Origin of the sequence: Paenibacillus arenosi (assembly GCF_014841135.1) — a bacterium.
In the GTDB taxonomy this organism is placed as follows: Bacteria; Bacillota; Bacilli; order Paenibacillales; family Paenibacillaceae; genus Paenibacillus_B; species Paenibacillus_B arenosi.
Window position 1 is genome coordinate 1 of sequence record NZ_JACYTN010000002.1, and the last position, 115,343, is coordinate 115,343.

Annotated in this window: 111 protein-coding genes, 5 pseudogenes and 1 other annotated feature (1 of these 117 running past the window's edge); of the genes and pseudogenes, 32 read left to right on the forward strand and 84 right to left on the reverse strand. The window is 41.3% G+C overall.

Annotated elements, in window-relative coordinates; all coding sequences use genetic code 11:
• Positions 1-105: IS3 family transposase (locus IFO66_RS24295; protein ID WP_192023678.1), on the forward strand; the 105-nt coding region annotated here is incomplete at its 5' end.
• A gap of 18 nt (positions 106-123) precedes the next feature.
• Here the strand turns inward: IFO66_RS24295 and IFO66_RS03030 are convergent.
• Positions 124-624: pseudogene (locus tag IFO66_RS03030) on the reverse strand (nucleotidyltransferase domain-containing protein); the annotation flags it as partial.
• A 169-nt stretch (positions 625-793) separates the two neighbouring features.
• Here IFO66_RS03030 and IFO66_RS03035 point away from each other — a divergent pair.
• From IFO66_RS03035 to IFO66_RS03045, 4 genes are all read left to right on the forward strand, one after another.
• On the forward strand, positions 794-1,276 hold the full coding sequence (locus IFO66_RS03035; RefSeq protein WP_192023733.1) for a hypothetical protein: 483 nt from the start codon (positions 794-796) through the stop codon (positions 1,274-1,276).
• A gap of 391 nt (positions 1,277-1,667) precedes the next feature.
• Positions 1,668-2,504: a hypothetical protein gene (locus tag IFO66_RS03040; protein ID WP_192023734.1), complete on the forward strand. Its 837-nt coding sequence runs from the start codon at positions 1,668-1,670 to the stop codon at positions 2,502-2,504.
• Positions 2,505-2,572: 68 nt separating this feature from the next.
• On the forward strand, positions 2,573-2,737 hold the full coding sequence (locus IFO66_RS24185; RefSeq protein WP_337912558.1) for a WGR domain-containing protein: 165 nt from the start codon (positions 2,573-2,575) through the stop codon (positions 2,735-2,737).
• Positions 2,718-3,080, forward strand: coding sequence for a hypothetical protein (locus IFO66_RS03045; protein WP_225445473.1), 363 nt, complete (start codon positions 2,718-2,720; stop codon positions 3,078-3,080). The genes IFO66_RS24185 and IFO66_RS03045 overlap by 20 nt, the downstream gene beginning before the upstream one ends.
• A 116-nt stretch (positions 3,081-3,196) precedes the next feature.
• Here IFO66_RS03045 and IFO66_RS03050 read toward each other — a convergent pair whose 3' ends face one another.
• Together IFO66_RS03050 and IFO66_RS23675 are read right to left on the reverse strand one after the other, a co-directional pair.
• Positions 3,197-3,451 carry a VOC family protein gene (locus IFO66_RS03050; RefSeq protein ID WP_225445545.1) on the reverse strand — a complete coding sequence of 85 codons (255 nt, stop codon included), beginning with the start codon at positions 3,449-3,451 and terminating at the stop codon, positions 3,197-3,199.
• Positions 3,381-3,596 (reverse strand): annotated as a pseudogene (locus IFO66_RS23675) (hypothetical protein); the annotation flags it as partial. The gene IFO66_RS03050 and the pseudogene IFO66_RS23675, both read right to left, overlap by 71 nt.
• Positions 3,597-3,685: 89 nt before the next feature.
• Here IFO66_RS23675 and IFO66_RS03055 point away from each other — a divergent pair.
• From IFO66_RS03055 to IFO66_RS03070, 4 genes are read left to right on the forward strand one after another with little or no spacing between them, the layout of a single operon-like run.
• Complete coding sequence (locus IFO66_RS03055) at positions 3,686-4,102, forward strand: GntR family transcriptional regulator (protein WP_192023735.1); 417 nt, start codon at positions 3,686-3,688, stop codon at positions 4,100-4,102.
• Entirely contained in the window at positions 4,099-4,785 is a 687-nt protein-coding gene (locus IFO66_RS03060) for an ATP-binding cassette domain-containing protein (RefSeq protein ID WP_192023736.1), read from the forward strand. Before IFO66_RS03055 ends, IFO66_RS03060 begins: the two co-directional genes overlap by 4 nt.
• Positions 4,782-5,627: a hypothetical protein gene (locus tag IFO66_RS03065; RefSeq protein ID WP_192023737.1), complete on the forward strand. Its 846-nt coding sequence runs from the start codon at positions 4,782-4,784 to the stop codon at positions 5,625-5,627. The genes IFO66_RS03060 and IFO66_RS03065 overlap by 4 nt, the downstream gene beginning before the upstream one ends.
• A 24-nt stretch (positions 5,628-5,651) precedes the next feature.
• Entirely contained in the window at positions 5,652-6,851 is a 1,200-nt protein-coding gene (locus IFO66_RS03070; RefSeq protein ID WP_192023738.1) for a hypothetical protein, read from the forward strand.
• A 680-nt stretch (positions 6,852-7,531) separates the two neighbouring features.
• Here IFO66_RS03070 and IFO66_RS03075 read toward each other — a convergent pair.
• Positions 7,532-8,554 (reverse strand): MBL fold metallo-hydrolase, encoded by a 1,023-nt coding sequence (locus tag IFO66_RS03075; RefSeq protein WP_192023739.1) that lies wholly within the window; start codon positions 8,552-8,554, stop codon positions 7,532-7,534.
• A gap of 221 nt (positions 8,555-8,775) precedes the next feature.
• Between IFO66_RS03075 and IFO66_RS03080 the strand changes: the two genes are divergently transcribed.
• The 3 genes and pseudogenes from IFO66_RS03080 to IFO66_RS24300 form a co-directional block, all read left to right on the forward strand.
• Entirely contained in the window at positions 8,776-9,357 is a 582-nt protein-coding gene (locus IFO66_RS03080) for a TetR/AcrR family transcriptional regulator (RefSeq protein ID WP_192023740.1), read from the forward strand.
• A 489-nt stretch (positions 9,358-9,846) separates the two neighbouring features.
• Entirely contained in the window at positions 9,847-10,041 is a 195-nt protein-coding gene (locus IFO66_RS03085; RefSeq protein ID WP_192023741.1) for a hypothetical protein, read from the forward strand.
• A 12-nt stretch (positions 10,042-10,053) separates the two neighbouring features.
• Positions 10,054-10,344: pseudogene (locus IFO66_RS24300) on the forward strand (helix-turn-helix domain-containing protein); the annotation flags it as partial.
• Here IFO66_RS24300 and IFO66_RS03095 read toward each other — a convergent pair.
• Entirely contained in the window at positions 10,257-10,922 is a 666-nt protein-coding gene (locus IFO66_RS03095) for a hypothetical protein (protein ID WP_192023742.1), read from the reverse strand. The pseudogene IFO66_RS24300 and the gene IFO66_RS03095 overlap by 88 nt on opposite strands.
• Positions 10,923-11,326: 404 nt before the next feature.
• Here IFO66_RS03095 and IFO66_RS03100 point away from each other — a divergent pair.
• Positions 11,327-12,443, forward strand: a pseudogene (locus IFO66_RS03100) (IS3 family transposase).
• A gap of 900 nt (positions 12,444-13,343) precedes the next feature.
• Here IFO66_RS03100 and IFO66_RS03105 read toward each other — a convergent pair.
• Both IFO66_RS03105 and IFO66_RS03110 read right to left on the reverse strand, forming a co-directional pair.
• On the reverse strand, positions 13,344-14,426 hold the full coding sequence (locus IFO66_RS03105) for a HAMP domain-containing sensor histidine kinase (protein WP_337912559.1): 1,083 nt from the start codon (positions 14,424-14,426) through the stop codon (positions 13,344-13,346).
• Positions 14,419-15,096 carry a response regulator transcription factor gene (locus IFO66_RS03110; protein WP_192023743.1) on the reverse strand — a complete coding sequence of 226 codons (678 nt, stop codon included), beginning with the start codon at positions 15,094-15,096 and terminating at the stop codon, positions 14,419-14,421. The genes IFO66_RS03105 and IFO66_RS03110 overlap by 8 nt, the downstream gene beginning before the upstream one ends.
• A gap of 628 nt (positions 15,097-15,724) precedes the next feature.
• Between IFO66_RS03110 and IFO66_RS03115 the strand changes: the two genes are divergently transcribed.
• Positions 15,725-16,705, forward strand: a complete 981-nt coding sequence (locus IFO66_RS03115) for an alpha/beta hydrolase (protein ID WP_192023744.1) — start codon at positions 15,725-15,727, stop codon at positions 16,703-16,705.
• A 1,009-nt stretch (positions 16,706-17,714) separates the two neighbouring features.
• Here the strand turns inward: IFO66_RS03115 and IFO66_RS03120 are convergent.
• Genes IFO66_RS03120 through IFO66_RS03130 form a run of 3 tightly spaced genes read right to left on the reverse strand, consistent with a single transcriptional unit; the run spans position 17,715 to position 19,310 of the window.
• On the reverse strand, positions 17,715-18,371 hold the full coding sequence (locus IFO66_RS03120; RefSeq protein ID WP_192023745.1) for a GAP family protein: 657 nt from the start codon (positions 18,369-18,371) through the stop codon (positions 17,715-17,717).
• Positions 18,368-19,144: a MerR family transcriptional regulator gene (locus IFO66_RS03125; RefSeq protein WP_192023746.1), complete on the reverse strand. Its 777-nt coding sequence runs from the start codon at positions 19,142-19,144 to the stop codon at positions 18,368-18,370. The genes IFO66_RS03120 and IFO66_RS03125 overlap by 4 nt, the downstream gene beginning before the upstream one ends.
• Before the next feature lie 25 nt (positions 19,145-19,169).
• Positions 19,170-19,310 carry a hypothetical protein gene (locus IFO66_RS03130; RefSeq protein WP_192023747.1) on the reverse strand — a complete coding sequence of 47 codons (141 nt, stop codon included), beginning with the start codon at positions 19,308-19,310 and terminating at the stop codon, positions 19,170-19,172.
• A 270-nt stretch (positions 19,311-19,580) separates the two neighbouring features.
• Between IFO66_RS03130 and IFO66_RS03135 the strand changes: the two genes are divergently transcribed.
• Positions 19,581-20,159, forward strand: a complete 579-nt coding sequence (locus IFO66_RS03135; protein ID WP_192023748.1) for a DUF4097 family beta strand repeat-containing protein — start codon at positions 19,581-19,583, stop codon at positions 20,157-20,159.
• 72 nt (positions 20,160-20,231) lie between these two features.
• Here the strand turns inward: IFO66_RS03135 and IFO66_RS03140 are convergent, their stop codons facing one another.
• The 7 genes from IFO66_RS03140 to IFO66_RS03170 form a co-directional block, all read right to left on the reverse strand.
• The gene (locus IFO66_RS03140; RefSeq protein ID WP_192023749.1) at positions 20,232-22,526 is read right to left on the reverse strand and encodes a metallophosphoesterase; all 2,295 of its coding nucleotides are present in this window, start codon (positions 22,524-22,526) and stop codon (positions 20,232-20,234) included.
• A 171-nt stretch (positions 22,527-22,697) separates the two neighbouring features.
• The gene (locus IFO66_RS03145; RefSeq protein WP_192023750.1) at positions 22,698-24,839 is read right to left on the reverse strand and encodes a serine hydrolase domain-containing protein; all 2,142 of its coding nucleotides are present in this window, start codon (positions 24,837-24,839) and stop codon (positions 22,698-22,700) included.
• 20 nt (positions 24,840-24,859) lie between these two features.
• A complete protein-coding gene (locus IFO66_RS03150; RefSeq protein WP_192023751.1) occupies positions 24,860-25,852 on the reverse strand; it encodes an alpha/beta hydrolase in 993 nt (330 codons plus the stop codon).
• Positions 25,853-26,035: 183 nt separating this feature from the next.
• A complete protein-coding gene (locus IFO66_RS03155) occupies positions 26,036-27,427 on the reverse strand; it encodes a sensor histidine kinase (RefSeq protein WP_192023752.1) in 1,392 nt (463 codons plus the stop codon).
• A complete protein-coding gene (locus tag IFO66_RS03160) occupies positions 27,424-28,098 on the reverse strand; it encodes a response regulator transcription factor (protein ID WP_192023753.1) in 675 nt (224 codons plus the stop codon). Before IFO66_RS03160 ends, IFO66_RS03155 begins: the two co-directional genes overlap by 4 nt.
• Positions 28,099-28,346: 248 nt before the next feature.
• A complete protein-coding gene (locus IFO66_RS03165; protein WP_192023754.1) occupies positions 28,347-29,219 on the reverse strand; it encodes an AraC family transcriptional regulator in 873 nt (290 codons plus the stop codon).
• A 285-nt stretch (positions 29,220-29,504) separates the two neighbouring features.
• The gene (locus IFO66_RS03170) at positions 29,505-29,882 is read right to left on the reverse strand and encodes a VOC family protein (RefSeq protein WP_192023755.1); all 378 of its coding nucleotides are present in this window, start codon (positions 29,880-29,882) and stop codon (positions 29,505-29,507) included.
• Positions 29,883-30,228: 346 nt separating this feature from the next.
• Between IFO66_RS03170 and IFO66_RS03175 the strand changes: the two genes are divergently transcribed.
• Entirely contained in the window at positions 30,229-31,698 is a 1,470-nt protein-coding gene (locus IFO66_RS03175; RefSeq protein WP_192023756.1) for an amidohydrolase family protein, read from the forward strand.
• A 245-nt stretch (positions 31,699-31,943) separates the two neighbouring features.
• On the opposite strand, the gene IFO66_RS03180 is transcribed toward IFO66_RS03175, so the two are convergent.
• From IFO66_RS03180 to IFO66_RS03190, 3 genes are all read right to left on the reverse strand, one after another.
• Positions 31,944-32,462, reverse strand: coding sequence for a PCYCGC motif-containing (lipo)protein (locus IFO66_RS03180; protein WP_192023757.1), 519 nt, complete (start codon positions 32,460-32,462; stop codon positions 31,944-31,946).
• A gap of 150 nt (positions 32,463-32,612) precedes the next feature.
• Complete coding sequence (locus IFO66_RS03185) at positions 32,613-34,274, reverse strand: multicopper oxidase family protein (protein ID WP_192023758.1); 1,662 nt, start codon at positions 34,272-34,274, stop codon at positions 32,613-32,615.
• Between the two features lie 155 nt (positions 34,275-34,429).
• Entirely contained in the window at positions 34,430-34,966 is a 537-nt protein-coding gene (locus tag IFO66_RS03190; RefSeq protein ID WP_225445474.1) for a CAP domain-containing protein, read from the reverse strand.
• 287 nt (positions 34,967-35,253) lie between these two features.
• Between IFO66_RS03190 and IFO66_RS03195 the strand changes: the two genes are divergently transcribed.
• Entirely contained in the window at positions 35,254-35,634 is a 381-nt protein-coding gene (locus IFO66_RS03195) for a hypothetical protein (RefSeq protein ID WP_192023759.1), read from the forward strand.
• A gap of 257 nt (positions 35,635-35,891) precedes the next feature.
• Here IFO66_RS03195 and IFO66_RS03200 read toward each other — a convergent pair whose 3' ends face one another.
• The 5 genes from IFO66_RS03200 to IFO66_RS03220 all read right to left on the reverse strand — a co-directional run bounded on the left by IFO66_RS03200 (position 35,892) and on the right by IFO66_RS03220 (position 38,709).
• Entirely contained in the window at positions 35,892-36,635 is a 744-nt protein-coding gene (locus IFO66_RS03200; protein WP_192023760.1) for an SDR family NAD(P)-dependent oxidoreductase, read from the reverse strand.
• A gap of 62 nt (positions 36,636-36,697) precedes the next feature.
• Positions 36,698-37,018, reverse strand: a complete 321-nt coding sequence (locus tag IFO66_RS03205; protein ID WP_192023761.1) for an alpha/beta fold hydrolase — start codon at positions 37,016-37,018, stop codon at positions 36,698-36,700.
• Between the two features lie 98 nt (positions 37,019-37,116).
• Complete coding sequence (locus tag IFO66_RS03210; RefSeq protein WP_192023762.1) at positions 37,117-37,617, reverse strand: hypothetical protein; 501 nt, start codon at positions 37,615-37,617, stop codon at positions 37,117-37,119.
• A 40-nt stretch (positions 37,618-37,657) separates the two neighbouring features.
• Entirely contained in the window at positions 37,658-37,864 is a 207-nt protein-coding gene (locus IFO66_RS03215; RefSeq protein WP_192023763.1) for a hypothetical protein, read from the reverse strand.
• 233 nt (positions 37,865-38,097) lie between these two features.
• Positions 38,098-38,709: a TetR/AcrR family transcriptional regulator gene (locus IFO66_RS03220; RefSeq protein WP_192023764.1), complete on the reverse strand. Its 612-nt coding sequence runs from the start codon at positions 38,707-38,709 to the stop codon at positions 38,098-38,100.
• 152 nt (positions 38,710-38,861) lie between these two features.
• On the opposite strand from IFO66_RS03220, the gene IFO66_RS03225 reads away from it, so the two are divergent.
• Together IFO66_RS03225 and IFO66_RS03230 are read left to right on the forward strand one after the other, a co-directional pair.
• Complete coding sequence (locus IFO66_RS03225) at positions 38,862-39,434, forward strand: hypothetical protein (RefSeq protein ID WP_192023765.1); 573 nt, start codon at positions 38,862-38,864, stop codon at positions 39,432-39,434.
• Positions 39,431-40,078: a GNAT family N-acetyltransferase gene (locus tag IFO66_RS03230; protein WP_192023766.1), complete on the forward strand. Its 648-nt coding sequence runs from the start codon at positions 39,431-39,433 to the stop codon at positions 40,076-40,078. The genes IFO66_RS03225 and IFO66_RS03230 overlap by 4 nt, the downstream gene beginning before the upstream one ends.
• Here IFO66_RS03230 and IFO66_RS03235 read toward each other — a convergent pair.
• Complete coding sequence (locus IFO66_RS03235) at positions 40,067-40,450, reverse strand: DUF6508 domain-containing protein (RefSeq protein WP_192023767.1); 384 nt, start codon at positions 40,448-40,450, stop codon at positions 40,067-40,069. The two genes, IFO66_RS03230 and IFO66_RS03235, sit on opposite strands and share 12 nt — an antisense overlap.
• Positions 40,451-40,565: 115 nt before the next feature.
• Between IFO66_RS03235 and IFO66_RS03240 the strand changes: the two genes are divergently transcribed.
• The gene (locus IFO66_RS03240; RefSeq protein ID WP_192023768.1) at positions 40,566-41,108 is read left to right on the forward strand and encodes a GNAT family N-acetyltransferase; all 543 of its coding nucleotides are present in this window, start codon (positions 40,566-40,568) and stop codon (positions 41,106-41,108) included.
• Between the two features lie 350 nt (positions 41,109-41,458).
• Here the strand turns inward: IFO66_RS03240 and IFO66_RS03245 are convergent, their stop codons facing one another.
• The 9 genes from IFO66_RS03245 to IFO66_RS03285 form a co-directional block, all read right to left on the reverse strand.
• A complete protein-coding gene (locus IFO66_RS03245) occupies positions 41,459-42,745 on the reverse strand; it encodes a DUF4179 domain-containing protein (protein WP_337912560.1) in 1,287 nt (428 codons plus the stop codon).
• Positions 42,708-43,271 (reverse strand): sigma-70 family RNA polymerase sigma factor, encoded by a 564-nt coding sequence (locus tag IFO66_RS03250; protein WP_192023769.1) that lies wholly within the window; start codon positions 43,269-43,271, stop codon positions 42,708-42,710. Before IFO66_RS03250 ends, IFO66_RS03245 begins: the two co-directional genes overlap by 38 nt.
• 131 nt (positions 43,272-43,402) lie before the next feature.
• Positions 43,403-43,912, reverse strand: coding sequence for a GNAT family N-acetyltransferase (locus tag IFO66_RS03255; RefSeq protein ID WP_192023770.1), 510 nt, complete (start codon positions 43,910-43,912; stop codon positions 43,403-43,405).
• A gap of 65 nt (positions 43,913-43,977) precedes the next feature.
• On the reverse strand, positions 43,978-44,493 hold the full coding sequence (locus IFO66_RS03260) for a DUF6886 family protein (RefSeq protein WP_192023771.1): 516 nt from the start codon (positions 44,491-44,493) through the stop codon (positions 43,978-43,980).
• 263 nt (positions 44,494-44,756) lie between these two features.
• On the reverse strand, positions 44,757-47,234 hold the full coding sequence (locus IFO66_RS03265) for an RICIN domain-containing protein (RefSeq protein ID WP_192023772.1): 2,478 nt from the start codon (positions 47,232-47,234) through the stop codon (positions 44,757-44,759).
• A 39-nt stretch (positions 47,235-47,273) separates the two neighbouring features.
• Complete coding sequence (locus IFO66_RS03270) at positions 47,274-47,924, reverse strand: DUF11 domain-containing protein (RefSeq protein ID WP_192023773.1); 651 nt, start codon at positions 47,922-47,924, stop codon at positions 47,274-47,276.
• A gap of 121 nt (positions 47,925-48,045) precedes the next feature.
• The gene (locus tag IFO66_RS03275; protein WP_192023774.1) at positions 48,046-48,777 is read right to left on the reverse strand and encodes a DUF11 domain-containing protein; all 732 of its coding nucleotides are present in this window, start codon (positions 48,775-48,777) and stop codon (positions 48,046-48,048) included.
• 62 nt (positions 48,778-48,839) lie between these two features.
• Positions 48,840-50,498 carry a DUF11 domain-containing protein gene (locus IFO66_RS03280; protein WP_192023775.1) on the reverse strand — a complete coding sequence of 553 codons (1,659 nt, stop codon included), beginning with the start codon at positions 50,496-50,498 and terminating at the stop codon, positions 48,840-48,842.
• Positions 50,499-50,598: 100 nt separating this feature from the next.
• Positions 50,599-52,635, reverse strand: coding sequence for an alpha-helical endospore appendage domain-containing protein (locus IFO66_RS03285; protein ID WP_192023776.1), 2,037 nt, complete (start codon positions 52,633-52,635; stop codon positions 50,599-50,601).
• Between the two features lie 405 nt (positions 52,636-53,040).
• Here IFO66_RS03285 and IFO66_RS03290 point away from each other — a divergent pair, with 405 nt between their 5' ends.
• Positions 53,041-54,672 carry a glycosyl hydrolase family 18 protein gene (locus IFO66_RS03290; protein WP_192023777.1) on the forward strand — a complete coding sequence of 544 codons (1,632 nt, stop codon included), beginning with the start codon at positions 53,041-53,043 and terminating at the stop codon, positions 54,670-54,672.
• Between the two features lie 133 nt (positions 54,673-54,805).
• Here the strand turns inward: IFO66_RS03290 and IFO66_RS03295 are convergent, their stop codons facing one another.
• The 3 genes from IFO66_RS03295 to IFO66_RS03305 all read right to left on the reverse strand — a co-directional run bounded on the left by IFO66_RS03295 (position 54,806) and on the right by IFO66_RS03305 (position 57,213).
• The gene (locus IFO66_RS03295) at positions 54,806-56,044 is read right to left on the reverse strand and encodes an MFS transporter (RefSeq protein WP_192023778.1); all 1,239 of its coding nucleotides are present in this window, start codon (positions 56,042-56,044) and stop codon (positions 54,806-54,808) included.
• Positions 56,045-56,148: 104 nt separating this feature from the next.
• Entirely contained in the window at positions 56,149-56,736 is a 588-nt protein-coding gene (locus IFO66_RS03300) for a GNAT family N-acetyltransferase (protein WP_192023779.1), read from the reverse strand.
• A gap of 36 nt (positions 56,737-56,772) precedes the next feature.
• Positions 56,773-57,213 (reverse strand): MarR family transcriptional regulator, encoded by a 441-nt coding sequence (locus IFO66_RS03305; RefSeq protein ID WP_192023780.1) that lies wholly within the window; start codon positions 57,211-57,213, stop codon positions 56,773-56,775.
• 309 nt (positions 57,214-57,522) lie between these two features.
• On the opposite strand from IFO66_RS03305, the gene IFO66_RS03310 reads away from it, so the two are divergent.
• Together IFO66_RS03310 and IFO66_RS03315 are read left to right on the forward strand one after the other, a co-directional pair.
• Positions 57,523-57,660 carry a hypothetical protein gene (locus IFO66_RS03310; RefSeq protein ID WP_192023781.1) on the forward strand — a complete coding sequence of 46 codons (138 nt, stop codon included), beginning with the start codon at positions 57,523-57,525 and terminating at the stop codon, positions 57,658-57,660.
• A gap of 116 nt (positions 57,661-57,776) precedes the next feature.
• Complete coding sequence (locus tag IFO66_RS03315) at positions 57,777-58,733, forward strand: GNAT family N-acetyltransferase (RefSeq protein ID WP_192023782.1); 957 nt, start codon at positions 57,777-57,779, stop codon at positions 58,731-58,733.
• A gap of 97 nt (positions 58,734-58,830) precedes the next feature.
• Here the strand turns inward: IFO66_RS03315 and IFO66_RS03320 are convergent, their stop codons facing one another.
• From IFO66_RS03320 to IFO66_RS03385, 14 genes are all read right to left on the reverse strand, one after another.
• Complete coding sequence (locus IFO66_RS03320; protein WP_192023783.1) at positions 58,831-59,568, reverse strand: phytanoyl-CoA dioxygenase family protein; 738 nt, start codon at positions 59,566-59,568, stop codon at positions 58,831-58,833.
• Positions 59,569-59,818: 250 nt separating this feature from the next.
• Complete coding sequence (locus IFO66_RS03325) at positions 59,819-60,478, reverse strand: response regulator (protein WP_192023784.1); 660 nt, start codon at positions 60,476-60,478, stop codon at positions 59,819-59,821.
• Positions 60,466-63,621, reverse strand: a complete 3,156-nt coding sequence (locus tag IFO66_RS03330) for an ATP-binding protein (RefSeq protein ID WP_225445475.1) — start codon at positions 63,619-63,621, stop codon at positions 60,466-60,468. Before IFO66_RS03330 ends, IFO66_RS03325 begins: the two co-directional genes overlap by 13 nt.
• A 2-nt stretch (positions 63,622-63,623) precedes the next feature.
• Positions 63,624-64,247: a hypothetical protein gene (locus IFO66_RS03335; RefSeq protein WP_192023785.1), complete on the reverse strand. Its 624-nt coding sequence runs from the start codon at positions 64,245-64,247 to the stop codon at positions 63,624-63,626.
• Between the two features lie 198 nt (positions 64,248-64,445).
• A complete protein-coding gene (locus IFO66_RS03340; RefSeq protein WP_225445476.1) occupies positions 64,446-65,624 on the reverse strand; it encodes an efflux RND transporter periplasmic adaptor subunit in 1,179 nt (392 codons plus the stop codon).
• Between the two features lie 26 nt (positions 65,625-65,650).
• Positions 65,651-66,484, reverse strand: coding sequence for a carbohydrate ABC transporter permease (locus tag IFO66_RS03345; RefSeq protein WP_192024242.1), 834 nt, complete (start codon positions 66,482-66,484; stop codon positions 65,651-65,653).
• A 67-nt stretch (positions 66,485-66,551) separates the two neighbouring features.
• On the reverse strand, positions 66,552-67,430 hold the full coding sequence (locus IFO66_RS03350) for a carbohydrate ABC transporter permease (RefSeq protein WP_192023786.1): 879 nt from the start codon (positions 67,428-67,430) through the stop codon (positions 66,552-66,554).
• Between the two features lie 7 nt (positions 67,431-67,437).
• A complete protein-coding gene (locus tag IFO66_RS03355) occupies positions 67,438-68,763 on the reverse strand; it encodes an ABC transporter substrate-binding protein (protein WP_192023787.1) in 1,326 nt (441 codons plus the stop codon).
• Between the two features lie 230 nt (positions 68,764-68,993).
• Positions 68,994-69,320: a hypothetical protein gene (locus tag IFO66_RS03360; protein ID WP_028595270.1), complete on the reverse strand. Its 327-nt coding sequence runs from the start codon at positions 69,318-69,320 to the stop codon at positions 68,994-68,996.
• 47 nt (positions 69,321-69,367) lie between these two features.
• Positions 69,368-69,688: a hypothetical protein gene (locus tag IFO66_RS03365; RefSeq protein ID WP_192023788.1), complete on the reverse strand. Its 321-nt coding sequence runs from the start codon at positions 69,686-69,688 to the stop codon at positions 69,368-69,370.
• A gap of 309 nt (positions 69,689-69,997) precedes the next feature.
• Positions 69,998-71,125, reverse strand: a complete 1,128-nt coding sequence (locus tag IFO66_RS03370) for a sensor histidine kinase (RefSeq protein ID WP_420488646.1) — start codon at positions 71,123-71,125, stop codon at positions 69,998-70,000.
• Between the two features lies 1 nt (position 71,126).
• Positions 71,127-71,816 carry a response regulator transcription factor gene (locus IFO66_RS03375; protein ID WP_192023790.1) on the reverse strand — a complete coding sequence of 230 codons (690 nt, stop codon included), beginning with the start codon at positions 71,814-71,816 and terminating at the stop codon, positions 71,127-71,129.
• A gap of 231 nt (positions 71,817-72,047) precedes the next feature.
• Positions 72,048-72,860, reverse strand: a complete 813-nt coding sequence (locus tag IFO66_RS03380; RefSeq protein WP_192023791.1) for an alpha/beta fold hydrolase — start codon at positions 72,858-72,860, stop codon at positions 72,048-72,050.
• A gap of 134 nt (positions 72,861-72,994) precedes the next feature.
• Entirely contained in the window at positions 72,995-73,189 is a 195-nt protein-coding gene (locus IFO66_RS03385) for a hypothetical protein (RefSeq protein ID WP_192023792.1), read from the reverse strand.
• Positions 73,190-73,337: 148 nt separating this feature from the next.
• Between IFO66_RS03385 and IFO66_RS03390 the strand changes: the two genes are divergently transcribed.
• Positions 73,338-74,000, forward strand: coding sequence for a Crp/Fnr family transcriptional regulator (locus IFO66_RS03390; protein WP_192023793.1), 663 nt, complete (start codon positions 73,338-73,340; stop codon positions 73,998-74,000).
• A 169-nt stretch (positions 74,001-74,169) separates the two neighbouring features.
• Positions 74,170-74,949: an alpha/beta fold hydrolase gene (locus tag IFO66_RS03395; protein ID WP_192023794.1), complete on the forward strand. Its 780-nt coding sequence runs from the start codon at positions 74,170-74,172 to the stop codon at positions 74,947-74,949.
• 109 nt (positions 74,950-75,058) lie between these two features.
• On the opposite strand, the gene bshB2 is transcribed toward IFO66_RS03395, so the two are convergent.
• The 4 genes from bshB2 to modA form a co-directional block, all read right to left on the reverse strand.
• Positions 75,059-75,712 carry a bacillithiol biosynthesis deacetylase BshB2 gene (bshB2, locus tag IFO66_RS03400; protein WP_192023795.1) on the reverse strand — a complete coding sequence of 218 codons (654 nt, stop codon included), beginning with the start codon at positions 75,710-75,712 and terminating at the stop codon, positions 75,059-75,061.
• A gap of 37 nt (positions 75,713-75,749) precedes the next feature.
• Positions 75,750-76,094 carry a YojF family protein gene (locus IFO66_RS03405; protein ID WP_192023796.1) on the reverse strand — a complete coding sequence of 115 codons (345 nt, stop codon included), beginning with the start codon at positions 76,092-76,094 and terminating at the stop codon, positions 75,750-75,752.
• Positions 76,095-76,413: 319 nt separating this feature from the next.
• Positions 76,414-77,091, reverse strand: coding sequence for a molybdate ABC transporter permease subunit (gene modB, locus IFO66_RS03410; RefSeq protein WP_192023797.1), 678 nt, complete (start codon positions 77,089-77,091; stop codon positions 76,414-76,416).
• Positions 77,088-77,906 (reverse strand): molybdate ABC transporter substrate-binding protein, encoded by an 819-nt coding sequence (gene modA, locus IFO66_RS03415; RefSeq protein WP_420488644.1) that lies wholly within the window; start codon positions 77,904-77,906, stop codon positions 77,088-77,090. Before modA ends, modB begins: the two co-directional genes overlap by 4 nt.
• On the opposite strand from modA, the gene IFO66_RS24305 reads away from it, so the two are divergent.
• Positions 77,857-77,976, forward strand: coding sequence for a DUF6814 family protein (locus tag IFO66_RS24305; protein ID WP_420488645.1), 120 nt, complete (start codon positions 77,857-77,859; stop codon positions 77,974-77,976). The two genes, modA and IFO66_RS24305, sit on opposite strands and share 50 nt — an antisense overlap.
• A gap of 119 nt (positions 77,977-78,095) precedes the next feature.
• Positions 78,096-79,046: a substrate-binding domain-containing protein gene (locus IFO66_RS03420; RefSeq protein ID WP_192023799.1), complete on the forward strand. Its 951-nt coding sequence runs from the start codon at positions 78,096-78,098 to the stop codon at positions 79,044-79,046.
• Positions 79,047-79,373: 327 nt separating this feature from the next.
• On the opposite strand, the gene IFO66_RS03425 is transcribed toward IFO66_RS03420, so the two are convergent.
• From IFO66_RS03425 to thrS, 4 genes are all read right to left on the reverse strand, one after another.
• Complete coding sequence (locus IFO66_RS03425) at positions 79,374-80,654, reverse strand: helix-turn-helix domain-containing protein (RefSeq protein ID WP_192023800.1); 1,281 nt, start codon at positions 80,652-80,654, stop codon at positions 79,374-79,376.
• Between the two features lie 313 nt (positions 80,655-80,967).
• On the reverse strand, positions 80,968-81,516 hold the full coding sequence (locus IFO66_RS03430) for a hypothetical protein (protein ID WP_192023801.1): 549 nt from the start codon (positions 81,514-81,516) through the stop codon (positions 80,968-80,970).
• Between the two features lie 189 nt (positions 81,517-81,705).
• The gene (brnQ, locus tag IFO66_RS03435) at positions 81,706-83,019 is read right to left on the reverse strand and encodes a branched-chain amino acid transport system II carrier protein (RefSeq protein WP_192024243.1); all 1,314 of its coding nucleotides are present in this window, start codon (positions 83,017-83,019) and stop codon (positions 81,706-81,708) included.
• Positions 83,020-83,096: 77 nt separating this feature from the next.
• Positions 83,097-83,358 (reverse strand) — a binding site (T-box leader).
• 68 nt (positions 83,359-83,426) lie between these two features.
• Positions 83,427-85,340 (reverse strand): threonine--tRNA ligase, encoded by a 1,914-nt coding sequence (gene thrS / locus IFO66_RS03440; protein WP_192024244.1) that lies wholly within the window; start codon positions 85,338-85,340, stop codon positions 83,427-83,429.
• Positions 85,341-86,005: 665 nt separating this feature from the next.
• Here thrS and IFO66_RS03445 point away from each other — a divergent pair.
• The 3 genes and pseudogenes from IFO66_RS03445 (at position 86,006) to IFO66_RS03455 (ending at position 88,172) form a co-directional block, all read left to right on the forward strand.
• Positions 86,006-87,067 (forward strand): S-layer homology domain-containing protein, encoded by a 1,062-nt coding sequence (locus IFO66_RS03445; protein ID WP_192023802.1) that lies wholly within the window; start codon positions 86,006-86,008, stop codon positions 87,065-87,067.
• A 105-nt stretch (positions 87,068-87,172) separates the two neighbouring features.
• Positions 87,173-87,478: pseudogene (locus IFO66_RS03450) on the forward strand (uridine kinase); the annotation flags it as partial.
• A gap of 199 nt (positions 87,479-87,677) precedes the next feature.
• Positions 87,678-88,172, forward strand: a complete 495-nt coding sequence (locus tag IFO66_RS03455; RefSeq protein WP_192023804.1) for a nitroreductase — start codon at positions 87,678-87,680, stop codon at positions 88,170-88,172.
• 198 nt (positions 88,173-88,370) lie between these two features.
• Here the strand turns inward: IFO66_RS03455 and IFO66_RS03460 are convergent, their stop codons facing one another.
• From IFO66_RS03460 to IFO66_RS03510, 11 genes are all read right to left on the reverse strand, one after another.
• Entirely contained in the window at positions 88,371-88,604 is a 234-nt protein-coding gene (locus IFO66_RS03460) for a helix-turn-helix domain-containing protein (RefSeq protein ID WP_192023805.1), read from the reverse strand.
• 12 nt (positions 88,605-88,616) lie between these two features.
• Positions 88,617-88,964, reverse strand: a complete 348-nt coding sequence (locus IFO66_RS03465; protein ID WP_192023806.1) for a DUF2975 domain-containing protein — start codon at positions 88,962-88,964, stop codon at positions 88,617-88,619.
• Positions 88,964-89,113, reverse strand: a complete 150-nt coding sequence (locus IFO66_RS03470; RefSeq protein ID WP_192023807.1) for a hypothetical protein — start codon at positions 89,111-89,113, stop codon at positions 88,964-88,966. Before IFO66_RS03470 ends, IFO66_RS03465 begins: the two co-directional genes overlap by 1 nt.
• A gap of 295 nt (positions 89,114-89,408) precedes the next feature.
• Positions 89,409-89,672 carry a hypothetical protein gene (locus IFO66_RS03475; RefSeq protein ID WP_192023808.1) on the reverse strand — a complete coding sequence of 88 codons (264 nt, stop codon included), beginning with the start codon at positions 89,670-89,672 and terminating at the stop codon, positions 89,409-89,411.
• A 155-nt stretch (positions 89,673-89,827) separates the two neighbouring features.
• Positions 89,828-90,724: a DMT family transporter gene (locus IFO66_RS03480; protein WP_273014995.1), complete on the reverse strand. Its 897-nt coding sequence runs from the start codon at positions 90,722-90,724 to the stop codon at positions 89,828-89,830.
• Positions 90,721-92,067, reverse strand: coding sequence for an opine metallophore biosynthesis dehydrogenase (locus tag IFO66_RS03485; RefSeq protein WP_192023810.1), 1,347 nt, complete (start codon positions 92,065-92,067; stop codon positions 90,721-90,723). The genes IFO66_RS03480 and IFO66_RS03485 overlap by 4 nt, the downstream gene beginning before the upstream one ends.
• A 1-nt stretch (position 92,068) precedes the next feature.
• Positions 92,069-92,854 carry a nicotianamine synthase family protein gene (locus IFO66_RS03490; protein ID WP_192023811.1) on the reverse strand — a complete coding sequence of 262 codons (786 nt, stop codon included), beginning with the start codon at positions 92,852-92,854 and terminating at the stop codon, positions 92,069-92,071.
• A 26-nt stretch (positions 92,855-92,880) separates the two neighbouring features.
• Entirely contained in the window at positions 92,881-93,762 is an 882-nt protein-coding gene (gene nikC, locus IFO66_RS03495; RefSeq protein WP_192023812.1) for a nickel transporter permease, read from the reverse strand.
• Positions 93,759-94,703 carry a nickel ABC transporter permease gene (nikB, locus tag IFO66_RS03500; RefSeq protein WP_192023813.1) on the reverse strand — a complete coding sequence of 315 codons (945 nt, stop codon included), beginning with the start codon at positions 94,701-94,703 and terminating at the stop codon, positions 93,759-93,761. The genes nikC (IFO66_RS03495) and nikB (IFO66_RS03500) overlap by 4 nt, the downstream gene beginning before the upstream one ends.
• A gap of 1 nt (position 94,704) precedes the next feature.
• Positions 94,705-96,252, reverse strand: a complete 1,548-nt coding sequence (nikA, locus tag IFO66_RS03505; protein WP_192023814.1) for a nickel ABC transporter substrate-binding protein — start codon at positions 96,250-96,252, stop codon at positions 94,705-94,707.
• 283 nt (positions 96,253-96,535) lie between these two features.
• Positions 96,536-97,786 carry a lytic polysaccharide monooxygenase gene (locus IFO66_RS03510; protein ID WP_192023815.1) on the reverse strand — a complete coding sequence of 417 codons (1,251 nt, stop codon included), beginning with the start codon at positions 97,784-97,786 and terminating at the stop codon, positions 96,536-96,538.
• 420 nt (positions 97,787-98,206) lie between these two features.
• On the opposite strand from IFO66_RS03510, the gene IFO66_RS03515 reads away from it, so the two are divergent.
• Positions 98,207-99,130, forward strand: a complete 924-nt coding sequence (locus tag IFO66_RS03515) for a patatin-like phospholipase family protein (RefSeq protein WP_192024245.1) — start codon at positions 98,207-98,209, stop codon at positions 99,128-99,130.
• A gap of 158 nt (positions 99,131-99,288) precedes the next feature.
• Here IFO66_RS03515 and IFO66_RS03520 read toward each other — a convergent pair whose 3' ends face one another.
• The 7 genes from IFO66_RS03520 to IFO66_RS03550 all read right to left on the reverse strand — a co-directional run bounded on the left by IFO66_RS03520 (position 99,289) and on the right by IFO66_RS03550 (position 107,251).
• A complete protein-coding gene (locus tag IFO66_RS03520; protein WP_192023816.1) occupies positions 99,289-100,185 on the reverse strand; it encodes a DMT family transporter in 897 nt (298 codons plus the stop codon).
• On the reverse strand, positions 100,182-101,537 hold the full coding sequence (locus tag IFO66_RS03525; RefSeq protein ID WP_192023817.1) for an opine metallophore biosynthesis dehydrogenase: 1,356 nt from the start codon (positions 101,535-101,537) through the stop codon (positions 100,182-100,184). The genes IFO66_RS03520 and IFO66_RS03525 overlap by 4 nt, the downstream gene beginning before the upstream one ends.
• A gap of 1 nt (position 101,538) precedes the next feature.
• Entirely contained in the window at positions 101,539-102,324 is a 786-nt protein-coding gene (locus IFO66_RS03530) for a nicotianamine synthase family protein (RefSeq protein ID WP_192023818.1), read from the reverse strand.
• A 280-nt stretch (positions 102,325-102,604) separates the two neighbouring features.
• Entirely contained in the window at positions 102,605-103,417 is an 813-nt protein-coding gene (gene nikC / locus IFO66_RS03535; protein WP_475596250.1) for a nickel transporter permease, read from the reverse strand.
• Positions 103,418-103,485: 68 nt separating this feature from the next.
• Positions 103,486-104,430: a nickel ABC transporter permease gene (gene nikB, locus IFO66_RS03540; RefSeq protein ID WP_192023819.1), complete on the reverse strand. Its 945-nt coding sequence runs from the start codon at positions 104,428-104,430 to the stop codon at positions 103,486-103,488.
• Position 104,431: 1 nt separating this feature from the next.
• Positions 104,432-105,979 (reverse strand): nickel ABC transporter substrate-binding protein, encoded by a 1,548-nt coding sequence (gene nikA / locus IFO66_RS03545; protein WP_192023820.1) that lies wholly within the window; start codon positions 105,977-105,979, stop codon positions 104,432-104,434.
• A gap of 396 nt (positions 105,980-106,375) precedes the next feature.
• Positions 106,376-107,251 (reverse strand): helix-turn-helix transcriptional regulator, encoded by an 876-nt coding sequence (locus tag IFO66_RS03550; protein WP_192023821.1) that lies wholly within the window; start codon positions 107,249-107,251, stop codon positions 106,376-106,378.
• Between the two features lie 217 nt (positions 107,252-107,468).
• Between IFO66_RS03550 and IFO66_RS03555 the strand changes: the two genes are divergently transcribed.
• On the forward strand, positions 107,469-109,688 hold the full coding sequence (locus tag IFO66_RS03555; protein WP_192023822.1) for a GH92 family glycosyl hydrolase: 2,220 nt from the start codon (positions 107,469-107,471) through the stop codon (positions 109,686-109,688).
• A gap of 162 nt (positions 109,689-109,850) precedes the next feature.
• Here IFO66_RS03555 and IFO66_RS03560 read toward each other — a convergent pair whose 3' ends face one another.
• The 6 genes from IFO66_RS03560 to IFO66_RS03585 form a co-directional block, all read right to left on the reverse strand.
• Positions 109,851-111,335 carry an ABC transporter substrate-binding protein gene (locus IFO66_RS03560; protein ID WP_225445477.1) on the reverse strand — a complete coding sequence of 495 codons (1,485 nt, stop codon included), beginning with the start codon at positions 111,333-111,335 and terminating at the stop codon, positions 109,851-109,853.
• A 223-nt stretch (positions 111,336-111,558) separates the two neighbouring features.
• Positions 111,559-112,509: a D-2-hydroxyacid dehydrogenase gene (locus tag IFO66_RS03565; RefSeq protein WP_192023823.1), complete on the reverse strand. Its 951-nt coding sequence runs from the start codon at positions 112,507-112,509 to the stop codon at positions 111,559-111,561.
• 137 nt (positions 112,510-112,646) lie between these two features.
• Positions 112,647-113,087, reverse strand: a complete 441-nt coding sequence (locus tag IFO66_RS03570) for a hypothetical protein (RefSeq protein ID WP_192023824.1) — start codon at positions 113,085-113,087, stop codon at positions 112,647-112,649.
• Positions 113,033-113,203, reverse strand: a complete 171-nt coding sequence (locus tag IFO66_RS24310; protein ID WP_192023825.1) for a zinc ribbon domain-containing protein — start codon at positions 113,201-113,203, stop codon at positions 113,033-113,035. The genes IFO66_RS03570 and IFO66_RS24310 overlap by 55 nt, the downstream gene beginning before the upstream one ends.
• A 187-nt stretch (positions 113,204-113,390) precedes the next feature.
• Positions 113,391-114,500, reverse strand: a complete 1,110-nt coding sequence (locus tag IFO66_RS03580) for an AI-2E family transporter (protein WP_192023826.1) — start codon at positions 114,498-114,500, stop codon at positions 113,391-113,393.
• A gap of 129 nt (positions 114,501-114,629) precedes the next feature.
• On the reverse strand, positions 114,630-115,343 hold the end of the coding sequence (locus IFO66_RS03585) for an amidohydrolase family protein (protein ID WP_192023827.1). Its footprint extends 963 nt past the window's final position; the window shows 714 of its 1,677 coding nt (coding positions 964-1,677); its start codon lies beyond the right edge, outside the window; it ends in the stop codon at positions 114,630-114,632.

The following is a 115,343-nucleotide window of genomic DNA, read 5'->3' on the forward strand; positions in this document are numbered from 1 at the left end:
TTATATGATTATGTAAACTGGTTTAATAAACATCGTGTTCATGGCACACTAGGCTACATGACGCCAGTTCAGTACAAAGCAGAGGCCCTTAAAAAAGTTGTCTGATTCACTGTTGACAGTCCAATATCTAGTTTTCAGTGTGTTATCACTAGCATTAGAAAGTAAACTATGCATACGATCTACTTCCTCTTTGGTCTCTGTATTTAAGTCTAAAATGAATTCTGGAGAAATAATTATCGGTGGTACTTTTTCACCAACGTCATGACCATATATGCAAACACAAATTATCTTTACCCAAAAACCCCACTCATGTGGTTTACTTAATACATCGTCAATCGAGCAAATTATCGTATCAATCTTAGTTACTACTGGATATTTTTCCAAAAACCTGTCTTTAATATTTGACAATCTTTCGTAATCAATATCTTTGGGATTTACACATACAATAGTAAAGTCTGCATCTGACTTAAAAGGTTTAGCAGTTCCTTTCGGAATCGAGCCGCACATATAAATGCTATGAATCTTACCTTTAAATTCGGTAAGTATATTCTCTATATACTTATCAACAAAATCCTTATATTCACTTTGTATTACAATTCTATTTATAACTTTTTCTAATATCATATAGACTCCTCCTAAACTAAGAACTTCTTTCGGCTAACGTCTTTTTGCGAACTCCGTACATTCGTGATGACTTAAGTTATTCGCGAAACCAATCAACTATCCTGCCAGTTAGTTGTGCAAAGAACCGCAATATTACTAATAGAGATGAGGAATCAAAGGAGAATTTCAAATGCATATTTCAATTACGAAACATTGGAATCTTGAAACACATGAGCTACCCGGCATCAATTGCGTCATCTATCCTAATGGTAATATAACCATTTTAAATTGTTCCAGTATATATAACCCTAACACAAAAGAGGACAATTTTTATTGCACTCCTTTGTGTGACACAACCCTTGAAAGCATTGAAAAATATAATGCGGACTTTTGGACGATTGTAGATGAATGGGTCAGTATTGATTATCAAGAGGGGAAAATACTTGGCGGTGATGGTCAAATGGGGAATGAAGGATTTATCGCTTGTACAGATGGGGAAAACAACTTGGTATGGGGTATATTTTTTGAAAATTCAAACCCGATCAGAAGCCTACAAATAAAAGAAAATATTCTTATCGCCATAAATGAACATACCGAATTACAAATTGAAATCAACTTAGAAAACCTCACGCAAATTAATATGACTGCCATCACTCCGCACTCAGAAAAATAAATATTCCAACTAACTAAGGAGCATTACCCCAAAAGGTTGGCTTGGTTGGTACGAAGAAGACTATAGCGATGAAGATATTTATGATGAAGAAGGCGACCTCCTTTGGAATGTTGATGGTATGCCCCTACATTCGATTCATTGGATTCGCGAAAAAGTTAGAAATGGTGAAGAATTGCAATATATATTATTCTGGTTATTAGGGTTTGCCTTAATGGAAGTGCGAGATGTACTCAAGAAAGTATGTCAAAACTACAATGAGCTGAACTTAGCGAACGATTAAGAAACTTAAATTTTTCAAAAGATTATACCCAAACTTGATTTCCCTTGCGTAAAACATACCTACAATAGCGAGGGAAATGAAAATACCTCTAAACACAGGAAGGTGGAAATCATGCTGGAGTTAACAAGTCCTGTATGGAGTGAGTTGGATGGCCCGTACGGATCTGCCGAGAATGTGCCGCAATTGATCGAACAGTTGCAGATGGAGTATGTAGAAGATGTCAAAGATGAATTGTATTATGAGCAGTTGTTTCATCAAAATACTATTTATTCTTGCACACTGGCAGCCGTCCCTTATTTAGCTGAGATTGCCCGTCAATCACAGAGTCTGGAGATCAAGTTGGATATTTACGTAACTTGCGGTCTGTTCGAATTCTATCGGAGCGAAAGTGAAGGAACTAGCAATGAGCTGCCGACTGAGTTACAACCGTTCATTGATGGGATCGGATTAGGTGTGTGCACAGATATATACAAGAGCTACTTGAGTGCTATTGCTGATCTGGCTGAGTATAGCTCAGATATGATACGCTATGCGGCCGAAGTCGGCAAAGATAACTCTGAGAAAAGGTACATTATCGCGGCTGAAGTAGCTTACCGGGGCTGGAAGGGCGCAGCTGGCGTATTAACTACTTTTAATGGAGGCGATGAATACGTTGCTTCCTGTCTATCATGTGGTGAGGACATCTACATTTGGCCTACCGCTGAAGACGACAATTTACTCGTTTATCGCAACGATCCTGTCTTTTATCCTGAGCAAGAATCTATCTCTATTATACCGGCAGAAGACATCACGAATAATGAATTAGCTGTATTAGAACAACTCTCCATCAGTATTGACGAAAGTAGACTCATGCGCCATATTCCCTATTTGGCTGGTCATACGAGTTGCCCTTCATGCCATGCATCCTGTCATATCTGGACAAGTTTGACGAACATGTACAAATCGTAAAGATTTTCATAAACCATTCTTAGGGTATTTTATCAACTACTCAGTTATATGGTTTAGGAGGCACTAGAGTGAAGCAAGCATATACGTTCCATAATGAGAAATCTAGTAAGTTTTGGTGGATAGAATATAGTGGTTGTGATTATGTTGTGAATTATGGAAAGTCAGGCAGTGCTGGAAAATATGAAATCAAGGAGTTTGATTCAGAGGAACAATGTGCTGAACAAGCTGGCTGAATTAACTCAATATGTGAGAAAGAACAAGCATATAAATTATGCTGAGTTCCCTAAATTTCTGATTGAAAAGGTATGGGGAATGGACTATATTCCTGTAAGTAGCTTGTTGGTAGATGGAGTGAAAAGAGTAGTCGAGACTGATGAGATGAATATGATCCAAAGTGATATGGTTACTTATGCTGTCGCTTTTGGTCAAATCAAAATAACTGGCGCCATTGATCATGAATTGAAGGATCGCGCTATTGATTCTTTGAAAAGAATACAACAAGTAGCGAAACTATTGAATTGGGAAACAGAATCTGAAATAGGCAATACAATGATTGAAGATCTAAGTTCTTTTTAAGAAGAACTTTATTTCATTCCAGATAGACACCTATGATTGAACTCACGAGTAGAAGGGTTTTAAGAAACGTCGGTGATCTTAAAACTCTCCTACTGTGACCGGCGTTTACAAAATTATTAGCGTTTCGGAATCTTGCTCTCATCCATATAAAGCAGGTTCCAGCGGTGACCGTCCAGGTCGGCAAATGCTGCTCCATACATCCAGCCGTCCGTTTCACTCGGTTTGCTAAAGATGCTTCCTCCAGCAATCTCTACTTTTTGAATAAATGTATCTACTTCATCTCCGCTACCAGCACCAAGAGAAAAACACGAGAGAGCAACTGTCTCCACTGGTCTTGCTACGTTGAATTGCCCTGCGCTTACTTCGCTCACTGGCTGGACAGACGACGAAATCGGCGTCCTTGTGATATTCGAATCTTCCTTGACGCTGGCCTCCCTCGTGAACAACGGGGTTAAGTGGAACGATAGGCGATATGTCTTCCTTTTTCATTTTCGCTAAATTATCCTTACCAGAATATATTGACACAAAAGTGTATTACACGTATAGTACATGCATGAGATGTATGAACCACTTAGTACACACACTTATCGTATGGAGTTGGTTGTATGACAGAAGAACAAAAATTAGGTGTCAGCTTTAATGTTCGAGAACCGGTATATATTCAAGTTGTCCGTTACTTCAAGGAACAGATTGCTACAGGGCAAATCGGAGCAGGAGACAAAATTCCTTCACGGCGTGAACTGGCATCAGTAATGAAGATTAATGCGAACACGGCGCAGAAGGCATATAAGGAAATGGAGGAACAGGGTTTGATCGTAACAGAAGGAAATTCCCCAAGTCGAATTACACAGGATCAGCAAATACTAAGCTCGATTCGTGCTGAATTAATCGAAAGTGCAGTGGATATATTCATCAGTTCCATTCGGAATATTCAAATTCCAGTTGAAGAACTGGTAGATATCATAAAGACAAAATATACATCCGAGCGAAAGGTAACTCCAGAGGGTGGTGACACAAGATGATTAAAGTGAATCAGATGGTGAAGAGTTATGGATTCAAGAAGGTACTAAATGGCGTTAGCTTCACTGCTGCCAAGGGAGAGATTACCTGCCTGATCGGAACCAATGGTGCCGGGAAGTCAACGGTGCTGAAGTCCATCATGGGACTGACACCATACAAAGGTGAAGTCTTAATCGATAATGTATCACTAACACCTGTGACGTATGAAAAAATTACTTTCATTCCAGATTCGTTAACGATGCCTTCCAATATGCGAATTGCTGATTGCTTGAGCTTTATGGCTGACTTTTATCGGAATTGGAACGCTGAGCGTGCAAAGGAATTACTTAAGTTCTTCCAACTGAGCTCTTCGGATCGCGTATCCTCATTGTCGAAGGGAATGGCTGCGAAGTTAAATTTGTTGCTTGGACTTGCCTTGGATTGTGATTACATCCTAATGGACGAACCGTTCTCGGGGATTGATATGTTCAGCCGCGAGCAAATTACTGATGTGTTCACGAGTGAATTGATCGAGGATCGTGGTGTGATTATTACAACTCATGAAATTAACGATATTGAGCATTTAATTGATAAAGCGGTCTTGCTACAGCACGGGAAGGCAGAACGTGAATTCTACTGTGAAGAAGTTCGCGAGCAGGAAGGTAAGTCCATTACCGACGTAATGAGAGAGGTGTACATGAAATGAGAGCTTTTGTGAAGCTATTGAATTTTGAAATGAACCGATTTGCCAAAATATATATTGGACTCATGGTGCTGACAGTCGCCTTGCAACTTGCAGCAGTCACCATCGGTGCTAATCATTGGCTGGATTCTGCGAATGAGGCAATGAGAGTGAATCAATGGACCCTTGAGCAATATCACAATGTGACTGGATATATTCAGCTAAACAGTACGGTGTATGATCACTATAATAGACTTCTATATTTCGGACCCATTTTTATGAACATAACAGTGTTGCTAATATATAGCTGCTTCATCTGGTACCGTGACTGGAGAGGTAAAAATACGGTAGTATATCGCCTGCTCACGTTGCCATCCAATCGGGCGAATTTGTATTTTGCCAAGCTGGTTACGATCTTGCTATTCGCATTTGGATTTATCGCCCTGCAAATTGTCCTTGTTCCACTGGAGCGTTTGATAGCACAGTCGATTCTTCCTGCTGAATTATATCGAAACATCTCGGTATTTGATTATTTGAAGTATCCTACTGTGCTTAAAGTTCTGGTTCCGCCCTACTTTTCTGAGTTTGTACTATACTATGGATTGGTCATTACGGGTTTGATCGTCTTGTTCACAGCAATTCTAATAGAGCGGAGCTACAGACTGAAAGGGATCGGCTTTATCATACTATACTTAGCGGTTCTAGCTGGATTAGCCTCAATCCCTTATCTTATGGGTTATAACAGATACGATAGCTACTTTTATCCAGGAGAAATCATAGGCGCTTGTCTCGGATTAATAGTAATCATTGCTGGAGGTTCGCTTTGGTATAGCTTGTATCTATTGCGTAAGAAAATATCGGTATAATTGAATGGCTATGGAGGTTAAGGAATGAGGAAATATATAGTTACTGCCGTTCTGGTAGTGTTCTCGGTTATTACAATCGGGACGTATTATATACAGGCTTCACAAGAGACATTACCTAATTATAAGCTGACGACGGTTCAAGGGGATGCTTCCCTCGTTGAAGGTATAGCTTTACACGGAAATTACATGAGTAAGGATAGTGTTTTTGGGATCGAACGAGCTTATATCACTACAAATGGCACTGATTATCCAGATGAAAAGTTAACGATAAGCCAAAGGTTAAACGGAAGACCAGTGAAAACGCAATTGGATAAATGGGTGGATCAGCATCGTCAGTTCATGCGTGGGAAGAATAACTTAGCTGGGTTCTATGAAAATCAGGACATACTTGCTTATGTGAATGGGACCGTAGATAAGCAGCAATCAAATGATCCATCAGCGAAGAAGAATGCTAAGCTCAGTATTTCTGTGCTTAACAAGAAGAAGGACAGTACGCAGGAAATCAGATCTGATATCAATGTAGATCATGATGTTTCAGATATCTTTGTACAAAATGTACAGCTTGTTGATCACCAGCTTGTTGCAATGGTGTCTTTGAATCACAGTGCCAAAGGTAATGTATCTGAACCGCACATTATTCGCATTAATCTAACAACAAAGGAGATTACGAATGAGCCGCTCGCGTTACCAGGAGCTAAATCTGAAGCAGCAAATGGGGATGATCAATTCGTATGGTTAGCTAATCAATATCTGGACCACACGGATCAATGGATTTTAAGTGTTAGTAAAGATAATCATAGAAAGGCATATCAAGTGGATGTTAAAACAGGACAAATCTCGCCGCTCGCGTTCCAAGGGCATGAAATGTTATTGAATAATATTATGAATGCCTATGGACAGAAAATTTATTTCCTGCAAAAAGCTATATCGGGTAAGGGGGATATGGGATTTACTGTTATTTCTTACGATCTCGTGAGTAAAGAATATAAGACTACTCTGAAGAATACAAATATAGATTTAAGTGAAAACATTACCTATGTTTTTAAACAAGACTATCTCTATATTGTGGGTCATAAGAATTTCAAAGGTAATCGTCTATATGTATTCAATTTGACAAGCGGTAACCTTGAATTCGAAGGAAAAGTAGTATCCACAGAGGCTGCAAATCAGGCTGAAGATGAAGCTAACATGGATTTGAATTATATCGATCTCGGTCAGTTTTAGAATTATTTTTAGAATAGAAAAATAGAGATAAAGAGATATAAAAAGGTGAAGGTGCTGTTGTATTTATTGAAAATGAAGCATTCAATAAATGACTAACTAAAATAGGTTTCCAAAAAACGGAGAGGAGAGGGGTTGTATGTATAAATAAGTATAAAAACAGTATCACCCATGATACATACGTCTATTCATTACCTACAAATTCCATTTAAACAATTATGTAACCAACGGAACACGCTAGTTAAATGGATTAAAACCTTCCATGGAGCGCTTTTTGTATTAGGGAATAGGAAATGTCACTAAGTTCTTGTCATTTTCATTTGACAAGAAGTTGATGACATTTCCGTTTTTGACAAGAACATAAGGACATTACCGATTAAGGCGGTAACTTTGATGATTGAGAGCGTCATTCACAGAATGCAGGCGCCGCAAGCTTTTAATTTGAGCGGACTATAGCCGAACAATTAGGTCCACGTTCTGAACAGCGCCTGATAAATTTGTTATTCACTAATAAAATTCATATAACGAAGCGGTAAATTAGTGTTGATTCAAGCGATATTCAATCAGTTTGGTGAAAAAGAAAAGAACAGGCAATCGACAGAGCGCTGCATAGAAGCGTCTAATCGTGCCTGTTTCAACTTCAAACAATCTATAGTAATCAATAATATTGATAATTCAAATTGCTATTCTTGCCAAACACTCATAGGGTCCCATGGTTTGATCTGATCGCCATACTTCCCAGCCAAAAAAGCTTTCATGTCTTCCAGCTTAGCAGGCACCTCGTTCCAAACTGGAAGGGGAGGTAACCCTCGTTTGCTCTTCAATAGGATATCCACTGTAACATATAAGCGTTCTGGCTGAATCCAATGCAGGAAGCGGGAAATATCAATTTGCTTGGTCAGGGACAAGGAATCCATTTCGTCATTGTAATGCTTGTTGAACTCGCTGATCAGGTTCAGGAGGTAGTCTCTCTGCTCCTTTACGAAGTCAAGGCCGCAGATGGCGCCGTGTCCTGGAACAACGATTTCGGGTTTAATTTCATCAATAATGCGATCAAGTACTTTAACCCAATTGAGGGTTCCCTCTTCGCTGTATGCTGTACAACCGTTAAACACGACATCGCCAGCGAACAGCACTTTTTCTTTTGGCATCCACAATAGTAAGTCACTGTCAGAGTGGGCTGGAGCTACGTTGTAAATCATAACTTCCGTATCGCCAAGACGGATGTCGATATCGTCCTTTATCTCAATATTCGGGAGCACCCATTCTACGCCTCCCAGGTCGAATCCTTCAAATTCCGCTGCAAAAAAACGCTCGCCCGGAGTCGATTCCGGAGAATCCTTTCCTCTTCTGATAACGTTGTCCATCCAGGCGATACTTTCGGTGAGACGCTCTCTGGCGGCTTCCTTGTGCATAATAATGCAAGCATCTTCAAACACTTTATTTCCCCAGGCATGGTCGCTGTTATAGTGCGAATTCACCACATATGCGGGAGAGCCGCCGTTGCTTACTTCCATAAAAGCCTCCCGCATTTCCCGCGCATGGAACAAATCGAAGAAGGTGTCATACACCAGCCCTTCACCCTTATTGATGAACCCGGCATTGGCCCAACTGATCCCGCGATACGGTGAAATACCAGCAAAGACGTCATCTGCGATTTCAAAAAATTTAACGCGAGGTTTTTGGATAATACGTCCATACTTCATGAAAATTCTCCTTTGCGTTTATGTTTTTGGGGCAAGGCATACTGACTATATCTTTATTATAGAGAGTGGAAAATAGATATGCAAGCGTGCACTTGCATGCATTGGTTCTGTGCGATATGATAGTAACAAAGCAGCATCACACTACATGGATGGGGGCGCTGCTGCATATGCAAAACTTGTAGTAGAATAGGCTTAATATATGCTGTAAAAGGAGAAATACAATGCAAACTTCAGACAGAATCATTGAAGCTGCGACATGGCTCATCAAAAAGAATGGCTATAGGGGAGTAAGCACCAAAGCCATTGCAACGGAAGCTAAAGTCAATGAATCTACGATTTTCCGGCAATTTGGAAGCAAGCAAGGCATATTGGAAGCCATCATTGAAAGACATTCGGATATCCCGCAATTTGAGAAGCTGTTAAAAGAGGACGCGACCGATAATCCAGAAGTCGATCTGCTGAATGTAAGTCAGCAGTACCGTTTGTTTTTTCATAAAAATGCGGACATCATTTTAATTGGCATCCGCGACAAAGGAATGCTTCCCGAATTAGATAGAGTACTGGCTGATCCGCCGGTGAAGCTGCATTCCTTGCTGGTTGAATATTTTGAGCGCTTGCAGAAGAAAAAAGTAATAGCCATACAGGATGAGCGTCTTGCCGCCATGTCTTTTCTCTCGATGTGCTACGGATTTCAGATGAGCGAGCTGATTCACCGGCAATATCAATCCCAACTCGTCACCGAGGAAGAGTTCTACAAGCACAGTGTCTCATTGTTTGTTAAAGGAATTTTGTCTCATTCATAAGCCTTGTTGATTTATTTACATATGCTGAAGGCTGCTTGGGATGAGGCGACCTTGGAAGTATGGATAGAGGTTATTGAAAGTTATCCTGACATCTCATCTGTCAGACAAAGAATTGCTTACAACAAAAAAGCATCAGCGAGATTATTGCAGATGCGAATAGAGGATGAAGATCAGGAGACATATCATACACACAACTCGAAGTAAAAATATACAACCACCACCTGTCGTGGGACAAGAACATGATCCCATTGAAAGTCGCTAATTTAGCGGCTTTTTGTTTTATCGGTACAAGTTCTTGTCCCGATTGCCGAAATGGACAAGAACATGAGCCGATTACCGATTAGATATGTATCTAACTGGATTTCCATGCAATTTCATTAAGCTAACGGGCTGATTACGTACTAACCGTGTTACTCCGCCGATATGAGAAAAACATCGAGAAACCAATTGTTCCCTATGCTACAATGAACGCCATGGAGGTGCATATCCATGGACTATAAGCAAAGAATTCAATCCGTACTTAATTATATCGAATCGCATGTGCAGGAAGACATTCCGTGTGAGTCGCTTGTAGCGTTAGCCAGCTTCTCTAAGTTACATTTTTTGCGTGTGTTTGAGGCGTACACCGGCTTCACCGTCATGTCATATGTCCGCGCTCGCAAATTAGATCTTGCTGCCGAATGATTAAGGAAAAGCAATGATAAAATAACGGAGATCGCATATGACTACGGCTTCGAATCCCATGATGTATTCGGAAGAGCTTTCAAACTCGTGTATGGAATAACACCAGAAAACTATCGGAGGGGACGGTTTCTTTTGCCTACATTCCACGCTGTTAATCTCGCATTGCAGCAAAAGGGAGCTAAGCCGTGGATTGGGATAGTCGGTATCCTTTCATTTTATAGTGGTAGTGAAATGTTGCGCTCGGTCATAAAAGGGATTAATTTACGAAATGCTATTGTGCTTGCAACCTGTCCATCCCGTTGATATGCATTATAATCGTTCTCGAAGGTTTCCTGCATTTTCTCCGATAAGTGGCGGATGTATCGATGCGCGCATTCACGTATTTGTTCAGGTGAACCGAAATCAACCACCAGGTCTAGAACGTCAAGCACATAGAATTCCATTGGATTCGCCTGCGGCAAAAACCATCCAGTCTGGATGACCTCCTCAAGGATCTCCTCAAGATTAGTCTCGTACTTGTCCATCAATGGAGCGACCTTATTTTGAATCAACGTGATTATTTCTGCCAGTTCCCGCTCTCGGGTGGCTTCCTTGGCCAAATTCCATACCTTGCCTTTGTCCCGGAAGCTGCTCAAGCTGATCTCCCAGTATACTTTTCCGCTGTGCGTATTTATGATTCGGGAATTGGTATTAAACTCCAAATAACTGCCAGCCACATTGGAAGAGTGCCTTGAAAAACGTACCTCAGCTGTAAAGGAACCGATTGGTTTGATCATACTTCTTCTGGATTTATTGTATTTGAAACCGCATGGAGCGCAGGCCGCGGCAATCCTGGAACAACATTCTCGAAAAATATCCTTACTAGTTGGATAATCTGTCATATCGCTTCATCTCCATATTTCTTATTTTGTTTAATATAAAAAGGTATAACAACACAGCAATTCCCATTTGTCTCCAAGCCTTTAGTTCCAGTATATATCCTATTATAATCTTACAGGTATAACAAAACACGCCTGATGCCTTTCGTTATGATATAGTAACTGGAAAGTTAATAGACTGGTTCGCGCCGTGGTTTAGGAGGGGGAACGTTGAGTTATACTTATTTAAAAAATTTCACAGAGTCAAAAATGATGATGCTGTTTCTGCGATTTTTGATTGCTGCACCGAAAACGAGGAAATTTTGTTTGCATTTATTGAGAGTAATCTATGGATCGGCTACACTTAGTTGGACAGAAAAAATAAGGGCTAGTAGAATAAACACATCATAACTAGGAGCGGATCTACTATGCCAAGACAAAGACGTACATTTACAAGCGAATTCAAGAGACAAATGGTCCAGTTATTTGAAAATGGGAAACCTAGAACAGATATAGTAGATGAATATGAACTGAGCGCATCTGCACTGGATCGCTGGATCAAGCAAGCACATCAATCAGGATCGTTTTCAGAGAAGGCCAATCGTACGCCAGAAGAGAATGAATTACTTGCTCTACGAAAAGAAATTCAACGCCTCAAAATGGAGAACGACATTCTAAAGCAAGCGGCGCTGATCATGGGACGAAAGTAAATGTCATCAGGCGAAACCGTGACAACTACTCGGTATCAGCAATGTGTGCCGTCCTACAAATCGCTAAGAGCACTTATTATTATGAAGCGAAAGAACGAAAGTCAGAAGATGACGTTACGAATGACATCGTAGACATCTTCGAGAAAACCGTAAATCTTACGGTACAAGAAAGATCAAAGTTAAACTCCACGAACGAAGGTTAACGGTTTCTAGGCGTCGAATTGGCCGTATCATGAACAAGCAAGGTTTGGTTTCCACATATACCGTAGCTCCGTACAAGCCGCACAAGATGTCATACAACGAATCCAAGCAAGCCAATGAGTTAGACCGAGAGTTCAACCAGCGAGAAGCTAAACGAGTAATTGTAAGTGATTTAACCTATGTCAAAGTGAAAAGCAGATGGCACTACATCTGTATATTTGTCGACCTCTTTAATCGAGAGATCATTGGCTCTAGTGTCGGCCCCAACAAAGACGCAGCCCTTGTAGCTCGTGCGTTTGCTTCTGTACAAGGAGATTTACGTCAGATACAACTCTTTCACACGGATCGAGGCAGTGAATTCAAGAATAAAGAGATTGAAGAGACGCTACATGCGTTCAACATTGGTCGTTCTTTGAGCATGAAAGGTTGCCCATACGACAATGCTCTTGCTGAAGCAACGTTTAAAATTATGAAGACTGAATTCATTCATCAAATGAGCTTTCACAGTCTGCCACATTTGAAGGTAGAACTGAATGATTACATTAACTGGTATAACAGACATCGCATACACGGGACTCTAGGCTATGTTAGCCCAATAGAGTACAAGAATTTAGCCCTTAAAAAAGTTGTCTAGTTTAGTGTTGACAGTCCAGTTTGTATTGATTTAAAAGCGTATGATTATTCAGTAGAATGTGTTCACCGAGGTTTAGATCCCTTATCGACATACTGCAACTCTTCTAATGAAAAAAGAATAGGGAGTTAAAACAGGCTCCAGGCTATAATATCTTATGATCCTAAGATACAGGTAGTTGAGGCCCATTATATTGAATTATTAACGCAAGTTGTTAAGATCCTTAATGTATTGAGCGTGTTTCTATAAATATGGGCTCTCAGTCATATTGGAGAGGAGTTGTTCGTGTTAGAAAGTTAAAACCATGGGGCAGGTCCTATTTGGATAATATACTTTTTAGAAGGATCGAATTGTCTATACCCTCTAGATGAAACACTTAACCGCAGTGTTTCATTGGGCTCAGTGGTATTTTGTATATACTTTAGATAAAAAAAGTTAATAACTTCAATTTGTTAACATAAAACATCATAAATCTACATATATAATTATCGATTAAAGAGCTACGTTTAGAATGAAGTACTATCCTTTTGATGCTGTTCATAAGACCCATAATTACAGCCTTTTTGGGTGGGAAACCAGCAGATGCTGGTTAATGGTCGGTTAACCGTACTTGACTCGATGTGGTGGCTCTCGGCACTTTTAAAGAACGGTACGATTTATGTTCAAGCTAGAAATATTGCGAGGGCGCTTGGGGGATTCCACTAGGTATAACAACGATAATCAAAAAATTACGATTTCCTTGGATAACAAGATACTGACCACGTATGCCGTAAAGATATCAGGCTGCCTTGCTTTGATGGGCTATTGGTAATGGCCATCTTAGGGATGTTGGTATCTGCACGTTTCCCCAGTAGCAAACAATCCCATTTTCTCATTGTAGATGCTGAGAAAATGGGATTGTTTCTAGATTGAAGGGAGGATAACTTCAAAAGTTGTACCTGTGTCATCTGAGCTTGCAACCTGAATCGTCCCATCATGCAGTGCAACAATCTTATGTGCAATGCTTAGACCCAATCCATTGCCAGAAGAGGCATGAGAAGAATCTCCTTGATAGAATTTATCAAAAATGTATTTTTGCTGACTCATATCAATCCCTGGTCCATCATTGTGAATCGATATACGTACCTGTTGATCTATCGAATCCATAACGATTGTGATCTCGGAGTAGGAAGGTGAGTACTTAATGGCATTGTCCAGAAGATTGATCCAAACTTGACTAAGCATATCCTCATTGGCTGTAACTATCAGTTCAGACGAATCGAACTGAAAGCTTATGTGCTTCGCAGACCATTTCGGCTCCAACAATACAATCACCGTTCGGATGTGTTCAGTTAAGTTGAATGTCGTTTTCTCAGTAATAATGGCTTGGCTTTCAATCTTCGATAATTGAAGCACATTAGTAGCAAGTTCAGCCAACCGTTCAGATTCATTAATGATGATATCCAAATAATCATTGCGTTCCTCATCGGTTAAGTTTTTTCTTTTCAGCACTTTAGCGTAGCCTCGTAAGGAAACGATCGGTGTTTTGAATTCATGCGAAAAATTATTAATAAAATCGGAACGCAGCATTTCAAGACTACCGAGTTCTTCAGCCATATGATTAAAACTTCTGTTCAGTTTTCTTAGCTCTTTCGGCCCCTTAAGCTGAATACGAACGGAAAAGTTTCCTTTGGCCAATTCTTCAGAGGCACGTATGACTTTTCGAATTGGAGAGAGCGGAATTCGGCTAAATATCAATGATGCAAGGATACTGACTAGAACACTCGCCGTTCCAAAATATGTAATAAGTACTAAAGCCCCTCCTGAATCTGGATCTTCGACTGGAGGAGAAGGGTAAAGTCCTATATACACAAAAAATACGACGATAACCAGTGAAAGAAAAATAGAGATGAGCATAATAAACAACACAATGAACGTAAACATAAACGTTAGTCCAAATCCACGTAAAGATCTCTCTCTAATAAAGTTCATAATTTTTCTAATCACTATGTTTTACCGCCTTATAGCCAATTCCTCGAATAGAAATAATCTCAAATTCCGGATAATCGCCGAATCGCTTTCGTAAACGGTTAATGTGAACATTTAACGTGATATCGCTAGTTTCAGAGTCCATGCCCCAAATTTCATCCATTAATTGAATACGGGTAAAAATTTTGTCAGGGTAAGACAGCAATTTGTACAATAAATAAAATTCCTTCTGCGGCAGTGTCTGCAATTCATTTTCTCTTGTCACCGATAATTCATCGTATTTTAGTGTGATTTTCCCTAGTTTAAGCATCCGTTCGTCCTGGATCTTGGCTCGTCGCAACAAAGCTTTCATTCGCAGAAGCATCTCGTCTTCGTCCACGGGTTTGACCATATAATCATCTGTTCCTGCCATGAAGCCTCTCCGTTTGTCAGCAGGTAAATGTTTGGCACTAACCATCAATATAGGGATATCATTTCTGCCCTCGCGGATTGTATGAGCCAATGCGAATCCATCCATTTGAGGCATCATGATATCTAGAACAATCAAATCAATATGTTGCCTGTCCAACAATTCTAATGCCACGATGCCATTCTCCGCCAGAAACACCTTGTATCCTGCAGATCCTATAATCGTTTTCATTAATTTGGCGGTATTTTTATTGTCTTCTACAACGAGGATTTGAAACATTCCGCTCATTCCTTCCTGATACATCTGTAATAACCGAACTGCATTCTATCACATTATGCTCCATAAAGTGAACAACGAAGATTCACTTTTCCTGGGTTATTTTCAGTTTATAAACTTTTTTAAATGTGAGTCTAGCGAAGAACAATTCATCAATAGCGAGTGCTCTGAATGTTCAAATATGCTAATCAGCTTGCTTATAAATGCATTCTAATATTCCCTGATTAAGAACATAACATCTCTGGAATTTTTATCCAATCCTTGTCTAGTTTATTTTCAGTTTATCTTTTAATGATAAGATGTATCCTAGGATTTCAACGGTGGGTAATTTGCCAACCAATAAGAATTTAATTTTTAGTAGGAGTGAGGCTGTGTTATTTAATTAGGAAGGTTTATATTTCGAACAAAACTATATTTAGCAGAAGTACATCAGTCTACTTAAAAACAGCAGGTGTATATGCAGGGAGCATAGAACGCGACTCTTTTATAAGAGAAAAAGGTCATAATCTATTGCTACTAGAAAGTCATACATCCAAATGACTAAAAAAACGTTGGACTGAAAACAGAGATGCAACTTGAATCAAGAATTCAAGAAGACGATGACTCCGCAAATCGGAATTTGGAGGAAACTATGAAAAAAATTATGAAAACATTTCTTATTATTATTCTTGTTATTTTTGTTGTAATTCTACTTGGCATATTTGCCTTTATAAAGATTGCTGAACACAGAGAAACTAATTATAGCAAATATACGGAAACTGCCGGCAAACTTGAAAAGAAATATACGGAATTAGGGGATAGAGAGGTATCTTATAAAGACTATGACGCAAACGATGATGTAATTGGCAAATATGCACTATGGTATCCTAGTGAGATTGAAAGCAAAGATAACAAGTATCCAGTTGTAATATTTGCGAATGGGACGGGGAGTACTTCATCTACTTATAAACCATTTTTAGAACATTTATCATCTTGGGGATTTATTTCAGTCGGAAATGATGATAAGGATACCAGAACCGGAGCTTCATTAGAGCAAACAATAAAATTCCTAATCAAAGAAAATGAAAATAGAGATAGTGTTTTTTATCAAAAAATTGATTTAGATAATATCGGAATCGGAGGGCATTCCCAGGGCGGAGCAGCCGTGTTTAATATGGTAGTTAATCAAGAGCATGGTTCTATGATTAAGGCATTGTATGCTGCAAGCGCAACATCATCTTACCATACAATGGTTATGGGTGACCAATGGAAATATGATATTTCAAAGGTAAACATACCAACATTTTTAACAGCAGGAACCGGGCAATGGGATGCTGGTAATGCTACAAGTAAAGAGCAAGCTACTGATGATAAAAATGGTGTCGTACAAGGGATTGCTCCGTTATGGTCGTTGCAGGAAAATTATAATTTGCTGCCAGAAACAACAGATAGAGTCGTTGCCCGAAAGAAGAATACAGACCACGGAGATTCATATAAGCAATTTGATGGCTATATGACTGCTTGGTTTATGTATTACTTACAAAATGATAAAGAAGCCAGAGAGATATTTACTGTTGGTGGGGAACTACCCACTAATAATTTATATCAAGATGTTCAGACAAATATAAAATGACTAAACATTAAATCTCAGTTTGTAGGTAATAATTAAATCGCTCATACCGCCAAAGTGATCCAGACATAGTGGAGTGGCTCTGCCAAACGCCATGCCAGCTCTGCATAAGTATGGGGCTGGTTCACTTGGTGGGCGAGCCTACGAAATCCGTTGAAAGCCCCCTTTATTAATTAAATACTGCGTATTTAAGGACAGTTGATACTACATCGGCTGTCATTTTTTGTGCGCTGAGAAGAAAAGATAAGTGATTTTGAGATTGGTAGAAGAGGTTGACAGGAAAAAAACAAAGAAGGTTCGTTCTGATACCTTAGCTCAAATGATTTCTTGTGGATATTTTTTCACAAATTGACGATGAAGACAGGGCATTTATTTCAACTGATACATATGTACAAAATACGGGTTTTGTGAAATAGTATTGCATGTAAAAATAGATCCTCGTAGATTGGCTCTATTTTAGCTGCTTTTTCAATTTACGTGTATAACTCCATTCCTTTATTATTCTATATGTTGTTTACTATACGATCTTCATCCTGCATTAAATTAATCTTAACTGCTTTAGATTTTTCTACGTTTTGTTCCAGCATCCATTAAATTTTTGTTTGTAACGTTTCATACGTGTACTTATACAAATTAACTCTGATCATTTATTCGTGATGCACAACATCAGCAATAATTCTATATATTACTGTTCATCAGTTCATTTTGATCTGAGCTTTAATCCGAACTCGCTTCATATAAAGCCATTTTCTAGATTAATTATCATTAAGCTGCTTACTAATGCCCACCATATTTGAATTTTCTTTATGCCTGCATGGAAACGGTTTGTTTAAATGAAGTTTACATAATTATTCATACATTAACGAATTGCTTGTTATTAAGCTCGCTTCGACCGTTTCAAAACCATTTTATGAAAGCGCTTACTTTAAATGCTTATATATTAGGCCACTCTAGTATCTAGAATAGCCCAATAACAAGCATCAACATACGTCAATAGTTCTTTCTTTTACAATTACAAATAATCCACGCTATATAGCATTAACAGCACCCCAACAATGCACATCAGCCACGAAGCGACAGAACTAGAACTTTTAGAGAACTGCTTTTGCATGTATGTTAATGGCTTCTGCATAGCTCGACCTAAAGCCACATATAACAAGTACAAAATCAATGCTGGGAGAACCATAACTACATTATAAGCGACCAAAATCGGGAACCATTGATACCAAACTACTCCTGCATTCGTCATAAGCGCAATGGCGGTGAAATAAGGAAATGCAGTTCCAACCTCTACAAGCGATGTTGTGACTCCTAATGCTACCATAGCAGATTTACTTTTTGACTTTGGATTGGTCATTCGTGATTTTTTGCTCTTCGGAACATAGAAGCTCCAAACAAACAAGACCATCCCTGCAATAAACAAAAACCAACTGACTACACGATTTTGTAAGAACGAAGAAAATACTTCAAAAAAGATTCCAAATCCAATCTTAAGGGCTACACCAACGCTAAAATAGAATCCGATAACGGTCATTAAATAAACGATTAGTCTTGAACCTAATTTCTCTTTTTCAGTTAAAAGCAAGTAAACGGTTACGCCTAGTATGGCAGGACTCAATGTATCCAAAAGGGACAATCCGCCAATCATCATTAACAGCTCAGTATTCATATTCCCTCACCTAGTTTCGTGTCACGGTCTACATTACTGGCTATAAAAATTTCGTATGCACGCTCCATATAATCCAGAACCTCAGGCTGAATGGGATACAATCCAAGTTGTTCCGAAGAATCGGGACATTTTCTCACTTCCCATAGTTTATTAATAAATTCGTCTTCATTTTCAAATTCTTCTGTTTGTTTCTCTAGCATTCTTCTTATAACATTTTGAACAGATGGTGATGATGGTTCCTTACATGTATGGTATTTGGTAAGCAAACCAATGAGCCCTATCCATTCCATAGATTCAGGCGTTCCAGCATTCATATTGGGAAGGTTGCTCCATGATTCGAGCTCTTCATCGTTAAATATAGCTTGTTTGAAATGCTCACGTCTTTTCTTATCCTGGATCGTTAACTTGATCAGCTTCTGGATTGCCTCTTCCTGATTCCCCTCCTCAACTGCAATGCCGCTTACTAAGGTACGTATCATTTGCTCCATTTCTTTTAATCTTGCTTGTTCATCCAAAATATAAGTTAATTGCTTGACTAACCCGGCGCTCCAGTTCCATTCCGCTTGTGTCAGAATCTCTTTAATATCTGAAATTCGATATCCCATACTTTTATAAAATTGGATCTGCTGCAGCTTTTGAAGATCTTCTTCGGTATACAGCCTGTGACCACCTTGCGTTTTTGCGGAAGATGCCAACAATCCGATCTGATCATAATAACGGAGCGTTCTGGCGGTAGTATTCGTTAAATTCGATACTTCATTAATATGAATCATCGTATAAATGCCTCCGTTTCACCAATCACTTTTCAAACATCGTAAATTTAATTAAATAGCCTACTCCAAGGCCAATGCATACTGCTGGTAATGGGTTGTCGATCAAAAGGCCGATTCCTGCGCCAATAATTACACATCCGTATATAATCATGTCATCTTTCTTCATACTCACACCCCTTTTTAATCTCATTTGCAACTAAAGAAATAGTAATAAAGTTTATTATAATAAATGACGTAACGTCAGTTTCAAGGCTTAATTTTGATTTACATATAAAAAATAATTTAGAGCTTGAAGTTGACGCAGCGTCAACAGCTATAATGTCAAATCATATATAGCTGAGGTGATACTTTGAAAAAACGGTACAGATTCTCCCTACTGGTCAGCCTATTGTTATTGATTAATGCTTGTTCTACTGTTGAAAATGAGGAAACACAAATGGTTTCGTTGAAGGATATACACACCATTTATATCAATCACGGAAGTACAGCACTTCATGTAAGTTCTTTTGAAGCTGAGGAGCTTAATGCCTCGTTCATTGCTTCTGATGACGGTTCAGGAATCAAACTGGACAAAAGTAAAAGTGAGCTCAACATATCCTTAAAAAGTGATATTAGGCGAATATTAAATCTGAGAGAAAAGCCAGAGCTCTTCGTCCAAATACCTGCTGAATACAAAGGTAGAGTCATCATCAACGGCTCTTCAGGGCATGTCCATATTCAGGATACGAACGCAGAACTACTTGAGATCAAAGGAAAAAGTGGCAATATTACAATGAATTTTTTAGGAATTAAAAACCATATTGATATATCTGCATCTAGCGGAAATGTCCTGCTGAAATTAAAAAGAAAAGATTCCGATGCTCGCTGGCTCCTTCAAACTAGCAGCGGCAAGCGTTCCATAGCTTTTTCGTTAGATAATCATACATTTAATAATAAAAAAACGGAGGGTCTAACGGGAAATGGGACCTATTCTGTACAAATGAAAACATCATCGGGAAATATAACCGTTGAATAATTCCCCTGATCAAAAAAACACTGCCCTATATAGTCAATCATGACATCATAGGGCAGCTTCGCATAAAGCTAGTTAATTAATCGTGCTAACTTCCACAGGATCGGAATTGAGCCTCGTACCAACAGCTTTGATGATGAATTCATAATTCATCGTCGAATTCATATTGTTTACAGTAAAGCTGTATTGTGTTTGACCTGCCACGGCCGGAATATATTCACTCCAGTGTGTGGACACCTTGTCATTTTTCTCGTATAGTCTAAAACCTCTTACAGGTTCTGTACTTGCTGCAGGTGGGCTCCATGAAATAACTGCTTTGTTACCATTTCGTACAACACTAGCATTCGTCACGCTTTCTGGCTTAACGTCAGTTCTCCTGATCCCATATTGATCATAAGCCTTTACTCCATGGTTACCCGATCCTTCGTCAGCTATTGCTGCTGTATAAGCTGTAAATCTAAGCACTTGATCAGATACATAGACGTCGGTGAACATTTTTTTGTGAGGCTGTAGATTTTTAGCGGCAAAGTAATCGTTATAACCAGGATATTTCGTATAAAATTTATTTCCGAATGCATTAGACATTAAATAGATGGTACCCTTAGGATTTACTGCATTCCCTTCACTGTCTAGCGTAATTTGGGAGACAACTTGATCATTGTACATTTGGAACGATCTCATATACATATGATCGTGAGCTTCGAACACCATATCAATTCCCATCTCATCAAAGGCAGGGATAAGATGCTTTTTGTAAAATTGAATCCGCTTATCTTCCCATTTTCCCGAGTTATCTCCTGCCCCATAAGGAGCTTTGTGTAGCGCAACGAATTTCCACTTCTTATTACTTTTGGCTACGACATTTTTCATCCATTTTACTTGGTCCAAATATTGTTGATCTACCCACTGCACGGTTCCATTACTCGCAAGTCCTCCTTCGTACTGAGAATTGAATATGAGATACAGTGCATCACCATATTCAAAAGAATAAACAGAACCATTCTCCGTACCGGCAACCACTTGTTTAGGCAGGTTAAAATGATTATAGAAGTTATTGTTAGGAGTTGTCTCATCTCCGGTATAATCTTGGACCTCATGACCACCAAGCACTGGAACGAATGGCACAGTTGAAAGTTCATTTTGTGCTAAACCGAGCATCCATTGCCATTGCTCCTCCAAGTCCCCATTGTCTACCAAGTCACCTACATTAATAAGAAATTTAGGGTCGCCTATTTGTATTTTCGCTTTCTTGAACGTATCCGCCCAAGGTTCAAATCCTGACCGACTGGAAGCTTGAGAATCCGATCCGGCAATAAAATGATACGGCTGATTGCCTGCCGTATCTGTTGTGAAGGAACCAATCTGACTCCAGCTGTTCGCAGCTCCGTTACCTACTCGGAATTTGTAAGCTGTTCCTGGAATCAAGTTGTTCGCAATAACTTTATGCGAGTAATAATTCGTTTTCTTTTGAGTGGCTCTGTCTCCTTTGATTACGAAAGTTTCAATTTTTTCGGAGCTACCTTGATAGGTAGTCACTCCACTCTCCGGAAACACACCACCCTGTACTGCAGAAGCTGGAACGACTTGAACGACCGTATCCGTCATTATATCGGTATACCAGGCGAAGGCTAAGCTTGTTTTTGGGTCTCCGTTAAATGTCATATTCATTAATTTAGGGATAACTGGTGGAGTTCCCGGATTTGTGCCTGAGATCGGGCTTCCTTTTACAATAACATCTTTAAATAAGCTTGAACCATAAGGTCCAACAGCAGCATTACTTGGATTTGTTGGTTTAGTAGAAGTAACGAGCCAGCGAATATAGAGTACATCTAGATTGCTTGCGTTAAGTGGAGTATCCTGCAGTTTACAGTTTGTACAGTTAAAATTACTTGTTAGTAACGTAAGCACACCATTTGGTACATCAGTCCACGATTGATTATCTGTGCTAATTTGAACCTTAAAATCCCTAGGTCCTGTTCCTGTTGATGTTTGTTGAGAGGATAAAGTAATATTCTCATAATTTTTCGTTGATAACGTAGCTAGCCAATATTTTGTGTTAGCTCCATTGTTCCAGCCTTGATATTTGATACTACTGTCAGTTGACACTAGCGCCTCGAAGTATGGACCACCCACTGCGCGAATGGTAGAACTTTGCTGATGCACACCAGATGAAGCCGGAATAATCCCTTGTGTTCCCGCGCTGGTAAAATTCCATTGGGCAATAACCTCGCTACTCGATGTGACCGCAGTCTCGACTGGCTGTTCATTTTCACTAGCTGCTCCTATTACATGGAATGGAAACAAAATTAAAACGAGTAGAACGGAAAGGACAGTATGTAAGCTCTGTTTTAACTTCTTATTAATCCTCATGCTCGTTACCTCTTTTCCATTTTCATTTGAATGTTTCATTTGCAATATATGTTTATTGACCATTGGATATTTCTTATGTTTTTCTAAATATTTCGAGGGTATTTTTCGCCAGAAAAAATCCGAATACAGGGCATTATAGCATGTACTGTACTCGGATTTTGTTCATTTATTTTACTTTTTCAATGAAATAACAAACTTGGAACCAGCATCGCCTGCAAATAAGATACGGCCATTCTCCGGTAGTAAGACCTCATTATTACCACTCACTACCGAGTAGTTTATACAAATACCTGCTTGATCGTATACAGCAAAGGAAGCATGAGCAGGCATCTGAACGGACATGGCCTTTCCTTTAGCTGCTGCTGGTACTGAAAACCACTTCGCATGGCCATTTTCTTGGATCGTTGTCGTAGATTGTGCACCCGAATAAATCGGTTTTACAAGCACTTCACTACCATATAAGTGACCTGCTAGCGTAAAATACTCTACTCCATTCTTCTCATAGAAGTTGATTTCCATAGAATCTCGACCAGCTATCACAGGGAGTTGCAGTTTGTTAGCTGCTTTGTTGGCATCGATAATCTTATGATTTAACACATAGCCAGGTGCATCTTTACTCATCTGAAATTGTAGAACTTGCCCACCGTTGAAGTAAAACATTGATGAATATTTCTCGCTTAGCAAATAGTATTTTTTATGCTCACGCTGTTTCCATACGTCCAGTACCTCTTGAGATAAGACATTTGATTCTAGTTTCTCGGCGATATATTCTGAGAAAGCTAGCTGACCCATTCCCGGAATAGATAAATAAGAGCGGGACCACAAGTAAGTGCGTCCATTTTTCTCAACAACGAACTTGTACTTTTCCGTACCTTTTTCGTTTACAAAAGAACCATCCGCCGTGTACGTATACTTTCGCACTGGATTGTTCGGAGCTGTAATCGTAGATACAGACAACTCGCCGCCCGCAGGATTCATTTCCACCTTCAGTAACGAACCTGAAGCGCCACCATAAATGTCCGCATACTGGAACAATTCTTGCGGCATATCCGCCTTTACGGGCACGCCATGCGATTTCTCCGGCTTCCGTTCTTTAATAACGCCTTTCTCTTGCAGTGCGCTAAGCAGCAGTTCCTGTGCCAACAGCTGATCGATTGCGCTGACGCCACCTGAAGACAGAACAGCTGCTGCCATATTGTATTCCGGAAGCACGACTAATGAGGAATGATAGGCTGCCGTATCTCCGCCTTTCACAAGCGCCTTGATACCATATTGATTGAATGGGAACAAGTTCACACTATCCCAGCCTAATCCGTATGATAGAGAAGAATCGGCGTCTGGTGACCACATTCCCTTCTTATACTCTGGTTGTTCCATAGCGGTTACCGATTGACTAGAAAGAATACCATCGACATCTCCCGTGAAAATACGAGAGAATTTAGCGATATCTTCAGCTGTGGAATACATACCACCAGAAGCGATGACATTATAACTTTCGGTTGGGAGTTGACCTTTAAAATTAGGGTGATAAGTCCCTGCCAGTGCTGCTGGGTCCAGATGATCTTGAGGTGTTTTCGTATGGTTCATGTCTAGCGGCTCTGTAAAATACTTGTGTATAAAGGCTGAAAAGCTCATGCCGCTAACTCTCTCAACCAATATTTCAGCTAATGAAAAGCCAACATTATTGTATACCGAGAATGCTCCTGGCTCAGCCTTTAAGTCCTGCACTGCCAATTCCGCTAACAAGGTATCGTGTGCATGCGTATCATTATCATCATACAAGGTTGCATTTGGACCTATATATCCATGAAGGCCTGAAGAATGATTGAGCAGCATGCGCGGTGTAATCTGCTTATATCGATAGTCTTTCATTTTAAAGTCTGGTACATAGTTAACAACGGGCGCATCTAAATCCACCTTCCCTTGATCAACAAGCTTCATCACAGCTGCTGCCAGCACCATTTTGCTCGTTGAGCCTATGCCGTACATCGTAGTTGAAGTAAGGGGTATCTCACCCTTTATATCATTTTTGCCTGTCTGTCCCGAAATAACGATCTCGCCCTGATCGATGAGCGCATATTGCACACTTGTGACGCCGCGGGTTTCAATTAGAAGCTTCGCTTTTTCGGCAGCTATTTTCTTAGTTGTATGAAAAGTTTTAACAGAAAGAGGATTGCTACTCGTAGTATTCTTTGCGGCCATTGCAGATATTGGTGCGATCATCGTTAATATAAGAGCTAGGGTTACGATCACAACTCGAATTCCACCTGAACTAGTGTCCAACTTCATTTTCACTACTGATCCTCGTTTCATCCACATCTTCTCCTATCTATTTACTTTTTCATCTCGTTCATAAATGACCTGAATTGCTTACCTATTTCTTTTGATTGGGTATGATGCAAATAATGTCCGCCGTCTAATTTAATTAGTTTTCCATGTACCGAATCTTTAACTTGCTCCTCGTGCAAAGGTATCCAACCTTCAACAGGCGGATTATTGCCTTGTATAAACAAAATGATAGGAAGATCTTTAGGAAACGTTGTCGGATGTGCCTCTTTAAAATTAGTAGAAAGATGTTTCAATTCGTTTAAAAGAGTAGCTTCGTACGCGTTTTTCAGCGCAATCATTCTCATTTGTTCTTTTGTTTGATTATCAAATGGCAGTCCTTCATAGGCATCACCGCTTACATTCATAATCAATCTTAGGAGACCTGACTGCTTGAGGAATGTGAATTTTTTTAATGGGAAGGTAACATCCATACCAGGTTGAGTTGGAACACTCGTATCAATGCCAGCAAATGCGCTCACTTCGTTCGGATATTTATCCACATATTCGAGCCCGTAAATGCCTGTAATGGAATGACCCATTAGTATGTACTTGTCGATATTAAGCTGCTGCAGCGCTTCATGAATTTCACTTACAATATTGTCTGTGGTCCGCTCTTTTTCGGTTGCATCGCTTAATCCATAACCAAAAGGCTCAACCACGACAACTTTGTAAAATGGAGATAACTCTGCGATTAGCGGTTTAAAATCAAGTACTGGTGAGGCTGTGCCATAACCAGGTAGGAGTACGATCGTTTCTTCCCCTTTACCTTCAATTAGAACATTCATCCGTTTCCCATCTACAGGCACAAGCTGTCCATAGGATTTTATTTTTGCTTGCTCTGATTTGCTACTTATGAAATCAACAGCAAACACAATGGCGAGAAAAAGCACGATCACCGCCGCTAAAATCCCTATTGATGTAAGAAGAATGACAATCGGTTTTTTCCAGCTCCTGATTGGCCTCTTATTTAGTAGCTCTTCTTTTAACTCCACGCTCATCTTCTCCTGTCCACATGTATGTAGGGCTGACTTTACGAGCCGCTAAGGACAGCTTATACAAGGAAGATGTACTCCCTATGACCGCAATATGAACGGAGTATGAACTGGCAAAAAAAATGCTACGGCGTCATATGCAAGGAAGCTTGCACATACTGCTGTAGCATCGAGAATACGTGTATGCGGTTAGACAATTTCAGTAACATCCTGTGACGCTATGGGCGTTGTTAGAAGCAGTGTGACAATGAAGGTCGTCCCTTGATCTGACGCACTTTCCACTCGGATAACGCCTTTATGAAGTGCTATGATCTGTTTCACGATGGCGAGTCCCAATCCGCTGCCGTCATACTTACGACTATGGGAGCGATCCGTCTTAAAAAACCGATCAAAGATTCGCTTTTGGTCCTCTAAAGGAATACCAATCCCCGTGTCGGTTATTTGGATAATCGCATTGTTACTAACTTGTTTGATGCTGATGCTAATAACACCGCCATCCTCGGAAAACTTAATACTATTACCGATAATATTGATCCATACTTGGTTTAATAGATCAGGATCAGCCACTAAGCGAACGGCCTCCAAATCTAGCTCAAAACGGATACTCCGAGCTGTCCATTGAGGCTGAATGGCGATGATAGCTCGCCTCATCTGTTCATCAAGGCTAAATGCAGCCAGCTGTAGTGGTTGTGACTGCGATTCAAGCATACTCAGCTTGAGCAGGCTATCGCTCATTTTGGACATGCGAGCTGCTTCTGTAATAATAATATCGAGATAACGACTTCGCTCATGCTCTGCAACGTCTACTTGCTTGAGCGCTACCGCATAGCCGGATATCGAAGTAAGCGGCGATTGAACTTCGTGCGACACGTTCGTTACAAATTCCCTGCGCATCTGCTCAAGCTGCTGTAGATCATGCATCATGTCTTCGAAGCTGCGAGCCAGCGTTCCTAGTTCTCCTTGTTGTTTAATATTCAGTTTGACGTTGAAATCTCCACCTGCAATACGTTTGGTCGCTTGCGTAAGCTTCTTAATCGGTCTTACCACGAACACAGCGGCGACCAGAATCAACAAGCTTCCTGCGATCAACGAATATATCATAAAATGATACGTCCACATTTGAAGAAATGAGGTTGAAGATGGCGAGCGTCGCTCCAGAAACATAGCTTTCGTGCCCACTTCTGTTTTTACCGGTAATCCTAAAAGAATAGGATTAATCCCATTCGTCTTAACTTGAACAACCTCACCGTCTAATACTTTTTTCATTTGCTCATTGGTCACATGAAGAGGCTCATGTCCATCAATCGCCCCATAAGTCTGAAGATGACCTGATTCATCGTACATTCGCAAATAATAAGAATTGAGCTGTTTCATTCCGTTTACAAACGAATCTGCGTCTTGTAATGGAAATGTCTCATACATTCGGACGATATCTTGGCCAAAGTCGTCTAATGTTACTTGCAAGTTGTCGTTCAACTCATCTTCAAAAGCCCAAGTTGCCACTAAAAAAGCAATAACTGTTCCCCCAATTACCGAGACTAGAAATGTCAGAACAACACGTGTATATAGGGAGCGAATCATTCACTCACCTCAAGCCGATAGCCAAGCCCACGCACCGTCTCTATACGGAAATCAGGCGCATCAGCAAAACGTTCACGCAGGCGTTTAATATGTACGTCTATCGTTCGTTCATCTCCTGCGTAATCGATCCCCCAAATTTGCTCGATCAACTGCTCGCGTGTATAGACTTGCCCAGGGGTACTGGATAGCTTATACAGCAGCTCGAATTCTTTAAGCGGGAGTGTTAACGAGTCCTGACCCCTTAATACTTTATAACTCTGATGATCAAGCGTAATGTTACCGAACCGAATGGACTGCGTCGAACCAATTTTATATCGTTTCAGCAGTGCCTTAACGCGAGCCATCATTTCCAATGGATCGAACGGTTTCGTCAAGTAATCATCCGTCCCAAGTTCAAACCCTTTCACTTTCTCCCATGTTTCGCCCCTCGCGGTGAGCATAAGTAATGGAAGATCAGGATTGGCTCTTCGCAGCTCCTTACATAACGCCCAGCCATCCATGATTGGCATCATAATATCAAGGATGACAAGATCAATTGGCCTGGAGGCATAAATAGCTAGTGCATCCTTACCATCCACGGCTTCGGCTATGTCGAACCCGTCATTTCGTAAAAACAAACAGACCAGCTCACGAATGTTCGCATCGTCATCAGCAACTAGTATCGTAGGCATTCGTCCCACTCTCCCTGTTCTCTATCCTGTATGAAAATGACTATTTTACTAAAAAAATTTCTACTCTTCTAGACTAATATAAAAATGTATACGTAACAAACTTTTGCGAAAATTATATTCTAAGACGTTTTCAAACCAAAAACCCTTGATTTTCTGCTTAACGTAGATAAATCAAGGGTTTGCTTTGTTCTTTTGATTTCACTGCTTTCGTAACTGATCAGACTATAAAAAGGCTTCTATATTTCCCTTTATGGAAGGTGTTTCGATTTGCTGACGGCAGCCATAATTGGAATCCAAATTTCACTTTTTTGATTTTTACTAGCTAGTATTTCAGGGCCTTCCGCAAGTTCATAGGAAGAAGATGGTAGCCACTCAGAATAGATTCGCTTCCAATGTTCCTCAACTTGTAGCCAGTCTCCATCTACTTCAAAAATAGCCCATAATAAAGGGGGAACTTCTAATGTTGCATATTCCTTTATCTTTTCTTTTGTTGTAGTAACAGCTCCTATATACTGTTCAAAAGTCGCCTTCCCGTTATCGTGTTCTGCGTAATTAACCGATACATGTACAATAACAAACGGTTCCTGAGTAGCCAGCGATTCTAATTCCTTCATTGTCGTCTCACTAATAGCTGTAAACATATCCTCATAAGTAGGTGAAAGAGTCTCATTCACCGCCTCAACATTATATTTAATTCCAAAAACTACAAATCCTTCTTTCTCGACAATTCGATAATTCATTTCAATGCCTCCCTTAATTGTTAGTTGAAAGGCCATTCTTGGATATGCTTTCAATTTCTGATCCAGCTTTCGTGCTAATGATGGAGTAACACCATGAAAACCTTGAAACGCTCGTGAAAAGGCATCTGGAGAATAATAACCATATTTAATTGCAACATCTATTACCTTTACATTAGGGTCTTTCAGTTCTAAGGCAGCCATCGTTAATCGACGCCTACGAATATACTCAGATATCGTAATACCCGAAAGAAGAGAAAAAAGCCGTTTGAAGTGGTACTCCGAAAAAAAAGCCCTGCTCGCTACTTCTTTTAAGTTAATATGTTTATCCAAGTTCTCTTCAATATAGTTTAATGCCTCATTCATTCCTTTTAACATATCCATAAAATAACCTCACTTGTTACTAATTTAACAAGAAGCATTACATGCAACCCGACTTTTTGTGCTCAATTATGTTGGTTATAAACCCTTAAGCCTGAATTACTAAACTTTTAATCTAGTTGTCTATTCGGTATTTTCAATGGAAGGGACATCCTTCATGTCAGATTTTCTTTCTAGTTTATCTCTTAAGGGAAATTTGCATACAAAAACACTTACACAACATAACCTAGTAACATCAAAAAACGCCATCACATAAAGTGATGACGCTTCAATCCACCTAACTTCAAATTACTTCTTTTCCATTACTGCGAAATAGCTATTCTCGTCATCAGCAAAGTTGAATACACGGCCACCAGGTAGGCTTACAACATCACCAACGGTAACCCCATTTTCCTTGAAACGATTGTATAACCCCTCTAAATCATCGGTAAATAGCATGATGGAAGGAGTGCCTAAGTTCATATCAGGCTGCATTTCAGCGATCAACTGCTTGTTGTGAAGAACGAAGCTCGTTAGCCCACCTTGCGTCGGTGCTACTTCAATCCAGCGCATTGGGCCTTGACTTTCTTCCGAAACGACGATAAATCCTGCCTTTTCTGTCCAAAACTTCACTGCTTGATCTTGATCATTCACATACAGCATAATTTGTCCAATTTGATTGATCATATTGTACACTCCCTAGAATCGAATAACAGCTATTATACCCATCAGCTACAAGCTTAAGCCGTAGACTATATCAAGTATAACCATGCTATTCAGTATAATCATAATTCAAGATCGCAGACAAGCAGGAATGAATGACGGATTCTGGATGCTGCTTCATTTTCTTCGTTATATAGATACTTTTATTACGCTTAAGCCAATAAGCAGCCTCACAAATGACGTGTAATTACTTAACTAATGACATCTCGTCACTATGTCAAATGACGAATGTGATTGTATATTCACCCTGTAACTATGCAGCGACTGATTGGCCTACAGCCATATCAGCAATCAGAAAGGGTGTATCATTTTGTCCAAAAACGTTCTATTCAAAAACAGTATCATGATGTTAATCGTCATCATGATATCCGGGGTGCTCGCACATACGACCTACTCCTTACTTGGTCCACCTAGCCCGAAGGGAAAAAGCGACCTTATTATTCAAGACGTAACCGTTGTGGACGTGAACTCAGGTAAGCTTACACCAAAACAGTCCATTATCATTACTAGTAACAAGATCGCGCGTATTGATGATACGGCGAATATCGATGTTCCTGACAATGCTCGTATTATTAAAGCTTCCGGTAAATATGTCATTCCTGGCTTGTGGGACATGCACGTTCATATGGAACATTTCATGGATAGTGCGGTTCCTCTTCTATTAGCAAACGGTGTAACAGGCGTCAGAGAAATGGGCACCAGTCTGAATCATGTGAAATTGACGCAAAAGATGCACAACAAAGGTACATTAATGCCACGCATTGCGTATTCGGGAAAGGTCATCAATAAATTCCCGAATGACCAAGTGCCTCCGCATCATTTTAGTTTAAAAACAGAGGCAGAAGCTCGTAAAGCCGTTCAACTATTGAAACAACACAAAGTCGATCATGTCAAAATGTACTCTTATATGCCTGAGAACTTATATACTGCTGTTATCGACGAAGCAAAGAAGCTGAATCTGCCTGTAAGTGGACATTTACCTTTAACGGTACGAGCGGACCAAGCTTCTAACGATGGCATGAGAAGTTTTGAGCATTTACATGGTATGCACATTGCTACAGCATCGCAGAAGTCAGGCATCTTTAACCGTTATCTAAAGGAAGTAGCAGATGGAGCACTCGATAAAGATCATTTGCTCTACTATGATTATGAGATTAAAGCAGCCGAGCAATACAATGCCGAGGAGTCACAAAACCTTTTTGAAATTTTCAAACAAAACGACACCTTCCAAGTCCCAACGCTGGTCACGATGACAAGTACCGTTAAGCCGAGTCCTGATCAACGAATAAAGTATGTTGCACCAGCTATCCAGAAACAATGGCTTGCAGCAATGAAACGGACTCAAAGTAATAAAAGAGAAGTGACGACAGTAAACAAAATGGTGAAGATCAATTCGGACTTGATCCGTAAAATGAATCAAGCTGGCGTTCCTATTATGGCTGGTTCAGATACTACGTACATGATGCCGAACTTGTACTATGGCTTTAGCTTACATGAAGAATTGCAGCTGCTAGTCAAAGCGGGATTGAGTCCCTTGGAAGCTCTTCAATCTGCTACAATCAATCCAGCTCGTTACTTAAACAGTGAGCATAAACAAGGTACGGTAGAGGAAGGAAAACTAGCGGATCTCGTTATTTTGGATGCCAATCCATTGACTGATATTCGCAATACAACTCGTATCCATGCTGTTGTAGTGAACGGACATTTACTAGATCACACTAAGATTAAGAGCATGGTAAAAACATACCCAGTCATAAACGAGTTTTCAAGAAAGAAATAAGAGACTTTGAACCCTTAATCCATTTAAGTCCACAACCTAATTTCAGATGAAATTCCTTTATACAATGATAAAGTTTTATCAAATATATCGGGATTTTAATCAAAAACCTTATCATAAATATAAATGTTCATTTGTAGATATATTTTTCATCCAAAACATAAAAAAACTCCTGACGGTTGTTCAGCCTTCAGGAGTTTTTATGTCCAGATTATGAGGAGATATACTCCTGAACTTACACAATGAAATTACGCGCTAGGCATTGGGGTTGGGGTTGGTGGCGCATAACCTTCTTTATATTTCTTATCGATCTCTGCACGAATATCCGTCAGCGAGGCACCTTCTTTATGCATTTTGGCCGTGATGATCGCCGTTTCGATACATACTCCACAACGAGTGCCATGATCATCCCATACAACAGAGTCCTCGTTTACTTCCTTAATGAAACAGTTTACGTTACTGTTATGCCCAGCACTATCACCGCAACCACAATAGCAAGGTATGTATTCCAATTGTTCGGAAACATTAGCTGCTGTCATGTAAGCCGTACGAACAAGCTCCGGCTGCTCGTCCAAAAACTTTGGCAGTTTCGTCAAGGAAGCGGTTGTTTCCTGCAAGTCCCCATTTGGCGCATGCTGCTGATGACCTTCTTTATGTCCTGCGTTCGAGTTACCAGAGCTGCTAGAATTGCTTGAATTACTGCATCCTGCTAATAGGAGACTACAACCAAGGGCGAATACGCCAGCGAATTTTGCTATTTTATTCATGCAGACACACACACTCCCTTATTAAATATCTACTATTATAGCATGAAAAATTACCCAATCGGATCATTTCTACTGCTTTTCACGTAACGAAACTCCTGCAGGTCTGTTCACGCTGCAGAAGTTCAAATACGTCAGCCTATAAATGATATGTTACTCGGGCTTATTGCCAACCGTCGGATCAGGCGTGTAGTTGCTCTTATAGCCTTTATACATCACATCTGTAACCATCCCATCTGCTGCATGATGCAGATCATGGCAATGGAACATCCAATCTCCAGGATTATCCGCCTCAAATGCAACTACGTATTCCTCACCTGGCTTCACATTCAGCGTATCTTTAATGACAGGAGCCCCTTCAAGCGGCTTACCATTTCGACTCAACACTTGGAAGAAGTGTCCGTGCAAGTGCATCGGATGGTCATCCATCATTGAATTGTTTACAAACGTAACCTTAACCTTCTCCCCCTTATCGACTTTAATTTTATCGGTGTCAGGGAATACTTTGCCGTTAATCGTATACACCATCTTGCCGTCTTTCATTTCGGTATTTAAATCCATTAGAACATCTTGATCGAATTTCTGATCCAATGTGAATTTGGTTTGTGCTTGCTTGCCATAGTTTGTGAGATCGAATGCTGGCAGTTTTTCTTTCGCATTCGATGTGTCGGTTTGAGTCGTGACACCTTCGTACGCAATAACCGTTCTCATATTTTTCACTCTATCATCTGTACCGTGCTCTTCAAGCAGCCAGTTCCCCGGTTTATTGGCTGTAAATTCGATATCATATCGTTCACCAGGCGCAATAGACATGCCTTGATCAGTTATCACAGCAGGGCTATTTACAGGTTGACCGTCTGATGCGATAACCTTGAATTCATGTCCATGAAGATGCATCGTATGCGTAATATAGCCTGCATTAACGAGACGGATTCGCACTTTGTCGCCTTCCTTAACGATAAGCTTATCAATAGCATCACCTGTTTTTCCATTCATCGTATAGACATCGTACATGCTCATATCATGGCCACCCATACTGCCCATGTTCATGTTACTATGATCCATACTTTCGCTTTCTTTTGACTCCGATTGACCGTGACCCATCTGACTGTGGTCCATTCCCTCCATGTCGCCCATATTATGGCCATCACTGCTGGAATCACCCTCAGATTCTTTATTCATGTTCATACTGCCTGAACTCATCCACTCATCCAGCACGAGTGTGTAGTCACGATCGTAGCTTTCATTCGGATCTTCAACGATAAGTGTGCCATATAAACCTTTATCGACCTGATTTACACTGTCTTGATGAGAGTGATACCAATAGGTTCCTGGGACAGTAGCTTTAAACTCATACGTAAATGACTTCCCTGCCACGACCGCATCTTGCGTGACTCCAGGTATACCGTCCATGTCATTAGGAACGGGATAGCCGTGCCAATGAATAGAAACTGGCTCTTCTAATTCATTTTTCAAGTGAATTTTTACAGTATCACCTACTTTAACTCGAATTTCTGGACCAGGTACGGAGTTGTTAAACGTCCATACAGGCAATGTCTTGTCATTGGAAACTTTTAAATGGCTTGCTTGAGCAGTAATCGTGTACTCCTTTCCATCCACGGCAGGCGTAGTTTGAGTTAACTTGTTGTCACCCCATGCTTCCTTAGGCGTAGCTGTAGCTTCAGAGCTTTTTTCCGACTGCTCCATGTTCATGTTTGAATGATCCATGTCTTCATGTTTGTTTGTATCGAAACATCCCGTTAGCACGATGCTAATTGCACCGATGGCTAGAAGAATTTTTAACTTATTTTTCATTCTCTCAACCTCCATCTTTTGCGTTTTGTTTCTAATGTACACAACAATTGTGTGGAAACGATGGAGATATCAAAAAAGCAGGAGTCCGTTACGGTTCCCCTGCTTGTAGCTTTACGTATATTTTTCATGACCTACATCTTATACATCTAATCTATCTATAACCTAACAAATAACTGTACCCAATAGTGAGCATATCTACTAGTAGAATTACCAGGTACATAACCAACGCCTAAATAAGTAAAGTTCGAGCTTAAAATATTTGCACGATGATCGGGACTGTTCATCCATCCAACCATTACTGCTTCCGGTGTTGGATAACCAGCTGCAATATTTTCTCCATACGCACGCCAATCGACTCCGAATCTAGTTAACATTTCTCCGGGCGACCCAAAGGTTGGAGAGTCATGTGAGAAATAGTTATTGTCTCGCATATCAGCCGCTTTAATCGTTGCAATATGTCCTAAATAATCTGTGTAGACCATGTCTGATACTCTATACTCTAACATGACTAGCGGATTAAGGCCTCTACTTGTTCGCTCCTGATTAACCAAACGGAATACTTCATCAGCAAAAGACTGTTTGGCACGAACTCTTTTCTTAATGAGCAATCCTTTCGCATAAAGCATTTTTCGTTTCCGTAACGGATAAGGTCTTGCTCTTCTACATGAGGAAATGGCACGGGCATTCTTCATAGCAGCAGCCTCCCACTATCATTACTAATTACTAGCATGCTCTCCTATATTTCTATGAAGATTTGCTAGTATGGTGTCGGCTGATTCACCCGCTCCCGCTCTTAAAGTAAGGGCTTATTATAAGTAACGTAGATAACTGGATTAGTTATAGACCGCTTCATTTTCTAAATAGTGAGCAAATATACGATGAGGGTTATTTACGCATTTTCATAAAGTTTAGATTTTCGTCCAAGCACAATAATTCATAGATTCATTATGTAAGATAGAACGCTCAAGGAGGATATGAGATGATTAAAAAACAGATTGGTAAACCGTTGCTTCCACGCCCGAGAAACAAAGCTCTTCCAGTTCCACTAAACAAAAAAGGTCCGAAAATCAACGTAATCTTTATGTCTCCTACTGTAAGAAGCTCATTTGATTTAGGAGGAGGATTTCGGCGTCATATCTTTAACGATGTTGAGATTCCAGCCAATGATTATGCAGAAATTAGATTGTTCATCCGTAATAGCAATAGAAATCCTGTAAGTGCTGGTTGGGCCATAGGTGAATTCCATCAAGCCTATGCCGTTGAGAGTTACCCGTTATCGAATACAGTATGGGTAATCACTGTTTATAACGCCACGAGTTTACCTAGATCGGTAACCCCTTATTTAATTACGAAGTCGTAAATTTACTCTATCGTTTAAAATAAATAGTCGCTCTGTCCTGCCCGCGCTCTGCGCGGTTTTTTATATATGTGGTTCTTTCTTCATTTAATTAATAATACATATGATAAAGTTTTTAATTATTTCACGGGTTTATATAAGAAAACATTATCAAAAGCTTATATGTTATCTTGCAATGATACTCATGGAAAGGTTGATATTCACGTGAAGAAGAAAGTTGTGCTCGCATTGGTTACGAATGCGCTCGATTCTACCTTCCATTAAGTCGTAATAGATGTGATCGTCCTTCCCGCTTCCACTTGCTCTTCAATGATTTGCATGATACGCATGACTACAGACTCAGTAGATTGTAACTGCCCATTCGTGTAGACTTCCTGAAAAAGTCCTGCGCAAGAGAACTGAGCTTCATCTTGTTCTCTCGCCATCTTTTGCAGTGTCGTATCGACCATGCCTGGATCGACAGCAACGATCTCCACAGGATACGCTCGATTCGCTTGTTCCGCCCCTACACATTGGGTAAACATATTTAATCCCGCTTTAGCCGTACAATATACGCTCATATCAGGAACAGGATAAATGGCAGATCCAGAAGAGATATTGATAATTTTCTTTCTAGTGCGAAGCTTCTCGGTATGTTGTATAAAGCCAGATGTAAGAAGGATAGGCGCCATCAAACTGATTTGTAGGTTGGATACAATTTCTTCAGGTGTGCACCGATCAATTGGCTTTAGTGGTTCTAGCATAGCGGCATTGTTAATCAGGCAAATCATGTCTGTTTGTGCATCAACTTTAATTCGCTCAAAGATAGAAGTAAATAAGTCGTTAATTTTATCCACTTCTCTTAAGTTGAAATAAGTGTGCGTATAGTTATCGTATGTAGATAGTAGCTGGGATTCTCCCCTTGATATTCCGTATACATAATGACCATCTTCTAGCAAAGAATTTGCTAATGTTTCTCCAATTCCTCTCGAGGTTCCTGTGATGATAAAATAACGAGTTGACATAGCGTGCGTTCCTCCTTTTTGTCTAACCTCTAGATATCTACCATTTTACAAGGTTCATGACTCTACAACGTTTGATTAAAATTACGTCCATACTCTCCACTAGGCTCGCTTTTTCCAGAACCTCCAATAGCATCTACAGCTATAAGGTAAAAGTGCTCCGCAAGATATCGAGCATTGTATATCCACATCATCGATGAGTTATCTGCTGTGCCATGAAAAAGGACCAACGGAGGATTCGACACGTCACCTGCAGTGATAATATGCGTATGACCAAACGAAGTCTGAATGGTTCGCTCAACATAATCGACATTCCAAGCTAGTAACAACCTATCATACGACTCGTAAATAAGCTGCTTGCCAGTGGATGATTTATATCTCTGCAAGGGCATATCCTCCTCATTCAATGGTTTCTTCATCTGTATTTCCAACTAACATGAATTATTTCGATAAAATAGAAGTTAAAATATACTTCATTTCTTAATTATGTTCTTATAAACAATTCCGAATCAGCTGCGCAAGCTTTAAAAGTGTGTATATGTTGTACATCGCTGTATATGGGAAGAGACAAATCGAAATTACCAATGACGACCGTACGGCTGTCCTTCCAGAAAAAATTATAAAAACATTGTTCGCGGCCAATAGAAATGATGAACGGGTGAATCTCATCAATAGTTGTTACTTTGCATAACTCACTATCATCCCTACTATCTCCATCCCCCAAAAGGGGACGTTTGTATACATAAACGGGTTCACTAATTGTTGTCATACATAATTCAAAGAAACTAATATACTTATCTATATGTTTTGCGTTATAATCCTCGTTAATCAAATCCAGACTTTCTTTTTCAGTTAAACATCTCGGAAATACATCTAAAGTTCCTACAAAGTTAAAGTAGTTTTGAGGTGTCTCTACATTCTCTATATCAATTCTCTTAAATAGACGTGTGATTTGGTTCAATTCTTCAATCTTTGCTTTTTTCATAACGATTCAATCCTCTAAAATTTCTCCACTTATACAGTACTCAAGTATTCTTTTTTCTTCTCATCAGCAGGACTACGACATTTCCAACAAGAAAAAATCCAGATAGTAAAGCTGTAAATACGTAAAAGGTCAAATTCGCATGATGTCTATCATCTGATGCAAAATACCACGTAAGAACAGCAGTTGTTAAACAGATAATTCCCAGTGCAATTGTAAATAAAAGCCGATAACTGTTACGTTTACTCATCTGAACTCCTCCATTATTGCACTCCAACATAAAGACTCTATAGTCGTATGATTATCTAGCACCTAGTATGTACTTAGTTATATTTTACCTATATATGCAACCATGTACAACAAGTCATATAGTAAATAGATCACTACAGCTTAGTGTGCAATGCAAATAAGACCCAAACCATGTACAAGCGCTTGGGTTCATAAAAGATATTGATGTCCGCTTCCGTTCCAAGAACGTCAATACTACTCTTTCATAGGTTCACTTCTCCCCACTAAGCCGAAGAAAAATAGATTGATCAGTTGATCGATATTCTCTTCAATATGATCTTGAGTGGATGCTGCATTCACATACCTTTCCAGTACGTTCTTGTACATGTTGAAATAAAACATACTTGTTTCTTCCGATATATCTTGTTTTATAAATCCCTCTTTCTTACCCAGCGCAATAAATCTCATATAGAACGGAATTACTTTCTCCTCACTATACTGCTGCAATTGATTGCCCCATTCATCCATTTCAGCCCCTAAAGGCATCACTGCTGCATCATTAAATAAAACGTTGACGCTTTTCGCTTCCAGCAGCATAATTCGCTTCGTTTTCTCCTGAAATGCTATCTCTGAAGCAAGGATCTGCTCACACAGCTCCAATCGTTTGTCCATCCAATCGATTAACATATCCGCATAGAGCTTTTCTTTCGTTCCAAAGTAATTGTAAATCGTAGCAGGACATACTTTAGCTTTTTTTGCAATTTCCTGTACACTCACTTTTTGAAAACCATGTTTTAAAAATAACGATAACGAAGCGGAATAAATCTGGTCCATTTTCTTCTGCTTACGACGTTCATATCCGTTCATCTGTACCACCTCACAAGAAGTGTAGCTTAAGTTTTAGAGTATATCAATGATATGAGTATAAAACCTATTGCATTTACACACGTTACAGTTATAATCATTTTAGAGTATACATATATAATTACTCTATAATTTGACGAAAAGGAGTGTAGTCAATGAAGAAGCAGCTGCGTATTCCTTCGTTTTTGCATGATGTATTTGGCGAGAAGCAGCATATAGGCTCACTGTTAGCGATACTGCTCTTTGGGGCACTGCTAACAGGGGCTTTATTGTGGAGATTTCCTGAGATGATAGACTCGTTACCCCTGTGGCGCAGCATACTCGCTTGCCTCTTGATCTTCGATATTTTTGCTGGATGCATTGCTAACTTTACAGCCTCGACCAGTAATTTTTATGCGACAAGAAGTAAAAACCGTATCGTATTCATAGGCATACACGTTCATATTGTGCTTGTTGCATTATTACTCGGTGTAAATGTTGAACAATCCATTGCTGTATGGGCATACACGATTATAGGTGCGTTTATCGTTAATTCATTCATCGGAAGACCCTCTCAATTATTTATTGCTGGTATCCTCTTGTCTATTGGGCTCGGTTTATTGCCATTGCTCCCTAACCTACAACCCTATATGTTAACGACTTGTATATTATTTATGATTAAAGTACTGTTCAGCTTCGCCGTCGATCATTATGGCAAACCATTTCACAAAGTTGGTGATAAAGTATGAGTTCTTCTAATCCTATATCCAAGCTGAACCCGTCAGATAAAGCTTCATTCATATCGCTTATGAGCAGCGCGTTTGCTCAAGATCCCATTTTTCTGCATATATTCGGCCATTCTGAGTTCAATGAGCAAGCTCGTCGCCATACCGCTCATTTCTTTTCATTTCTATTTGATAAAAGTGAATGGCTTCATGAAGAAATATGGGGCTATTATGAAAATGGAAAACTGCTTGGAGCCTATATCATTGAGAAGCCAAAGACAAATAAAATACGGCCTATGAGCATTATACGATTGGTTGGAAGACTCATCTCTTTGGCTTACCGCTTACCAATCAGGAAGATTCGACAGCTCAATGATTATATGCGAATCACCCGCTCCATGGCCCCTAGTACTGCTCATCACTATCTGATTATCATAGGAGTTGCTCCAGAGGCTCAGGGTAAAGGAATCGGCAAAGCACTGCTGCAGCATCTATTGCATGATGTAGATTCATCCCCAATCTCGCATGGCGTCGCTCTAGATACAGAAAACATTCACAATATAGTTCTTTATGAAAAGTTCGGATTCATACTCATGCATGAAGCACACCTCGATCATGTACCCATCTACGGTATGTTCCGTCCGAATCAGCAGAACCTAACCTTGTAGTTCCTTTACTCTTTCTAAAATAGCTGCTACGACACCTTTCTTAATTACGTCGATAAATAGCCCTTCGTTAAACCGATCTCCTCTAATGTAGCTAGTCATAAGTTTGCGAAGGGTCTCCATATCAGCGTTCCTAATAGGAATAACAACATCTCTGCTAGTATCCTTATATATCTCATGTTCATTAAGCCAATCGATCCAGTTAAAAACGATCAAGAACCTAGTTTCCGTAAGTGCTTTACGAAACTCCATTATGGTTTCATTCTCACATTCATAACCATTTTTTTGAACCGTGAACGTATTTTGATTTTGAAAATAATCAAGATACATAAGTAATCTGTTAATCTCTGTTTGCGACAAATCGGCATCATGCATAAAGAATTCCCCCTTCTCAAAATAAAAGTCCGTGATTCGATAGAATATGTGTTTATTATAATGCTATCCCGATCTTAACGTGTTAAAATACAAAAAACATGAGGAGATGGATACGATGTTTATACATAAAATTGATGAAGAGTTATCGCTAAAATTAATGGAGATAAAGGATGCAGCAACAATCTATGAACTTGCCGATCGTTCAAGAGATTATCTAAGAGAATGGCTTCCTTGGGTCGATGCAACAACAAGTGTTGAAGATACAAAAGCCTTTATTCAAATGTGTATTACAGGTTTCGCAGAAAATAAAAGCCTTACTACAGCTATTTTATATAAAGGCAAGATTGTTGGCGTTGCTGGATTCAATAGTATTACCGAATCCAACAAAATTGCAGATATCGGTTATTGGCTAGGTGCAGAGTATCAGGGAAATGGAATTATGACTCGTGTAGCTAAAGCATTGACCGATTATGCGTTTAACGAATTAAACCTGAACAAAGTTGAAATTAGAGCAGCCATAGGAAATAACAAAAGCAGAAGCATTCCGGAGCGATTAAACTTTGTACAAGAAGGCTGCATTCGACATGCGGAATGGTTGTATGACCATTATGTAGATCATGTTGTGTATGGCGTGCTTGCGGATGAATGGAATAACTGAGAAGAATAGCATACGTAGATAACACGCCGACGCTCACTACTTATGTTGTTCATCTCTCTGTTATGGAGTAGGATTATTTTCGAATATAATCTCCGAGTGAGACGGCATACTCTAACGAACGCCATTGACGCTATTTTACTGAAATTGTCCAATGTAGAAATGGAACGGTTGTAGGCGAGCTTATTTTATCAAATATGGTGAATGATGTTGCTCACTCTAAGAAATAGGCTCTGTAACAACCGTTACAGTTGAGAATCTACCCAATATACAGAGAATAACCTCTGTGGCGCTCGTTAGTGTAATTGCCACATATACTACGACAGTTACAGTGTGTTACTCAAACTTATTTATTATTTTTCTACAGGAAGAGATATTCTCTTATTGTAGGTTTTAATATAAGTGAAACCCTCCAGCAGCAAGGATTCAGGTTTATCCATTGTGTTAAAGGAAAACGTGTTTTCCCTCATAATATTATTATTCCCCAAATCCCAGGGGCGACTTTCGGAAATCGATGATACTGGAATCACTTTACCACCAGCTGTTACGGTTATAGTATCCCATTTCAGTTTTGTAAATTCTCTTCTAGCTATAACTACATCATAGCCTGTACGGGTCTTGGTTACACTGCGAATCCATAACTTCTCATCGCCTATTTTAATGGACCGATCTGATGGTGAAGCGAGAGAAATGGGCTCTTCTATTTTTTGATAGCCTAAGAAATTTTCAAGCACAAGCTCAATGGAATTTATTCTGTCTGTCGGTAGCATATCAAATTCAAGCTCAAATTCAGGCATTCTACCAGACTTTCCCTTATATTGAACTTCTATTCCATTCACGTAAAGTTTGTATTGGCCATAAGTTCTCGGGTAATCTTCAAATTCATAACGCCCTTTAATAAGGGTTGATGTAGGTGAGGCAGAAATAGAATCATAGTGAATCGTTCCATAATCGACTTCGATGGATTGATCAAGCTCCTGTTTGATAATACTCTTCATCGCTTTATTGGCTTCAAACTTGAAAGAAATCGGATAAAACACTCGCTCGTCATTAATCCATTCATAGAAGGTAACCGTTAATGTTCTAGAAAATGGGCTAACAGGTTCAAATCTAGCCTGTCCCACGAACTGAGACTTGTTCTTACCATCACCGCCACCGTTCCCTTGCGATTTTGAATCTGTCAGGAATCCTTTTAATTTATCGAAGCCATATCGACGAAAATCCTCATCCGTGAACTCAATGCCCACTGGTCGATCCATCGTGTAGTACATGAGAAACACATTATCGTCCGCCATCACACCATTGATAGTAACTACAGTGCCGTCCCTAAGCGTTATACTTTCATCTACCTTTTGACCATATCCTTGTTCTGTTACTTCAGAGAAGCTGAGCGAGCTCCAGTTTGTTTTGAAAAACTTTTCACCATAATAAGCTAATGCAGGGTACTGATAAACTCCAATCACTAATATCAGTACTGCAGCCGCTGATGCGATCCATGACGTGGCTTTCTTTTTGTTTTTCTTTTTATCGGGAACGTTATGAAGTGCATCTCGAAGTCTATTCTCTAGCGCAGTGGGAGCTTGCAACATTTCCAAAGTCTGTTTATGCTCCTTTAACTTCTCCTCGATTGTCTTCATCATGCTCACCTCCGATCATGACTTTCAGCTTTTGTATGCCTTGCGAAATTCTTGATTTGATCGTTCCAAGCGGTGCACCCGTCATATCCGCAATCGTTTGATATGGAAGATCATGAACGTAACGCAGCTCAATTGCTTCCCGCTGCCGTGCATTCAATTGCGATAGCAGTACCTCCATATTCATCTCTGAATCTGTATCACGATAAGGATTATCATCCGTTAACGACGAAAATGAAGAATCGCCTTCATCTCCCACCGGAATCATCCGCTCCTTCTTACGGAGCAAGGTTTTGCATCGATTAACCAAAATCGTTTTGCTCCAGCTGGAAAAGGCTTCTGACTTTTGCAATTGATCAATCTTTTCATATAGTGTAACGATCATGTCCTCCATCGCATCCAACGCATCATGCTCATTTCCCATGTACGAATAGGCAAGACGATAATAAACGTCCTTATCGGCCATGATGAGCTGCAGTAAAGCTTCCTTGTTGCCTTTTTGGGCTTGTCTGACAAGATGGCTTACTCTCATGTTCACTCCCCTTTTCATAGATAAGAGACCGTAGAGGTGACAAAGGTTCATTTTGTATAAAAAATATTCGCATATAAATTAATAAAGCGGCCCCTAAGAGCCGCCTTTATAACTATATAGTAGGACCCGTATTACTTTAAAGTCACTGCGTAAACAAAGAGCTCTTTCTCCCATTTATGAATCGTTTTTTCTACGGTCATGCCGATTCGTTCAGCTACCTTGGCAGATGGGGTGTTATTGATATCAACGAAAGAGATTAGTTTGCTTAATCCAAGCTGCTCAAATCCATATTTCTTGCAAGCCAATGCTGCTTCTGTTGCATATCCATTGCCCCATACACGCCTAGCAAATAAGTAGCCTATCTCCATTTCGACTACACCGTCTAGTTCTTGAGGAACAATGCCGCATTGTCCGAGAAAACCACCCGTTGCTCGATCTTCGACGATCCACATCCCAGTGCCGGATGTATCATAATTGCGCAGCGTCCAATCTACCCATTCGCTCGCCTGCTGCTCATTTTTAGTTGAAGGATAGTATTTCATAGCCTCTGGATCTGAGAAAATTTCCATTAATGCCACAACATCGTCTTTGGTCATCTTTCTTAAGATTAGTCTTTCTGTACTAAGAACGGGATTATTCATGTTTATCCCTCCTATGTATAGCATAGATTCCTATTTTACGTCCCTATTTAGGGCTAGCAATCTGCTTACAGTTGTACAGCATGCTCAAACCGATGTATGCCAAAATCGTCGATTGAAGACTCCAGCAATTGATCCCTCACTGGATATAAATTGGGTGTAAAACGTACTTCTATGTTCATGTTCATCAACCTCTCAAGCCCGTTGTTTATTGCTATCTTATTTATCGGCTTTACGGTTTCATGTGAAATATAATACCCGGCAGTTTCATCAAAAAGGATATATGATTCAGTAGGAAATTCATATCTATACAGAGTAGTATTTATTATTCTTGAGTACCATTGCGTTTCTACGGTAATAATCGTGTTAGCAGCTGTATTGCCGAAAAACTTTGTCTCGTCTTGCGCTTGAACCTGTGGGCTCTTGGTGTAGACGATTCGTGGACAGTTTCTAGGAAAGAAAAACGTAAATTGATGTTCTTCATCAATCGCCCAGACAACAGGCGGCATATTCGTTCGATTTGCTTTTACTCGTGGTTTAAATATTTCAATGTTATCTTCTTCGCTAAAATGAAATAACCGCATGTAGTCCTCCTAAATCATTTTTAAAAGTGTATCCGTTTCCAGCTATCTATAATAGATGGTTACAAAAACATGCCAGTAGATTCTAAAATTTATCTGTTCTCCTTTTACTACACGTGCATTTGATCTGTTTATTATAGCTTTAACTCTGATTTTTGGTAATAAAAAAGAAGAGAGTTGCAACAACTCTCTTCTTCATTCGATTCGATCGATAACCGCCTTTTTTTATATCAATGATCTAAATTAACCTTCTATTCTAAAACTTCCTACACCTTAATTAATTCCCAATGCTGGGCTGGCGTACCATTATCCGGCCATTGTTGAATGTTGGCGCCGTTCTGCTGCTGATTACTCGCAAGATCAAGTAAAAGTCCGCTATGCTTCGCTATAAATTTTAATGAACCATCCGGGTTTTTAACGATGTTCCACCGTTGATGTGCACCGGCTGTGTCTTCCCATTGCTGCACGTTCGCCCCACCAGCTGTTGTAGCTCCCGCTACTTCAAGCAGTTTCCCACTATGAACCGCAGCAAATGTGTATGAGCCATCTGCTTGCTTCTCCAGCTTCCACTTCTGATGTGCGCCGCCATTGTTTTCATATTGCTGCACATTCGCACCATTTTCCTTAGAAGCCCCATATAAATCGAGTACCTTTTGGCTTCCTCTATTTCGAATGATATATACGCCGCTGAAGTCATCTTCCACTACACCTGGGCAGCACAGTTTTTTCGCTTTTTGCAACGTATCTTGTTGATGTTTCTCATCTATAGTGATTTTGTTTAATGTCTTATTCAACTGATCATTAGCGTGAAGCAATTGTACTGCACTCCATTGGCCATCATTAAATGCCCGAATCGCATCTTGAATCCGAATCTTCTCTCCTGCAATTACGCCTGCAGCAGCAAGTTCAGCTTCGCCAACAGCCGTTACCATTTTCTTCTGCGCTTCGCTGCAATTGGCTTCATGTACCGCTGTCACTTCATTTGTCGTTTCTTCCTTACGGAACACTTGACCATCTGGCGTGAGCCTGTACTTATAGTCTACCTTCGCTTTATTTGTGACTTTCTTAGGTACTGGATCATCTATCTTCACTTGGAACGTCGCTTTGGCCGTCGTGCCAGGCGCAACGGTGCCAATATTGACGCCATTTTCAATGTTCCCTACAATTGGACTTCCATTGACCTGCAGGCTGCCTGGAACGAACTTCGTTCCATTCGGAATTTGATCCTCTACGACAACGTCAGTCAGCGGCGTATCTCCGGTATTGGCAACCTCGATCGTATACGTAATCACATTACCCGCTTTCACGTATACAGGCAGGTCTTGTCGCTTCGTCACAGATACTTCGACTTTTCGAATAACGGTCGTTGCCTCATTGCTGTCTGCCTTACCGGACGAGACAGGCAAGCCAGGAGCGCTCTGGAAATCATATACGACTGACGCCTTGTTAACAGCATTATTGTCTGGCGGTACTTTTATAACGAGAACTTCAAAGGTGACTTCCGTTGGCCCTTCAACGGAGATAGAGCCAATGTCCACCCCTTTAGTCGGATCTCCATCTGGGATGGGCACACCATCAACCTTTAAGCTACCATCTACGAACTTCAATTCAGGTGGGAGTGTGTCGGTAAGTGTTGTTATTTTTGCTTCTGTCATGCCATTGTTCTCAACTAATAACGTGTAAGTAAGTTTTTCTCCTACAACTGCTGCTTCTTTATCGACCTCTTTGCTTACTTTGATTTCTGGGCTGTTAACATCAATTTGGACAGCTAATCCCGCTACGATATAACCGTCAGACTTAGAAGAAAGCTGTACGACAGCTTCCGTTTGCGCATTTTGCATCGCTGCAGATGCATCCACGTTCGTAATATCCCAGTTATATCGTATCGTTGCTCCGGCACCTCCTGGTGCCACATTAGCATTCCCAAACGTACCACTTGTGTCCAAGTTGCCAGCATCATCGTTAATTTGCGAAGCAAAGAAGTTATCTACCGGATTGTTCGGTCCTGAAATAGGCTGTAAGGAACCCGTGTCTTTACCAAAGAGCAGCTGATCTCCCGGTATTTTAGAGTCACCTTCCATCGCGGTAACGAGTAATCTTGCTTTGACATCGCCAAGCTCTGGCGTGGAAAAGCCGGAAATCGTTTGATTAACTGATCCTGCTCGCTCAATCGACGCTGTTCCTACATACACACTCATATTGCGGAGCGGGAGTGTTGTGTCTTTATACACAACAGATAGTGTCCAACCAGCTGTGTTATTGCTCTTAAAGCGTTGGACAGTAGCAGGTACGCCACTGACCGTATAGCTCCCAGCCCCATCTGATTGAATCAAGCTCGTCACATTTGCTGATCGAACATAGAAAACTTGGCTCGCCTGCGTCACCTGCTGCGCGGTCGTTGGATCAGGCGAAATCGTATGGGTTCCGATCGGTGTATAAAGGGTAATGGCCCGATCGATTTCACTCGTTACGTCTTCTCTGCTCGTTTTCGTTGAACCGCCCCAAATCAGCTCCGCATACAACACTTCACTGCCTATAGGAAAACGAAGCTGTGCGGTGGAAGCATTCTCCTTCCAATCCAAGGTCGTACCCGCTGGATATCCTGTTACCTGCTTCGTTGTATCCGTCGTAATGAACGCGCCAATATCAGTATAGCTCGTATTGGTACTGCTTAAGCCAAGCGTGTTGCCCGTAAAGGTAACCGCACCGTTCGTCGTCGTTGAAAATCGCGGATTTAACGCCATCTATCTCTCACCCTTTCTCCATACCTCGTTCCATCTCTATTAACAACCGCAGCAAAGGTCTTTAACCTTATCGAGTTTGTTTTTCAATTCTTTTTCAAGATTCGCAATATGCTGTACAGCTGTCTTGGCACTTTGATTAATCATCAGCAATTCGGGGACGGTAATGTGGCCAGCCCGAAAGGAGTTAACTGCGGCTTGTATCTTCTCTCCTTCGATATAAAGAACGGTCGCAAGTTCTTTCTCTTCTTGTGCAATCGAATGGATAATCAGGTCACGGGACCATTCACAGGCAGAGCGCCCAGCAGGCACATTTACCTGCACTTCATTGCTTACCGCATCTACGTAGCCACCGGAATATTGAGAACCCATAGTAGCTTTATTTTTAATTACACCGCTTGGATGCGGCTTAACAACTTCCACTTGAAACGAAATCGTAATCGGCCCTTCGATAGACAGTTGGTCAAGCGTAATAAACTGGGTCGGATCTGCGCCTGGCTGAGATTCGCCATCGATTGTCACGCTATTGGGAACGAATTTCACTTCGTCAGATAAAACGTCTTTGAACTTACAGTTTGTCACCTCGACCGTACTATCATTGGCAAGTGTAAAGGTATAGGTTAAAATATCGCCAACTACCGCGTCCGTCTTATCTACTTCTTTTAAAATACTTACATTCGGCGTATCCGACATTTGCTTTCACCCTTTCTTTCTGGAAGCGAAAACGTAAATAGACATGGGGCAAATGGCATTCGTTCCAGCATGCTCAACTTATCGATTTCTTACTAGTTCCTATGCTGCATCCACTTACGTGTTACTTGCAGCCCTTGCACAAATCCTGATTGGCCGTTCGTTTGCTGGCTAGTACTTGCGACAGTGCTGTTAAAGCTGTGACTGTTCTATTTTTGCTATCATCAATCAACTGCTGTTCCTCGCTCGCAATTTTCCCATCTTCCACAGCCTGATGCGCAGCTCGACCTTTCTCTGCTTCTACATCTAATAGCGCTTGAACAGCTTTCTCCTGCTCTGCAATTGAAAATTCCACTGTCGCCTGACTTTTCTCGCAGTTCGTAAGCGGTCGAACGAGCAACTTCGTTCTCGTCTCATTGCTTATTGCTTCCCCTTTTGTAACAGGAGCTCCTGGCACACTTTCGTACTCAAAGTTTACTTTCGCTTTATTTTTCACAATCTCATCAGGAGGAATATTAACAATTTTGGCTTGGAAGGTTACTGCCACCAACTGTTCAGGCACTATCGTTCCTAGCGGGACTCCACTACTAATATGTGCATTCGGTTGCGACACTCCATCTACAAAAACGCTGCCCAGCACAAACTTTAACTCTTTCGGCAGCACATCTTTCAATATCGCTTTTTGCGCATCCACTGCCCCTGTGTTCGTCACGAGCACGGTAAAAGTCAGTACATCCTTGACCTTCGCTTCTTCTTTGTTCACGGATTTATTCACTTCAATATGTGGACGATCGAGGGTACTGACAAGCGCCTTCGTATTTGTAAGATTACTCGCTGTCGTTTCCTTTTTCGACATAGATTCTCACCCTTCCGATCCTTGAATCAGATTTCTCACCTTTCACCGCTCAACGCTAAGTTTTAGGAACAGAAATTACAAACCACTTTCGCAGCCGCAAGCTTCTCCTTAAGCTCGGACTCCAACGCAATGATGCTGTCGAGCATATCTGCCACACTGTCATTAACAGCAACAAGATCCTGAACCGAGATATCTACATTCCCAAATGCACGCGCTGCTGCTTCAATCTTTTCCGCTTCTGCCCGCAGGATTCGAGCGATGCTGTGCTCAGCTTCGGCAATCGTATTAATAATTTGATTTTTTCCGTCCTCACAAGTAGGCGGCTCGATCACCTCGACACCAGGCTTGTTGCTAATACTCGTCGCTGTCGAGATTGGCAGATCTGGTCTGCTCTGAAAATCAAATGTCATCGAAGCTTGATTGTGTACAACTTTATCTTCTGGTTCCTTCGTAATCTTCGCCTGATACGTAATGATGATCGTCTCACCGACCGCCAACGTACCGATATTTACCCCATTCTCAATATCTTGACTGTCAAATGCTTCTCCACGGACTCGCAAACTGTCTGGTACATATTCAAGCTCAGGATCGAGATAATCCTTAAAAATAACATTCGTCGCATCGACATATCCGTCATTTTTCACTTCTAATGTGTAAGTGACGATTTCACCTACAACGGCTTGCTTTTTATCCGAGGATTTAGTCATTTTAACGATTGGACTATTAGCATCAATTTGTACGCCATATCCGCTTACTAAGTAAGTATCCTGTCTCGTCGCAATACGCGCTATCGCTTCGGTCTGTCCATGATACAGCGTGTGCGTAACATCTACATTTGTAATGTCCCAACCAGACCGCACGCCGAATCCGTCTGAGCCGACAGGTTTATTAAGCCCTCCAGCCGTTCCACTTGTATCTAAATAGCCCAGATCGTCGTTAATTTGCGAAGCAAAGAAGTTTTCCGCTGGATTGTTAGGTCCTGAAATGACCGACAAAGAGGAGCGGTTGGGACCGAACTCGAAATGGTCGCCCGGCAGATTCGCATTCCCTTCCATCGCCGTGAGCATGACCCGCCCTTTAATTTCGCCGCCTTCTGGCGTTTTAAAGTTGTAGATCAACTCATCTACAGGTGGGTTGAACATCGTAATAAGCTGAGAACCTACATAAATGTTCATATTGCGAATTTTGAGTGCAGGATGCTTATATACGACAGCTAGTGTCCATCCAGCCGTATTCGTCGAACCTAAAAACGTACAGTTTCTAATCGATCCAGGAACACCACCTACAATATAACTTCCAGCTCCAGCAGTTCTCACATAATCCGTCACATTCGCAGAGCGGACATAAAACACTTGGCCATTTGCCGACTCCTCACGAGCTGTGTAACCATCAGGAGCGATCGTGACAGTTGCACTTGGAGTCCGAAACCAAATCGACGTATTAATAGACCCGCCAATATCGCTAGAGTCATCTCTTGTCGATCCGCCCCAGATTAGCTCAGCATATAAGATTTCACTCCCTGCAGGAAAACGAAGTTCAGCTGCAGAAGAGTTCTCTTGCCAGCTAAATGTACTACCTGCTGGATAGCCGGATACTTGCTTCGAGGTATCTGTAGATAGAAATGCACCAATATCAGTACTTCCATCTGCATAGCCTAACGTATTGCCAGTGAACGTAATGGCACCATTGGTCGTTTGGGTAAAACGATGAATAAATGGCATCTTGCTCCTCCCTTTTCCTTAAAATCTCGCACGTCACGTATTCTTCCAAGCCAAGAAACATTGTGCATTTCTTCACGAAACAGACCGATCTAAATAAGCTTTAGCAGCATACTTTCTTCGCAACTTCTAGCTTTTCTTTCAACACCTTCTCTAGCAGCGCCGCTTTTTGTACAACTTTTTCAACACTCAAATTAATAGACGCAAGCTCTTCGGCAGTAATTCGTCCATCTCCAAATGCTTCGATCGCTTTTTGTATTTTCACACGCTCTGCTTGTAAAACTTTCGCTAGGGCCAGCTCTTGCAGTGCCACGGATTCAAAAATTTGATTTTGCGCTTTATGGCAGTTCGTCTCCAGCCAAGCTGTTATCGTGTTACTAGCCGCAGTGTCTTGACGCACGTCACTTCCCGGCTTCAATTGATATCGATAGTCCGCTTCTGCCTTGTTGTCGACTTGTTCTGGCAATGGACTTTGTACCGCTACTTGGAAAGTAATCCAGGCGGATTGATCAGGAAGCAAAGTACCAAGTGGAATCCCTGTAGCCAGATCGCCCGAAACTGGTACACCGTTGACCGTAAGACTGCCAGGTACAATCGCCGTTCCTGCTGGAACTGCATCTTTAATCGAAACGGCATCCACCGCTGTATCTCCATTATTCGTAATATCAAGCGTATACGTAATGACATCTCCTACTTTGTCATAAACAGATCGATCTTCGCTTTTTACGACATCCAATTGGACATGCTTAATGATCGTTTCTGCGGCATTGGAACTGCTGGAACCCGATGAAAGAGGAAGTCCTGCTGCGCTTTGATACTCATAATCAAGCGTACCAACATTACTCACCTTTCCACTTGGTGGAACAGCAATCACTTTTACTTTGAATATAATTTCAACGGGCCCTTCGATACTGACAGAACCGATATCGATACCTACAGTCGGATCTTCCCCTGGTCTTGCTTGTCCGTCTACCGTCACACTATTCGGTACAAATTGCAGCTCATCTGGCAGAATATCTTTGAAAATCGCATTTTGCGCTTCTGCCAGACCTCCATTTTCGACAAGAATCGTGTACGTTAACTCATCTCCGACAAGTGCTGCATCTTCATCCACCTGCTTATCAATCTTAATATCTGGGCTATTTACATCGATTTGAATGCCTAAAGCGGAGAGGACGAAACCATCCATATCGGTTTTGAAGCGTGCCGTCGCTGACGTTTGTGAGGTATTCATCGCATCTGAAATATCTACGTTCGTAATATCCCAGCCATACCGTTGAGAAGATTGCTTTTGACCTGGAGTAACGTTGTTCGTTCCCTGCGTTCCGGTTGTATCTAAGTTCCCGCTATCATCATTGATTTGTGAAGCAAAAAAGTTATCTACTAGGTTATTCGGACCTGATATCGGTTGTACATTACTCGGAGAAGGGCCAAACAAAAACTGATCCTTTGTAATGAAGCTGTCTCCTTCAATCGCAGACAATAAGGCTCGTGCTTGAAACGGTTTAGAATCAGGCGTGCCAAAACCATCTATTGTCTGGTCTACTACATTTCCTCGTTCCACATTAGCCGTACCTACGTATACATTCATATTACGCGGAGGTAATGCATCATTTTTATATACAACAGCAAGGGTCCAGCCTGCTGCATTACTTTTGCTTGGGCGGAGTATAGTTGCCGGTACTCCATTAACGGTATAAAGCCCTGCACCGCTTGATTTGACGATTGAGGTTACATCAGCCGAGCGAATGTAAAACGTATGTTTTTCATGCACAACCGTTTGGGCTGTGGCGGAGTCAGGCGAAATCGTTTGAGCTGAACCATTGGGGTTAACGAAAGTAATGGGTGTATCCAAATCTGCCGTAACATCTGAAGTATTAAATTTGGCAGTTCCTCCCCAAATCAACTCGGCATAAAGCACTTCACTAGCTGATGGAACTCTTAAACGAGCTTGAGAAGCATTTAATTTCCAATCCCTTGTACTACCCGGTGGGTATCCTGCCTCTTGCAAAGCGGGATCCAGCGTAATGAACGCTCCAATGTCGTTGTAACTAGGATTAATCGCCCCAAATCCTAAGGTGTTTCCCGTAAACGTTATCGCTCCATTGATAGTCGTCGTATAACGGCGCAGTATTGGCATTCTCTTCGTCCTTTCTTTCCCAAGTAAATGATTATTTACTTAAAATTGTGTCCATCTTAACTCGTTTCTGTGAGATGGACTGTAAAGCATATTAGCTCGATCTGAAAAAGATAACCTGATAATTTTGGCAAAATAAGGGTTACCGTGCACAATATTTTTGAAAACGAATACAAAAAAGAACGTAGGATATTCCCTACGCCGACGTAATATTCATGTTATTTTCAGCATCCACTTATGTGAAATTAGTATTTGAAAATGTAATAAAAATAGCTATACTTTGGCCGGCACCTCATTCCATTACGATCTGAAACTGAGCTTTACATAGAGAATAAATTGAATACACTCATATATAAATATACTCATATTTAGTATAATAGATGGATGAATTTACTAGGAGGAATAAGTATGATCAAGAAAATAGCAACCCTTTCTGCTGCTATGATGCTATTTGCAGGTACAGGCAGTGCATTCGCGTATAATGCTCAATTGAAACCATACTCCGATGTGAAGAAGGATTGGGCATCAGAGAGTATTTATAAATTGTCTGTCACAGGCGTTGTCTCAGGAATGGGCAATGGTACCTTTCAAGGGAATGGCGTTCTAACAAGAGAGGCATTTATAAAAATGCTCATGGCAGCTAACCCGCAACAAATCGAGTCTAAAACGAATACATCGATGAAACTGACAGACATGCAAAATGCTACTCACTGGTCCTATGATTATGTGAAGAAGGCTTATGATCAGGGTCTTATTCAGTTCATGATTAAAGATAATCAATTCAAGCCCAAGCGAGAAATTACGAGAGAGGAAGTAGCTGTACTTACAGGCAACCTGCTGCTGCAAAAAAAGACAGACGCAGAGCGTAAAGCATGGGAAGATTCTGGCTGGAAGAACGAACAGAGCATCCGCAAGCTTGCGGATGCTAGCAAGATTAACCCGAGCTATTTGCCTGAGCTATATTATAGCTCCTCTCTAGGCATTATGGTTGGCGATAAAACAGGCGCCTTCCGACCACATGCATCGCTAACGAGAAAAGAAGCTGCTTCCATTATTGAACGCGTTATTAATGAGCGTATTAAAGAACAACCTCTATCAGGCATCGGCTATTATGCGATTGAATCATTCAAGCAAGCGAATCAAATGAGCCATTTGAAAGACATTAAATTTGGCTGGTCTGAGCTTTCCTATACAGCTGACGGTATGGCTACATTGGATATGAAGTCTGGTGAGTATGCGGTACCAAATGGCTGGGAAGCTGCGATACAGATTGCTGACCAAAATAAGGTGCACAAAGAGCTTAGTATTTTCGCTCATAACGGCAAGGGGCAATTAAGCAAGTTCCTTATGGATGCGCCTGCACAGCAAGCCTTTATTCAATCTGTCCAATCGGAATTCGCTAACAATCCATATGGATTCACGGGTATTTCTGTTGATTTCGAAGGGATTAAGAAAGAATCCGAACAGGCTGCTTTTGTATCCTTTTTGCGAGAATTGAAGCAGAGCTTGAACGGACTTACGCTTTCCGTAGCGGTTCCACCAACAAACTGGTATAAAGGGTACGATCTCAAGTCCATTGGTGCGATTGCCGATCAAGTCATCCTTATGGCTTACGATTATACACATATGGAGAGTAAGCTTCCATCTGCTCCACTCCCATTAGTAAATGAAACGATTCAATCGGCATTAAAAGTGATACCTAAGAAAAAGCTTGTATTGGGCATTTCGAAGCAAGCGAATCAATGGATTACACGTACAGATGGAACGGTTGTTTCGGAACAACCATCGATCAAGCTAGTTGAGGAGCGGGCGGCTAAACCTGGGAGTAAAGTGGAATTCGTAACGCCGTACTTTTTGAGCAAAATTACGTTCAAAGATGACCGCGGCAGCCACGAAATTTGGTATGAAGATGCGCAAAGCATTGAACATAAAATATGGCTGGCGAAGTTTTACGACTTGCAAGGTGTTTCCTTATGGCATATGGGTAACTATACAGCAGCTGATTATGAAATCATTAAACAGCATACGACTCAACCATAATGAGCAGATTCGTGAAGACCCATGCCATTATAACTCATGATGAAAGTAAGCCTAAGCCACTCTTCAGAGTGGCTTTTTTACGGAGATTAACTTCCATTTCATCAAGTAACATGTTAGCATACAACCGATCTTGTTAAGTTGGCACCAAGCCTTCTTCCTCTTGCTGTTCCTTGCTCGATGGATGAATCGCAAACAATGCAATGCCGCAGCAAAGAAGCCCTGCACCTGTGAATATATAGAACACCATTTTATCGTTATCCAAAAAAAATGAAGTGATCAACGGACCCGCTGCAACACCTATAAAACGCATGCTGCTGTATAAAGAAGTAATCGTCCCCCGCTGCTTTTTATCAATGCCTTCTGTAATCAAGGCATCTAGGCTAGGAAGGATGAGCCCTATCCCTAACCCTCCAATAGACAGCAATATAAGGTTCGTCAGCAGCTTAGTTGTGTCCATAAATAAAAACATACTCATACTTCCAGTTAACATGACTGTCCCTGTAAAGTTGAACCACTTCATTTTACATTTGTTAGTCCCGATCAGCTTTCCAGTCACAAACGAGGCAATACAGATGGCACATAGCGGAACAGCGAGTAAGGCACCCTTTTTAATACCGTCAATCCCATACTTCTCCTCGAGCATCGTGGACATATGATACAGAAATCCAAACATGATATACATCGCAATCCCACCGATCGCGAAAATTGCATACAACCAGCGCCCATCTTTGTATAAAATATCACCAACATCATGCAAGAACGCTTTAAACGTGATCTTTTGCTGATTATTTTTGTTTGGCACCTTAACAAAGATAGCGATTGCTGCTATTGATATCGCACAGAAGACAGGTATAATCGCGAGCGGTAAAAACCAAACCACTAATGTAAGCGCCGAGCCCAGAATGGGGCTTACTACTTTACCAAATGTGTTCGATGTCTCGATCATCCCCAGTGAACTGCTTACTTGCTCGTCACTCCTAAACATATCACCAACTAAGGGAAGTACAATGGGAAAGGCCCCTGCTGCCCCGATTCCTTGAATAAAACGACCAATGAGAATGCCTATGTACGCTGCGTGTTGATCCAACTGCCATGCAGACCAACCAGATATTACACCACCTACTGCTGCTATCGACAAGCCAATAATAATGATAAGCTTCCTACCATATCGATCCGACAAATAACCAGCAATCGGTATACATACAATGGAAACAGCCGCATACACCGTTATAATTAAGCTTGTCATGACCGTAGTTATGCCTAATTTCTTCTGCATCAAAGGTAACACGGGAATGAGCATGGAATTGGCCAACGTCATAATAAGTGGAATCGAGGCAAGTGCGACTAAATCCAATTTCTTCTGTTCATCCATTGATGCATCCTCTTTCTTACTACCAAGGATAAGTACTTCATAACTACGTTAAGTTAACCCTGAGTGTAAAATTCTATACCGATATGGGAGTCTGAATATTCATATTATAGCGATTTAACCATACGTACAAAGGTATAGTGCATAAGTTTGAACTGACTCTGTTCTACATACCCAAGTTGATTATACAACCTTCTCGCTTTCTCATTATTTGCGTCCACTGTTAATGAGCATTTACGATAGCCATTCTCTCTCGCTAACTTTTCTGCTAAGTCCATCAATTTTGAACCGATTCCTTTACCACGGAATTTAGAATCTACACTTAGTGTCGTGATATAGTATTCATCATCCAAGGCTTCTTTTGTTTTTAATAAGCTGCCTGCATGTTTGGCCACATTTTTCAGCATCTTACCTGTAATAAAGGAAAAGCCCTTTACTGCTGCACGCAGATTAAGCCCATCAAGCTTGCTCCCCGCAGCTGTTGTAAGAATTCCAGCTACTTCACCATCTATATCTACGACATGCGTATGTTCACTACTGAATCTTGTATTTGACTTCAAATACAAAGTTTGCACGAGTTGTGGGCCCTTAACTTTATTTAATTGCAACAAATCCCCCAGCCAATCCATCGCATCAAACATTAATTTTGCAGCTTTATTTGCATCTTGTGGAAGCGATTTTCTTATTGTTTCCATGTTGATTACCTCCCAAATACGAGCATCTATGACTCGTTATGATTTAGCTAGCAGGATCGTCTTCACTTTTTTAAACGTATGAATAAATTGTTCGATTTCTTCCTCAGCTACCTCAGATAGTAATAATTTGAAATAGGTAAAGGTTAACTCATTTGCTTCTTTCGTTGCAGCCAATCCTTTGTCCGTTATGACAACATGCTTAATGCGATGGTCATCTTTTATTTGTTCAAATCGAACAAAGTCTTTTTGAATTAACTTTTTCAACCGATTGGAAGTAGCACTTTTATGTCCACCTTGAAGTTCAGTAATTTCAGTGGATGTTAAAGGGCCCTTTGTACTTAGCAAGTCGAGAAGCCTCACCTGTTCTACAGATAGTTCTTTAAAAATATCCAATTTCAGCTCATTCATAATGTGGGTTGTTCCATAAATCATGACTTCTTCAAAGAGCTGGATGGCTTCACATAATTTTTTATCCACAAAAGTTTACCCCCTAAACAATTATTAGTTTACCCTATCAACTAATTGATGTCAACTCTCAGAAAAGGCTCTATGTAGGGATAATCATGAGGTCCCCGCGTACACGTCCACTCGTTCATTGTAAATGGACGAGCATTACATTATATGCTTACTTGCACAGATTCTCATTTTCACTTATACTTTAGGACATAATGAAACGAAATGTTGAAAATATATTTAATAACTCATGAACGGACATATATAGTACTTTTATAACATTTGTAATCTAGTAGAAGTAAACCACGAAATGGACGAAAGGAGAGTATCCACATGAAGAAACGATCATTGCAATCATTGTCTAAAGGCACAGGATACTCTACTGCTGTTTTCTTTGAATATGCTAATCACGGGATACGTCTGTCCAAATTCGATATTCGGCGACTTCTATCTAAGGTGATTATGACTTAGGATACAGTGGATCATAAACACCACAGGTCGCTTCCCTGTGGTTATCTATTTTGACTTGTACACCGCAGGGGTTCCTGTGGTGTTTTTTATTTTTTAACAAAAAGGAGAAATGGACGATGACACGATTAAATGGAAAAAACATTTATGTAAAATTGGTTGAGGAATCCGATGCCCAGCACCTACTCGCACTTGAAACGAGGAACCGTGAATTCTTTCAAGCGTTTACAGGTTCAAGAGAGGAATCTTTCTATACCCTTTCAGGCCAGATCGATCGAATTAAGGAAGAGATGGAATTAAAAGAAGCAGACCGAGGTTATTTATTTGTGATCTGCTTGCAGCAATCAGGGCAAGTCATTGGTCAAATCTTTTTGACAGAGGTTGTACGTTATAACCTACAAAGCTGCTGGATTGGCTATTTCCTTGATCAAGCTCACAACGGGAAAGGATATATGACGGAGGCCGTTCCTTTAGTTGTTAACTATGCGTTTGAGCAGCTGAATCTGCATCGGGTTGAGGCTGGTGTTATGCTGCATAACCAAGGTTCAATGAAAGTGCTGCTGAATGCTGGCTTCCATAAAGAAGGCATTGCTAAGAAAAATGTTAAAATTAATGGCTGTTGGGAAGATCATCAGACGTTGGCTATCGTTAGACCAGAAGCTTCCGATAACACATTAGCTGAGAATAAACAGGTCCAGCGTATCAATCCAACTACATTGGTCCCACCTATGGGTCCCTACACTCACCTCACTGTTGTTCCGCGAGACGCTGATTTGCTCGTATTGTCTGGTCAAGTAGGAACCGATCTACAGGGACATATCCCTTCGGACCTAAAGCAGCAATTGCATAATACGCTCCAGAACATATTACGTGTTTTGCAAAGCCAATCTGTGACTGCAGAGCATATTTTTAAAGTGAATATTTGGGCAACGGAAGAAATGGATTGGGACTATTTCGATGAAGCTTGGGAGAAGTTTCACGGAGGTGCCACACCAGCTATGACGTTTTGCTATATTCCGGCATTAGCAGTTGATTCGCTTAAAGTCGAAATCGAAGTTTGGGCAGCTAAATACTAGCATATAACGCAAAAAGTTGGCGTCGTCGGTTACTAGTCGACGCCAACTCCTTTATTTTCGATATAACCAATACACAATTCACACGTCGTTGAATCATTTAACGGTACATTCGTTTAAAACCGTAACCACTTTCGTTCCGTTGCACGATTTGGTTTAGGAGGGTGACTCCCTCTATGCGCGTGTTAGCCCCTTTATAGGAAAATCGCATATCGAGACTAATTCTTGTTCCATTACTTTGGTTAGGAACAGACCCATGACCCAAATACCCCCCATCAAATATAAGGGCTTCCCCATATTGTACAGGTACTGGCGCATAATCGCCGCGGCCATAATCACTTTCTAACCAGAGCGTTGCTGTTCCCTCAGCATCTGTAAAGGGCATCCAACAATTCATTTGATCCATTCGACGGGTAGCGACGATGTCATGATGAAAGCTGCTGACACTATCTGTCCCTGGGAAATGAACACGCATATTGGGAAGACTTGAATAGGATAATGAACTTCCCACTAATGGCGAGAGTACTTTTTGCATGAAATGATGATAGAACAAATAAAAAGGAGATTCCTTCGTACTTTTTTGAAATAATGCTATGGCACTCAAATTATCTTTTTGAGTTAAATGATCACTCATACCTAGTAACTTGCGCTTCGATTTCACAAATTCGTGAAGTAAATCTAACTGTTTCACCTTGTACACATCACGAGATATGATTTTAGCAAATGGAAATCGATCCGTGTCATAGCGTAAAATTGTCCAAGGTTTAATCGGCTTTGGTCCTGCCGCAGCAGCATTTGCACGTATTTCTGCGGATTGTGTCGCATTCAAAGCATTCATAAACTTACCTCCTTTAAGCACCGCTCAAAGCATTCTTTTGCAGTTCGGTCGTCGTATTGTTGACCTCATCATAGCGAAGATGCATATACAAGGTAAGTGACTGGAGTGTGTAGTTCGTCATATGACCTACCTATGACTGAAGTAACTATTCATCGCTGAATTTTAGGGTTATCCTTTATATAAGAAACGCAAAAACACCGACCCTGAATAAAGAGTCGGTGTATGGGATGCCATATCAATAGACATAGGGCTAATGATTGAACATGGTTCCTTCCAGCGTATCAGTAAGTATCGAAATGGCTTTGGCTCGATCATTTGTGCCGATTTTTTCATAGATTACACTAATATAGTTCTTAACCGTTCCTTCCGCAATGTAAAGCGTATCCGCGATTTCCCTATTGTTTTTGTACGATACTATTAATTTTGCAATTTCAAGTTCACGTGGTGTAAGCCCATAATCACGTACTGCAAGCCGAGGAGGCGGAGCCATGCGAAGTCGAGCTGCGAGCTTTGCTGCAAGTTTAGATGGCAGCATCAACTCACCCCGAGCCGCCTCTTTCAACGAAGTAGTTAGTTTGTCCGATGAAAAGTCTTTCAGCAAATAACCAGACGCACCATTCGCCAGTCCTTCGATAATGTATTCCTCGTCCGTAAAAGTACTAAGAATTAATACGATTGTTTCGGGATACAGCTGCTTAATCCGTTGAGTTGCCATAATTCCATTCATGACAGGCATCTCAATGTCCATTAATACGAGCTGTGGTCGTAATTGCTCAACTAATACACAGGCGTTGTACCCATTATCCGCTGTTCCCACGACCTTAAGGTCAGGCTCAAGATTGATAATCGTTTCTAATCCTTCACGTACGAGCCTCTGATCCTCTGCAATTAGTATCGTTATGCTAGACACACTTGGTCACTCCTTATGTGCGGCATGATAAAGGTTAGCGCGCAGCCAGTACCATCCTTCGTGCTAATGGTGAAAGTTCCGCCAAGACGTTGAACGGATTGGCGAATCATAGTCAGCCCAAAGCCCAACTGCTCAGCGCCGAAAGGCACGCCATCATTTTCTAGTTTGAACTGAATGTATTCAGAAGTTTCTTTTAGTTCAAATCGAAGATGTGTGCATTTCCCGTGTTTGATGCCGTTCGTTATTCCCTCTTGTAGGGCGTTACGAATTAATTTCTTCGTGTCATCTTCCAAGTTTCTCTCAGTCATTTCAATACGGTGCTCTACTTTGACATCTGCATACTGCTCAGCATCTCTGATGATCTGAACCAAGTAATCTGTAAAGGTAAGGTTATCGCTCGGCTGTTCAGCGAGCATATGCACAGACTGCCGCATTTCATGAAGCCCCTTACGAACTAGCTCAGATACAAGCTTCAACTTCTCTAATGAGTCAGGAGAATTTACACTCATTAGCTTCATACCAGCTTCTAATTGTACAACGCCGGCAGTAAGAATATGTCCAACATGATCATGAATATCTCTAGCTATCCGATTTCGTTCTGCGAGCACAGAAACCTCCGCTATAGCTCTAGCCCGCTCTTCCATCGATTGCTCAAGTTCACTAGTTCTGGCTTTCACTTCATGTTCCAACGATGCATGCCAACGAGCTAACTGCAAGTGCAGCTCCAATCGAGCAAATAACTCCTGTTTATCAAACGGTTTAATTAAATAATCATTTCCACCATGTTGAAAGCCCGCAACTAAATCCGTGATTTGACTTTTTGCACTAAGGAAAATAACAGGTAGTTCCCCTGAAGTATAGTAACGACGTATTTCTGCACCGATTTGAAGTCCCGATACATAAGGCATCATGACATCCAGTAAAGCAATATCTGGCTTGTACCCTTCTTGAATCCAGTCAATAGCCTCTTGACCATTACATGTCGAGCGGATTGAATACCGGCCTGTTAAAAATTGTACCAATACCTGTATGTTGATTGGATCATCGTCCACAATGAGCACTGCGGGAAGAGACTGCATATGTGTATCAATAGCTTCTACTTCTAATCCCCCTAACTCATATTGCGAAAATGACTCAACTGTACCCGGATTAAAGATTGGAAGTGGAGCTATTAATGGCTTTTCTTCCCCATCCCAAGGAAGCGTAAAGGTGAAGGTAGATCCGTGACCTGGGCGTGAAATGACTTCAATATATCCTCCATGAAGCTCGACGAGCTTCTTCGTGATGGACAACCCAATTCCGCTCCCTCCTTGAGAAGGGCGGTTATCGGAATGCAATTGCTCAAAAGAATCAAAAATTCTCGCTTGATCCGATTTTTCAATCCCAATTCCCGTATCCACGATTTTCACGATAACTTGCCCATGCTGCCTATATGCTTTAATAATAATGGAGCCTGTATCTGTATAAGTAATGGCATTGCCAATCAGGTTATACAGAATTTGCTGAAGCCTGTTCTCATCAGCAGTGACGTATAAGTTATCCGCTAGTTCTTGTGACAGCAAAAGCCCTTTTTTCCTCGCTAAAGGCATAACGACTTGAATTGTCAGCTCAACCGCTAATTGTAAATTAACGGTTACTGGAACTAAAACGATCTCTTGATGCTTGAGCTTCGAGAAGTCTAATATATCATCCACTAAATGAGCTAACCGCTGTCCACTTATTTTGATAAGCTGAAGTAGCTCTGTTACGGGTGAAGTGAGCTTTCCCGAGCTGCCGTCTATAAGCGCATCAGCCAATCCAATAATGCCATGGAGAGGTGTACGCAGCTCATGTGAAGTTTTTGCTAAAAAGTCATCCTTTAGCTTATCCAGCGTCAATAGCCGATCTGAAAGTCGTTCTACTTGTATATAGGCTCGTGTGAACTTCATCGACAGGAGCAAAGCTTGCAAAAACACAAAACCCAACACACCCAGTTGCAATAATGCTGGTGTTTCTATAATTCCCTTGCGATTCAATGTATCATTTAGAGCTGTCACAAATAACAGACTGAATCCTAGAAAGAGTAGAATAGCCCCTTCTTGCCGTTGACGGATGGCCTGTATAGCTGCATACACAGCATATAAGACTAAGCCTACGGAATACACTTCAAAGAAGACTAGAGAGTAATCGTACACCTTTACATCTGATACAATGACGAGCACAGTTAAGACAAGCGTTAGCCCTTGTGTGGTCCGCCACACGATACGCGACAAATATTGAGGGAATAAATGATAGATAAATGAAATTAAGAAAAATTCACCTACGTATACCGTCAAATACGATGCTTTCGCAAACCATTCCCACGATATCATAGGGAAAACTTCTAATATATATCTGGATCCTACAAGCATCGTTCTCACGGCAATACATAAACAAAACAATCCGAAATATAGCGAAATAACATCATTACGTCGTAAACCGTACAAGAAAAGGTGGTATACTGCCATAACCATTAGCGAACCGATTATAAAGCTGTCTTGTACAAGCTCACCCGATTTCTCATGGTATAGTTGTTTGGCAGTACCAAGTATTAGTGAGTTGTTGATACCACCCTTGGGATACTCATAATTAGCTACCTGCAGCAAAATGGTTAGCTTTCCATCTGAACCAGACGCAATAGGCACAACTGTAGAAGTGCCGAATTGTGCCGTTGTTTCTTCAGGAGTTGCTCCTGGTAAACCTACTGAGATGACAAGACGATCATTTACCCATAACGCGTACGAAGAATATACGTTGCGCAGTTTGAGCCCTAGCTGCTCTCCTGATTGCAGACCACTAACGGTTAACCGATACGTGGCATATCCATCTGAAGGAAGTGGCAATCCATTCACTTTGTAGTTTGACCAATAGTCAGGTACGTTGACATAAGTACTCGCCATTGATCCAGATTGGAGAGGAAAGTCAGTAGGCGTAAGCAGTTGCTGCCAATAAAAAGCCCACTCGCCGTCCAGCTTGATCGTCCCGTCCCGTTCAAAGTCCCATTCATCTAACTTAATCTCACCGTTTGCAGGTGAAATGGCGTTGTTGGCATCGACGTTAGCAGGATGTACTGTAATACATAGAAGTAAGTATAAGAAAAGACGAATGAGACTCTGCCATCTCATCGTTAAATGGTATTAACATCAATAAGAATTTCTTCACTGAGGCGAGCACCCTTCAATAATGAAAGCGGGCGTTGTGCTGAAAAATCTCTAGGTTCGTAGCTATTTGGAGGTTTAGTCGGTGAAAGAAGTCCTAACTGTATGTAAGTTTCTGCTACTAGCTTACTGCAAAAAAAGTCTTTAAAGGAAGATTTGACGCCTAGCTTCCCCTCTAAAACCTCCCAATACATGCGGATGGTACTAGGGAATGAAGCATTGTGTACTTGGGCAATAAACGCTTCCAAATGTTCATTCATACTATGCGTCCGTTCGACGTCAAGCAAACGAATGGCAAACATCGAATCGTAGTTCCCCTTCAAATCCGTAGTCAGTCTTTCCCGCAATTTTACGAGCTGTGGACCCGACTTCTTAACATGGAAGCATATGTCCTCTAAATTTTCTAAAGAGGTGGATTCCCATAGTAATACTTCGTCATTCGGTCCACGAACGACCATCGCGACATGTGACCACAAACAGTGCTCCAGCTTCTCAACACGTAAGCTTTCTCCTGATACACCATGCGCGAAAAAAATGTCTCCCGTTTGCAGCTTCGGTTCAATTTCCTCATAAGATACAGGTTGTTGAGACATCGTATTCCCCCCTATTAGGTTGTAAATATCCGTCTAATTTCATGCCACAATATCATAGTAATCCTAACCAGAAAATTGTCAACATAAAGATGCTAGAAAGGAGCATCCCTTCATTCCGTAGTGGCAGCTTGACCATAACCATGAGAAATGAATGAATACTCCTATATATAAGCCGCTATCTTTGTTTAAAGACTATGTTCACTCTAAACGAACCCGATTCAGATCCTGTAATGGCTCACTGCTTTCCAAAATAATTCGATCGTCTTCAACGATCTCACTCGTCTGAATCATCGTTTCATGTTCGCTTTTCTCCATATAATCAATCTCTACTTTTCTAGCTACAAATACATTGCCTAGTGCGCCTCGCTGTTCCTCCACTTTATAAACAAACTTGCCTTTTCGATCTTGATGAACGGCCTTATCCAGGACAAGTATTCCTTGTTTTTTGGACCGCTTCGCAAGGGTAATGGATACTTGTTCGCCACCTGTAAGCGTTGGATCTATTACCTTTACTTGAATTTTCTTTTGTGAAGCATTGACACCAGCACTCCCATCTGACTCCTGATTTACATGTTGTTCCATGCGAGATGCTGCGTGAGTAATATTCATGACCGTCCCATCAATCGTCCTCGCCGTTTGTTCTGACGTACTAGAAACTTCAACCGCAATTTTACTATTTGTTATAAGCTCCAAGTTAGTCACCAACGATGCGTCAACTACCAGTTCGAATTGATAGCCTAGTCGACTGTCTGTCATAAGCACATCAGGCTCTCCAGATGATCGCATCCCTTGTACTGCATTCAGCTTTGTAATTAGGCCATCGAAAGGAGCTGTGATCTCTCTCTTTACTGCCATCTGTTCTCGCTTTTCCTGTATATTGCGCTCCAGTATTTCCATATTGAGCTTATGGGTTGCGATATCACGCTTGGTTTTACGAATCGTCATCTCATCGTCTTCTCTTGCAATTTGAATAAAATGATCTTGAATATTTTGCAGTTCGATTTGCTGCTTCTCTAACTCAGCCGTATCATTTCGCAATTCCCGTTCCGTATCGCTACTATCGTAACTAATAAGCCGTTGTCCCTTTTTTACGCGCTCTCCTTCATTAACATGAATCGTGGATACTTTCCATTCACCTGGACCTACTAACTTGACTTCATTAATAGGCTGGAGCACACTGATACCTTCAAACTTATGTTCAACAGCTCCTATTGTAGGCTTTTCTGTTGTCACTTTCGGCAATCTTATCGACTCTATCGTATTACTAAATAACGTAAAGAATAGCAATATCCCCATTAATAAAAGGAATGCAACTTGAATGTATCGTTTACGTTTGGAATCATTAATATCTTTCTTTATCTGCACCCCTATGTTCAAAGCACTTCCTCCTTACCGAATTATAACTACCCCTTAATACCAGATAGTTGAATCCCTTCGATAAAATTCGATTCGGCATACAGAAACAGCAATACCATTGGAGTCATATATAGGATCGAAGCAGCAAAAGCAACCCCTCGTTCTCCACTATTAATTTCTGATAAATATACCGATAAGGGCTGTTCAAATGGATCTTCTAGAAAAATAAGCGGCTGCTCTACCATATTCCAATAGTCAACGAACAGGAGTACAACAAGAGCGGCAATACCGGGTTTCACCATAGGAAAAATAATCGTCCAAAAAATTCGAACATGCCCAGCACCGTCCATTTTAGCTGCCTCTATGTAGGTATAAGGGATTTGCTGCATAAACTGCCTCAGCATAAATACACCAAAAGCCGCAAAAATACCCGGTAATATGATCGCACTCGAACTATTTAACATCCCAAGCCTATCCGCCATAATATAATTCGGCACGAGTGTAACTTGGAATGGCATAAGCATCGTCAACACATAGAGGATAAACAACATCTCTCGCCCATAAAATCTCAACTTGGAGAACGCATATGCTGCTAATGCTGCTACAATCGATTGTCCGACAATAATCGGAACGATTAGAAATACAGAATTCCAGAATAGCTTTAGAAAAAATGGACTATCGACCAACACTTTTCCGTACTGCTCCCACGATACTTTATCAGGTAACAACTTGAGATTCACGAACGGGTTCTCATCTCCTAATCGTACTTCCTTCATGATTCCTATTAATCCATAATTAATCTCAATTTCAAGCTTTGTCATTATGGAATTTGTGAATGTAATCACAATAGGGAACAACAAGATAACTGCTATGACGGTCATTACAAACGTTAATACCACACGCTGCAGTATATTTCTACTTTGCTTCAACTCTATTTCCCTCCCGCCCTTATTCCATTGACTTCTGGAAACGGCGTTCTAACGCAAATAATCCTAGTACAAGGATAAGAATACAACCAACCATTATCACGGCCGCTGCCATTAGCTTCTGAATATCGAGCGACATAAACATATTGTTCATAAAATGCTGCAGCATATAAATGCTATCATGCGGATAATCCCCTGCAATCAGGTACGTTTCGCGAAACACTTTGAACGAATTAATGATTGACATTAACACAATGAATGTGGTCATCGGAGTCAAATATACGAACGTTATGCTGCGAAATTGACGCAGCCGCCCTGCCCCTTCTACTTGTGCAGTCTCGTAATAGTCTTTTGGAATTTGCTGCAGACCAGCTAAGAACAAAATGATGTTATAACCAATGTTCTTCCATAAATAAACGATAATAACGACATTGCGAGCTGCGTCAGTCTTCATCCAATCTACTCGATCCACACCAAAGTGATCCAACCAAGCATTCAGAGAACCATTCCAGTCAAATAGCATTTGCCAGATGAGAATAATGGAAGCGACAGGGATCACTAACGGCAGCACATAGGCGGTTCTTAGCCAGTTGCGAAAATATAGCTGCTGATTGAGCAACAAAGCGAGCCCTAACGACAGCACGAGCATAAGCGGAACGCTAATAGCCGTGAAATAAAAAGTATTGGAAGCTGCTTTACGGAAGGAGCCGCTGTCAAGCAGCTCCCTGTAATTATACAGCCCAACGAATTGCCCACTGACTGGATTGTCTATAAAAGAATAGTAAACACCCATTAGAAATGGAGCTAGATAAAAAAGTGTAAATCCAATTACACTTGGAGCTAGAAACAAAAGCGCCGCAACGGCGTCCCTACGAGCCCATTTTCTCAACATTATCTTCATGATTGCATTACTCGTTCAAAAACGTCGTCACTCGATTTTGAATAAGTTTTGCTACTTCCTCGGCAGATTTTTGCCCGGCAAAAAAGGCTTGTGTTTCGTCATACACAATGTTCGTTACCTTCGCATCCCATGACGAATGGTTATTCGCTTCTTTAGTGAACTGCTTAAACTGAGCAAAAGCTTCGTCTGATGCTTGAATGGCCTTCCCATCTGGAAGCTTAAACGTTCCATTTTTCATCTGCTTCTGGATTTCGTTTAATTTCTTCTCATTGAGTGACGTAAGCAGTGAAAACCCTTTTCTTTCCTGTAACGTTTGCACTTCTTCCGACAGTAAGAAGGCAATAAACGTCCATGCCTCTTCTTTAACGTTACTACTGGACTTAATTCCGAGCATATCCGACGTGAAAATTCTGGGTCCACCCGATTGACCTTCAGCATGAGGCTTATGCAGCAGCTTTGGATTGTTAAACAACATATAAGGAGTGATAAATTCCTCCGGTGATACGACCCTCATGGAATAAAACAACTGCTTCCCAGGCTCCGCCGCTTCCGAAGTCATTATGCCATCATCGTACATCCTTTTAACTTGCTGCAGCATATCTACAAACAAGGCAGAATCAAAATTGGCTTTCTTATTCGTACGATCTACAAGCTCGTTGTAGCTGTCCACTACGAGTTCTTCTAAGATTAGTTCTTGTGGTTCACCCGCTATAGCATAACGCTTATCACCTTGGCCAGCTTGCTCAATCAGGTGCTTTGAAATGTCACCATATTGCTGCCAGGTCCAGCTCTTATCATCAACACTTACATTTTTCAAAGCGTCACCGTCACCTACGAATGTCCTCAGCGAGAACGAGTAAGGCATGGTATACAAGCTGCCATTGATTTTGACACTATCCAGCACATTCATCTGAAGGTCACTTTTGTTTAACGATTTGTCCTTCTCCATCAAGTCGCTCATATTTACAAGCAGCTTTTTGTTCACGTACTCGTCTACAGGCAAACTACTCATTTCTATGACATCTGCACCTTTTCCAGCTAGAATCTCGGTATTCATGGTTTTTATGTACTGAAAATGCCACCCTGGCTTCGGCTTACTGCCTTCTTGCTTATAAGCTTGAATTTCCAAGTCAATGTCAGGATACTTTGCTTCAAATTTCTTTTCGACCACTTGATAAAACGAATTCGATTCTTTAATAGAAAAAGTAACAGTCGTCTTCCCCGTACCCGATGTAGGCTTTGGCGTAGGCTTAAAATCTCCATCGAGACGGCAAGCGGTCGTTAGCGCAAGCAGTACACAGCTCGCTATAATAGCTAATTGCTTCTTTTTCATTTCATGGACACTCCTCGTTTTCATTTTTGACAGCAACAAAAATACCCTACTTCTTCATGTCAGTATCCTCATGCCTTTCATATAGAAAGGATAAAGAAAACTTTTTAAAAAGAAGTAGGGTAAAAATAAAGTTTTTCTTAAAAGTCTGTTGATAAGATCTCGGCTGCACTAACGATTAGTCGAAGCATACAACTTCAGCTTCGCTTGTAATGGCCAAACCTATTCATTGGTTACACTACAGGACTGAGTGTTACTTTAAAATTTTTACGTTCACTCAAGGATGTATGTACATTGCAAATATAAAAGGTGTTGGAGCCGTAATATTCTAATCGGGATCCATTTTTAACCTCATTATATTTAGCAATATCGTTACCATTTTCAATGTCAATTGACATGCTAAATGTAATATCGTTATTTATTTTCCCATCAACCGTCACTTCAACATCCATAGCTTTGCAGGATCCAAACCATACGGTTGAAAAATTACCGCTTGCACGGCTTCGTTGATTTTCTAAGTCAGAAAAATTCGATACGACAACAGCAATAGGTCTGCTCATTATTTGTCCTCCCGAAGTGTTTTATAAAGAGTTAATGTTTAAATCCACTAATTCACATACGGTTTAATTGTAACTGTAAAATTTTTATTCGTTGGACATTTGGTTTCACAGATATACAGAGAATTACTTTCGATATACTCTAGTTCTGTATTGTTATGTACGTTACGAGCTTTAACAGGATCGTTGCCGCTTCGGTCTTCAGCAATACTAAATGTAATCGTTTCATCAACTTGGCCATCAACAGTTACTTCAACAAGCATACGCTGTGCGCCTCCAAACCATTTAGTCGAAAAGTTACCGCTTGAGCGACTGCCTTGGCCTGCTAATGGTCTTGGTTCGGATACAATAATTCCAATAGGTCTCTCCATCAACTCTTCCTCCTTTAAGCAATGAACAATATTGTGAAACTACTTTATACATGTATTTATAGCAGCCCATTTTTATAACCTGAATTTCTTCAGTATGAACCACTCTCACTATCGCTGTTGTTAGAGTGTACGTTCAGCACCTCACTGAACAACTCTCGGCAGCAATATCTTGGTTTTACATTGAAATTAATTAAAAAACATCCTTTCTATTGTTGAATATGTCGATTGTCAGTCGAGCACTTCAATTTATAGAAAGGATGTGAGCAAATCCAGGATAATTTATCATTTTTTCTGTTTCTACTTTAAGGATTACGTATTTGCTGAAAATGAAGAAGTTTCAGTTGTTTCCTTACGTCGCGGCAACCTTACTTCAAACTTTGTACGAACCACATTACTCTCAACCGTTATGGAGCCTTGATGCTGCTCTACAATATTTTTCGCAATAAACAACCCTAGGCCCGTGCTGCCCTCCTGATGCGTCCGTGCTTTGTCCCCTATGTAGAACATGTCGAACAGATGCGGCAAATCTTCTGGATCAATTTGAGTGCCATAGTTCACAACTTGTACGACGATATCTCTATCATCCATATATCCGTTAATATCTACAAACTGCCCGTCACTTCCATAGCGAATGGCATTGGTCATCAAATTTTCAAATACGCGCGCAAGCAGTTCTCCATCTCCTTGAATCATCAAATCTGACGTCACCCGAACTCTCGAAACTAGGTGATTGCTCTCAAACATCGGATACAGCTCTTCACTTAATTGATGCAACAGCTCACTCAAATCAATCGATTGTTGCTCCATCGAAGCCATACCGTAATTCATTTTCGTAATACCAAACAGCTCGTCAATTAGCTTCTCTAGTCGTTTCGACTTCGTATATGCGATCGTCGTATAATGCTTCCTCTGTTCGGGAGTAAGCTGCTCGTCCTTCAAGATGAAATCCAAATAGCCTAATACCGAAGTAAGTGGCGTACGCAAATCATGCGCCAAATTCAAAACCAACTGCTCTTTGCTGCTCTCTGCAAAGTCTCCTCGCTTCACGGCCTCCTGCAATTTAACACTTGCAATATTTATGTCTGCCGCAATGGCGCCGAACTCATCCTTAGCTGCAAGTTTGACTTGATGATTAAAGTCACCGTTCGCAAGATGATGGATACCATCCGATATTTGAGTAAAGTAATTCGCATATCGCTTCGTAAGAAGAAAGAAGAAGAAAATTGATAAAGGAATAAAGAAAAGCAAGAAAAAGTTAATATCTCCAATTTTTTTAATAAAGAAGCGCACGTCCGCAAGCGGGCTTTCCATTTTTACAGTCAGATGATAGTAAGTCTGGAACACTTTATAGGTGGCAAATGTAATGATACTGGAATACAGCATGCTCAAGCCCAACATCATAATCATTTTCGCACGGAAGCTTTGAATCATCTTCATCTTAGCCATTGAATGTATACCCTACTCCCCAAATCGTTTTGATAAACTTGTTCTTATCTTCTCCTAGCTTCTTGCGCAGGGTACGAATATGCACCATCACGGTATTCCCGCCTTCAAAGTATGCTTCGCCCCACACCTGTTGAAAAATAAGCTCAGTTGGATACACTTTCTTAGGAGAGCTGGCTAACAAATATAAAATATCGAATTCTTTCGGAGTAAGTTCGATGGCATTACCATAAAGGGAAACCGTACGCTGATCGTACGAAATCGATAATCCGCCGAATTCTAATATAGGCTTAGCTGCTGTTGCTTGCTGGTTCAACTGCATCGAACGCCGCAGTTGGGCATTGACACGAGCAATCAATTCCATCGGATTGAACGGCTTCGTGACATAATCATCTGCTCCTCTGACCAAGCCTGTAATTTTGTCCAGATCCGTTGCCTTCGCACTTAGGAAAATAATAGGCATGGAGCTAAGCTCACGAATACGATGCGTGGCTTCATACCCGTCCATTTCAGGCATCATAATATCAAGTACAGCTAGATCAATAGCGTTCGACTCGACTGCTTGAATCGCCGCCTTACCGTCAGATACGACAATCGGGTGGTAGCCCTCTTTTTTTATGTGCAGCGCAAGTAACTCTGCGATTTCTGGTTCGTCATCAGCGATGAGAATGGTAATACGCGTCATTTCTTTTCATCCCCTATAAGAAGTTTACAACGTCACCATTATAGCAGAACTATATGCCCGAATTAAAAGTACAGATTCTTAATAATTGTATTTGAACGCTTGAAATCGTATGTTCTATCACCTGCATGTTCGTACCTATCAACAAAACAAAGAGAGCCTCAGATACGCTCCAGGGCCCATTTTGTTTAACCATAACCATCTTCAACTTGCTTTAAACCCATATATTTCACTTTACGAATTAACAAAATCAATAAGTAGCTTATTCAATTCATCTGCTTGACAGATAGGCGCCCCATGCCCACTATTGGTCAATGGAAAGAGCTTAGAATTTTTAATTCGTTGGTTCGTCAATTCAGCACTTTTGTACGGAATCAGTTGGTCATGAACACCATGAAAAATGGCCGTAGGTGCTTGAATTTGACTTAAATCTTTCTCTACATTTTCATTAGCTGCTGCTTGTAACAATTTTATAAGAGCATACGAAGCGGAATCCAATGCCATATTTACAAACCAATCATTCGTCGCATTACCTAAATTCCGATTAAAAAAAGATGGGGACAGACCACTAAGAAATACAGGTAAATTCACGTACATTTGTTTAATAAGTGCATCCGCCTGTTCTCTTGGAACACCGTAAGGAGAATCTGCATCTTTCACAAATGAAGGTGATACCGCATCGACTAGTGCCAACTTTGAAACGCGACGCCCTTTGTAGCGTGACATATAACGAATCGTAATCGCTCCGCCCACAGAAAAGCCAAGCAGCGTTATATTTTCAAGTCTCAATGTTTCCAGCACAACAGCAATGTCGTCCGCTAATCGATCAAACGTATAGCCACCCCATGGCTTATCTGATTGCCCATTCCCCCGAATATCCATACACACACAGCGAATACCATGCTGCGGCAGTACATTGTACTGGTACTGGAACATGTTGTGATTAAGCGGCCAACCATGCACGAAAAAAATCGTTTTGTTAGTCTGTCCTCCTGGATTAATATCCTCAACAAAAACATGTATACCTTTTTCCACTTCAATATACATGATCTACCCTCCAATTTGGCTGCCCATTGTAAAACCTTACTGACTCTTTAAGTACGCCCTATTGAAGGATATATGAGTAACGGTTTGTACCCTATGTATAAAAAGAGCAAGGCAGACGCTTTTTTTGAAAGCATCTACCTTGCCTTACTCGCAAACCTAATCCACCCTGCTTCTCGATACACCCATACGCCAATTGCCATGGCAGCAATCTCAGACAAAATAATTTCACGATCATTAAATAGTAATGCAGCAGCAACCATGCTCAAAATAAGGGCGATGGCTAGGAAATATGAAATAAATGTTTCTCTTTTGGAAATAGCTGAATTCATTGCTGTAAACTCCTCTTCTTATCATTTCCATCCATATCAATGTAGCCCAAGCCACCTATGGTATACAGGGAAGCGAAACTTCCTTTACAATTGATGAAAATAAATTCAACATATACATAACGTTAAGGAAAGAAGGTGAATCGGCATAATGCAAATGGAACAAATTAAGGAAGCGATTACATGCTTCCCCTGCCTTGCAGATATTACCGAAGAGGATTGGAAGGAAAATGGAATTAGCGTCGTTACGCTGCCAGCGAATCATATTATTCATGAAGGCGAATTTCTAGAGAGCGCAGCATTGATTATGCATGGGACCGTTCGTATGTACAAGCTGGGCGAGAACGGACGAGAAGTTACCTTATATCGAATACATGATGGCGGCTGTTGTCCATTAATGGCATCCAGTATTTTAGGCGAAACTGCTTATGAAGCCAATGTGTGGATTGAGAAGCCAACGACGGTTCTGTTCATTCCCGCTCGTATTTTCCAAAGATGGATGGGTACCTATATGAGCTTCCGTCAGTTTATTTTCAAATCATTCGCTGAACGCCTCATTATAATGTCTAACCTCATCGATAACATGGTCTTTAAATCCATTCGGATTCGAATATGCGAATATTTACTCGACAGAACAACAGAGGGTCAACATTCTTTAACCACTACACATGATCAGTTGGCAATCGAATTGGGTACAGCCCGAGAAGTCATTAGTCGTACTTTAAAAGCGATGGAAAAAGAAGGGCTCATCCACTTGTCCCGTGGACAAATTACTAATATTCAACGTGAGCAACTGCTTGAGCTAGTGGAATAAGCGTACCTATGAAATTGTATAAATAGCTTTCTATTGGTGAAAATAGCCGCAGTATTCACGATCGTTAGGAAAATATCCTGCTATGTGATCAAGTTACAGAACAGCGGATGCGACTTTGTTAACATAGATCTCAAGAGATTGCTACTTATACAAATCGGAGGTTATTCTTATGACAAATCCAACAACTCAAATCGACTTGGCGGCAAACACAATCCAGGAGAAATTGACATTCGTACTCATTCACGGCGCTTGGGCTACGGCAAGCTTCTGGAACAATACTGCCGCAGTGCTGCGTGAAGCAGGGCATACGGTTCATGCTCCTGAATATGCAGGTCATGGCAACAATATCGATCCGCATGTTACTCATGAGCAAATCGTATCATCTGTCGTGGACTATATTACTCAAGAAAACATTCAAGATTTCGTACTTGTAGGCCACAGCTTCGGTGGTACGGTCATTGCTAAAGTAGCTGAATTTGTGTCTGATCGCGTTAAGCGCCTCGTCTTCTTCGATGCTTTCGTTCCAAAAGACGGAGAAAGCTTACTTGATCAAATGCCTGCGCCTGTTCAGCAAGCTTTCCATGGGCTGATCCAAGCTTCCGGCAATAATACGATTACGCTTCCGTTCCCATTGTTCCGTGATACATTTGTGAATAGAGCTAATTTGCAGCTGGCTAAACAAATTTACGAAGCATCTCCAGCAGAACCAGCTGGGCCGTTGCTGCACAAGCTTGATTTGAAAAAGTTCTACAGCTTGCAAATTCCAAAAAGCTATTTGTTCCTTACAGAGGATGTTGCTTATCCTCCTGCTCCATTTGCTTTCCATCCAGGACAATCTAGCAACTTGGGCGTCTACCGTCTCATCGTTTCCGATGGCGATCATATTAGCACGGCGTACACGCATGCGAATGTACTTGCTCAAAAGCTCGTGGAAGCAGGCAGAGACTAATTTTGAAATAACTTGATATAACAATATGAAAGGGCTCCAGAAAGTCGGTCGTAACTGACTTTCAAGGAGCCCTATTTTAAGAGAGATTATTATTAATCAAGTCTTGCGCTTAATCAAAAGGATAAATCCAAAACACTTCCGTACTATGCTGTCCATGTGATGCAGCATCCTCTTTTTTCAAGCTGTCGAGCAGCATTTGAGCTTGCGATTGATGCGCCTGAATCGCGTGTATTTTTTGTTCTACAAAATCATTAATATCATTAACAATCTCAGGTTCCCCTAGTACCTTTTTCCGATTCGGTGTGATAGCAATGCAATGAACAGTGGGGCGTTTCTGAATTGGCATTCGCTTCACTGCCTCGATGACAGCTGCACCTGTCGCATCATGGTCAGGATGTACTCCATGACCTGGATAAAACGTATAAACAAGGGATGGTTGCAATTCCATTAGCAGCTGCTCAATTTTTACTGACAGCTCTCCTTGCTCTTCAAACTCAACCATTTTATCATGGTAGCCCCACATGCGAACAATTTGAATGCCAATTCGCCGGCAAGCTTCTTCGAGCTCTCGTTTACGGATCTGAGGCAATGTTACTCGATTCGCGAAGGCTGGATTTCCCATATTTCGTCCCATTTCTCCGAGTGTTAAACATACATAAGTCATCAGCGATCCTTGCTGAATATGTGTTGCTAACGTACCTGCAATCATGCTTTCGTCATCTGGATGCGGCAGCACAACGACAATATGACGGTGTCTTTCCATTTGAAGTCTCCTCTTTCTGTCATTTTGTCTAATCCATTTAAAATGGTGTTTCACTGAGCATCAAGCAAACCATAAGTTTCCCCTGCTGATCATGCCCTGCTATAATCAGTTGGTTATCTTCCTGCTCGTCCCAGTGCGTCAATCCTTCCGCATATACCCAGCCATCTTCCGTTTTTAAACCTATACGATAAGGCCCATTGCCTGCAATCGTTCCATGGGAATATTGAATCACTGTATTTTTCGTAAAGACCGAAGCCGTTAGTTTAGACTTGTCTCGATGAGAAGCATAAGCTCCTGTTGTCATTTCCAGGTGAAGATATACCTTTTTATTCTGAAAGGATTGCAGTAATTGCTGTACTCGCTCTTGCTGTATAGGTTGCATGTTTTTTGTTCCCCTCATATACTGAAAGCCCCTCGCATCGCATCTGCAATGAGTGTAAGGCAAGGGACCTTCTTCTATTTTACCGTCGGTACAATCCGACAATAATCAACTTCAATTAATTATACTAATAGTTTACATGATTAATCATTAAAAACAAAGAAGCCCACCGAGTCAAAAATGTCAGCCTCTAAGGAGCATGATGTAGCAGAGATGTGAGCTGTTACTTCAAGCTCTCCCCCACAATGATACAGCCAGTTCACCATCGAAAAAACACCCACAATCTAGGATTGGGGTGCTCGTTCTAAGATACATTATGAAGTTAATGCGGCGGCTTACGCCTAGCTACTAACAGCATGATAAAGGATATAACGACCATCGAGCAGGTCCAAGCCCACGCCATAATCATATTTCCAGAGTCAACCGCAACATAAATGGCAGTCGGTATCGTTTGCGTTTTACCTGGTATGTTGCCGGCAATCATCAATGTTGCACCAAATTCACCAAGACTTCGAGCAAAGCCAAGTATATACGCAGTTAAAAAGGATGAATAAGCTAACGGAAAGCTAATAAAGCGAAAAACTTGCCACTCGTTCGCCCCAATAGATCGACCAGCATCTTCTAAATCTCTATCAATGGAAGAGAAGGCTACTTTCATCGTTTGGTAGACAAGTGGAAAAGCAACCACAGTTGACGCCACAACAGCTGCCCACCAAGTAAATAGAATCGGTTCTGTGAAAATGGACTCTATGTATTGTCCCAACCAACTTTTTCGACCAAGTACAACTAACAGAAGAAACCCAACTACAGTCGGTGGAAGCACAAGTGGAAGCATAAACACCGTTTCCAACAGCATTTTACCGCGAAACGTTCTACGTGACATCCACCATGCCACACTTACCCCTAAAATGACTGCTACAACACTAGCTAATAGCGCTACTTGCAGAGATAGTTGAATGGGTGTCCAGAATTCAGTCCAATTGATGTCTGACAGCGTCATTTCGAAATCGAGAATCCGTATTTAACAAAAACATCGAGTGCTTCTTTTGATTGCAAATACGTATAAAAAGCTTCAGACTCCTTGCTATGCTTAGAGGACTTTACGATACCGATTGGATACTGGACTGGTGTATAGCTGTTAGGATCGACTGAAAAAGCAATTTTCACTTTGGAGGATGATAGTGCATCGGTTTTATAAACAAATCCCGCCTCCACATTTTCCGTTTCTACATATTGAAGCACTTGTCTTACATCTTTTGCTTGAACGGTTTTGGCTTGTAGTGACTCCCATAATTGCGCATGTGTTAGTGCTTCTTTGGCATAATTGCCAGCGGGCACACTTTCGGGAATACCGATCGCCATTTTCTTAATATTCTCTTTTGTAAGGTCTCCTAGACTTTCAAGCGTTATACTCGCGCTGCTAGGGACAACGACGACCAATTCATTCGTTAACAAAGTACGCTGTTGATTGGTGTCGATAAGCTTTTTGTCAACGAGTGCGTTCATATTTTTAGGTGCCGCGGATAGGAACAAATCAACAGGTGCCCCCTGCTCAATCTGCTGCTGGAGCGCTCCCGAACCTCCAAAGTTAAAGTTCAACTTCATGTTTGTATTTGCTGCTTCATAGGATTTTTGTATTTCGGTTAGTGCATCAGTTAAACTTGCAGCCGCTGATATCGTTAACTCTACTTTCTCTATGTTGTTTGAGTTGTCTTCGGTCACCTGTGATTGGGTATTGTTGCTTGCAGTAGATGTTGCTTTCTCTGTGCATCCTGCCACCCATACCAGACTTAACAAGACTAGTAATAAAATCATACTAGGTTTCATTATTCTATTCATTTTTCCACCCCTTACATTATGTTTAGTTATATTTGGTTATAATTAGATATAAATATACACATCATTCTATGAATATGTAAAGGTCAATCAGAATATTTATTCCACATTATGTTACAATAAATCTACATTCACGAATCGGCATTACATTTCACAAGGAGGATTTTCGTGTCTAATCCTATCTCCTATACCACTGAAGAGATTGCTGCTCTTTTAAAGGTTTCCAAGCTAACGGTCTATGACTTGATCAAAAAAGGCGAACTGCCTTCCTATCGGGTTGGTAAGCAAATGCGAGTTGATGCTGAAGATCTAGAATCCTATAAGCAGCGTGCTAAAGGAATAGCTAGAGCATCTCAAGCAATCAAACCTGAGAAGTCACTATCAGCAGCATCACAAGTTCTCACTCACGGTGCTCGACCTATCATAATCACAGGTCAAGACATAAGCCTTGATATACTTGCACGTCATATAGAGCAAAACGTTTCTGGCGTACGCCCCCTGCGTTCTTACAGCGGTAGTATGGATAGCCTGATTGCGATGTATCGTGGAGAATCCGATATCGTCAGTACGCATTTATTAGATGGGGACTCAGGAGAGTACAACCTTCCCTACATACGTAGAGTGCTTGTGAGTTCTTCTTATGTTGTAGTCAATTTACTTTCACGGTCGGCTGGTATGTTTGTTCAACAAGGAAATCCACTTCATCTCAATAGCTGGGCGGATTTGAATCAAACAGGAGTGAGGATTGTTAATCGTGAGAAAGGTTCCGGAGCACGTGTACTGCTGGATGAGCAATTGCGATTGCATGGCATACAAGCTAGCCAGCTAACAGGATATGACACGGAAGCGACCAATCACATTGGCGTTGCTAGTAAAGTTGCATCAGGCGAAGCAAATGTTGGAGTTGGCATTGAGAAAGCCGCTTCCATCGTCAGTCACGTTGATTTTATTCCTTTAATTCAAGAGCGATACGATCTTGTCCTCATGAAAAAGGCAGAGAATCTGCATTGGATTGAATCCGTTATTGCGATTTTACAATCAGAGACGTTCCAAAATGAGCTCCGTTCGATCGGCGGTTATGACTTGTCACTTACGGGTCAGGTGTTATATGAGAGTTGAATGATTTCAAGGATACGTACAATAAAAAAACACCCCTTCCTAGTGATCAGGAAGGAGTGTTACCCCTTTTGAAACATGAATTTAAAAATAAACTACTTTAACTATATGAACGTTATCTCGTATCCCAATCATGCTTTCCACCAAAAGTTGTAATCTCACTACCTATACCGGAACCGGAAGTTATTGAAAGGACTATAAAAGCTGCAAAAATCAGTTTAAAGTAACGTATTTTCATTAAAATCTCCTCCAACTGATAAAGTTAATTACAGCATTTGCTCTTACTTTCAATTCCCTATAAATTAATGCCTTTAGTTAGGCCTTAATCATCTATTTATTTTCATTACACAGCTCATAAAAGTTCTCTATTTTCTCTATAGTAGATGAATTCATCATTTGCTTATTCTCTCGGTACAATTTAAACAGTAATCTCATGCAATTACGCTCGTTCTTCATGTCGTCTATTTGAGCATATCTGTAAGCGCTTTCCATATAATTACTTGCAGCTAGATTAAACTCATTAACTTCTGAGTAATAACTGCCTTTGAGCTTGTACAACCTAGCTAATTCTGCTGATTCCAGAGGTGTATGATAGGTAACCGCATTAATTCTGTCTTCATAGATCAATAATCGTTTAACCTCAAGAACATTTTCTGTTTCTAAATAGAACGAGATAAACTCATTGATAACATGAATCACAAAATCGTCGTTACACATATCAAGACACTCTTGAAACTGAGCAGCTGCAAGTTCTTGATTTCCCTTTTTTACATTTAACATCGCTGTTAATAATCTAACGTTATCAGGCACAATGGACTGAGGGTATTTTTTATATTGGGATAAATACTTCTGAGAGGCATCATAATCACCTATATAATAATGAGCATCTTGTAGGATCCCAATAGCTTTAATCTTAAGTTTACTGTCTGTATGATCATGATTGACCACCATGCTGCATAGCTTAATGCTTTCTTGAAACATACATAAGCTATAGGCATGTACCCCAAGCTTATAATAAGTGTCAAGGCGCTCTTCCAGTGACAGTAAGTTGATATAATTCAATATGTATGTCCCTGATTGAAATGTTGCATTTAGCTTACTAAAATCATTCCGCTCGATGCAGTATTTCTGGTATAAACCTTTAGCAATGAAAGGCATAATTCCGTGCTCACGGCAGTAATCGATGATAAGCTGATATAGCGTAAGTTTAATGGAAGTGTCTTGCATTGAAGCTGTAGCGTGATAAAGTCTTTCAACAACATCATAGCTGTCTTCACGATCAGACTCTAGAAACTTGCTAGCAATATCAATGATGAGGGCTATTGGACTGAAACGAGCAATGGCCTCTTCTAACATCATTAAAAGAGTGTCAGGTCTACGTTCGACCTCAATGTATAGTCCAATGTATTCATTGTATGGAATACCAAGTGCTGATGCAAGCATTTTTATCGTCTGGAATTCTGGCTTCTTTACCTCTCCGTTCTCAATCTTGGAGATGGTCCCTTTACTCACACCTGAGAGATTTGCTAATTGGGTCAACGTTAGTCTCGCTATAAGCCGATACTGTTGAATCAAATCTCCAAACGTTAGTAGGGTGATACAACCATTCATCTTTCACTCACATCCTCTACTATTATATGAGCTGCTCACCTACAACTTCAATAATGACAAGAAATATGACTTTAAAGATGCACGTTGACTTTTCATAGACGATTCGGGGAACATGAAGTGTGTCCGTGCGCGGGGAATTATTTACATATATTAGATTATAGCTTGATTTTACCAAGTGTCAAATAAAAACAGCTCGATTTCGTAATAAATCTTACACCAAAAAAGATTGATCGACTTAAATCGACCAATCTCCTGATTTTATTACATTTTTCATCACTTTTCTTCGTCATCACAAGTTATGTGGCTCAAGCGATTAGGAAGACTTTTTTGTTGCATCTGTCTTTACTACAAAGACAAACTCTTCTTTTCGGTTGTCCCACTCCCCTACAAAGTGAAAGCCTCTTAAAGTAGCCCCTTCTTCGTAATCTTGAGTATTAGAGCTCAAAAAGGATGCTATATTTTCTTCTAGCATAAAAGAGCCATTACCATCTTGAAAAGCTAGGTCTATTGTTTTTGCTGTTTCTTCCTTGTACTTCAATGTGCCATCATTTCTTAATAAGTACTCCTTTAGTTCAGATGAGCGAGGTGCATTGTTTTTGAGATCGATTTGTATTTTTTCGCCGAGTTTTATATATGGGATCGTTTTTGAGGTATCTTGAATTAATGATTGAAAGAGTTCAGTAGGAATAGCCTTTTCAGCAGATTTAATGCTATTAGAATTTGTAGCGAAAGGAATGGAGTGATTTCCTGTTGTAAACAAAACTTCAACTCTATCAGATGAGGCACTAGTATATGTTTCATTGCTGCATGCAGCAATAACGGGTGTAATCATAATAAGGAATAGAAACAGTATGTTCTTCAATAAAATCACTCCTAGTTATACGATTAATTAACTTGCAGTCGACGTGCAAAGTAACAAGGTCAAAGTTTCATTTAAAGACGTTCTCTATTAAACAAAAGTTGCATGGGATGTAACCATCCGTCAGATAGAAACAGAAAAACGCCAATCCCCTAATGGATTGGCGTTACTTGTTACATGCTAATTCATACTCTAATTTTGCTTCGATTTACCGATTATCCAACCTATTAAACCACCGATGAGCGCTGGTACAACCCAGCCGATCCCCTCTTTATACAACGGAAGATAGCTTAACATATCTGTCACTGCACCTACAGGAATCTTTGCAGCTTTCAAGCCATCGAACAGGCTAATGGCTACTGTTCCTATTAGTGCTCCAATGTATACGGAGGAACGTCCACCGAATAGCTTGTTGAATAGAGACAACAAAATTAACACAATTGCAATTGGATACATAACGAGCAATACCGGAATCGAGATTGAAATAATTCGGTTCAAGCCCAAGTTTGCAACAAGCAAACCAATTAGACAGATGAGGAACGTAATTCCCTTGAAGCTGATTCGCTGCGTCAACGATGAAAAGTATTGACTACATGCGGACACGAGTCCAATACAAGTTGTTAGACAAGCAAGTGTAACAATGATAGCTAGTAAAACTAACCCAAATGGACCGAATAACTCTTGTACCGCAAGGGTAAGGATTTGTCCACCATTCGCAAGTTGTCCAAACGTTTCAACGCTTGTGTTACCAATGTAACCGAGTGCTACATACACTAACGTCAAGCCGACACCTGCTATTAATGCTGCGTAAATCGCTGACTTGGCAATCGCACGTTTTTCTTGCACACCCTTGTCTCGGATGGCATTAATAACGATTAATCCGAAAGCGAGTGCTGCAATCGTATCTAACGTCAAGTAGCCTTCCATAAACCCTTTGAACCCTGGAGAAGTGGCATAATCTCCAACTGCTGGTTGTACATCGCCTAATGGATTCATCACCGCAGCGATGAATAAGGCTGCAATAGACAATAGAAGCAATGGCGTTAAGATGTTGCCGACCCACACAACGAGTTTAGATGGATTCAAGCTTAATACGTATACGACAGCAAAGAAGATGAGTGAATATAAGAACAGGATCCAACTGCTCGAGTTGAGCGATTCCGAAACAAAAGGCTGAGCCCCCATTTCAAATGCTACGTTCGTTACACGTGGAATGGCCATCAACGGCCCAAGCATAACATACACAGCAACCGCAAAAATGACACCAAACCTTGGATGAACTTGCTGTGCTAACTGCTGCATGTTCTTGCCTGTGATTCCGATCGTAATGATCGTAAGTAACGGCAGACCAACTCCCGTCAAAATGAAGCCAAACATGGCAAAGGCGAATTGATCACCAGATTGTTGACCTAGTACCGGAGGAAAGATTAAGTTCCCAGCTCCGAAAAATAAAGAAAATAACATAAGGCCAATAAAGAACGTGTGTGATTTGGATAATGATTGCATCATGGTCCCCCCTAGTTGTCTCTTTCTATAGTATCCATTCATTGCCAACTTAATGAACAACAAAAAATCCGCCCCTCGAAAGGGACGGATTGAATTCCGCGTTACCACCCATTTTCATCTGATACAACAATGGATCTCATTGGTACCAAATGCACTTTGCCACGTATGCCACGTGCTCCTGATAACGGGGGATATCCGGCATAGCTTACAGTTGTACTCGTTCAGCCTATGCTTCTCAAAGATGACTTCGTCCATGTACCGAACGTTGGCTTGCAGCAATTGCACCAACTCTCTGAAGATCGGATCACATAACCTACTTGTTCTCGTCAATGAAGTTTGCACTAAGAAGTTTGTACTTATTTTACATGATGTGATCGTGAAGTCAATGTCCATTTTTTTACATATATTTATTGTTTCATTTGTACCTCTTCACGTAAGCGTTGTACGAACTCTTGAATACCCATGGCACCAATGTCTCCCTCTCCCCGCTCACGGATTGTAACGTTGTTCAATTGCTGCTCTTGCTCTCCAAGCACGAGTACATATGGAGTTTTTTCAAGCTGTGCCTCGCGAATACGATACCCAAGGCGTTCATTACGCGTATCGATATCCACTCTCATACCCGCATTGACTAACACTTGTTTCACTTGAAAGGCGTAGTCTGTATACTGCGCCGCAACAGGAAGCAGCTTCACTTGAACGGGAGCAAGCCATAGTGGAAATGCCCCTGAATAGTGTTCTGTAATAATCCCAATAAAGCGATCGATTGACCCATAAACGGCACGATGGATGACGACTGGACGATACTTTTGACTGTCTTCAGCAACATAAGTTAGGTCGAACTTCTCGGGCATTTGGAAATCAAGCTGGATCGTACCGCACTGCCAACTCCGCCCCAGCGCATCTAAAATATGAAAATCAATTTTCGGTCCGTAGAAAGCACCGTCTCCTTCATTGACTCGATAAGCAACACCTCGACGATCCAACACATTTTTCAGTGCTTGTTCTGCCTGATGCCACAGCTCCTCTGACCCCATCGAGTCTTCTGGTCTTGTAGACAATTCAATCTTATATTCAAATCCGAATACTTGATAAATATAGTCGATAAGCTCAATGACGCGGTTAATTTCATCTTCGATCTGCTCAGGTAGCACAAACAAATGAGCGTCGTCCTGACAAAACGTGCGAACACGCATCATCCCGTTCAATGCCCCTGAAAATTCATGACGGTGTACTTGACCAAATTCAGATAAACGGATGGGCAGCTCTCGGTAAGAGTGCTGACTGTTCTTATAGATCAGCATATGACCTGGGCAATTCATCGGTTTGAGAGCAAACTTTGTTTCATCAACCTGTGTAAAATACATATTGTCTTGGTAATGATCCCAATGCCCGGATTGTTCCCAAATCCGGTTGTTCATCATAAGCGGTGTACGCACTTCATCATACCCCAACTTGTTCTGAACATCGCGAGCAAAGTTCTCCAGTTCCGTGCGGATAGTCATTCCTTTTGGCAAGTAGAAAGGCATACCAGGAGCCTCTTCAGAAAACATAAATAACTCCAGCTGCTTGCCTAACTTGCGATGATCGCGCTTCTTCGCTTCCTCCAGCCGATATAAATGTTCATCCAACTGTGCCTTCTTCGGAAATGCAGTGCCATATACCCGCTGCAGCATTTTGTTGTTGGCATCTCCACGCCAGTATGCCCCTGCCACACTCAACAATTTGAATGCTTTAATTCGCCCTGTAGATAGAAGATGCGGACCACGGCATAGATCAGAAAACTCCCCTTGTTCATAAATGGAGATGACTGCATCCTCTGGCAATCCTTGAATAAGCTCCAGCTTAAATGGCTCTTGCTGCTGTTCAAACAGTTGCAACGCTTCATATCGACTAATCACCTTGCGCTCAATCGGCAGATTAGCTTGAATGATGCGCTGCATCTCTTGCTCGATTGCTGTTACATCATTTAGAGACAACGGCTGCGCAATATCGATATCGTAATAGAACCCATTTTCAATTACAGGGCCGATGGCGAGTTTCACCGCTTGGTTGCCGAATATTCGTTTCATGGCTTGAGCCATTACATGTGCTGTACTATGACGGTAGATATCCTCGCCTTCTTTGCTGTCCAGCGTCACAATTTCGAGGTGGCAATCTTCATCAAGTGGTTCGTTAAGATCAACGAGCGTGCCATTCCATTTTCCAGCGACTGCTTGCTTCTTCAATCCTGAGCTAATCGATGCCGCTACATCGAGTGAGGTCGTGCCTTGTGCATACCTCCTAACTGTTCCATCTGGTAATGTGACTTGAATTTGCAATTCCATGATGATTGCCTCCTTTTCTCCATTGTTCATAATCGTTGAACGCAAAAAAACACACTCTCCCAGAAGGGACGAGTGCGTTCAGCTCGTGGTTCCACCCTAATTCGATAGGCATTATGAACATACCGACCCTGACATGAGCCATGTATGCAAATGCAATATCCTCGTTAGTTATCCGGTATCGCGGATAAGACGGCAACGCATACTTCCGTTCTCCATTCCACACAGAAATGAGTCAACGGGTTCAACATTGCGGCTACAAAGGGGTAATTTCACATCTGTTATCTGAAGAAGCTCTCAGCATACACTTCTCTCTCTGGACAGTACATGAAGGAAATCATGTCTTTGATCAAGGCCAGCTATTAAATTTATGGATAATCATACATATTAGCATATGAAGTGTCAAGCGTGTATTTGCTCATTTCGTAGCAAAATGTAATCCATTCTACATATTCCCACTATTCAAATAAGTTTTATTTCACAACCATAATCTTTAGCAGAATTGCATAAATCTCTATTACTAATTTATACTCCGAAATCCGCGATATACACACACTCACCACATAATTTATAAGGGAAAGTGATCATATAATTACCACTAGATTATGTAAATATACTCTGATATTCTCATATAGAAATTTGTCATTTAGAAAGGAATACATATGAAAAAATCTTTGTTCCGCAACTCCATCATCATTCTGTTTACCATGCTGCTGGCATTCCCACTCCAGACCAGCCAAGCACATGCAGCCGATCCTATCCCTGAGTACATGTACTTCCCCTTCGACATTATGAATCACTGGGCATATGATGAGCTGGACAACTTTGTTAATGCAGACTTGCTGCGTGGTTATGTAGACGAGTTCGGTGATGTATACGCTAAACCGAATCAATCCATTAGCCGTGCGGAATTTGTCTCCATTTTAGTTCGTGCATTAGGATTGACTAGCAATCAAGACGGCACATCCTTTACCGATGTTCCAAAAGAAAAATGGCATTATGAACCGATTCGTATTGCTAGTTCATTAGGTATCGTGCGTGGTACAAGCGAAACTACATTCGGACCTGAACAACCTGTGAAACGCGGTGAAATTGCTAGCATTATTGTCAGAGCATTTACTTCTTCTATTCCATTTACAGGTGAAATGAAATCGTTCACCGATGTTCCTGACTACTACGCAGCGCCATCGATTATGAAAGCAAGCCAAGTTGGAATCGTGCACGGCGCTACCCCAACAACGTTCAAGCCTTTTGCCAATGCAACACGTGCGGAAGCAGTTGTTATGCTGCAGCGTGCACTCGACTTGCAAAGTAGTGAGCTTCCAGAAGACAGTACCCTTACGAAAGTTGTAGCCGATTGGACAGCTAACCATACAAAAGCTATGAATGACAACACTTTTGATCAGCTAGCGAGTATCGATAAACAATATGCAACAGGCTATCATTTGGCATATAGCGCAAGTGCAAATGCTGAGCTTATGGAAATTGTAAATGAAGGAGCTACATTCTCTGCCAAGGTTATGAGTGAGCAGAAGCTTACCGTTCAGCACAAAACAGATCGCTTTGCTGTTATCGAGTCAAAAGGTGGAATTATGCAAATCACAACAAAGCTGCAAGGATCAGAAGTTGACGCGAAACAATCCATGGATGGACATTATATGCTTAAAAAAATGCCGGATAACAGCTGGAAAATATACATGTATGCGATGACAGAGCAACCATAGTTCTCCTGCAACTTCAGAACATACAGCTATAAAGAGTGTGAACGTGGATCGTTCCCACTCTTTTTCATATTAACTCACCCGCTCTGCTTCTCATTCTTTCCATAAGGCGAAAATGCTTGTTATCAACGCTATGACTGGGAAACAGACAGCTTGGCAGAGTGGCAGCGTGTAAAGGCGGAAGGCATTATCATTATAGAAGGCGTATGCTCCACTCGACTTGAGCTAGTAGATGATTACGATGTCACCATATGGGTCAATTGTCCAAGAGAAACAAGACTTGCACGAGGCTTGGAGCGAGACGGTGAAGCCGCTCGTTCGTTATGGGAAGATAATTGGATGATTGCAGAAGATAAATATGTGCGTGAACATCAACCAGATATGAGAGCCAATGTTATCATACAAGGAATCTAAATAGAGACCGCTAACCAATATACGTGTACCCGTATAAGTGGCAGCGGTCTTTTTTCATACCGATTATCTCGTGAGGCACTAAACTACTTTCCTCAACAATAAAAAGCGAAATGATAGTTCCATTTCGATCATAGACTATGTATACGATTACTAACTGCCCATATACCCCATTGTGCTCTATAAGGAGGCCCAGAAAATTATGTTGGACATTTCATCTATTTTATTCGAGGGCATATTACTATCCGTCATATTCTCAGCTATTGTGCTACTGTCGCTATACTACAATCCTCGACTATGGCTTCAAGATTTTCCGAAAGATATTCAGCAAATGACCTTACCAAAAACGAAACGAGAGAAACAGCAGACGATTTTCTTAACCATACTTATCTTCATCTTGTTCCTCGCACCATTTTTCACTTCACTCTATGTCGACAACGAGCAAATTGCCTTGTGGCCTGTGTTTTTCCACTTTTTCTTTATTTTCAACATCGTTAGTCTCGTGGATTTAGTTATTTTAGATTGGCTTATTATTTGTTTCTTCACACCTAGCTTTCTTATTATCCCAGGTAGCCATGGTGCGAAAGGTTATAAAGATTATTGGTTTCACTTCGTCGGCGCTCTCAAAGGTACGTTTATCTGCGCTGCGTTTGCCTTGATTCTTGCCGCTCTGCGTGTGACCCTCTCCTATTTATAACACAATTCTGCTTTCATGAAGTCAGTTCGTGTTATGGCTCACCTAGTTACATATTACATCTACATATTATGTACACAAAAAAGAGCATGCAACGGACACCAATATCCTTCCATGCTCTTTCTCTATCAATTACACCTTATATTCTTCTATATCAGCACTTGCCGATCACTTGAGCTATTTCTACACTCGTCCCTCTGCTTACTCCGCTTGATCTCTCGGATCTTCTTCATCTTCGACATATTCCAAAATATCTCCCGGCTGACAATCCAATGCTTTGCAAATTTCATTTAAAGTAGAAAATCGGATAGCTTTGGCCTTGTTGTTTTTCAATATCGATAAATTAGACATCGTTATTCCTAATCGATTCGCGAGCTCTGTTGAACTCATCTTCTTCTTCACCATGACTACATCCAAGTTAACAACAATGGACATCTATTTCACCGCCTAAATCGTATTATCAAGCTCCTCTTTCATTTCAACGACTTGCTCGTACAGTTTAGAGAAAACAAAGCTCAATAAGGCGATGCTAACTCCAACGATGGAAATGATAATACACGGCAAAATAGTAACAGCATACAAATAAACATCATAAGCAAAAAATAAGACTACGGTTATCAAGTTAAATAATACGACTTCACTAGCTGCATATATAGAAATTCGCTTCAAGCACTTCGGTATTTTCACAGAAAAAGGATGGCCTGTTGCAATCAACTTACATACTTTCTTCAAGTCAACTAAAGCAGCAACATATGGGATAGCACAAATATAGAGAACGGCAAGAGAGATGTTCACTACGTAATCCCGCTCTCCCCTAATAACGAGAGCCCCGACTTGGCAAATGCGGTGAATACTAAAGGTGCAGCTAGCAGTGACAGAATGGTAAGCGATAATCCCATCAAGACGACAAGATTTAATACTTTCGCTATCGTTTTGTTTTTCATGTTGGTATTCCTCAACTTTCATGATTTGTGGTACGCCATTAACGATATCCGATCATTTTTTCTTTGTCAATAAAAATTAATTAAAAAACAGATATTATTTGTTATTAAACACTATTTATTTATTGATAAACAACAAAATAATATCAATCTATTCCAGTAATGTCCTAAAATGAACGTTTTATAATCGAATTCAGTAAACTATATATGAATATGATGCGACGCTAATTAGCTAAACAAACAGAAAAAGACCCTATTCAAAGGGTCTTTCTTCTCCATTGCAATCGTAACTTTTCACTTAGATATCAATCGCCACATGAGGCTTGCTATAATGACTAGTTCCACCGCCTCCTACTATTACATAACCCCCTTTATTAAAAAGGAGCCGCTTGCTTGAACCATTTGACAGCAGCACTATGACTTCCGCGCGCTTTGCCAGTGCGATATATTTAACATATCCGCTTCTCAGCACAATAGTCTTCCAATTGTCGTCAAACTCCGAACGAAGTACCCGATTGGAATAGACTTGATTTTCCTTGCGCCCAACACGAGATTTCCCCATCGCAATATCGCCCCTTCACTGATATAGGATTAGTCATCACTCTACTAACCGCTTGCTTGTCAGCAGTATATTCAGCAGCGATTCTCGATGTTTGGGTTATAGAGATAGCTGCCCCATTACAGGGCACTTGTATGCACGATTGCACATAATCTAGTTTACTTTCGACTAGCTGCCGGGCTACTATGTGTACGTTCAGCGATCAATTGTTGATTCGTCCATTTTTGCTTACTGCGAGACATCATAATGCAGGTGGCCACAATGAGACATCCCCCTATAGTCGTATAGATGTCCGGGATTTCGAACCAGAACAAGAAGCCCCATAACACATTAAACACGATGCCAATGTAACGAGTGACCTCCACTACAATCGCATTTTCATGTGTAAATGCCTTCGTCAAAAATACTTGACCTACTAAAGATACAACACCAATTGCGACAAGGTAGATCCATTCTGTTGTATTTGGCATGACAAAGCTATTCCACATCAATGGGATAGAGACAAGCGTAGCCGTAGCTAAAAAATAAAATACAATTTCATAGGCGTGATGACGTTGACTCAAGTAGCGAATAGAAGTGGCAGCACCTGCGCCAAGAACGGCACTTAATAGCCCGATGAGTGCATACATCGAGTAAGATGAGAATTGGAATGGCTTTACTAGCAGTAACGCCCCAACGAACGCAATAGGCATAATATATATCATTTGTCGCGACAGCTTCTCCTTAAGAAAAAAGAAAGCGAGAATAAATACGAAAATAGGAGACATATGTGCGAGTATGGTGGCGTCTGTTAACGATATTTTTGAGATCGCATAAAAGTAAGTAATTAAGTAGAGCGCCCCTAGTACACCCCGCGTTATTAGCATAGGAATCCCCGTTGTAGAGAAGGAAACGTTGCTTTTTCTCATAAGTGTAAAAATAAGGATCGTTCCAATCAAACTACGAAAGAAGGCTACTTCCGTTGAAGGAATCGTAAAGCTGACCGCCTTCACCAGCGCATTCATAATACTGAACACGAGTGATGCCAAAATAGCTAAATAGATACCGTTTTTCATGTTGCACACTCCCATACGCTAAAGATCGCATCTATGTCTTCTATCGTCGAATCAATTAGCATTTCAGGATGGATCGCGGATGCACCCTGTTCAGCAATAAACTGCTGCAATCGCTGCTCAAACAGCTGAATAAGCTGCAAGGTTTGTGGCATTTGCACCTTCATGAATTCCGCCATACCATATAAAGCCTTTAACCGTTTATAATCTTCAAGTGGAATTCGCGGAATCATCCAGCGGCCACGCTCATCTTGGTATATTTGTTTATACGGTACAGCGGAAAAATCAAAGTATTTCCCTTGTTCATCGCTTGATGAGAATGGATCGATTAGCAAGGATGAATACCGAATATAGAGCAAATATTCCTGATGGACCGGCTCTAACTCTACAAAATGTTCAATTTCATAACGTGACAGACTCTCTTCCCGAACAGGATAATTATCATCATTCATAAATTGCAGCAAATTAATCGGCTCGCAACCACAGCTCATTAGGAATCTTGATATTTCCCGCCATAGTTCTGCCATAACATGAATGACTTGAGAAGTAATCGGGCCCTCAGGATAAAGTTTATACATACACTTATTCGAAGGCTCTTTTCGTAGAATCTGATCCAGTGAGAATTCATTAATAAACAAGGGAGGATGAACATACATCGTGATACTCCTGCTCTCTGCTTCCAACGGATTACTTACTACATCACATTGGATGCCCAAGCTTGTTATAAAAAGTTGCAACGGCTGGATAGACCAACTATTAGATTGATTAGAAGCTGCGTAGACCTTCTTCTTCATGGCTTTCGTGTATGCTGTTGTCATAGAAGCTGCATCGAACTTGGTCGCGGCAAAATAAGTAGACAAACTAATAACATCAATGCTTCTATTGATAGGAAGTTCGCTATTGACCAACAAATTCGAACCGAAGCTTGGAGACAGCAATATAATCGTGTGTACGAATGGTAAACGCTCAAATTGAAGCTGACGGATGACATCCCGGTAGCTATCACTTGGGGTACAAATGACAATCGTATCCCAACTTCCCTCTACCTCGATGGTCTGATACCCTGCATAAAAATGTTCGAGTCGAACAGCCCCCTCTAAATGTTGATAATGCTCCCCATGCATACGCGATGTAACACATTGTTGGGATTGTATTAATTCCTGTAATAACTGAGCTGCATGCGGCCCTTCTCGATTTAATAAACCAAGCTTACTGGACCAGCCACGAGATAGTTGTACAGCCGTATGTATCGCTGCAGGCCCAGCACCAATGAGCAGTGTATTCCCAAATGGCGCTGTATTGGCTTGTAATGCTACTCTATTTGGATCGGATGTGTATCTCGTCATATTAAAGCCTCTCCAATACTAGTGTATCGTACAAATGCTGCTCGTCATCGATTTTACGTTGCACCCATTTATCAGCTACATCCGCTTCTAATGGATAATTAAAGATAGATTTGAGGCCATTTCCGTAGCGGACAATAATTTTAGCTTGTGGATTCATATGCTGGCGGAGCTCCTCAAGCACTTCCAGCTTGTTTTTAACTAGCGAAGCAATAATAATATGCGTTGCTTCTCCCGTGTAAGACAGCTCTTGAGCTGTTTTACTCGTGAAGCTGATGCAATTACCCAAACCAGAGGCAGCAGCTACTTGCTGGGCCCATTCAATAGCTTCAGGATCAATATCCAAACAAACGACCTGTGCTCTCGTTTCTCTCGCGATCGTTAAGGCAGAAGTCGGAAAAGCACCTGATCCGATAAACAATACCTTGGAGCTGCTATCAATATGATGCTTTTCCATTTCTTCATTTACGGCTCGCGCCAGTATATCTAAATAATCACTAATATCCGAATGATGCTCACAAGTATGTTTGGCTTGATATTTTTCCATATCGCACAACGCTTGAATGGAGGCTTCTCTCACTTTTTCAGCATACTCCGCTATTTCAGCATGCTCGCCCCATTGGCTCCACCGTTGCAAATTATCATCATTGATCATGAATTGGCACAAATAATCCAATCGTTCTTTCAGCAATTCAAAACAATCACAATGCTGCTTCGAATACGTAGTCAATTCTTTAATTTCAAATTCAAGCAATTTTAAGGAGAGCAGATAATGATATTTGTCTTTCATAGACAGCTCCTCCATTCATAAAGGTTCTATTTATTCCTAACGTCAAGAAGCTGACGAAGTCCATCTCCAATCAAATTGCATGACATAACGACGATCATGATACACAAGCCTGGGTAAATCATAAGTTGTGGCATTGTCTGAAAATAGGGTCTACCATCATTCAGCATGGCCCCCCACTCAGGTGTTGGCGGTTGTGCGCCTAATCCTAAATAAGAGAGCGAGGAGACAATCAAAATGATCTTCCCGATATCCAACGAAGCAAGAACGATGACTGGAGATACAATATGCGGCAGCAGCTGCCTTCGAATCATATGCCATGTACCAAAGCCTGCTGCACGTGCTGCCTCCATATATTCCTTCTCACGCTCCAACAGGATAATGCTTCGTACAAGCCGTACATACTCAATCCATTTGACTGCAATGATAGCTATTAATAGATTCGTAATGCTCGGACCTAGAAAGCCTGAAACCGCAATCGCCACAATAATTTCAGGCAATGCACCAACACCATCAACAACTCTCATGATGAAAGAATCTAGACGTCCTCCTACGTAGCCAGTTAGAAGTCCTATCGGTACACCTATGAAAATAGTTGCTGTAATCACGATGCCTGCTAAACTCAATGTCATATGTGCCCCTGATGCCAATCGTGAGAAAATACATCTCCCTAGATGATCGGTGCCAAGCGGATATTCCCAACTGGCAGGCCCGAGACGTTCCGACATTTGGATGAGCAAAGGGTCATTAGGTACTAGATAGCTTCCTGCAATAACAAACAAGATTAGCGTAAAAAAAATAACAGAGCCAACCAACATAAGCGGATAACGAAGCAGCTTTTTCCAAAAGGAAGTACTGCTTCGCTGATGCGTAAGCGCAGCGCTAGACATCGTATTGTAATGGGAACTCATATCATCCTCCCCTTCACATAGCGAACTCGAGGATCGATCCATGTATAACTTATATCGATAAGCAGATTAACCATCACGATCATCGTTCCAGAAATCATGACGTATGCCTGAATGACAGGGTAATCGCGCTTAAAGATAGCTTCGATAGCCATATCCCCTAGGCCCGGCCAAGAAAACAGCGTTTCAATAATGACTGAACCTGCCAAAATGCTTCCCACACTCGAACCCAATACCGTCATGACAGGAATCAACGCGGCACGCAGTGCATGTTTGCACATAATCCGCCATTCCCCTATACCTCGCGCACGCGCAGTACGTATGTAGTCCTGTGCAAGCACCTCTAACAATCCCGCTCGCAGCATACGTGCATATATGGCAGCCAAACCGAACCCAAGCGTAATACTAGGTAAAATGAGATGTACAGCAGAACCCATCCCCATCGTTGGCAGCCAGCCTAATTGATAAGAAAAACCGTAGATAAGCATAAGTCCCAACCAGAAGGCAGGTATCGATGCACCTAATAATGCAAGCACGCTGCTAACATGATCGATCCATTTCCCTTCATATTTCGCTGCTACGATCCCTAGGGGTATCGAGATGACCAGCATGACAATTAAACTACCTGCGGCAAGCTCCAAAGTAGCTGGTAAACGTTCTAAAACGTCTTGCACGACAGGCTTGCCATTAATAAGCGAGTTCCCAAAGTCGAATTGCATGATGCTGTACATCCAGCGTAAATATTGAATGTATACAGGCTGATCAAGCCCTAGCTCTTTTCTAAGCGCTTCTTCATCTGCGGATGTAGCAACCACTTCGTCCGCACGCAAAATAGTAAACACAGGATCGCCAGGAGCTAATTTCATTAACGTGAATGTAAATAGCGATAGAAAAAATAAAACGATCCCCAGTTGCAACAGCCGTTCTTTAACGATGTTTAGCATGCTATTTCACATCCATTTTGTTCGTAATGATATAGTACTCCTCCGCTCCAGGCGCCCAATTAAGAACACGTTTATTCATGCCAACTAAGATGTTTGGGTATGCAACGTATGAATGTGGTACTTCATCTTGAACAACAGAGACTACTTCTTTGGACAGCTTCATTCGAGCCTCTTGATCCTCACTTGCATTAAGCTGCTTAAGTACAGGTGCTAAATGATTCACTTCAATATTACCTGGATTCAGGGCACCGCCTTGCTGATAAGCAGCATTAAGGAAGTATCCACCATCTCCTCGCGGAGCGGACAAACTACTATAGGTGACCATGTCCCACTGATCATTTTCTCGCAAATGCGCATCAATGTTCTCTACGATCTTAATCTCAACTTGAACCCCAATCTTCGCTGCCTCTGACTGGAATAATTGAGCGATCAGCGTAAGCTCTGGACGAGTCTTATACGTAATGAGTTGGATGCTCAATGGCACGTCATTCTTTTCAAGTTTGCCATTCGAGTTAGGCTTATACCCTGCTTCTTGTAGAAGTTCCAAAGCTTTGGCAGAGTTAAAGGCAGGAATCTCGCCATCATTTCCAAATGGCAATGTCTTAGGGAATGGTCCGTTAGCTGGCTGTCCATGTCCGAACATAATTCCTTCTACAACCATTTTGCGATCAACGAGCAGATCAAATGCCTTTCTTACGCGTATATCCTGCATATGCGGTCGTCTAGCATTATAGATTAGATAGTGAACACGAAGGCCTGTAACCGACTCCACTGTTAAATTGTTATCAAGCTCCAATGCTTCTATCGATTCAGCAGGCAGCTGATAGGCGATGTCTGCCTCCTTCGACTGGAGGGCCATCATTCTCACATTTGCATCCTCGTTAAATTGAAATGATACTTCATCCAACATCGCAGGTGTATCCCAATAGCCCTCGTAACGAACGAGGTTCGCCTCACGGTTAGGTGCGAATGAAGCTACCTTGAATGCCCCCGTCCCTACAGGCTTATCGTTGAATGACATCGTACCGACTTTAGCTTCCGCAGCTGTACTAACAATCGAGGTGTACGGATTGATGAATTCAGAAGGCAATGCCGGATTTGGCTCAGATGTTACAATGGTGAGCTCCTGCCCCTTCGCCTCCATAGAAGCTATTTTTAATGCCCTTGAAAGGGATTGATTCGACTTCAACGAACGTTCAAGTGATGACTTAACTGCTGCGGCATCCATCTTTACCCCGTCATGAAAGGTCACCTTGTCTCGAAGTACAAACACCCACGTGTGTGGATCGATCGATTTCCATTCCTTGGCTAGCCATGGGCTCGGCTTCATCTCGCTGTCGAGCTTTACCAACGTCTCTACTGCTCCTGCTCGCAGTGGTGCCCAACTGTTATGTGGGTCTAATGTATTGACCGAAAGATGATAAATCATCGTTACCTTCTTCGTTTTCTTTTGCGTACTATCAGTAGACCCTCCCGTACTGCATCCCGAAACGAAAAGCATCCAACATAGGACTAACAATATTGTTGCTTTATGCTTGCTACTATTCATGGAATCCTCCTTATATCTGTTCATTTATAGAATACTTGCCTACCCTCTACAATGGCTGCCTCCTTTCGTAGCAACCATTTGTTATTCGTAATAATTACGATTAATTAAGGCTATAATATCCATTTCATTTGTTGATGTCAACTAAAAAAAGCTGTTAGCGTTAACTAGCTGCTGAACGAAATTACTAAAAATACTACGATTTCCCCGCGATTATGAACGAAAAAAGAACCTTCAGCGCCAATTATGGCATTGAAGGTTCTTCGATCGATTCTAACGTTCTTCCTTAATGAGCGTGGTGACTGTGACCAGTTCCCGATGTAACGACTTTCCAGACGCCAGCTTTACCAGGCTCTTCCCCTTGTGTCCACCAAGCCGCTTGGTAAGTAACACCGTTAAATGTTACTTTTGCACCACCAACATAAGCTTTCTTAGCGTTCCACTCAAGTGTTACATTGCTAATCAATTTCCATGCATCAGAGTTATCAGGTGTGTTGCCTTGTGTCCAATAAGCAGCTTGATACTCCAAGCCATTGTATTGAACTTTATCTCCGCCTACATATACTTTCGTTGCATCCCAAGCAGGAAGTGTGCCGTTACCAGGTGTTCCTGGATTTGGGTTTCCAGGGTTGCCGTTATCACTTGGAAGTGTTGTAGCGGATACTGCGCTGGATAATGAAGACTTTTTGCCTGCTGCATCCACCGCACGTACGGTATAGCTGTAAGCTGTGCTAGCAGTCAAACCATTATCAGTAAATGTCGTTTGGTTAACTGTGTTAACTAATGTTCCATTGCGGTATACTTCGTAAGCTGCTGCTTTTGCAGAAGCAGTCCAGTTAATTTCAACGCTAGTTGCGGAAACAGCTTTTGCAACAACATTTTTCGGAGCTGTAATTGGCTCAACTGGTGCAGTGCCATCGTTTACAAGATTAACGTCGATAACTTGGTAGAAAGCATTCGGAGTATCTGCGATTTCCCAAACACCGAGAATTAAATGATAACCACTGCGGTCGCTTGGTACTTCGCATTCATGAGATGTCGTTTTAGAAGGTTTTTTGCCACCATCATAGTAGTAACAGAACTGCTCCAAATCAGCACGAGTCAACGGCTTGTTTGGGTTCCAATCTTTTTTCGTGATGTAATATTTCCACTCTTTTGTAGCATGCGGAGCTGTCAAATGCCATGTGAATGTTTGCTTGCCGCTGTTCAGCGTTTGCTTCTGCCAACGATCAGCTGTTTGCTCATACAATTCAGGGAAGATGCCTCCACCCGTGATTTCACCGTCTTTTGGACCAGCAGCTGGGAAGTTACCGATCGCTTCCACGCTTTGTGGTTCATATTGAATCGCACCACACTTCGTGTTTGTTCCTTGTTTACATAGTAAAGCACGGCTGGAAGGTGACTCAATGTAACCATGCGCCGATGCTTTGTCAGCTACAGCTAAAGAACCTACACCTAACAAAATAAACGTACCGAGAACGACCAATAATGGCGATACTCCTGAGAACAAGCTTTTCAACGTAATTTGTTGCTTCATAACGTAATCTTACCTCCTACAAGTATGGTTTTTTTCTGATAGGCTGGTATGCTATGTATCCCCTATCACTTCTCATATGAACCTGTGCTAGTTGACCTCCTCGTCTACATCGTTTACTGTTCACGCTTGTCATTATATTACATCCTATGTCAATTTAACGTAGTTCTAACTCACCAAATTTCTATCTCGTTCTACTTATTTCTGCATAGGAAATTGTAAACTATTGCTCAATCCGATCACTTGGACTTACAAATATAGGATCAAAGTATGACAAATTACTTAACTACACTAACCTTTTGCATGAAAGATAATTGACTAGGTTACCACTCTTTTTTGATCATTAGCAGGAAAATAATCTACTTATATCCAATTAATCTATAGCCATAATCATGTTGTCTAACCTATTGGAGGTGGGTCGTGATGCAAGTAGATGCTGTGTTCGAGGGAGGCGGAGTACGAGGAATCTCCTTTATCGGTGCTATTGAGCAAATAGAAGCAGCCGGCTACACGTGGCGGCATATCGCCGGGACATCAGCAGGGTCAATCTTCGCTGCATTATTAGCAAGCGGCTATACTTCTAACGAGTTAAAAGAGCTTATGTACGGATTAGATTATACGAGCTTACTTGGTCGCAATTGGCTGCACCACATTCCCCTTGCAGGACAGGCCATCCCAATGCTCCTCTATTCTGGTATTTACAGCAATACGGTGTTGGAGCAGTATATGACAACTTGGTTACTTCAGAAAAATGTCCATACCTTTGCCGATCTGTCCCAAGACAAGCTAAAAATCATCGCTTCTGATGTTAGCAGTGGCAACATTGTCGTATTTCCTGATGACCTTCCTAAGTACGGCATCTCACCTTCTGATTTTCCCGTAGCAACAGCTGTGCGTATGAGCACAACTATTCCCTTTTTCTTTCGACCGTATCGCTGGCATACCCCTACTAATATAAAGCCTTATTACATTGTTGATGGGGCGCTGCTCAGTAATTTCCCTATCTGGATCTTTGATGTGGAAGACACACCTGTTTGTCCAACCTTTGGCTTTCGGCTTTCAGAGAAAAAAATATTTGCTCCACACCATCCGATAGAGGGACCATTTTCATTGTTTAGCGCGATGTTCAAAACGATGCTGCAAGCTCATGATCAGAGGCATGTGGACATGCATGGGGAAAGCCGCACGATGTTTATTCGTACAGGTCCTATTACACCTACGGACTTCGATATAAGTGAAGAAGATCGGGCATATTTGTACGAGGAAGGCAAAATTGCTGCACAGCAGTTTCTTAAGAGATGGGACTTTGAAGCGTATAAGAAAAAGTTTCGTTTAAATACCGTATAAAGAACCTGTCATAGACTAATAATTCATCATTTTGCCAAAGTCAGCACAACTCGAATGAGATATTGCAAGCAAAATAAACGGCCTTCGTCCAATGATAATTCAGGACTAAGGCCGTTTGTTACAACGACGAACAGTAGGATTTCATACTTACTTTTTATTTATTTTTGAGCAGCGATGGAACTACGCTGTGCCCCCTTTGCCGTTGATCCTTGAATCGCCAGCTTCTGTTTGCTCCGAGACATCATAATGCAGGTCGCTACGATTAAGCATCCTCCTAAAATCGTATACACATCAGGTATTTCGAACCAGAACAGGAATCCCCATAATGCGTTGAATACGATGCCAATATATCGGGTGACTTCTACAACAATGGCATTTTCGTGTGTAAAAGCCTTCGTCAAAAACACCTGCCCAATTAAAGATACGACGCCTATTGCAATCAGGTAGACCCATTCTTCAGGATTTGGCATTACAAAGCTATCCCACATAAGAGGAAGGGATACAAGTGTAGCCGTCGCTAAGAAATAAAACACAATTTCATAAGCGTGATGACGTTGACTTAAGTAGCGGATAGAGGTAGCTGCACCTGCGCCAAGAATAGCGCTCAATAAGCCTACAAGTGCATAAATCGAATAAGTAGAAAATTCGAATGGATTGACTAACAGTATGGCTCCAAGGAACGCGATCGGCATAATATAGAGCATTTGTCGTGATAACTTTTCTTTGAGAAAAAAGAACGCTAAAATAAACACAAAAATGGGCGACATATGAGCGAGTATCGTAGCATCCGTTAATGATATTTTCGAAATTGCATAAAAGTAAGTAATTAAGTACAACGCCCCTAGAACACCACGTGTTATGAGCATTGGAATACCTGTTGTGGAAAAGGAAACGCTGCTGCGTTTCATTAACGCAAAAATAAGTATCGTTCCGATTATGCTGCGAAAAAATGCCACTTCTGTTGGTGGAATCGTAAAACTAACCGCCTTCACAAGTGCATTCATAATGCTGAATATAAGCGACGCTAATATGGCTAAATAGACCCCATTCTTCATGTTAATCGCCTCCATTCTGTGTAAATGGTTTCTATTTCTTCGCTTGTCGTATCGTTACACATCTCAGGATGGATGGCACTCATTCCCTTTTCGACAATAAACTGCTCCAAGCGCCGCTCGAACCGTTGAATCAATTGCCCTGCCTGCGGCATTTCCACGTTCATCAGCTCCGCCAAACCATAAATCACTTTTAATCGCCTATAGTCCTCAAAAGGGATTCGTGGAATGATCCAGCGTCCCGCTTCATCTTGATAGACTGTTTTGTAGGGCACCGCAGAGAAATCAAAATATTTCCCCTCTTCGTCCGCCGATGAAAATGGATCGATGAGAAGTGAGGCATAACGAATATACAGCAAATACTCCTGCTGGGTCGTCTCCAGCTCTACAAAATGTTCAATTTCATAGCGGGACAGGCTCTCTTCATGGACTGGATAATTATCATCATTCATAAATTGCAGCAAGTTAATTGGCTCTGACCTGCAGCTGCTTAGAAATCTGGATATTTCGCGCCACAACTGTGCCATAATGTGAATCACCTGCGGTGTAATCGGTCCTTCTGGATAAAGCTTGTACATAAATTTCTTTGACGGGAAAGGATGAAGTATTTGATCTAATGAAAATTCATTGATAAACAACGGGGGATGAACATACATCGTTATGCTGCGACTTTCTGCTTCTATTGGATTACTCACCACTTCACAAGCAACACCTAAGCTTGATATAAAACGCTGTAAATGGATGATTGATAAACTGTTGGAATGACTTGAGCCTACGTACACTTTTTTCTTCATCGCTTTGGTGTACACGGTTGTGATGGAAGTGGAATCGAACTTCGTTGCGGCAAAATAAGTCGACAAACTTATGACATCGATGTTTCTATCGGTAGGAAGCTCGCTATGTACAAGCAGATTCGAGCCAAAGTTTGGAGAGAGTAAAATAATCGTACTTACTGTAGACATTCGATCTAACTTAAGGCTGCGAATGACTTCACGATAACTATCGCATGGTGTACAAAGAAAGATGGTTTCCCAGTTTCCTTCAACCTCAATGCCATTGTAACCTGTATAAAAATGATGCAGTTGAACACTTCCCGTTAAATGCTGCAGCCGTTCGCCCTGCAACCGCGAAGTAATCATATGATTGGATTGATGTAGCTCATCATTTAATCGTACAGCATGCGGACCTTCTCGATTCAGCATACCAAGCTTATCCGACCAGCCGTGAGACAATTGTACGGCTACATGGATAGCTGCTGGACCAGCTCCGATAAGCAGCGTATTGCCAAATGGGCTTGAACGAATCTCTTGTTCCTCTGCTGCACCCTGATTATGAATGGTCGCTTGTTTAGTCATATTATCGCTTCTCCAATACTAAAGTATCGTACAAGTTTTGTTTATCATCCATTTTATGATGCACCCAATCATGAGCCACATCTTCCTCAAGCGGGTAATTAAATATGGACTTGAGCCCATTGCCATAACGTACAATAATTTTAGCGAAGGGATTCATATGATGACGAAGCTCTTCCAGTACCTCCAGCTTGTTCTTAACAAGTGAAGCGATAATAATATGCGTTGCTTCTATCGTGAACGGAAGCTCTTGAATCTTCTTGCTCGTGAAGCTGATGTGGCCTGACAAGCCTGAAGCTGCTGCTACCTGCTCTGCCCACTCGATCGCTTCAGGATCAATATCCAAGCAGACAACCTGTGCTTTTGTTTCTCTCGCAATCGTTAAGGCAGTAGTCGGAAAAGCACCTGAGCCGACAAATAGCACCTTGGAATTACTGTCTATGTGATGATTTTTCATTTCCTCATTTACAGCGCCCGCTAATATATCTAAATAATCACTAATGTCCGATGCGCGTTCGCATGTATGCTGCGCTTGATATTTTTCCATATCACACAGCGCCTGTATGGACGCCTCTCTCACTTTCTCCGCATATTCCACTATTTCTGTATGATTGCCCCATTGGCTCCACCGTTCCAAATTATCATGATTAATCATGAATTGACACAAGTGATCCAATCGATCCTTTAACAATTCAAAACAATCACCATACTGCTTAGAAAAAGCAGTCAGTTCTCTAATTTCAAACTCAAGCAATTTTAAAGAAAGCAAATAATGATATTTGTCTTTCATATCTATGAACCTCCGTTCTAATGGCAAATCTATCAGAAAACGAAAACGTACATTATTTTGTACATAGATGCAGGTTTAAACTAAAAGGTTGGAAACAGAAGTGTTTGAAATGTTTGAAGTGCTGCTACATTTTGAGGAGTAAATGATTACGCTGGATATAGAAGGAGAAATGGCAGAAGGACACAGAGCCGCTGCGTCCTCTGCCCTATTAGGTACTAGGAACAGGTCAATAAACTCCCCCTAGTCCTAATGAACGAATAGCGTGTTGCACTATTATGATTTATATTTTTTTGTGCCTTATGTTTAGGAGCTGCCGCAGACCATCCCCAATCAAATTACAAGACATCACAACCAACATTATACATAACCCTGGATAGATCATCATTTCTGGGATCGTTTGAAAGTATGGCCTTCCATCATTCAGCATAGCTCCCCATTCAGGTGCTGGCGGTTGAGCCCCTAAGCCTAAATAAGATAGCGACGAGATGATAAGAATGATCTTCCCTATATCTAATGAGGCAAGAATAACAACTGGAGATATAATGTGCGGCAGCAGTTGCCTTCTGATCATATGCCATGTACCAAATCCTGCTGCACGCGCAGCTTCAATATACTCCTTCTCTCTCTCGATCAATACAATACTGCGCACCAATCTTACATACTCAATCCATTTGACTGCAATGATCGCAATAAGCAAATTGGTTAAACTCGGGCCTAAAAATCCTGAAACCGCAATGGCTACTATAATTTCAGGCAATGCTCCAATACCATCGACAACTCTCATGATGAACGAATCAAGCCGCCCTCCTGCGTAACCACACAGCAATCCTAACGGTACCCCGATGATAATGGTTACTATAATGATGATACCTGCTACACCTAATGTCAGCTTTGCTCCCTCCGCCAAACGAGTGAATATGCATCTTCCTAGATGATCAGTCCCCAACGGATAATTCCAGCTAGCTGGTTGCAGCCGTTCTGACATTTGGATGTGCAGTGGATCATTAGCAACGAAACAAGGGCCAACCAGTACGATCAGGATGAACGTAACAAGTATAGCGGTTCCAATCGTCAATTGAGGAACTTGCCACATGGGCTTCCAGTAAGAAGCAATTCTACGTTTTTCAGCAACATCAACATTCGTCATGCTGCGTGTAGAACTCACATCATCTCCCCTTTCCTATAACGGACACGTGGATCTATCCACGTATAACATAAATCGATCATTAAATTGACCATAACCATTAAACAGCCAGAAATCATAACATACGCTTGTATGACGGGGTAGTCTCGATTAAATATCGCATCAATGACCATATCACCTAAGCCCGGCCAAGAAAATAATGTCTCGATGATGACCGAGCCTGCCAGGATACTGCCAGCGCTTGAGCCGAACACTGTCATCACAGGAATTAACGCCGCACGAAGTGCGTGTTTATACATGATCCGCCACTCCCCTACACCACGCGCTCGGGCGGTTCGTATATATTCCTGTGCCAACACCTCTAATATCCCAGCTCTTAACAAGCGCGCATATATGGCAGCCAAGCCAAAACCAAGCGTGATACTAGGCAGAATAAGATGTGCAGCAGAGCCCGTGCCCATCGTTGGTAGCCAACCAAGTCGATAAGAAAAGCCATAGATCAGCATAAGCCCGAGCCAAAAGGCAGGTATCGAAGCACCAAGTAAGGCTAGGATGCTGCTTACATGATCAAGCCACTTTCCCTCATATTTCGCGGCCAACATGCCAAGTGGAATCGAAATAGCGAGCATAACGAACAAACTACCTGCTGCAAGTTCCAAAGTAACCGGAAAGCGTTCTATCATATTTTGCCAAACAGGCTTGCCATTGATAAGAGAAGTTCCAAAATCGAGCTGTACAAGCCTAGCTAGCCAATCTGTGTATTGAATGAACAGCGGCTGATGAAGGCCAAGCTCCTTTCTTAGCGCTTCTTCATCTGCTGTTGTGGCAGCCACTTCATCTGCTTTTAATATGATGAACACAGGGTCACCGGGGGCTAACTTCATTAATGTAAATGTTACTAAAGAGAGCAAAAACAATACGATCCCTAGTTGTATGAGTCGTTCTTTGATCATCGTCAGCATGTTAGTTCACATCTAATTTGTTCGTAATGATATAATACTCCTCTGCCCCAGGTGTCCAATTAAGAACACGATTATTTACACCAATTACATTATTCGGATATACAAGATAAGAATGTGGAACTTCCTTTTGAATAAGAGAGACTGCTTCCTTTGACAGCTGTATGCGAGTAGGTATACTTTCTGTGGAATTGAGCTGTTCCAATGTAGGTGTCAGCTTGCTAACTTCAACATTTCCCGGATTCAAGGCTCCTCCCTTCTGATATGCAGCGTTAAGGAAATAACCACCGTCTCCACGTGGGGCAGATAGATTGCTATAGGTGACCAGATCCCATTGGTCACTTTCACGCAAATGTGCATCGACATTCTCTACCAGCTTGATCTCGATTTCCATGCCTAGCTTGGCTGCTTCAGATTGGATTAATTGAGCGATAAGCGGAAGTTCTGGCCGAGTTTTGTACGTGATGAGCTGGAGTTTCAGCGGGCTACCGTCTTTCTCCAGCTTGCCATTTGAATTCCGCTGATACCCCGCTCTAGTCAAAAGCTCTGATGCTTTGAGTGAATTCAATGCAGTGACCTTATCATCACTCCCAAAAGGCAATATGGTCGGGAACGGTCCATTCGCTGGTTGTGCATGGCCTAGCATTAAATCTTGCGCAATGGTTTCACGATTGATAAGCAAATCTAGCGCTTTTCGTACCTGAATATCCTTCATATGAGGACGACTGGCATTATAAATAAAATAATGAACACGAAGCCCTGGAATCGACTTCACATGGAATTGATTATCTTTTTCTAACGCTGCCAATGATTCAGCAGGTAATTGATAGGCAATGTCTACCTCCTTCGACTGGAGTGCCATCATTCTCACATTCGCATCTTCATTGAATTGGTAGGAGACTTCATCCAGAATGGCTGGCGCGTCCCAATAACCCTCGTAACGAATTAATTTTATTTCGCGATCAGGTGCAAATGAAGTAACTCGGAAAGGTCCTGTTCCAATAGGTGCATAGTTGAAAGCGCTAGTCCCTACTTTATTTTCAGCTGCTGTACTAATAATTGAGGTGTATGGATTGACTAATTCGGAAGGAAGTGCTGGATTAGGCTCAGCTGTTACAATAGTAAGCTGTTGTCCTTGAGCCTCCATGGAAGATATGTTAAGCGCTCTTGAAAGTGATGGATTGGCCTCCAAGGCACGCTCTAGCGAAGATTTCACTGCTGCTGCATCCATGTTTGAGCCGTCATGGAAAATAACATTTTCCCGAATCGTAAATAGCCAGGTAAGCTTATCTTGAGCTTTCCATTCCGCAGCTAGCCACGGGCTTGGCTTCAATTCACTATCAAGCTTTACGAGTGTTTCGACTGCTCCTGCACGCAAAGCCGCCCAGCTATTATGGGGATCTAGTGTGTTAGCCGACAGATGATGAATGACAGTTACTTTTTTCGCATTTTTATTGGTATCTTCATCAGCATTCATTGAAGTACAACCCGCAGTAAGCAGTAACCAACAAATAAATAGAAAAGGTATCGTTCTATATTTAGTTATGTTCATATAATCCTCCTCTAGTTCAATATGATATGAAAACCTACCTGATGGACCCTATATAATGTATACCTCCTCTCTCTTTATACCAATGCGTGCTATTTGATTAGTCTCACCTCCAATTCAACAACCAATCGACAAGGTTTCTTACTTATCGTGCAATACATACACATTACTTGTCTTTTCCTTTCATATGTATTATCGACTAACAATTAGTATATTCCAATAGCTAAAAAGGGCTACTTTTTAGCTATCTAATAATCATAAAATGTGGACAAAGATTATATCATTAATGATCATTCATTCATAAATAAAGCCGATTATCAGATAGATAATCGGCTTTGTACCGTTGTTGACTAGCAAGCACATGCTGCTTAGGTCCACCTCCTTCTACACTTCACATTCTTAGTTCAAATGAATATTTTTGCTCTTGCGGTAAGCTGTTGGCGTCATATCCATTCTCGTTTGAAACACACGAATAAACGTCGGATAAGACTTAAAACCTGCTTCGTAACCAACCTCAGTTATTTTCATATCGGTTCCTATTAATAGATTGCAAGCGTGAGCAACACGAATACGCTCTAAGAAGGAATAATAATTTTCCCCGACCATCTGCTTAAAGGAAATACTAATATAAGAGACGCTGTAATTAAACTTTTTGGCAAGCATCTCTAGCGTGATGTCTTCTTTAAAGTTCTGATACACATAATGTATAACTTCCCACATTCCTTTGCGATGCGTCAGCTCGTGCGCCAACTTCTGTCTTAACCCTGCCTGCGTCTGGCGGAAGCGATCGAATATAATAAACAGCTGCATTAACTTAGCCAAAAACATCATTCGGTTCCAAGGCTTCGTATCCAGCACTTCTTCATGCATTTCTTGAAGTAAAGCCAGTACTTGATTGCCTGTTGATTCATTTAATTTATAGGTTGTGTTCTCATCATCTTCCGCTTGCTTAAGCAAACTGTGCAAGGTCAGAAATGAATCCCCTTCTCCAAAAAATGCTTTTAATCCAATAGCTCCTACATAAAGAAATAATTCCTCATCTGGCTCGATTTCGATCTCATGTACTTGATGAGGGAACAATAGTGTAAAGGTACCCGGTATTAATTCCTTCTCAATTCCATTGATTATTTCTTTTCCTTTGCCCTTGAACGTATAAGTGAACTCAATAAAATGATGGACATGAGCAGGAACTGGCTTGGTTAAATGATGAATTTTGAGAGTAAAAGGGAAATCTCCGTGAATTTCTTCGTCGCCATGTAAATTGTGCGGGATCAAACGATATCACTCTTTTCCGGATCTAAGATGTCAATGATTGCTTTCCATTTCATTTTATCATCAAAAATGATAGAAATAATAAAAATTTGATAGGTGAATCCATCAAATTCTCTCTACAATTATAGTAGTGCATTCGTTGCATTAGCAAAATTACGATGCAGTGACAAACATCATTGCTGCTTAATTATAACATCCAACAAAAGGGAGCGACTATAAAATGAGTTTACTTAAACATGTTAATCCTTTGCAAGGAACCGATTCCATTTACCCCTATTCTAACGGCAACACATTGCCGCTAACCTCCATGCCTTTCGGTATGAATGCATGGGCACCGCAAACAACAGAAGCTGGTGGCGGCTGGTGGTTTAGCCCCAATCACAATCGTTTGGAAGGCATTCGCCTTACCCATCAACCTAGCCCATGGATTGGTGATTACGGTCATATGGCATTTATGCCGCAAACAGGGCCTCTAAAAGTATGGGCACCTGAACGGTCTTCTTCGTTCCGTAAACAAGATATGATCGTGAAGCCAGACTACTTCAACGTTCACCTTCTTCGTTATCAGACGACGTTGGAATTGACGCCGACAACTCGCTGTTCCAGCATGCGTGTTACTTTCGGCCAAGCGGAACAGGCACGTCTTATCGTGTCCCCATTCCCAGGTGAATCCAACATGTCGATCGATGTGGAGAAACGCATGTTGACAGGCTATACAACGGCAAAAGCCGGCGGGACGCCAGAGAACTATCGCATGTACTTCGTGGCGACGTTTGATTGCCCTATTATTGCAGATGAGAGCGGATTGTCTGACCAAGATAATAAGCCAGTAGCTGCACTTACGTTGACAGGCGAACGTGTTGGCGCATATGTCGGACTTCAATTGCCAGACAATCGCATTGTGGAAGTTCGCATCAGTACTTCTTTCATTAGCGAGGAGCAAGCTGTCATCAACTTAGAGCGTGAAATCGGCAGCCGCAGCTTTGATGAAGTACGCGCTTTGGCAACGGAAGCTTGGGAAAAGCAGCTAGGTGTCATTGAAGTGGAAAGCGACAATCAAGATAAGTTGGATACGTTCTATACTTGCTTGTACCGCACATCCTTGTATCCGCATACTACGCATGAATATGATGCACATGGTAATCAAATACATTATAGCCCGTACAATGGCATGATTGAAACAGGTCCAATGTTCGCCGACATCGGCTTCTGGGATACATATCGCACATCATTCCCACTATACAACTTGCTCTACCCTTCCTTTATGAACGAAATGATGCAGGGTTGGGTAAACGCTTACAAAGAAGGCGGATGGATGCCAAAATGGTCTTCCCCGGGTGAACGCAGCATGATGCCGGGCACATTAATCGACGTAAGCTTTGCAGATTCCGTTGCGAAGGGAGTCACTGGCTTTGATGTTGAAAAAGCCTTTGAAGGCTTGCTGAAACATGCTATGACTGCTGCTGCAGATAATCGCTATGGCCGCAAAGGTACAGCGGAGTATGTGAAATACGGCTATCTTCCGGCAGATGTTCATACACATGAAAGTGTGTGCAGCACATTGGACTATGCATACGGTGACTTCTGTATTGGGCAAATCGCGAAATATCTTGGTCGTGACGAAGAATACGCGCAGCTTATGGAGCGTGCAGAGAACTATAAGAAGCTGTACGATCCATCGGTTGGCTTTATGCGCGGACGCTTGCAAGATGGCAGTTGGCTACCGCATTTCGATGCCACAGAATGGGGCGGTGCGTATTGTGAAGGCGGCGCATGGCAAAGTTCTTGGGCGGTTCAGCATGATTTGCTCGGCCTATCCGATATTATCGGTGGACGTGAGAGCTTCAAACAGCGTATAGACGAACTATTTGCAGCAGCTCCTGAATTCAAAGTCGGATCGTACGGCTTCGAAATTCATGAAATGTCGGAAATGGCCGCTGTAGATTTCGGTCAATTCGCCATTAGCAATCAACCGAGCTTCCATATCCCTTACATTTATACAGCATTAGGCTACCCTGCCCTTACACAATACTGGGTTCGCAAAACGATGGATGAATTGTTCAGCTCTCGTCCAGACGGTCTTCCTGGGGATGAAGACAACGGCAGCTTAACGGGCTGGTATGTATTTGGAGCAATGGGCTTGTACCCACTCAGCCCTGGCGTTCCTGAATATGTCATCGGTACACCATTGTTTAAGAAGATGACGTTGAACTTAGAGAACGGCAAACAGCTTATCATTCATGCAGACAACCATTCGGATGCTGCCAACTATGTTGCAGGCGTTGAAATGAATGGAGAAGTCGTATCCAACCTATACGTAAGCCATGAGCTAGTGAAAAATGGCGGCGAATTGCGCTTCAATATGACAGAAACAGCTCCAACTGTTAGCTACGACGAATCCGCGTTGCCTTACGCAATGTCCCGTCCGCGTTCGTATTAATCTTATAAAAATAATGAGCCCTTGTCGATATGACAAGGGCTTTATCATCACTATAAAAGAAAAAAGACTGCCTCAGAAGTAGCACCTTCTACTTCAGAAACAGCCTCATCTCTCACTCGCTACTATTTCAACGGTTAGATCCAAGCCCTAATTTGGATTGGATTAATGCCCTGGCCCCTCTACACCATACTTGCCTTCATCCATAATAGGCACACCATTTTTAATTTTTTGCAGCATTTCATTCCCCTTGGTTTCCCACTCTGACAACGCGCTTTGTGTTGACTTCTTGCCAGCAATCACTTCAAGGAATTTTTCATCACCTAAGTTATTAACATGGTATAAGTCCTGTTTATTTTTATACAAATCACTTAATTTTTGCTCTGCTGGCATAATAAATTTCCCACTAAAGAACGCGCCGATATTGAAATTCTCTCCTGTGGCCGGCTTGAGATGAGATTTTCGTGTTACCATATCATAGCCGCTGCTGCGACTGCGAACTTTCGCCCAATTGTCTCCATTCACATAGCGGACGAAGTCCCAAGCATCTCCTGCATTCGTAGCTTTAGCATTAATGGCAAAAATGTCTTTTAGATGGACTAACCCGGTTACTTGAGGTGCCTCAGCATGAAATGGAATCGTCACAACATCCCATTCGAATGGCTTGAAGTTCTTGATTTTACTTGGGTTTTGCATAGCCGGAATCGTTTCACTGTTAATATAGTTCAAATCTGAAACTGTCATTGCCAATCTTCCAGACATAAACAAATCATACGCGAACGGGCCTTCATTGATCTGCGCGTTATCCGAATTCCATATTTCTTGCCCTGGTACAATTTTATTTTTGAATAGCTTCGACATGTTATCCCACACTTGTAACCACTTATCTGAGTTTACTAGCATTTTCTCTGCTTTACTATCAAATACTTGTAGTTGAAGCGGGTTAATGTACGCATTTTTAATAGTATGATAATTGCTACCATAAGTATTGAAAGAAAATCCGTATTTACGATCTGCTCCCTCACCTTTACTTACGCGCGCTGCTAATGTAAACACTTCGTCCCAAGTCATACCATCCTTAGGAAATTCTACACCCGCATCTTGGAACAGCTTCTTATTGTAGAGTATTGCGCTGGAACTGAACGTAGGTGCCAAGCCGTATACATTTCCATCTCCTAGCTCTTTGATAGCATCATAGACTACAGGTACGATATCAGATGTGTCGAATTTGTCCTGCACGATCCGTTCATCCAGCTTCGCTAGTTTTCCATCTGCAGCAAGCTGTCGGAAGCCGTTAGTATCAGTAATGACAACATCAACGGCATTAGCACCTTCTACTAGTTTATTCCAAGCTACTTTAACATCTGGTGCTTTTTTCTTAGGATCATACTGCTCAAATCTTTGCTCCACATGGTTTATAATAGGAACGAGCTCAATACGTACATTCGGATTAGCCATTTCAAACGCATCAATATATTGCTGCCTAATCATAATATCATTTGCAAAGTCCGATTGAAAACCGATACGCAAAATCCGTTCTTGCCCTGGTGGCACTACTTCCTCTTTTTTCGTACATGCTGCTAGCAGCGGTACGATCAGGGTCAATGTTAATGTCAACATTAACATGTTACGTCTCCATCCTTGTTTCATCTTCTTTCACTCCTCCTCAATCTTCCTTAAACTGTATATTGCTTCATCGCATTTTTGATCGGTGACTGGTATGTTTTGCCTTCTCGATTAACTACTTTACCAAGGAATTCCTTTTTATTGGTTACATAAAAATAAAAAATAAGAGTGTCTTTTGTCATATTTATGACGTAGTGACACTCTTATTACATGCGGTATTATGTTATTGAAGTTGTATTTGATTACCTTAATAACCTGCTTCTAAGTTAACTTCATTTATAAGTGACTCTCCTGACATATAACGACTCACATTGTCTATAAAAATAGCTGTGCAGCGATCATTGTAGCGACTTGATATCGCAGACACATGTGGAGTAATAGTACAGTTATCCAACTGCCACAATGGCGAGTCTTTGGGTAATGGCTCCACATGGAATACGTCTAAATACGCACGCTTGAACTGCTTTTGTTGCAAGGCATGTATAAGATCTTGTTCTACGACAAGGTCTCCCCTGCCTAGATTCAAGAGCACCGCTTCTTGTTTGAGCTGTCGCAGCTTAGCAGCATTCAACCAATTGTCGGTTTCACGAGTAGATGGAGCAATAAGAATCATATAATCCGCTTCATGTAAAGGAAGTTCTTCCGCATCAAATCGATAAATGCGATCAAAGTGCTCCCTTTGTTTTCCTGAGCGATTAATACCCACTGTCTTCATTCCAAACACCTTGCATCGTGCCGCTATCTCTTGTCCGATAGCTCCGGTACCGAACAAGCAGACTGTCTTTCCTTCCAATTCTTCAAAACGAATCTTGTTGTTCCATTCATTGCGCTGCTGCTGCTCGTGAAGCGTTATAAGCTGTTTGGCTTCTTGCAGCATAAGCCCAAATGCAAACTCGGCCATCGGCACTTTATGAGCACCGCGAGCATTAGTCACCGTAATATTTCGATTGGCTATCGTCGTTAACGGTAGCGCATCTACGCCAGAACTAAATACTTGAATCCATGTTAAGTTTGGCATTTTGCTCAACATCTCTTCTGATAGGCCAGTAGAATAGCTAATAAGTACTCCCGTCATTTGCAACTGCTCATCGTCAACATCCAGCAACGAGCGGCAGGTATGAATGTTGATGTGTGGGTAACGAGATACCAACACCTCTATTTGCTCTTCTTTTAAACGAATGGTCGTAAGTATATTCATCGTTCGTTCTCCTTTCGCAGTCAACCTGGAGCTATATCTTTCAGCGTATCATATCAAGTAGAGTAAGTGATAGCTCATCTCTTTATAAATCTGTACATCATTTCTACAACAACAAAACACGCATGCGTACGTCCCTATTATCGGACATGTGCATGCGTGTTGGTTGTGCTGGATTGCTTGGTTATTCTTTTAAAACAAATACGAGCGAGCGCCCAGTATAAGACCCCTCCACTCATGTAGGCGATAACATCCCATGGATCTGTAACACCCTGATGGTATAATGGCGTTACGTATTCCCAGAACAAGCCTACCACAAGTGTAAAGCTTAGAATTCGCCAAACACTGTACAAATTCAGGCGAGCCTGCCCACCTATAGCACTTGCCAAATTCGTAAATGCAACGATAAGGATACCACCGATCACATCATTAAAATGACTATGCAAGAAATAAACATTCCAGCTTGGCTTCATAACTTGATTATTAACGATATATAATAAGATGGCTATTGTCCCAATACCAACATTTATTCGAATGACATGATTATAATAGCGAGAATGACGGCTCCGACCACGCCCCAAAAAGTAATTCCTCCTCCATTTGTTGTTTTTGCTCGTAAAGGTTGACCGCAGCTCGGGCAAGATTCTGCCTGACTCGATACTCTATGATCACATGCTGGACATTGTGTGAGGTACATTTCGTCACTCCTTGTGTATATTTATGATGTATTATCCTATATTCTAGGACGCAAATATTATACCATCCCCCTTACTTTCACACCATAATTCAGGCTATCTATCTCCTTTAACTTGAGAAGATAAAATAAAAAAGCATCCAGCCAGCCTATTTCAGGCTGAATGAACGCTTTGCTTTAATCACGGCAACTAGGGCTCTAACTTCGAGGCAATTTGACGATCGACATAGGAGTTAATGGAAGTAATAATAACAGCAATGGCTGGCACAGCTACGAACATGCCCATGATGCCGAATAATCCCCCTCCAACGAATACCGCCAAAATGATCCATAATGGGCCGACGCCTACTTTTCCGCCCATAATCTTCGGATTTATATAATAAGCGTCCATTTGTTGAACAGCAAAGATGAACAACGTCGCCCACAGTGCCTTGGATGGATCCACCATCAACAATATAAAACCAGAAGCCAACATGCCAACGAAAGGACCAACATACGGAATGATGTTAGTTATCATTACGATTAGAGCGATCAGCAATGCAAATGGCGTTCCCATCAAAAACAGACCGATAAATACAATCGTTCCTATGACTAATGCATCCAGTATTAATCCGACAAAATATTGCGAGAACACGCGATCCACGCTTTTCGTATATTCAATAACACTTTTCGCGCGCTTATCACTCATGAAGCCGTGCAGAAGTTTCTGCGAACCAGCTGCAAACTTCTCCTTGTCTACGAGCAAATAGGCGGATACAATCAGCCCAATGACCAAGTTCAACAAGATGGAAGAGAACGAAACAATCCCACTCACGAGCATATTCAGATTGCTCTGCACGATTTGTCCAATCTTAGTCGTTTTCGTTTGTAAATATGTCTCTACCTCTTTACCGATACCGGACTGGATAAACCAATCGGTTTCAAACACATTAATCCGCATCCATTTCTCCATATCAATAAGAAACGTCGGCAACGCTTGAACTAAACTTGTAATGCTGCCAATCACAGTAGGAATAACAATGGTCAAACCAAGCACAATTGTTCCTAACACAACAGCGTATACAAGTAACATACTGTACATGCGTTGGAAACGAAGCTTAGCCAATACAGTACGTTCCAGCCAATTAATGAGTGGCCTTAGCAAGTAGGCAATAAAAAACGCGATAAAGAATGGCGTGAGCAGTGAAAGTATCGTTTGAAACCATGCCCACATATGCTCCGCGTTATCAATCACCTTATATAACAAAAGAAAAATGATAAACAGCCCGATATAATACAATGTCTTACGATCTTTAAACATGATGACATGCTCCTCATTCCTGATGTTCGGTCCTTTGATACGGATGATCATAAGACTTCTCCTATTTAATCTACCTAATTTTACAGCCAAATGCAAAAGGAGGAGCTTGCTCATCGACAGCTGTTCATTTTACCATTTTTGAATAACGCTTGCTACTCCAATCGGCATAAGACTTCTTCCATATTTGATTCTAAACGCACTTTCCGCATAATATTGCTTCTGGTTCCATATATAAATGGGGCTATTGATTTGAAATGTTAGTAAGTGTTCCCCCTTTTGCAGCTTAACGGTCTGCTTCAATGGATCCCAAGTTACCATTGCACCCACTTCGTTAGCAACAGCTACGCTAAAAACAGAAGTCGCTTTACCGTAGCCAATCTCAACAGGCTTATACGTCTTCATCATTTGTTTTAATTGAGAATATTCCATAACATTTCCATCGAGAACAACCGCCGATATTTGCTGTGTGTGCTCAATACGCTCTAACGGATTATTACGCAACAGGACCATGTCCGCCAGTTTTCCTACTTCAATGCTGCCCAATTCATCTTCTCTGTTCATGTATTGAGCAGGATGAAGCGTAGCTGTCTGCAATGCTTCATGCGGAGTGAGGCCTGCTTCAACGAAGAGCTGTAATTCTTTATGTATAGCAAATCCATATAAAGGCTTCGGTAGATCGAACTGGGAATCTGTCCCTGCCATGATTGGCACCCCAGCGCGATGCATGTTCCCGATCAACTCCAAACTAATAGGATGGTAATCCATAAAAATCTTGCTTATCCTACTTGGATGGTCTAGCTGATCCGTATGCTTGATCCATTCCTTTTGCACCTTTTCAGGAAC

Excerpts from the sequence above, each read along its gene's own strand:
- IFO66_RS03035 (WP_192023733.1), top strand. The coding sequence starts at position 794 with ATGCATATTTCAATTACGAAACATTGGAATCTTGAAACACATGAGCTA.
- IFO66_RS03040 (WP_192023734.1), top strand. The coding sequence starts at position 1,668 with ATGCTGGAGTTAACAAGTCCTGTATGGAGTGAGTTGGATGGCCCGTAC.
- IFO66_RS03055 (WP_192023735.1), top strand. The coding sequence starts at position 3,686 with ATGACAGAAGAACAAAAATTAGGTGTCAGCTTTAATGTTCGAGAACCG.
- IFO66_RS03060 (WP_192023736.1), top strand. The coding sequence starts at position 4,099 with ATGATTAAAGTGAATCAGATGGTGAAGAGTTATGGATTCAAGAAGGTA.
- IFO66_RS03065 (WP_192023737.1), top strand. The coding sequence starts at position 4,782 with ATGAGAGCTTTTGTGAAGCTATTGAATTTTGAAATGAACCGATTTGCC.
- IFO66_RS03070 (WP_192023738.1), top strand. The coding sequence starts at position 5,652 with ATGAGGAAATATATAGTTACTGCCGTTCTGGTAGTGTTCTCGGTTATT.
- IFO66_RS03075 (WP_192023739.1), bottom strand. The coding sequence starts at position 8,554 with ATGAAGTATGGACGTATTATCCAAAAACCTCGCGTTAAATTTTTTGAA.
- IFO66_RS03080 (WP_192023740.1), top strand. The coding sequence starts at position 8,776 with ATGCAAACTTCAGACAGAATCATTGAAGCTGCGACATGGCTCATCAAA.
- IFO66_RS03085 (WP_192023741.1), top strand. The coding sequence starts at position 9,847 with ATGGACTATAAGCAAAGAATTCAATCCGTACTTAATTATATCGAATCG.
- IFO66_RS03095 (WP_192023742.1), bottom strand. The coding sequence starts at position 10,922 with ATGACAGATTATCCAACTAGTAAGGATATTTTTCGAGAATGTTGTTCC.
- IFO66_RS03110 (WP_192023743.1), bottom strand. The coding sequence starts at position 15,096 with ATGTTTCAAATCCTCGTTGTAGAAGACAATAAAAATACCGCCAAATTA.
- IFO66_RS03115 (WP_192023744.1), top strand. The coding sequence starts at position 15,725 with ATGAAAAAAATTATGAAAACATTTCTTATTATTATTCTTGTTATTTTT.
- IFO66_RS03120 (WP_192023745.1), bottom strand. The coding sequence starts at position 18,371 with ATGAATACTGAGCTGTTAATGATGATTGGCGGATTGTCCCTTTTGGAT.
- IFO66_RS03125 (WP_192023746.1), bottom strand. The coding sequence starts at position 19,144 with ATGATTCATATTAATGAAGTATCGAATTTAACGAATACTACCGCCAGA.
- IFO66_RS03130 (WP_192023747.1), bottom strand. The coding sequence starts at position 19,310 with ATGAAGAAAGATGACATGATTATATACGGATGTGTAATTATTGGCGCA.
- IFO66_RS03135 (WP_192023748.1), top strand. The coding sequence starts at position 19,581 with ATGGTTTCGTTGAAGGATATACACACCATTTATATCAATCACGGAAGT.
- IFO66_RS03140 (WP_192023749.1), bottom strand. The coding sequence starts at position 22,526 with ATGAGGATTAATAAGAAGTTAAAACAGAGCTTACATACTGTCCTTTCC.
- IFO66_RS03145 (WP_192023750.1), bottom strand. The coding sequence starts at position 24,839 with ATGAAACGAGGATCAGTAGTGAAAATGAAGTTGGACACTAGTTCAGGT.
- IFO66_RS03150 (WP_192023751.1), bottom strand. The coding sequence starts at position 25,852 with ATGAGCGTGGAGTTAAAAGAAGAGCTACTAAATAAGAGGCCAATCAGG.
- IFO66_RS03155 (WP_192023752.1), bottom strand. The coding sequence starts at position 27,427 with ATGATTCGCTCCCTATATACACGTGTTGTTCTGACATTTCTAGTCTCG.
- IFO66_RS03160 (WP_192023753.1), bottom strand. The coding sequence starts at position 28,098 with ATGCCTACGATACTAGTTGCTGATGACGATGCGAACATTCGTGAGCTG.
- IFO66_RS03165 (WP_192023754.1), bottom strand. The coding sequence starts at position 29,219 with ATGGATATGTTAAAAGGAATGAATGAGGCATTAAACTATATTGAAGAG.
- IFO66_RS03170 (WP_192023755.1), bottom strand. The coding sequence starts at position 29,882 with ATGATCAATCAAATTGGACAAATTATGCTGTATGTGAATGATCAAGAT.
- IFO66_RS03180 (WP_192023757.1), bottom strand. The coding sequence starts at position 32,462 with ATGAATAAAATAGCAAAATTCGCTGGCGTATTCGCCCTTGGTTGTAGT.
- IFO66_RS03185 (WP_192023758.1), bottom strand. The coding sequence starts at position 34,274 with ATGAAAAATAAGTTAAAAATTCTTCTAGCCATCGGTGCAATTAGCATC.
- IFO66_RS03190 (WP_225445474.1), bottom strand. The coding sequence starts at position 34,966 with ATGAAGAATGCCCGTGCCATTTCCTCATGTAGAAGAGCAAGACCTTAT.
- IFO66_RS03195 (WP_192023759.1), top strand. The coding sequence starts at position 35,254 with ATGATTAAAAAACAGATTGGTAAACCGTTGCTTCCACGCCCGAGAAAC.
- IFO66_RS03200 (WP_192023760.1), bottom strand. The coding sequence starts at position 36,635 with ATGTCAACTCGTTATTTTATCATCACAGGAACCTCGAGAGGAATTGGA.
- IFO66_RS03210 (WP_192023762.1), bottom strand. The coding sequence starts at position 37,617 with ATGAAAAAAGCAAAGATTGAAGAATTGAACCAAATCACACGTCTATTT.
- IFO66_RS03215 (WP_192023763.1), bottom strand. The coding sequence starts at position 37,864 with ATGAGTAAACGTAACAGTTATCGGCTTTTATTTACAATTGCACTGGGA.
- IFO66_RS03220 (WP_192023764.1), bottom strand. The coding sequence starts at position 38,709 with ATGAACGGATATGAACGTCGTAAGCAGAAGAAAATGGACCAGATTTAT.
- IFO66_RS03225 (WP_192023765.1), top strand. The coding sequence starts at position 38,862 with ATGAAGAAGCAGCTGCGTATTCCTTCGTTTTTGCATGATGTATTTGGC.
- IFO66_RS03230 (WP_192023766.1), top strand. The coding sequence starts at position 39,431 with ATGAGTTCTTCTAATCCTATATCCAAGCTGAACCCGTCAGATAAAGCT.
- IFO66_RS03235 (WP_192023767.1), bottom strand. The coding sequence starts at position 40,450 with ATGCATGATGCCGATTTGTCGCAAACAGAGATTAACAGATTACTTATG.
- IFO66_RS03240 (WP_192023768.1), top strand. The coding sequence starts at position 40,566 with ATGTTTATACATAAAATTGATGAAGAGTTATCGCTAAAATTAATGGAG.
- IFO66_RS03245 (WP_337912560.1), bottom strand. The coding sequence starts at position 42,745 with ATGATGAAGACAATCGAGGAGAAGTTAAAGGAGCATAAACAGACTTTG.
- IFO66_RS03250 (WP_192023769.1), bottom strand. The coding sequence starts at position 43,271 with ATGAGAGTAAGCCATCTTGTCAGACAAGCCCAAAAAGGCAACAAGGAA.
- IFO66_RS03255 (WP_192023770.1), bottom strand. The coding sequence starts at position 43,912 with ATGAATAATCCCGTTCTTAGTACAGAAAGACTAATCTTAAGAAAGATG.
- IFO66_RS03260 (WP_192023771.1), bottom strand. The coding sequence starts at position 44,493 with ATGCGGTTATTTCATTTTAGCGAAGAAGATAACATTGAAATATTTAAA.
- IFO66_RS03265 (WP_192023772.1), bottom strand. The coding sequence starts at position 47,234 with ATGGCGTTAAATCCGCGATTTTCAACGACGACGAACGGTGCGGTTACC.
- IFO66_RS03270 (WP_192023773.1), bottom strand. The coding sequence starts at position 47,924 with ATGTCGGATACGCCGAATGTAAGTATTTTAAAAGAAGTAGATAAGACG.
- IFO66_RS03275 (WP_192023774.1), bottom strand. The coding sequence starts at position 48,777 with ATGTCGAAAAAGGAAACGACAGCGAGTAATCTTACAAATACGAAGGCG.
- IFO66_RS03280 (WP_192023775.1), bottom strand. The coding sequence starts at position 50,498 with ATGCCATTTATTCATCGTTTTACCCAAACGACCAATGGTGCCATTACG.
- IFO66_RS03285 (WP_192023776.1), bottom strand. The coding sequence starts at position 52,635 with ATGCCAATACTGCGCCGTTATACGACGACTATCAATGGAGCGATAACG.
- IFO66_RS03290 (WP_192023777.1), top strand. The coding sequence starts at position 53,041 with ATGATCAAGAAAATAGCAACCCTTTCTGCTGCTATGATGCTATTTGCA.
- IFO66_RS03295 (WP_192023778.1), bottom strand. The coding sequence starts at position 56,044 with ATGGATGAACAGAAGAAATTGGATTTAGTCGCACTTGCCTCGATTCCA.
- IFO66_RS03300 (WP_192023779.1), bottom strand. The coding sequence starts at position 56,736 with ATGGAAACAATAAGAAAATCGCTTCCACAAGATGCAAATAAAGCTGCA.
- IFO66_RS03310 (WP_192023781.1), top strand. The coding sequence starts at position 57,523 with ATGAAGAAACGATCATTGCAATCATTGTCTAAAGGCACAGGATACTCT.
- IFO66_RS03315 (WP_192023782.1), top strand. The coding sequence starts at position 57,777 with ATGACACGATTAAATGGAAAAAACATTTATGTAAAATTGGTTGAGGAA.
- IFO66_RS03320 (WP_192023783.1), bottom strand. The coding sequence starts at position 59,568 with ATGAATGCTTTGAATGCGACACAATCCGCAGAAATACGTGCAAATGCT.
- IFO66_RS03330 (WP_225445475.1), bottom strand. The coding sequence starts at position 63,621 with ATGAGATGGCAGAGTCTCATTCGTCTTTTCTTATACTTACTTCTATGT.
- IFO66_RS03335 (WP_192023785.1), bottom strand. The coding sequence starts at position 64,247 with ATGTCTCAACAACCTGTATCTTATGAGGAAATTGAACCGAAGCTGCAA.
- IFO66_RS03345 (WP_192024242.1), bottom strand. The coding sequence starts at position 66,484 with ATGACCGTCATAGCAGTTATCTTGTTGTTCCCTATTGTGATTACATTC.
- IFO66_RS03350 (WP_192023786.1), bottom strand. The coding sequence starts at position 67,430 with ATGAAGATAATGTTGAGAAAATGGGCTCGTAGGGACGCCGTTGCGGCG.
- IFO66_RS03355 (WP_192023787.1), bottom strand. The coding sequence starts at position 68,763 with ATGAAAAAGAAGCAATTAGCTATTATAGCGAGCTGTGTACTGCTTGCG.
- IFO66_RS03360 (WP_028595270.1), bottom strand. The coding sequence starts at position 69,320 with ATGAGCAGACCTATTGCTGTTGTCGTATCGAATTTTTCTGACTTAGAA.
- IFO66_RS03365 (WP_192023788.1), bottom strand. The coding sequence starts at position 69,688 with ATGGAGAGACCTATTGGAATTATTGTATCCGAACCAAGACCATTAGCA.
- IFO66_RS03370 (WP_420488646.1), bottom strand. The coding sequence starts at position 71,125 with ATGAAGATGATTCAAAGCTTCCGTGCGAAAATGATTATGATGTTGGGC.
- IFO66_RS03375 (WP_192023790.1), bottom strand. The coding sequence starts at position 71,816 with ATGACGCGTATTACCATTCTCATCGCTGATGACGAACCAGAAATCGCA.
- IFO66_RS03380 (WP_192023791.1), bottom strand. The coding sequence starts at position 72,860 with ATGTATATTGAAGTGGAAAAAGGTATACATGTTTTTGTTGAGGATATT.
- IFO66_RS03385 (WP_192023792.1), bottom strand. The coding sequence starts at position 73,189 with ATGAATTCAGCTATTTCCAAAAGAGAAACATTTATTTCATATTTCCTA.
- IFO66_RS03390 (WP_192023793.1), top strand. The coding sequence starts at position 73,338 with ATGCAAATGGAACAAATTAAGGAAGCGATTACATGCTTCCCCTGCCTT.
- IFO66_RS03395 (WP_192023794.1), top strand. The coding sequence starts at position 74,170 with ATGACAAATCCAACAACTCAAATCGACTTGGCGGCAAACACAATCCAG.
- bshB2 (WP_192023795.1), bottom strand. The coding sequence starts at position 75,712 with ATGGAAAGACACCGTCATATTGTCGTTGTGCTGCCGCATCCAGATGAC.
- IFO66_RS03405 (WP_192023796.1), bottom strand. The coding sequence starts at position 76,094 with ATGCAACCTATACAGCAAGAGCGAGTACAGCAATTACTGCAATCCTTT.
- modB (WP_192023797.1), bottom strand. The coding sequence starts at position 77,091 with ATGACGCTGTCAGACATCAATTGGACTGAATTCTGGACACCCATTCAA.
- modA (WP_420488644.1), bottom strand. The coding sequence starts at position 77,906 with ATGATTTTATTACTAGTCTTGTTAAGTCTGGTATGGGTGGCAGGATGC.
- IFO66_RS03425 (WP_192023800.1), bottom strand. The coding sequence starts at position 80,654 with ATGAATGGTTGTATCACCCTACTAACGTTTGGAGATTTGATTCAACAG.
- brnQ (WP_192024243.1), bottom strand. The coding sequence starts at position 83,019 with ATGCAATCATTATCCAAATCACACACGTTCTTTATTGGCCTTATGTTA.
- IFO66_RS03445 (WP_192023802.1), top strand. The coding sequence starts at position 86,006 with ATGAAAAAATCTTTGTTCCGCAACTCCATCATCATTCTGTTTACCATG.
- IFO66_RS03455 (WP_192023804.1), top strand. The coding sequence starts at position 87,678 with ATGTTGGACATTTCATCTATTTTATTCGAGGGCATATTACTATCCGTC.
- IFO66_RS03460 (WP_192023805.1), bottom strand. The coding sequence starts at position 88,604 with ATGTCCATTGTTGTTAACTTGGATGTAGTCATGGTGAAGAAGAAGATG.
- IFO66_RS03470 (WP_192023807.1), bottom strand. The coding sequence starts at position 89,113 with ATGAAAAACAAAACGATAGCGAAAGTATTAAATCTTGTCGTCTTGATG.
- IFO66_RS03475 (WP_192023808.1), bottom strand. The coding sequence starts at position 89,672 with ATGGGGAAATCTCGTGTTGGGCGCAAGGAAAATCAAGTCTATTCCAAT.
- IFO66_RS03480 (WP_273014995.1), bottom strand. The coding sequence starts at position 90,724 with ATGAAAAACGGTATCTATTTAGCTATTTTGGCATCACTCGTGTTCAGT.
- IFO66_RS03485 (WP_192023810.1), bottom strand. The coding sequence starts at position 92,067 with ATGACGAGATACACATCCGATCCAAATAGAGTAGCATTACAAGCCAAT.
- IFO66_RS03490 (WP_192023811.1), bottom strand. The coding sequence starts at position 92,854 with ATGAAAGACAAATATCATTATCTGCTCTCCTTAAAATTGCTTGAATTT.
- nikC (WP_192023812.1), bottom strand. The coding sequence starts at position 93,762 with ATGAGTTCCCATTACAATACGATGTCTAGCGCTGCGCTTACGCATCAG.
- nikB (WP_192023813.1), bottom strand. The coding sequence starts at position 94,703 with ATGCTAAACATCGTTAAAGAACGGCTGTTGCAACTGGGGATCGTTTTA.
- nikA (WP_192023814.1), bottom strand. The coding sequence starts at position 96,252 with ATGAATAGTAGCAAGCATAAAGCAACAATATTGTTAGTCCTATGTTGG.
- IFO66_RS03510 (WP_192023815.1), bottom strand. The coding sequence starts at position 97,786 with ATGAAGCAACAAATTACGTTGAAAAGCTTGTTCTCAGGAGTATCGCCA.
- IFO66_RS03515 (WP_192024245.1), top strand. The coding sequence starts at position 98,207 with ATGCAAGTAGATGCTGTGTTCGAGGGAGGCGGAGTACGAGGAATCTCC.
- IFO66_RS03520 (WP_192023816.1), bottom strand. The coding sequence starts at position 100,185 with ATGAAGAATGGGGTCTATTTAGCCATATTAGCGTCGCTTATATTCAGC.
- IFO66_RS03525 (WP_192023817.1), bottom strand. The coding sequence starts at position 101,537 with ATGACTAAACAAGCGACCATTCATAATCAGGGTGCAGCAGAGGAACAA.
- IFO66_RS03530 (WP_192023818.1), bottom strand. The coding sequence starts at position 102,324 with ATGAAAGACAAATATCATTATTTGCTTTCTTTAAAATTGCTTGAGTTT.
- nikC (WP_475596250.1), bottom strand. The coding sequence starts at position 103,417 with ATGTGGCAAGTTCCTCAATTGACGATTGGAACCGCTATACTTGTTACG.
- nikB (WP_192023819.1), bottom strand. The coding sequence starts at position 104,430 with ATGCTGACGATGATCAAAGAACGACTCATACAACTAGGGATCGTATTG.
- nikA (WP_192023820.1), bottom strand. The coding sequence starts at position 105,979 with ATGAACATAACTAAATATAGAACGATACCTTTTCTATTTATTTGTTGG.
- IFO66_RS03555 (WP_192023822.1), top strand. The coding sequence starts at position 107,469 with ATGAGTTTACTTAAACATGTTAATCCTTTGCAAGGAACCGATTCCATT.
- IFO66_RS03560 (WP_225445477.1), bottom strand. The coding sequence starts at position 111,335 with ATGAAACAAGGATGGAGACGTAACATGTTAATGTTGACATTAACATTG.
- IFO66_RS03565 (WP_192023823.1), bottom strand. The coding sequence starts at position 112,509 with ATGAATATACTTACGACCATTCGTTTAAAAGAAGAGCAAATAGAGGTG.
- IFO66_RS24310 (WP_192023825.1), bottom strand. The coding sequence starts at position 113,203 with ATGTACCTCACACAATGTCCAGCATGTGATCATAGAGTATCGAGTCAG.
- IFO66_RS03580 (WP_192023826.1), bottom strand. The coding sequence starts at position 114,500 with ATGTTTAAAGATCGTAAGACATTGTATTATATCGGGCTGTTTATCATT.